This window comes from Muribaculum gordoncarteri (genome assembly GCF_004803695.1).
Lineage (GTDB): Bacteria > Bacteroidota > Bacteroidia > Bacteroidales > Muribaculaceae > Muribaculum > Muribaculum gordoncarteri.
Window position 1 is genome coordinate 1,845,486 of record NZ_CP039393.1, and the last position, 115,343, is coordinate 1,960,828.

A 115,343-nucleotide genomic window follows, 5' to 3' on the forward strand; every position below is an offset into this window, starting at 1 on the left:
CTATGGCCATCTCGGCACCCATGGCAAATGCCATCTCCTTGCCGTTAAACCACTTGGCAATGGCCTTCGACACGGTGATTCCGGCCATTTCACAGCCGCAACCGAATATCAGGAAGCCGAATGCGGCAAGCTTCGCGCTGCCGGGCATGCTGACCCACCAAGAGCTCAACCAGTGGTCGAGTGCGGTGCCCTGAAACCAGTCGCTTATCGCATAGAGCTTTATACAGGCTCCCACTACCATTATCGAGGCCGACAGCGTTCCGGTGAACCTCACGCCCATCTTGTCAAGAATTATACCGGCCAATATCAGGAAGCCGAACACATTGAGAATATACTCGGCGCCGGCATAGTATCCGAATGCATCGGGCGACCATCCGCGCTGAGTTTCAATCAAAGACTGAAGGGGCGACATTACATCCACAAACATGTAGGCAAAGAACATCATCGATGCCACAAGTATCAACGCACCCCATCTTACATACCACTTGTCGTTAAGGTATTGTTTTACGTTCGTTGTCATTTAAAGTTTTGCATTAATGTGATTATTTTCTACAAAATTAAACAAAATCATGAGAATGACAGAAATATTCATTAATTTCGTAACAATAATTACCATTTACGATGTATTCACGCCAACCGTTTACCTTTGACCGTGTAGTGCGCATGATTATCTCATGCCTGGTGATATTTGCCGTGCTGTGGCTCATATATACGCTGCGTGGCGTATTGCTGCCCTTTTTCGTGGCCTGCCTCGTCGCCTACATCTTTGAGCCTTTCGTCCAGTTCAACCGCCAGCTGCTTCATCTGAAAGGCAGAGTCATAGCCATATTTGTAACCCTCTTTGAGGCTACATTCCTTTTCATTGCGTTATGTTATCTGCTCGTGCCCATGATTGTGTCGGAGATGGAACACATGGCCCATCTCCTGCGTCAATACTCCGAAACGCGCATCGACACCCCGTTTCTACCCGAAAGCGTACATGAGATAATAAAGAAGTACATCGACTTCGACTATCTGTCGCAACTGCTTGGCCGTGAGGATCGCATGAAGATGTTTGAAAGCGTCATCAGCTCCACCTGGTCGATTGTCACAAGCGGCATCAGCCTCATCATAGGCGTGCTGAGCTGGTTTATCGTCTTCCTCTATGTCATCTTCATCATGCTCGACTACGAGCGTCTTTCCAAAAGCTTCCACCGAATGGTGCCCCCGGCCTACCGCAAGACGGTGTTCCGCATCGGCAACGACATCCAGCGCTCGATGAACCACTATTTCCGCGGTCAGGCACTCATATCGTTCTGCGTGGGAGTGCTCTTCTGCGTGGGCTTCCTCATCATCGGAATGCCGCTCGCCGTAATACTCGGAATGTTCATAGGACTGCTCAACATGGTTCCCTACCTGCAGTTGATATCACTCGTCCCCACCACCCTGCTGTGCCTCGTATGTTCGGTCGATTCCGGCATCGACTTCTGGGTCATATTCTGGGAGTGCATGGCCGTTTACTGCATCGTGCAGTGCATTCAGGACTTGTTTCTTACACCCAAGATCATGGGTAAGGCAATGGGACTGAACCCAGCGATAATCCTGCTCTCGCTATCGGTGTGGGGCTCGCTGCTCGGATTCCTCGGACTCATCATAGCTCTGCCGCTCACAACCCTGCTGCTCGCTTACTACGACGAATATCTCACGGTAGTATCCCACCGGGCTGAAAAGCACGACAAGCCCGACAAAAAAACTGCCACTTAACACCTTATAAAAAAATCCGTTATGCCATAACGCTTAACGGATTTTTCGTCTATCCAGTTCCTTTCGGTATCTCGCCGCATTCTTCTGATGCGTTGCAAAGTCGCTTGCAAAATTGTGCAGTCCCGAGAAATCCTCCTTGGCACACATGTATATGTAGTTGTGAGGCTTCGACTTGAGCAATGCGTCGAGAGTACGCGCCGACGGCATCCTGATGGGTCCCGGAGGAAGTCCCGGATTCTTATAGGTATTATAGGGCGATGCCACCGCGAGGTGAGCACCCGTGATGCGACGCAGCCCGAAATCGCCCACCGCATATTTCACCGTCGGGTCGGCCTGAAGCAGCATGCCACGGTTCAATCGGTTCATATAGAGCCGCGCCACCACGCCTCGCTCCTCGGCGTTATTGGTTTCCTCCTCGGCGATTGAAGCCACTGTAGCCGCCTGCACCGGTGTCAGTCCGAGCGACTTCGCCTTAGCCCTCCGCTCGTCGTTCCAGAATCGATTGCGGTAGTCAAGCAGTCGCTTCACCACGCTTTCAGGACTTGCCGTCCAGTAAAATTCGTATGTATCGGGCAGAAACGCGGCTATATAGGTAGGCTTGGTGAATCCCGCACCGGGAAGCACCTCGTCACACGCCTTCATAAACTGCAGCGAGTCGAGTTCAAGCCTCTCGCCCACCCTCGACGCGAGTTGGTCGAGAGTGCGTATATTGTTGAATGTAAGTTTAATCGGAGTTTGTGCGCCGCGCGAAATCTTCCGTGCTATGTCGATGGCCGACATACCCGGTTCGATAAGATAAGCACCGTTTACAGCCTCCTTGCCCGAAAGCCGCATTATCTTGTCGGCCTTGGCACCCGTGTCGCCAAGACGCTGCTTAAGTTCACGTGACACATCGTCGGGCGACGCATTGCTGCCCACATACACCCACTGCTCCGACTCGCCGTCGTAACCGCGTGTATATCCGACAAAAACGGTCACGCCCACAATCGCAATCGCCGCCACCGCCGCGACTATCGATAACCATATTATACTCTTCTTACTCATATCGGATACAAAAATACGAATAAGTTAATATCCCACGAAAAAATCCCCCCATTTTCCCATCCCCGGCCCCCTCCGAAAATCCTCGCGTTAGCGAAAAAGCTGCTGATGGGTATGCAACCCACAAGGGGTAGCCTCCTGATATGCATTCCCTTCCACGGATGACGCTTCGCTCACCCGCGGTTAAACACATGTAATGCCTTCGGCATACTCCTCCACTACATTTCGCGCAAAAAATCGACTTCGGCACTTGCCGATAAACTTTTTATTCTGTAAATTTGTCTTACTTCATGAACACTTTACACCATGTCGACTCCAAATACCACAATAACACCCCAGACAATCGAGAATGACCGTCGAGTACTCGAACTCCTGTCACAAACTTTCAACGATGTCAGTTCGGCAAGCACCGAGATAATCAATCTTGAAGCCATCCTCAACCTCCCCAAAGGCACCGAACACTTCGTGGCCGACCTCCACGGCGAGCATGAGGCATTCCGTCACATCCTCAAAAACGCCTCGGGCAACATCAAGCGCAAGGTCACCGAGATATTCGGCACAACCATGCGCGAGCAGGAAATCAGGGAACTTTGCACGCTCATATACTATCCCGAGCGCAAACTTGAATACATAAAAGCATCGGAAAACGACCTCGACGACTTCTACAACATAACTCTGCACCAGCTCATCAAGGTGTGCCAAAGCGTTTCATCGAAGTACACCCGCTCAAAGGTGCGCAAGGCGCTCCCGCGAGAATTTGCCTACATCATCGAGGAGCTGCTTCACGAGTCATCGTCGGACGACAACAAGCAGCCCTACTTCAACCGCATCATCGAAACCATCATCACCACCGGTCAGGCCGACGCATTCATTGCGGCGCTATGCAACGTGATCCAGCGATTGAGCATCGACCAGCTGCACATACTCGGCGACATATTTGACCGAGGCCCCGGCGCACACATAATCATGGATACGCTGTGCGACTACGGGCAGTTTGACATCCAATGGGGCAACCACGACGCACTGTGGATGGGCGCGGCTGCCGGCAACGACTGCTGCATAGCCAATGTGCTGCGACTCTCACTGCGTTACGGCAATCTCGCCACGCTCGAGGACGGCTACGGCATCAACCTCGTGCCACTCGCAACATTCGCCATGGAAACCTACGGCGACGACCCGTGCGACTTCTTCGGCCCGCATCTCGACACCGACGACACCACCCACAACGAAAAGACCCGACGCCTCATCGCCCAGATGCACAAGGCAATCAGCATAATACAGTTCAAGCTCGAAGCCGCCCTCATCGACAAGCGCCCCGAGTGGAACATGGCCGACCGCAAGCTGCTCGAGCACATCGACTTCGACCGCAAGGTGTTTACCCTCGACGGCAAGGACTACGAGATGCGCGACATCAACTTCCCCACAGTCGACCCGGCCGACCCCTACCGCCTCACCCCCGAGGAGGAGGACCTCGTGATGAAGCTGCACCACTCATTCAAGGTGAGCGACAAGCTCAAGAAGCACGTGCAGTGCCTCTTTACCAACGGGTGCATGTATGGCATCTACAACTCCAACCTGCTCTTCCACGCGTCGATGCCGCTCAACGCCGACGGCTCGCTCAAGGAGGTCGACCTGCGCGGACAGCGTTACAAGGGCCGCGAACTCTTTCACCGCATAGGCATGATGATGCGCTCGGCCTACAACGATGACACCCCGGCCGACGAGAAAGACTTCGCCATCGACTACTACTGGTATCTGTGGTGCGGTCAGGAATCGCCGCTGTTTGACAAGTCGAAGATGGCTACATTTGAACGCTACTTCCTCACCGATAAGTCGACCCACAAGGAGGAGAAGGGCTACTACTACACACTGCGCGACAACGAGGAGGTGTGCGACAGGATTCTCGACGCATTCGGAGTGACGGGACAGCACCGACACATAATAAACGGACATGTACCCGTGCGCACCAACAAAGGTGAAACCCCTATACGCGCCAACGGCAAACTGATGGTGATCGACGGCGGATTTGCCAAAGCCTACCACAACACCACCGGAATCGCGGGCTACACGCTCGTCTACCACAGCCGCGGGTTCCAGCTCGTGCAACACGAGCCCTTCACATCGGCCGAGGAGGCCATCAAGAACGGAACCGACATCGTAAGCTCAACTCAGATTGTCGAGCTTAGCTCACAGCGCATGAGAGTGCGCGACACCGACAAGGGAAAGGAGCTGCTGGGACAGATACACGAGCTGACCGAACTCCTCTATGCCTATCGCCATGGAATCATAAAGGAGCGTGCCAAGAAACTCGGCTGAGGAGTTGTGAGTTACGCGGAATAGTATTAAATTTGTGACGGAACCTGATTTTTCAGGCTCCCCAAGTATCACATAAATGGAAAAAGTGCATCTATCATGAAATTAGGACTGACTTTTGTGTTGGCCTGCCTCTCATTGTTTCCCATTGCGACATCGGCAGCCGACAAGGCCGGGCAAACACGACCCGATACCGAAAACACCTTTGTATTGCAAAACCCCGACTATCAGAAAAGCCCCTATAGCGGAATGACGAGGGCGCATTGGCTGAAAGCCGCCGAATATCTGCTCAACGGAGCATTCGGCTACATCCACACCCTCGACGACCCTATGTACTTCCCCAAGCAGCTCCAGAAGACCTATCCCAACAACGACAACGACACCCGCACAGCCAAGCTTGAAGGATTGGCGCGAACACTCTTTGTGGCCGCTCCGCTGCTCAAGGAGAACCCCGACCTCACCCTCAACGGCATACGCGTGGCCGACTACTACCGCCATCAGCTCGTGAGCCTCTCCGACTCCACGAGCAAGCACTACATCCCCCACCGCACCGGTGGCCCGAGCCAGACACTGCTTGAACTCGGTTCGCTCGCCATATCCATGAAAGCCGCCGAGGAGGTGCTGTGGGACGCCCTGACCCAGAAGCAGAAGGACGACCTGGCAGCCACGATGCTGAGCTACGGCAACGGCCCGTCGATTGGCTCCAACTGGATGTTTTTCAACGTATTCATCATGAGCTTCATGAAGGAGCACGGATATGAGGTAAACGAAACACAATTAAAGGATTTTCTTGAAAAGCTCCTTGCCCGATACCGTGGCGAGGGATGGTACAACGACGCTCCGGCCTACGACTACTACAGCATGTGGGCCTATCAGAGCTACGGCCCGCTGTGGGCTGTGATGTGGGGCGACAAGCAATATCCCGAACTGGCCCGCCGGTTCCTCGCCAACCAAAACGACATGATCGACAACTATCCCTATATGTTCAACCGCGACGGACGCATGAACATGTGGGGACGCAGCATCTGCTACCGTTTTGCCGCCGTGACCCCGCTGCCGCTGATCGAATACGGCAAGCACGAAGGAGTCAACTACGGATGGCTGCGACGCATAGCATCGTCGACACTGCTGCAGTTCATGCAACACCCCGAGTTCCTTGAAAACGGAGTGCCTACGATGGGCTTCTACGGCCCCTTTGCCCCGGCGGTGCAGATCTACTCGTGCCGAGGCAGCGTCTACTGGTGTGGCAAGGCATTCCTCGGCCTGCTGCTCCCAGAGGATTCGGAGTACTGGTCGGCAGTGGAAAACAACGGCCCGTGGGAAAGCGACCTGCTTCCAGGAAAGGTCTACCACAAGTTCCAGCCTGCTACCAATCTGCTCATAACCGACTATCCCAACTCGGGAGCATCGGAAATGCGCTCATGGTGCCATGAAACGGTAGCAGCCGACTGGCAGAAGTTCCGCAGCTCCGAGAACTACAACAAGCTCGCCTACAACACTGAATTTCCCTGGATGGCCGACGGTGACAACGGCGAGGTGTCGATGAACTATGCCACCAAAAACCGCGACAACCGCTGGGAAGTATTGAGGCTCTACACGTTCCGCAGCTTCGACGACGATGTGTACCGCCGTGACGCGGTGCTTGAAACCGACACGACAGTACGCTATCAGTTGGCCGACATATCGCTCCCCGACGGCATCCTGCGCATCGACAAGGTGTCGACAGGCAATCCCACCCAAGTGCGCCTCGGCAACTACTCGCTGCCTCAGCTCGACGGCGACATAAAGGAGATGACTCGCACACTCGACAAGGGCTACACGGCCAGCATCATCGACAACGGCGACTATCAGCTCGCAACCGTTGCCCTTAAAGGATGGAAGAACGGCGTTAAGGTTCAGCGTCCCAAGGGTCTGCACCCCGTCAGCTCAATATGTGCGGTACCCGTGACCGAAGCCGATGTCAACGACAGCGACATATTCGTGACCCTGCACCTGTGGAAGAAGAGCGACAACGCGTTCACCGACAAGGAGCTGCGTCCCGTAAAATCGGTAAAAATATCCAAGGACCGCAAACAGGTCACCGTAAAGCTCGCCGACGGCCGCACCAAAACCGTCAACTTCAACTAACACTCCCCCGGGCCATGTGGCAATATGTATGTTGCAGCATGGCCCGGACGATATTATGCAACCCACAAATCCCCGCGTTAGCGCCAAAGCTGCAGAACAGCTTAATAACGTTAGGCCCGCGCAAGGCCGCCGTTAGGCGTCAGTCCCGTGTATCCTTTTGCCGCATCATTTTAGAGAGTATGTGCAAATTGAAAGCCTTTCATCAAAACGCACCGCAGATTGTTGCTTTTTTATCAACAAATATATAACTTCGCAATCCGAATATATAGGGATACTCAGTTAATTGCCAACTAATTGTTTGCCAAAGTCGTAGATATTTTGTAACTTTACAATGAACCCCCGATGGACCCATCACGGGCTTATTCGGGGGTAATTCTTAAAATAATTGTACGTGAAGTTACGAAAAATATCCGAGATTACGGCCACGTTGCCGTTTACCGAGTTCGATTTCATGCAAAAATATCGCGAGAGTTTTGCCGTAAGCGAGCTCGGGCGCATCCATGCGCAATTGCCATTGAAAGAACTGGCAGAGAAAATCCGTTCGCATTTTCCCAAAACGCATCCTCAGGGCAACACTCCGATGTTCCCGCCGGAGGGAGAGGTGGCGCTGATGTTTCTCAAGCCATATACCGGACAGTCGGATGACGGCCTGATCGAGATGCTCAACGGCAGTATACACATACAGATGTTCTGCGGGGTGCTCATAGATCCGGCCAACCCCATAAAGAACGGCAAGATAGTCAGTGCTATCCGTCAGCGTATAGCCGGAGCTCTTGATATCAAAGAACTACAGAAATTGCTGTATGACAAGTGGGGCGGTTTGTTAAAAGACAAGAACCTGTGCCTGACCGACGCCACCTGTTACGAGAGCCATCTGCGATTCCCGACAGATGTAAAGCTGTTGTGGGAATGCTGCGAGTGGATTCAATCACTTATAAAAAAGACCTGCAAGGCGTTGAAGGAACGGTTGCCACGCAACAAGTATCGTGATATTGACCGCGACAGACTCACCTATGCCAAGCATCGCAAGCACACCAGGGCGGCAACCGCCAAACTCCGCCGTCGATTGCTCGGCCTGCTTTCCAAACAGATAGGTCAATGGAACAGAATCTGCAAGATACACACCGTTGACATCACGCTCACCGCAGAGCAAAGCAAGCGTCTCAGTGCATTAAAAGAGGTGTATCGCCAGCAGAGCGCACTTGCTCAGAAAAAGGAGGTGAAACACCGTATCGTCAGCATAGACCGTCCGTACATCCGTCCTATTGTCAGAGGCAAGGAGAACAAGCGAGTGGAGTTCGGAGTCAAGGTCAACAACATCCAGATTGACGGAATTTCATTCATCGAACACCATTCCTTCGAAGCCTTCAACGAGGGCGTGAGATTACAGGAGTGTATTGAATATCAACAGGAACTGACCGGTATCAAAGTGACCAGGGTAGGGGCAGACACCATCTATGCCAACAACGACAACCGGCGGTATTGCACCGAAAACGGCATGACGACCTGTTTTGTCCGCAAAGGCCCGAAGCCCAAGGATGAAGATGCTGACATAAGCACAGCCCGACGAATAATCGGGACACTGCGCTCTACCGCCATGGAGGGCAGTTTCGGTAATCAGAAACAACACTACAGCGTTGGCCGGATAGCGGCACGCAACTCCCGCAGCGAAACCCTGCTGCTCTTTTTCGGCATCCACATGGCAAACGCCGCAACACTTGCCGCCCGACAACTCGCCATCGAAGAAAAAGAGAAGCAGTTACAAAAACAGCGAGCGTGAAAAATCATACTGTCATCTCATCTCCGAAGCACATCGGAGGCGAATCAGTGTATCCCTATTTGTCCGAAATGTCATATTTTATCGCCGAGAATTGAAAATTTGCCCTCATAATCAAAACAGCACCGCCATAGGGCGACCACGCTCCATTTTCAGCTTGATAAATCAAGCCATTAACTGAATATCCCTACGTAGCTGTGCGTCGCATCAACCCCTATGTATATAGCGAGGTGAAGAAAGTCGACCTCAACACCGACCTTCCTTACAATGACCTTGTGACACTCGACCGCGTCGGCAAAACCGACTTCAAATACCATGTCGAATTCCCTGAAGGAGTCACATCGATGAAACATGTTGTAATCAAAAAAACCGACTACGAGGCGATTAAAAACATCCTTGCCATGTTTGGCACCGTGACTTATGAAACATATCTGAAAGTATTTGGACATCCTCTAAGCGAATCCACCGATATCGAACATGACAAATTTGCCGAATACGGCTTCAGTGAGGATATCCACATCCACTCCGGCACCGAGTTCATACTCATGGCCGGCGTCCCCTTGGAAGACGGAAACATCGATCCGGAACAGTTCCAGGTCATTGAATTCTGCACACGTCCTGCCGGACTGTGCCCCTACGACATTAAAGTGTCAATCGAATCCACATCCACAACAGCCACGATAAGCCTGACCCCCGATCCTGAAATCACCGACTATCGAGTGTTCGTTGACAAAAAAAGCGAATTCGATTACTGGCGCCGCGAGGGTGAAGCACAGGTGCGTTCAGTTGTCATAGGCCACTGGGACGACTCAACCAATCCCGTACCCCGTGCACAAACCGGCAATGTAGTTCTCAATCCGACAGGTCTGGTGCCCAACACCGACTATGTCGTAGGCATTGTAGGTTTTGACAGCGAACGTCATGAATGTGTGAAATACATCGACTTCCGCACAGGTGAACCCGTCGGACCGAAGCCTCAGATTGCCATCGAGGCAAAACCGGAAGAAGTCACCGCGCCCTGGAAATCGGCAGCATATAATGTCAAGATACAGAATGCCGTTTCAGCAGTCTACGGATACTTCCTCAAGAGCCAGATTGACGAAGTGCTCGCAAACGGAGCCGAAATATCGGCCGTAATACAAAACAACGGAATAACGGCATCGGAAGAACAGCTTGCCGAAATGCTGACATCGGAAGGCATAACCTTTGAAACATCCGACCTCAGCGCCAATACTCAATACATTTTCGGCGTATATGCTATCAACGATGAATACGTAAGCACAGCCGAATATGTAACATTCACAACCGACATGCTGCCCCAGATCGGAGGTGAAACTCGAAACAACATGCCAGGACGCTACACCGCATCGACAACCGATGTCAACGGCAACACAGTGACATTCCCCGTAACTATAACAACCGGTGTAGATGATGCCACCACGGCTGAATACGCTCTTGCCAACCGTCTTGTAGCACTCGGATTCGGCCCTGAAAGCCAGTTCCCCTACACATCACTGTCCGACATGATAGCAGCCGGCCATACCGCCGAAGAAGCCGCTGATCTCTACGGCCCGAAATGGTTTATCGAATTCCGCGAAGACGGCATCGTAGTTCCCAAGCCCGACAATCTCAGCTGGACCATGGGTAACTTCGGAACCGATGACAACTCTTACTTCTGGGCTGTAGGTATCCGCCCGTCGACCGGACGCGACATGGACAACCTGTACGACTTCCCTATTGAAGTATCGGCCGATGGCAACACCGTGACAGTCAAGGGATATTACAACGAAAACATTCCGGCCTATTACTATCCCACAATGTGTACGGCAGCATCGTCATGGTGGTTCAACGACATACAGTTCCGCTGCTATTCAGAACTTGTGCTGACACGCGACACATCCACTTCGGCCTATCTGCACCGCGGCGCTGTCAAAGCTCCCAAAACGGTAGTAATCAATTCGTTTGACCGCTCGGTGAAAGAAAGCCGCCAAAGAGCCGCTGACCTCATGAAAAAATAACACCCAATTTGAATAAAAAAATATGACTAACCATAAATATTTCAAAACAATACTCCTGTCGGCAGCAATCGTCACTATGGGATTCTGCTTCACAGCCTGTGATGACGACGACCCCATACTACCCGGCACCGGCATAGAAACGGCACAATGGTCGGCCGTAAACGATGCCGATCTCAAAGGTCAGACTCTGATCTACGAATTCGAAGCGCCCGCATCATGGACGGCATTAAGCAATGAAGAATGGTGTGAGGTGCTCACACCTTCCGGATATCAGGGAAAAAGCTCGCTTCGCATGAAAGTCGAGCCAAATGACGGCAAGCTCGGACGCTCGGCCGAAGTCAGCGTTCAGATCGACGGATATGCCGAACCTTGTGTGCTGATTATACGCCAGGGTGAAGGCGTGGTTGAAAAGGGCGAAGGCCGCTTCCGCGACATCAATCAGTGGACACTCGACATTATGTCGGACTATTATCTCTGGAACGAGAACATTCCCGACATACTCCTCGACCACAGCTTAGACTACGACCTGTTCCTCGCTCAAATCCTTGACGGTGTTGCTGAGAACGATGATGCAAACCACGATGACGGTCTATGGGACAACGGCGAGCGTGTAAGCTACTACTCCAATATCCAGAGCAACGCGCCACTTTCGCGTGCCACAGGTGAATCTTACAACGATGCCGGTCTTGCTATTCAGGCCACCATACTCGGGCCCAACGATGATGACCCCTGCGGTTTCACCGTGATGTTCGTCACCCCGGGAACCGCTGCCGAAGAAGCCGGCGTGCATCGTGGCGACTTCATCACCAAGGTCAACAACATCCCGGTGACTCAGAACAACTATAGTCAGCTCGGCAACTCGCTGCTCAACGGCAACGTGACCGTCGATCTCAACTCCGTTAAGTTCAACAACGGCGTAGCCACAATCACCAACCGCGTTCCCTCGGTTATGATCGCCAAATCATCCTATATCGATCCGGCCATCTACAAATCGACAGTCGTAACCGCTGCCAACGGCAAGAAAATAGGCTATCTGCTCTACATGAACTTCCACATGGACTACGACTCTCAGTTGCTTCAAGTATTCAACCAGTTCAAAGCCGAAGGCATTGATGAGCTTGTAATCGACCTTCGCTACAACAACGGCGGCCACGTATTGTCAAGCACCGTACTTGGTACTCTTGTAGCAGGTCAATCCCATCAGGGACAGACCTATCTGCGCACAACCTACAATTCGGCCCGAACAGCAGCCGGCGAGGTGGGTGTCTACAACATTGGAGAAGCCGCAAACCCCGAGACAGCAAACGGCTACGATAAGATATCTCAGGCAATCGACAGCTCGCTCGATCTCAAACGCGTATATGTGATCGGAACCCGGATTACTGCATCAGCCAGCGAACTGCTCATAAACGGTTTGCGCGGTCTTGACATCGATGTACGACTCGTCGGCACCACCACCCAAGGAAAGAACTGCGGAATGGAAGGATGGCAGAAACGCGCAGGCAACTATACGTTTACGCTTTATCCAATTACATTCTATTGTGAGAATGCCAAAGGTTTCCGTGACTACGCCGAAGGATTCAAGCCCGACTTTGAATATGATGACACAAACATCTATCCGGGCGATTTCGGAACAATGGAAGATCAACTCTCGGGAATCGCTCTGACATGGGCTGCTACCGGCAACAAGCCATCGTTTGAATCAACCGGCTCACGTGCATCAACAGGCATATACGTGCTCAAGCCGACAAATGAAATGAAATCACAATTCACCCGCAACATGGGAGGATCTCGCACAATTGTAAAGGCAATGTAAACCCGAGTTCACAATCAATAAATAACGGAAAGGCGTCGCAATCGCGACGCCTTTTCTATTGAATCTAATCTGCGCAAGGACAATTATGCGGCAGGGAGCGTGAAGGTGAATCTGAGGCCTCCGCCGGGAGCGTTCTCTACTGTGATGTCGCCGCCCATTGCAGTGATGATTCGGTGGACGAGAGGCAATCCGAGCCCCGCGCCTCCATTTTTGCGTGCGCGTCCCGTGTCGACACGATAAAACAGGTCAAACAGCCGGGCAAGATGCACATCATCAACCCCGCATCCGTCGTCGACAAACTCAAACCGATGCATACCCTCGTTCTCGCCCGTCCAACGCAACGACATGCGCGTTCCGCCCGAGTATTGCGCGGCATTGTAAATCAGGTTAAGCAATGCGTTGTTCAGTAGCGATTCATGGCCCTTTACACGGCAATCCTCGGGAATGTCGCAGATGAAGGTCATATTGTCGGCTATGTGGCCTTGTGCTATATCCTCGGCAAGCTGAGCCGTCATGTTGTGGAAGTCGAGGTTGCCGCACTCTATTGCCCCACCCTCCTGCAGACGCATGACCATGCTCACATCACTCACCAGATTGGCCAGGCGGTCGGTATTCTGCTGGGCGCGCATAAGGAACTTACGCTTCAACTCATCGGGCATATTTTCATCGGCCAACACCGTGTCAAGATAACCCTTGATGATTCCCACGGGGGTGTTCAGCTCATGGCTTACATTCATCCCTATCTGTCGCTCATGGTGCATCTTTTCACGTTCGGCATGAATCTTATCGCGGTATAAGGTCAAGAGCTTGCGGGAAACATCGCCGAGTTCGTCATCGGAGAACTCCCACGTGTCAGCGTCATCGGGAAGTTGGTCGGTGGAGATGGCCTGCGCAAGATTGCGAAGCGCATAGACATTCTTGCACACAACTCTGACTCCCCAGTAGGCCAACGCCGACGACAATATACCAAGTATTATCACCACTATCCACACCATAGGGTCGATGCTGAGGAAGTCGATAACCTCACCCTTATAAGGCAATGCCGCAAAGGAGCGCACCTGCCCGTCAGCACTCCTTTTTGTGCTGACCATTAGCTTGTTGCCATCGATCGACAAATCGCTTACCGACGCATTAGCGCCGCCACCGCCAAGCCGCTTAAATTCAGGCAGCATATTTCCGGCAGCATCATATACCAAAATCGTAGCTTCAGGATTATCGGCAATCATCACTCCCTTATTGTCGTAAACCGTGATACGCAGCGGGTCGAGCGTGGTGTTTCCGGTAAAGAGCTGAATGAAATCGACCGTCTTCTGCATATCGGCACCTTTCTCGTAAGCCTCGATCACCGTGTTGTTCACATTCACCAGGCGATTCTCAAGATTGTACTTCAAGCGCTGCTTCTCATGTATGACAAAGTATGTGATTGTTATGCCTATGATAAGCCATAACAACCCCACAAGCGGGAAGAAAAGCTTCCTATGAAGTCGTAAAATATTATTATTTGCCATTAATATTACTCAAAACAGTCAAAGATGGACAACCTAATGTCACTCCGACCGCATTCACATCATCTGAAATAATGACAACCGACACCCCTATAATGTTCACATTACCGCTCATTGCAACATCCTATTTCAAGAAAAAATTACGCTTCGCGACATTATGGGGTGAAATCGGGCGTTTCCACCTATTATCTTTGCCGAAAAAGATAATACCATGGAAAACAACGAAACCAAGAAAAAAGAGAGGGTCTACAAGCTGAAGTTTGACCAACTTTGGATCGATGCCATCAATCAGATACCGGTGTACTATCATAGTGAGATTTATTATTGGCTTGACTACTATCAGAATCACAACCACAGCGATTTGATAGGCACTATCAAGGACGACCTTGTGCGCTCGCTGTTCATGCTCATCTACCCCACAATCAAGCGTCGCCGCATAGCCCGCAATCGTCAACGCAAGTCACGCGAAATCAAGAAGGCTGCCCGACTCGCGGAATCCACACAGCCACAGGAATCCCCACAACAGCAACAGCCCGCTCAACCGAAAAAGGCTGAGGCAAAGACCATGCCAGAGGCAGCAGTTAAGCCGACAGCAACAACTCAGCCGACAGCAACTCAGCCATCCGAAGCTGCCGCCAAGCCGCAACCCGCCCCCTCAAAACAGGAGAGCCGAGGCTCTACAGCCCCGGCTCCCATAGACAGCGCATATCATCGCCTTCAAAATATCTTGGGAACAAATGAGCTTAACTATGAAGTCATCGCGGAAAGAGAATCTTATAATCGCGCTTGGCCGCCTCGCGGGTCCACTCTTCGGGAATGAAACGCCACTGGTTGAGCTTGCGCGGATTAACTTTGCCCTGCTTCTTTATGTAGTCGGTGAGGTAGTGTCGCAGGTCAAGGTCGGTAGCAAACACGATGCGCTCGGTCAACTTGTCGTGAGGAATGCCGGCACCCTTTGTAAGCAATTCACCGCCGCCGTTTCCGCGATAAGAGTTCAGTGCCACGCGATAGGTGCGGGCGGGGTCAAACTCCTTGCCGTCGGCCATGCTCTTTATCGTAACCTTCTCGCCCTTGGGCTTTCTCACATCCACCTCATAGATGATACCCGCCGCCGAGTCAAAGTTATAGCTCGGATTCTTAAGTGTAGAGCGGCTCTCATCACCCTGGGTAGGCTCCTCCTTGAAAAGGAGCAGATGGTCGGATGGCGAAGTCATCGTTTTGCTCCACAGCGAGTAAGCTTCCTCAAGGTAGTCCTTGACCTCCTGCCCGGTAAGCTCCATGACATAGAGCATGTTTTCGTACTTGTAGAGATTGAACATGTCGCTCACCGTTATAGGGCCGGCATCGATAGTGGCATCGTAGGAGAGCGGAGCGGCAAACGAGATGTCGGCTCCCGTTATTCCAAGCTGAAGCTCATGAATAAGATCGACAAACTCCGACGGGCCGAAGTAGGCGTCGCGCGTGGTGATGCTGCTTGTGAATTCGCCGATGGGTGTGTCGACATACTCCTTGATGACAGCCATGTCGGGAGCAAACTTGGCCATGAAGTCGGCATCGGGCTCATAGTCCGACATGTGTCGAAGCTCACCGTCGATGTGCTTGTCGATTATTCGTCCGTCGTCGTCACGCTTGAAGGTCATCGTTATGTCGGTAAGCACGACACCGTTGTTGGCAGGATTCATCACCAGCACCGTATCGCCCTCGACATTCACCACCTTCTTGTTTTCGCGGCGATGGTCATGCCCCATAAGCACTACATCAAATCCGGGCACGCGCTCGGCTATCTCAAGCGAAGGATTCTCGCGATATTTCACCAGAGTGTTGCCGCGCTGTCCTGCATGGAACACACCCACTATCACATCGGGATTCTCGCGCTCCTTGATTATCGGAATCCACTTGCGGGCAGTGGCCTCCATGTCGTCAAACCGCAGCCCCTTCCACAGCACTTCGGGCAGCCATGCGGGTATGGCCGGAGTGAGCAGTCCGAGAATAGCCACCTTCACCCCGTCGTGCTCCACAACCTTATAGGGAGTGAATGCCGGCTCGCCGGTGGCAGTGTCAATGATATTGGCACCCAACACTGGCATGTCGCACTGTCGGCTCCAGCGCTCAAGCACCTTGCGTCCGGTTTCGACATCGTGGTTGCCGACATTGCCGGCATCGTAGCGCATGAAGTTCATCATTCGCGATGCCACGTGGGGAGTCACCGTGTCAACAAAGTTGTAGTAGTACACAGTGGGCTGTCCCTGGAGAATATCGCCGTTGTCGAGCAAAATCACATTGTCGCCATAGCGCTGTCGCGCCTCCTTTACGGCTCCGTAGACACGCGCAAGGCTTCCTGCCGAAGGTTGTCGGGTTATGAAGTTGTAGGGGAAGAAGTTTCCGTGTATGTCGCTTGTCTGAAGCAGTTTTATAGTAGTCATGGAGGATGCGTTAAGAGATAGTCCCATAACAGCCGTCAAGGCGGAGAAAAGGGTCAGTATTCGTTTCATAGTTAAATAACAATTTATATGCAAAGATACGAATAAGTCGAGAGCAATGCCAAATTTATTTGGGCATTGCCGAGCGTGAGTATCTAAGAAGTATTCAAATATACGAATAAGTCGAGAGCAATGCCAAATTTATTTGGGCATTGCCGAGCGTGAGTATCTAATAAATATAAATACTCCCCGATTCATAAAATTATGCCGGGGAGTATCGTATCAATGATTATATGCGTTACGGGGTTATTTCTTGAACAGCCTGAACAGCTCGCCCACCCAGAGTACAAGTGATGTAACGACGATTATTATCACCCAGTCGACAACCTTGAGAGGAGTCACATTGAACATCTCGCCGCCGAAAGTGACGATAAGAATCTGTCCGATGAGAATAACCAACGCTATGAAATCAAATTCGGAACAGCCCTTGAGGTTGAACGCCGAACCGTGGCTCTCGAAAGCCCTCGCATTGAACATGTTCCAGAACTGGAGGAACACGAAGATGGTGAAGAAGAGGCTCAGCTCGTAGGGAGTCATCTCCGATGAAGAGGGATCGAGATGCAGCGACAGGAGGTCGGTGAGGCAAGTGATATCGGCATGATGGAAGATGTAGAGAAGTCCCAGCAGCAGGACGAAGAACAATCCGCCCATACCGATTATGTCGTAGCGCATCGGCCGGTTTATGATAAAGGCATTACGGTCGCGGGGCTTGTCCTTCATGACACGCTCCGACGGCGGCAACGATGCAAGAGCCATGGCGGCAAAGGTGTCCATAATCAAGTTGACCCAAAGCATCTGAGTCACGGTAAGCGGCGACTCGGTACCCATGAACGCGCCACAGAGCACAATGAGGCAGGCCACGACATTTACCGTCATCTGGAACAGGATGAAACGCTGTATGTTGTGGTAGAGCGAGCGACCCCACATCACGGCCCTTCCGATGCTTGCAAAAGAGTTGTCGACAATTGTTATGTCGCTGGCCTCCTTGGCCACCGAGGTGCCGTCGCCCATCGACAGTCCCACCTGTGCGGCCTTTAGGGCCGGAGCGTCGTTGGTGCCGTCGCCGGTCACAGCCACCACCTCGTTACGCTTCTGCAACGTTTCGACAAGTCGCTTCTTGTCGAGCGGGCGCGCGCGCGATATAACCTTAAGATCCTTTACGCGATCATATAGCGCCTTATCGTCGAGCGCGGCAAATTCGGGTCCGGTGATTATGTTGCGGTCGCCGTCGCCCTCCTTCCACAATCCTATCTGGCGGGCAATCTCCTTGGCCGTATTGGGAGTGTCGCCGGTCACTATCTTGATGGCGATACCTGCGTCAAGGCACTCCTGAACGGCATCGGGCACATCGGCGCGCACGGGGTCGGATATGGCCACAACACCCATAAAGGTGAGATTGTCAGCTACAAGATTTCCGTCGGCGATTGCCTCCTGACCGGGTTCGACAATCTGGTAAGCGAATCCGAGAGTACGCATGGCCTGATTCTGATAGCCGAGCAGCAGATTGTCGATCGCCGCCTTGTCGACACCACCCTCGGTGTTGCGGCAGAGCGAGTAGACAATCTCGGGAGCGCCCTTGACATATAGGATCGTCTTTCCCGGAAGCACACCCGACTTCACCTCCGAGGCCATGTATTTGCGCTCGGTGGTAAAGGGTATCTCATCGACGCGCTCCACGCCCTCGCGCAGCGTCCTGTAGTCGACTCCGTTGTTGCGGAGCCACAGAATCAACGCACCCTCGGTGGGATTGCCAAGCACCGACGGCTTGTCGGGATTGGAGAGGTCGAGCAACGCCGTCGAGTTAACGGCTATTCCCTCCTCCACGAGGCGGCTCATCACGCTGTCGTCAAGCCGCTGTTCAGGCAGCCCGAAAAAGTCGGTGCGGTATATGCGCATCTGGTTTTCGGTCAGAGTGCCGGTCTTGTCGGTACATATAACGGTGGTCGCGCCCATCGTTTCGCAGGCGTGCATCTTGCGCACGAGGTTGTTGGTCTTCAGCATTCGCCTCATGCTGTAGGCAAGGCTCAGCGTCACGGCCATGGGCAATCCTTCGGGAATCGACACCACAAGCAGTGTGACGGCAATCATTATCGTCTGCAGGAAGAACGTGACAAATCTAAGCCAGTCAAACTCCACCATGTTGATGAAGAAGAGCGACAACCGTCCAATGATAATCAAGGCCGCGATGCCGAGGCTTACTCGCGTTATGAGAGTGCCGAGCCTGTCGAGCTGCTCATTGAGCGGGGTCTTTACACTGTCGTCGATTTGTGCCGCCTCAAACACTTTTCCGTTCTCGGTGTGGTCGCCCACAGCCTTTACCTCATACATTCCATGCCCTTCCATGACCTTGGTACCGCGCATAACCCAATCGGTAGGGAAAGTGGCATCCTTGTCAAAGAGAGCCGGGTCGGTCGACTTGGCGCACACGGGCTCACCCGTCAGCGACGACTCGTCGACCTGGAGCGAAACAGCCTCGATCAACTCTCCGTCGGCGGGAATCTCCTCACCGGTGGTAATGATAACTATATCACCCACAACGATGTCCTTCTTGGGCACCTGAGTAGTGTTGCCGTTGCGAATCACCTGGACGGGCTCATCGTCATTAACCTGGTTGAGGATTGCAAACTCCTTGTCGGCCCTTGCTTCAAAGTAGAAGGCAAGCCCGGTGGCAAGGAATATGGCGATGAAAATGCCAAGCGGCTCAAAGAACACCGTAGCGTCGGTATCGGGCAATGCGTAATACTCGTAGCACGCAATGCCTATCGAGAGCGCACCGGCAACAAGAAGGATTATTATCAACGGGTCCTTGAATTTCTCGAGAAATCGCATGAACATCGATCTCTTTTTGGGCGGAGTAAGTACATTTACACCATGCTCACGCCTGCTTTCCAGAACCTGAGCATCGGTCAAGCCATCATAATGACGAGATTGTGACATAGATATTACCTGAATTTAATTTTTTTTATATCAACAACTAATCCGATGATAAAGTTAGAAGTTATAGGAAACACCGATCGAAGGCACAAATGCGTGAACCTTGTAATCGGCGGTAAAGGTCTTGTTTACTGGTAATCCGAGATTGGGCATGCTCGCAGCAAGCAGGTCGGTGTACGGGCATGAAGCGTTATCCTTACCAAGGCCGGCCACATAGAGCATCGACAGGTCGATCGACACGTTCTTGATAGGACGGAACGACAGTCCCAAGGTAGGCTCAAGCTTGGTCATGCCCGGAGTTTCGGGGTTGTAGTAAGATATATTCACAGGAGTTGTGTCGACAATAAATCCGGCACGGATGTCAAAGCGATTGGTCAGGGCATACTGTGCGCCGAGGCGGAAAGCCCACGAGTTGCGGTAATCCTTGGTGAGATGCTGATTGTAAGGGGTGAGCTGATCGCTGAGGAAATTTATCTCAAGGCTCTTGTAGGTGCTCCAGCCTGTGAACTGCGCATCGAAAGCGAGAGTGAGCGCCTCAATGGGCTTGTAGCTTACACCGAATGTAAGTACCGAGGGCATAGGCATTTCGGCCGAGAAGTTGGCTTCGTTGAGCACGTTCAGAGTCGACGACAGCACAGCGCTGGCAACATCGTTGGCATAGGTTACCGCCGCATCGCCCGACTTCACCCTCATTGTCATGCGTGAGCGATAGTTGACGCCTACCGTCCACTGCTCGTTGATGTCATACATGGCGCCGACATTGAATCCGAGAGCAATATTGGCCGTTCCCTTGAGATTGACCGACGCGGGAGTGGTGGAGCCGAAGCGATAGTCATTGCCCAATGCTCCGAGCACAAGGTCGAGAGTCGAAGGCGACACAAGTCCCTTGTTAAGGTCGACCGTTCCCCACGACACCATCAATCCGGCACCCACCGAGAGTCCCGGCACGATTTCCCAAGCCACAGTGGGCTGGATGGTGTAGGTGGCGAGGTTTACCGACTGATTCAGCACGGCACCGGGCCAGTTGGTACTCCAGTCGATGCTGCTGCCATAGGGGGTGTACATGCTCACTCCGGCCTTAAGATTGTCGTAGATGCTGAATGCGGCGCCCACATTCATGGGGGTGCTCACCTTGTTGTTGGTTTCATATTCCTTACCGTCAATTGTAGCTGTGGCGGTTGCAGCGACACCGTTGACACTTGCAGTCAAGTCGAGCGACTTATCCATGAACGCCATTCCGGCAGGGTTGAAATACATACTTTCGGCTCCAAGCTTGAGTGCAACACCGGTATGGGCCATTCCGCCCTGACGGGCACTCAAGGTGTTGACCTGATAGCCTTCGGCCATAACTGTAAGCGAAACGGCCAGAGCCATCGAGGCCAAAATCAATTTCTTCATAAACTTGAAATTTTTTGTTTTTACTTTAATCGTCAATAGATAGAATTTCGCATCCAATGCGAATACAGCCGACAAAGTTAGACATTTAAATCCATTTAATCGTCCTAAACTGAACATTTTATCAGAAAAACAGAACAATCGGATCAAAACAGATCAATTATTGTCCACTTAAAGCACAGAATGGTATTGGCGCGATATGAAACTTCGTGGAGGGAAGCTAATTGCCTATATATAAATCGGGTTCAATAATGTTAGTATCTATTGTATACAACCCGATGCTCCAATAGTAGGGCGATGCTTCCGGCAAAACGATTACGCTGTCCTTCATGCCAGCATATTTTATAACATCGTCACTATGAAAAAAACACAAGAAAAGTCGCACGGATTAGGAGCGACTAAAAACTAAACCCCGAGGTTTGTCATAAGACAGGGACACTCGGGGGATTCCTTTGCAAAGTTAAAAATAATTTCGTAAACGGTCAACTTATGAACGCACCACAAGTGAACAGTGAAATTGAATCAGGAAGATGCTCAGTATCAATCCCTGCGAATATGGTAAAGGTTTTTTTGGCCAAATCTTGAAACCAATAAAGGTACAAAAATGAGAAAATGAGCTTTGAAATGCTGATTTATGCCTGTCAACGAGGACTCTTTGCGGGATTTGTATTATCTTTATAGATGCTAAAAAATTTTACAAAAACAACATACTTACTTTGATGAAATTTGGACAATTATTTGCAGTTGCGGGATGCACGGCTCTTTTGGGGGCTTGTTCAAACTCGTCGCTGCTGCCCGGACAAGATGGGACCCTGAGCCGGCTTGATGTTGAAGACATGGGCATAGCGGTGGCAGCCGACAGCCAGCGCGAATATTCTTTTACTGACAAAAAGGCCTCGTTCTGGTATGGCATGACGCACACCGACAACTGGGACGACTGGCACGCGGGCTGGAATATAGCTAAACGACGACTGCTGAGCGACTATACTGTCGGCGTTGACGGCGACACGCTGTCAAGGCGCGAGGCCGAGGTAACGGTCTATCCCTATAAAATTGACCGTGTATATACGAAGGCCCGCGAGAATTTCTATATGTTTGACCGTGTGGAGCTGCTCTATGTTGAACTATCGGATGTGAAGGGCGATTCGGTGTGGATAGAGCTGTCACCAAGGCTTATTTCGGCCGGCAAACAGGGCGCGGCAGGAATTGAATTCGTGCCAAAAGAATCGGCCGGAGGTGTTATCACCCTACAGCCGTTCAAAGATGTGGCCTATCGATGGAACGGCACCCGACTGATGGCGCCTGCCGATGCCGGCGGCTTCATCATTTCATATACGGAAGACGGCAGTGCCGCGCAGGTTGCCGCACTCTTTCGCCGCGACCACGAGAAAATGCTCCGTGAGCGCATCGACCGAATGAACGCCTTGGTGGAGAAGTCCAACCCTCTCTCTTCGGACAATGATACGCTCGACAAAGCCATGGCCTGGATCGTCCTCACCACCGACGAGCTTGTCACCTGCCAGCAGGGCAACGGCATTTATGCCGGCTTGCCATGGTTCAACGAGTACTGGGGCCGCGACATGTTCATAACAATGCCGGGGGCTGTCTTTTGCACCGGACAGTGGGAAACGGCGCGAAGCATATTCAGCGATTTTGCAAAGTTTCAGGACCGAAATCCCGAATCGGAAACCCTCGGTCGCATTCCCAACCGTGCCAACCTCGAAGGCATAATCTACAATACGGCCGACGGTACGCCGCGTTTTGTAACGGATGTGTACGAATATATGCAATATACCGGCGACACTACATACCTCGCCTCTATCTACCCGGCTATCGAACTGAGTATCAACAGCGTGATTGAACATGGAACCGATGCCGACGGATTTCTCGTTCATGCCGATGCCGACACATGGATGGATGCCAAACGACAGGGAAAGTATCCCTGCTCGCCACGTGGCAACCGTGCTGTCGACATTCAGGCGTTGTGGTACGAGCAGTTGCGCAGCGGGGCCAAGATGGCTCGCATCATGGGACATGACGATGAGAGCCGCCGTTGGGACCTTGCCGCCGATTCGCTCTTAGCAACGTTCAACCGCATGTTTGTCAACACGGCCGACACATTGGTCTACGACCATCTCAATGCCGACGGAACACCCGACCTTCAGTACCGCCCCAATATGCTCTATGCCCTTGACATGGTGGCCGACACGGCAGTTGTTATGAAGGCGACACGCGATGCATGGCGGAGGCTCGTATATCCGTGGGGTGTGGCATCGCTCGACCAAAACGATCCTCAGTTCCATCCCTACCATGAGAACTGGCATCACTATCACAAGGACGATGCCTACCATAACGGCACGGTGTGGCTGTGGAACAACGGCATGGCCATGCAGCGCATGATAGAGGCCGGACAGCAGGACATTGCATGGCAACTCTTTGAAAACATGAACCGTCAGGCTCTCTATGAAGGCGCTGTGGGAAGCCTGTCGGAGAACGCCGACGCATGGCCCCGCAAGGGAGCGCAGTGGGCACGGCGTTCCGGCACTTTCCTCCAGGCATGGAGCAATGCCGAGCAAATCAGAGTATGGTACCAGGGTTTTCTGGGCATACGCCCCGCCCTTCTCGACGGCTGCATCACGCTTGCACCGCGCATACCTTCGGCTCTGAACACATTGCGCTACAGCGAGCTGATTGGTAACGGATCGCTCCTCGGAGCCTTCGAGCGCACCGCCGACTGCCGCATCTATGAATACCGATTGTCGGGCATAGCGTCGCGTCTGAAATTTGACATCGAAGATTTTGCCACCTTCGACCTCGCCGTGACCGATGGCTCAACAGTGCGTGTGAAAGTGACAGATAGCGAACTGACAGCAAGCGTAACCGACCGCGACGGAAAGACGACATCCAAAATCGCCATAGCACCCGACCCGGCCAAAGCGGCACGCCAACAAGCCATGAACCGCTACTTCGAGGGAACCCACTTTGCCGTGCCATCAATGAAGGAAAACCTACCGTCGCTCAGCCGCTACTTCGACCCGCCCCTCGACTACTCCAGCATTGAGTAAATCGTAGGCTGATTCCACTTTGCCTTCTATCAATTCTCTAATAATACCGACCTTCTGCGACATTGCCAACCTCCTTGAGTGTATGGCGATGTTTTATTTTATCAAAGAACTAAAGCAGAACCTTATCCCTGCGGAGGTTACTCAGGCACAGGCAAGTATAATCTACGCCAATGAAGCCGATGTGCTGAATGTAGCGATGTTTGGTGTAACGGCAAAGCACGTGGAATGTCTGATGAGCTTTTGTCTAAGATATAGAGCCCCGAAATAAAAAAGTTGTGTCCGCGATGCAATGTTTTTTGCATTTTCGGTATTTATTAAGTAGTGAACAATTAAAACTTAAAAAGAATGAATAATAAAAGCTTTCTCGGAATGCTGCTCATTGCATTCCTTGCCGTGGCAGGTTTAACGGCATGCAGTGATGACGGTGATAATTTGACAAGTATTGCCGGAACTGAATGGTATGGTAGCCATGTTGTTTCTACGACTACCAATGAGGGTGTGAAAAAAGTACATACCGCAATTTTAGGATTTATATTTTCCGAAGATGGAACAAGTTGTACTGTCGAAACGGGAATCGAAACACTTGTGTCAGCTAACCGGGTTACCAAATATGTAAATTACTCCCCCTTGACACACTCCGTAACTTTGACTGAATCTCCTAATTCGTCCACAATAGAATATTATGGCGTAATCGAAGGTGAATCTATGCAGGTACAGCGTTGTGTGGACGGCAAACTATCAGATGAAGTTATAAAACTGGAAAAAATAAAATGATGAAGAAGGTAGGGAAGGTAACCGATTATAAGGAATACAGGCTTACAGTGGCTTCTGTAAAACTCCCCGGTATATTAACATCAAATGGCAGCAATGTGCTTGCAGATGTAATGGAATATTTGACTAAATATTAATAGCTGATAGATGTTTTTATGATTTAAGATAGAGTGCAAACAAGCACGAAATTTCGAGGGAATACGCTGTATGTCAGCGAAAATGTGTAGCTTTGCGTATTGGCATATACGCCATATCAGAAACAATGGCAAAGATTACAGTTCAAAATACCGAAATAACAATTATCGCCGTCAATGGGGATGATTATATTTCGTTGACCGATTTGGCACGGCATAAAAGCGATGAACCTAATGCCGTGATTGCAAACTGGTTGCGAAACCGCAACACAATAGAGTATTTAGGAATTTGGGAACAGCTTTACAATCCGAATTTTAAACCCACCGAATTCGAGGGGTTTAGACGACAGGCCGGGCTGAACGCATTTACGCTCTCACCAAAGAAATGGACGGATGCGACAAATGCCATTGGTATAATCGCTAAATCAGGGCGTTATGGAGGAACGTATGCACATAAAGATATTGCATTGAAGTTCGCAAGCTGGATTTCTGTTGAGTTTGAACTCTACATCGTCAAGGAATTTCAGCGGTTGAAGACGGAGGAACAGCGGTTGTTGGGTTGGTCGGCGAAACGTGAGCTGTCGAAAATCAACTACCGCATACACACTGATGCCATAAAGCAGAACCTTGTCCCTGCGGAGGTTACTCCGGCACAGGCAAGTATCATCTACGCCAATGAAGCCGATGTGCTGAATGTGGCGATGTTTGGTGTAACGGCAAAGCAATGGCGAGAAGCCAATCCCGACCTCAAAGGCAACATACGCGATTACGCCACAATCAACGAACTTATCTGCCTGTCAAATATGGAGAACCTCAATGCGGTTTTCATCGAGCAGGGCATGACGCAGAGCGAGCGACTTGTAAAACTGAACCAAATAGCCATTCATCAGATGAGCGTGTTGGAAAGCAGCGACAACGATAGAAAACTATTGAAATAATTGTGTATGGATAACCACAATAAGATTATTATACAAGTGGCGAATAATGTATTTTCGCCTATGGGATTTTTCCAGAAAGGAAAATCGAGGACTTGGTTGTATGATTGTGGCTATTGCTTTGTTCAAGTTGAATTTCAGCCATCTGCATATTCTCGTGGCTCATTCTGTAATGTCGGAATAGCTTTCCTATTTGAATATTTTGGAGGCTTAAATGAAACTCTTGGGTTTGATTATGGATGTAAGCGAATAACGATAAACAATACCCAGTTTGTAGAATATAACAATGATGATGAAATATTTGAAAAACAAATATTTCAATTAGCTCAATACGCCCTTAAATATGCGAAAGTTCTAATGGGATTTAAGTCGCCTAAATATGCTAATCGCTGTATGTCAAAATTGATTTTCCAAAAAAGGCTGAAAGAAATGCTCGGAAAATGGAATGGCCCGATATTCGATTATTATAATGCAGCAATGATTAAGTTTTTATTAGGAGAACTGAATAGCGGAAGAAGATTGATAGAGAAACTTAATAGCCTAAAATTGGAAAGCCCTTTCAAAGAGTGGGCAGAGCATAGTTATTCAGAATTTTGTGATGATGAGTTAACCGCAGAACAAGCAAGAAATAAAGTGTGCTCAATGGTTAATAGACAGCACAATTATTTTAAGCAAAAAGGGGCATTCAGAAAAATGCCTGATATAAATTTCCTATGAAATCATTTTGTTAGCGACTCTCTGAATGAGCGGTGGGTGATGCGATGAATACTGATGTATTGGATTTTTCACTAAATTTGCATTTGGATTGGATAAACTCTATTTAATATAAGGAAAAATTTTTTATAATCTAAATTGTCTGAAGATATGAAATCTAAGCCTATAGTAAAGACCTTACTACGGATTTTGCTTGTTTTAGTGGCACTTGTGTTATTCACATTTGCCGGTTTAATAGTTTATTTCAAATTCTTTTATTCATCAGAAACGACGGCAGAAAGTTATTATGTCGAAAATTTGCCATTGAAAAGTGACAGTTTTTCAGACGATTTTCATGAAATTACGGAGATTGTAAAAGACAATTACTCCCTTTGCAAATCCAAGCATCTAAACATTGATTCATTATGCGATTCATACTCCGCACGCATAGGGCATATTTCTACATCAAAAGAATACGGTGAGCTTTTGCAAGAGTTTTTCGCATCGTTGAAAGTTGGACACTCTTTTGTGTACTTGAAAAAGTATAGCGCAGGAATGATTCCAGTGCTTATAAATGATTCTGTTTTCATTAATAAACCCAACAAATTAATGACGGAAGCAGGATTAATGGATAAGGATCGGGTTATTGCCGTAGAGGGCGAACCTGTTGCAGAGTGGATGAACAGGAATGAAAAATATGTGTCAGCATCCACATCTCATAATCGACGGTTATTCACTTCTGTGGATATTTTCAACAGTCTATCGGACACTGTGCGTAATATTACTGTCTGTCGTGGAATTGACACCATAAAAGTTGAATTACCATTGCTGCCAAATGACAAGCTGCCGTCCAATGCCATAGTTGAAACCAGTAGCAAGCGTTTAAATGATAGCATTGGGTATATTGCAATTAATACAATGATGGACGGCGTTCTTGAAAGTTTTATTTCAGACTTTAATAAAGTGCGCAACCTCCCCAATCTTATAATAGATGTACGTAATAACGAAGGAGGCAATAGCGGTAACGGACGCGAATTATGCCGTTATTTCATACATCATGACCAACCCCACTGTATTGACAATAAGATAATGTCGCCAATGGATAATGCTTATCAAGGAAAGGTAATTCTGCTTACAAGTCCTATGACTTTTTCTGCTGCCGAAAGTTTTGTCATCGACATGAAAGAAAGTGGTGATGTCATATTGGTTGGAGAACCGACAGCCGGAGATACAGGAAACCATCCTCAGACCTTCAGAACTTCAAACGGCATAAGTTTCCGTATCCCTACTGCAGCCCCGTCAGTTTCTCCCAAAGGATTTCCATTGGAGGGGATTGGTATTGTACCGGATTACAATATAACCCAAACTGTTTCTGATTATTTCAACGATAAAGACACCCAGCTTGAATTTGCAATAGATTATTTAAATAGATGAAGTTATAAATTTTCCAATCATACAGACCCTCTGCAACATCGCCAACCTCCCGGAGTGTATGGCGATGTTGTATTTTATCAAAGTGCTGTCGGGGTTATGCTTTGATCGCCGAAACAGGATTATATCTCCCTAACAGATATGGCAACTGCCAAAGAGGGCGATAATCGTTCCGCTGATATAATCAAGAACTGGTTACGAAATCGCTACACTATTGAATTTCTCGGAACCTGGGAGGTTATTCATAACCCGGATTTCAAAGTGGTCGAATTTGACCACTTTAGAATGAGTGCAGGTTTGCCGTCTTTTGTGTTGAGTGCTTCGGAGTGGATAGAGCGCACGAATGCAATCGGCATAATCGTGAAAAAGGGTCGTTATGTAGGCAACCCACAAAGATATAGCTTACCATTTCGGTCAAGGATTTATTTTGTCAGCAGTATGTATTGACTTGGAGTGGAGGTGCATAAGCGAAGAATAGAATCGTTGTCAAAACTCAATCGCCGCACGTTGAAGAGAACCTTATAAACTGCAGCCTCAACAACCATATCGTCGCACCACATGCTTGTCTTCAGTCCGTTGTTCCAACTAATTGAATCACCATCAACCGTGTAATCGCCAATTATTTCATTGCATCCGGTTTCAACTTTATAACCGTATTGCGAGAATCTGATGAAATATATCGTATCGGGGTTTATCACATTTGTCCCATCGGAAATCTCGGCAAAATGCCATTTCCCGGGAAGTGCAGCGCCGTAATCAATATCCTCAACCTCGGCCACATTTTCAGGGGTGGCATAATAGAGCATATTGCATTTTTCATCATCGGGGTCATCATGCTTTTTTGATGAGCATGAACTGACAAGCATAATGCCGATGATGCCGACGACATAGAGCATCAGCATGCGACATCCACTGTCAACTTGCGAAAAGAGCGTTTTCTTAATTGAGCGTGACATAATTTATTACATTCTTTACTGTTACGATACAAATGTATAACAAAATTCCCACATAATCAGCTTAGCCGGAGTGAATCGCCATCATGTGCGACATTTGCTATTATGTTTAGCCGAATATTTTGTATATTTGTGTTTCATAACCTTTAATTCATCACGACAATGAAGAAAATCATTCATTACATCAACCGAATAGCATGCACACTGTCGGGAATTTCATTGGCGACACAGCTCAACACTGCTAATGGAGCCAACCCTTATCTGCCGCTGTGGGAGTACATCCCCGACGGGGAACCTTACGTATTTGAGGATCCCGACAATCCGGGAAAATACCGCGTCTACGTGTACGGCTCCCATGACTCACTGATAAAGGAGTACTGCGGCCGCGAGCAGGTAGTGTGGTCGGCACCGATTGACAATCTCAACGAATGGCGATATGACGGCATCATATTCGAGTCGAAAACCGACGCCAACGGGAAACCGCTCAATGCCGAGGGAATAGGCGACATCCTTTACGCCCCCGACATAGCCGAGGTAGTCGACAAGGAGGGCAACAAGACCTACTATTTTTATCCCAACAACCAAAGCGAAGGTCGCAAGGGCATGATAGCCAAGGCATCGCGTCCCGACGGCCCGTTTGTAGTGTGCAACTGGAGCAAGGAGTCGCCCAAGCTGACCGACGGTGATCTGCGATTTGACCCGGCTGTGCTTGTCGACGACGACGGCAAGGTCTACGGCTACTGGGGCTTCGAGGAGTCGCTCGGCGCCGAATTTGACCCCGTAACCATGGCTACGGTCAAGAAGGGCACCAAGCCGGTCAAGGACATGATTTCACACTACAAGCAGGATGGTGTGTTCCGATTCTTCGAGGCATCGTCGATACGCAAAATCAAGGACAAATACGTATTTATTTACAGCCGCAAGTCAGACAACGGCGAGTGGGGCCTTCCCACCTCCAACTACACGCTTGCCTACGCCTACAGCGACAATCCGCTCGGCCCGTTCACCTACGGCGGCACGATAATCGACGGCCGAGGACGCGACACCGACCTTCAGGGCAATCCCATAGCCACGGCTACGCCCAACGGCAACACCCACGGCAGCATAGCCGAGATAAACGGACAATGGTATGTGTTCTACCACCGCCAGAACGGTACCACCGAATATGCACGCCAGGCAATGGTTGAGCCTATCGAAGTAAAAGTTACCGAAGGCCCCGGCGGCAAAGTCGAGATAAGCGAGGCCGAATACACCTCACAGGGTTTTGAAACCTCAGGGCTTGACCCCTACCACCGCTACTCGGCCGGAATAGCCTGCTACTACACAGGCCCGCGCAAGGCCATCTCGGCATGGCCCAACTTCACCTTCTCGGGCTCATACGTGCAGCCCACCTACGGCGATGAGAAGAATTTTGAAACTCCCTACGACCTGCGCGTCAACAGCAATCCGGTGGTCAACAACACCGACGGCTCGACCGTAGGCTACAAATACTACAACTTCGACCTGCTCGACACCACAAAGGATAATGAGCTGGTGCTCAACATCAAGCCTCTCGGAACCGAAGGCCGAATCGACATCATGGTCGACAGCCCGTGGAGCGAGCGTGGAGGGCGCAAGATAGGAAGCCTCACTCTAAGCCCCAACGCCAAGCAGGAGCGCACCGACATGGCCGTGAAGCTGTCGGGCCTAAAGGGCATGAAAGGGAAGCACGCCATATACCTGCTGTTTACCTCGCCCATAAAGGATAAGTCAATGTGTGAGCTGCACGAGCTTACATTCAGGAAAGCGAAATAACCCCCATTCAGCAAAATGTCGAAGACACAGCTCAAGAAATTCCTGAACACGCTGAATCACGATCAAATAACCGAGATGGTCCTTGAACTCTATGCCGCACGCAAGGAGGCCAAGGACTATCTTGACTATTTCATGAATCCCGACGAGGAGAAAATGCAGGAAAAATATCGTGCAATCATAACCAAGGAGTTTCTCCCCGGTCCCGGCAGGGTTAAGGGGCGCACATCGCGATGCCGCAAAGCCATCAAGGAGTTTGCCACACTGCATCCCCACCCCTCACGCATAGCCGACCTCATGCTCACCACCGTCGAAAGCATCATGGTCTACGACCGCCGCGTGCGATGGGTCAAGGAGTCGCAGGAGAATGCCGCCGCGAACACCTTGCGCGAGGCTCTCGATACAATATGGAGCAACGACATGATGCCTCAATTTGAGCGCCGCCTATCCATAATAAAGGAGAAGAGCAGCGGGCTCCGACACAGCTTGCGGAGCCGTATCAACGAAACATTCAACGATTGGCACGATACAATAAAATGAGGCCTCAAAACGGAGCCAAAGTGCTGAAAGTGTTTCATTTGTTAATATATTAAGTTAAAATGATTATATTAGCATAAAATTGCTAAAGCGTTTACGTTTTTTAAACACTTTTAGGGCATAAATCTCTCAAAAACGGCTTCCACAAACGGTTTTCAATTGTTATAGTCAATGAAACAGTGATATTACCCGCTTTTTCACATCCCTCGTCCTCTTTATCGGGTAGTGATACCGGGCAATGAGGTTCTCATAAATAAATAGTTGAAACGTGAGAGGTGGTGTTGGCTGAAACCCGGCCAACCCCACCTTTCTTTTTCAGAAGTCGAAGAATAGAGTCGAAGTTGCAGAACTACGATGGTTTAACAAAGTTTTCATGCCGATAAATCATTTACTTTTTGTAATTTTGCACGACGATAACCGACTTCTACAACAATTTATAAACAAAACATATAAATCATGGCAAAGAAAGCATTACTAATGATCCTCGACGGATGGGGCATCGGCAATCACACCAAAGGCGATGTCATCTATTCGACTCCGACTCCCTACTGGGACTATCTCGTAAACACATATCCCCACTCACAGCTTCAGGCCAGCGGAGAGAACGTAGGTCTACCCGACGGCCAGATGGGTAACTCGGAAGTGGGTCACCTCAACATCGGCGCCGGCCGCGTGGTATATCAGGACCTTGTAAAAATCAACAAGGCCTGCAAGGACGGTTCAATCCTCAAGAACCCCGAAATCGTAAACGCATTCAGCTATGCCCGCGACAACGGCAAGGCCATCCACTTCATGGGCCTTACCTCCAACGGCGGCGTACACTCATCGCTCGACCACCTCTTCGCGCTGTGTGACATAGCCAAGCACTACGGACTTGAGAAGGTTTACATCCACTGCTTCATGGACGGCCGCGACACCGACCCCCGCAGCGGAAAGGGCTTCATAGCCGAACTTGAAGAGCACTGCGCAAAATCGGCCGGCAAGGTAGCATCGATAATCGGCCGCTACTACGCAATGGACCGCGACAAGCGCTGGGAACGCGTCAAGATAGCCTACGACCTGCTCGTGCACGGCGAAGGCAAGAAGGCCACCGACATGGTTGAAGCCATGCAGGAGTCCTACAACGAGGACATCACCGACGAATTCATCAAACCCATCGTCAACGCCAATGTCGACGGCACCATCAAGGAGGGCGACGCAGTGATATTCTTCAACTACCGCAACGACCGCGCAAAGGAAATAACCACAGTGCTCACTCAGCACGACATGCCTGAAGCCGGAATGACCACCATCCCCAACCTTCAGTACTACTGCATGACCCCCTACGACGCATCGTTCACAGGCGTACACATCCTCTTTGACAAAGAGAACGTAACCAACACGCTCGGCGAATATCTGTCGTCGCTCGACAAGAAGCAGCTCCACATAGCCGAAACCGAGAAGTATGCCCACGTGACATTCTTCTTCAACGGAGGCCGCGAAGCCCCCTATGAAGGCGAGGAGCGCATACTCGTGGCATCGCCCAAGGTTGCAACCTACGACCTCAAGCCCGAAATGAGCGCCTACGAAGTAAAGGACAAGCTCGTCGATGCAATAAAGAGTCAGGAGTATGACTTCATCGTGGTTAACTACGCCAACGGCGACATGGTGGGTCACACCGGAATCTACGAAGCAATCGAAAAGGCAGTCAAGGCTGTTGACGAGTGCGTAAAGGACACCGTAGAGGCCGCCAAGGAGGCCGATTACGAAGTAATCATAATCGCCGACCACGGCAACGCCGATAACGCCATCAACCCCGATGGAACTCCCAACACGGCTCACTCGCTGAATCCCGTGCCCTGCATCTACGTGACATCACGCAAGGATGCCAAGGTCGAGAACGGAATCCTCGCCGATGTGGCACCCACAATCCTAAAGATCATGGGACTCCCCCAGCCCGCCGACATGACCGGCCACGCCCTCATCGACTAAACAGGACGCAACCTGAACTATCGACTCACACCGCCGCTCCCACCCGGGAAGCGGCGGTGTCGCTTTTTAATGAATAATAGATGATTCGAGGGTGAGGAGGCGGTGCTTGACGGGGATGGTTCCGCCGTAGCCTGTGAGCCTGCCATTGGAACCGATTACGCGGTGGCAAGGCACAATAATGGATATAGGATTGGCTCCGTTGGCATTGGCAACGGCCCTTACTGCGCCGGGACATCCAAGCATGGATGCGATCCGGAGATAGGGCACAGTCGTGCCGTAAGGTATTTCAAGAAGCTTAAGCCACACTCGTTGTTGAAAATCGGTACCTATAAGGCGTAACGGAAGCGAAAATAGCTGCCTGCGGCCGCTGAAGTATTCATCGAGCTGGCCTACAGCCCGGTCGATCACCTGAGAGGAGGAGTCGACAACTCTACCGCGACACGAGATTGCGATGCGACGCATTATACGCTCATGACGCGCAACCGGCCCTGTCCAGTCACACAAGCACAGGCTGTCGCCTGTCGAGCCGAGCAGAAGTTCTCCGCAAGGCGACGGATAACGCTGAACGCAGATGATTGACTCACTACAATTCATGAGCGTGAAATTAGGAGGGAATGCTTTTGTTGACAAAGCTCTTGTCGGCCCACTTCATGCTCCACCAACGGCGTATGAATATGATGCCTCGGGTAATTTCGTCGGAAGCAATCATGAGCCAGAGGGCATATATGCCGAGTCCGAAGTATATACCCAGCATGTAGCCTCCAAACACCTGCAGCGACCACATTGCCACGAGTCCCACGTAGAAGGGATAGTTTACATCGCCGGTGGCGCGCAGTGCGTTGGTGGCGAAAATGTTGACCGGACGGCCTATCTCGACAAGCACATCGAGCCAAAGAAGCGTGGCTCCGATGGATATTATAGTGGGATTGTCGGTGAGCAACGACAGAATCCAGCGTCCCGAAACGGCAATGGCAAGCGACAGCGAAACGGTGATTATCAATGCCCAGCGCAAAACGTATTTGCCCACAATGAATGCACCTCGCAGCTTAGCCTTTCCAACAAGATGGCCTATGGTTATGGCTCCGCCCTGGGAGATGGCAATGCAGAACAGGTAACCGAACATGACAATGTTGACGACATAGGTGCGTGCGGCAAGCACCTCAATGCCAAGCATGTTGATGAAGAAGGTCATTATTATCTGGGCGGAACTGTAGCTGAACTGTTCGCCGGCCGAGGGCAATCCTATCTTAAGCAGATTGGACAATTCGCGCGTGGGGAAACGGCGGAATATCTCCCACGGGAAGCGCGTCAACACCGTGTGAAACAGGATTACATTAAGAATTACCATTGCAATGGCACGGCTGGCTGCGGTGGATATTGCAGCACCTTCGACACCAAGGGCAGGAGCTCCGAAACGACCGAATATCAGCACATAATTGCCGAAGATGTTCAACAGGTTGACAAGTCCTACGACAAGCATCGGGTAGATGGCACGATTGGATGCCCTGAGAGCGGCCGATGCCGTAAGCGACAATGCCTGAAAGAACGCAAAAGCACCCACAATGCGCATGTAACCCACGCCTTCGCTAAGCAGTACATCGTCGAGTCCCATCAGCCGCAATATGGCTGATGCCTTGAAGTAAAGAATTGAACTGATTAGAAGTCCTATGGCAAGATTGACAAGCAATGACACTCCCACGACCTTGCCAACCCTGTCGTTAAGCCTTGCGCCGAGATATTGGCTCACAAGAACCGATGTGCCGAGGTTGATGACCTCAAACACAAGGAAGCAAAGCATGACAATCTGATTGACAACACCCACCGCCGCAACCGATTCATCGCTGTGGCGCGACAACATGACGGTGTCGACCGCGCCGAGCGTCATGATGAGGAGAGTTTCGATGAATATAGGCACAGTCAACGACACAAGCTGACGCTTCAACGAGCTCGAGGGCTGTCGGCCTTTGGAACTTAAAATCGAAAGTGGGTTCATGCGATAATGTCGTATTTATTTTTCCGCTGCAAAATTACACAAAATCCCGCACATAAACGGTTGGCCATATATGATTAATATTGTAACTTTGTGACAATGACATTACTTCCCCTACAATTATGAAAGAGCTTAAGTGCCCCAATTGCAACCATGTGTTCAAGGTCGACGAAGAGCAGTTTGCCTCAATAGCCGGCCAGGTGCGTAACATAGCATTTGACGAAGAGATTCAGCGCCGAATGTCGGAACTGAAGACCCAATTGTCGCTTGAAATGAATCTGCGGGCCAAAGAGGCCGAGCAGAATCATCGCAAAGAGCTGAACGACAAAATTCTGCAGCTTGAGCAACGCGACGCGGCCATAGCACTGCTCAACGAAAAGATAACCACCGCGACAAATGCCAAGGCGATGGAGATGTCGGAGGCGGTAGCGAAACGCGATGCCGAGATAGCACGCCTCAAGGAGCAAATAGGCAGCATGGCGCGTATCGGAGAAATGGAATTGTCGTCGCGTCTGGCCGAGAAGGACAAGGCCATAGAGGAGCTGAAGTCGACAATAGCACGCAGCGACTCGATGCTGCAGGTGGCCGTGCTTGAGGAGCGACAGAAAGCGGCCTCGGCAATCCAGGCCAGGGAATCGGAAATAGCCGCTCTGAAAAACCGGTCGATGGCCGAACGCAGCGAGGCCGCCATGCGCGAAAATTCACTGAAGGAGCAGCATGCGCTACAGCTCAAGCAGAAACAAGAGTTAATTGACTACTACAAGGAGATGAAAGCCCGCCTGTCGACAAAGATGATAGGCGAATCGCTCGAGGTGCATTGCAGCAACGAGTTCAACCGCGTGAGGGCATCGATGTATCCCTACGCCTATTTCGACAAGGACAACGACGCCAGCGAAGGCACAAAGGGCGACTTCATATTCCGCGACTACACCGACGACGGCATGGAATATGTGTCGATAATGTTTGAGATGAAAAACGAGGGCGACACGACCGCCACAAAGCATAAAAATGAGGACTTCTTTGCGAAACTCGACAAGGACCGCACGACAAAGGGATGTGAGTATGCCGTGCTCGTATCACTGCTCGAAGCCGACAGCGAGCTATATAACGAGGGAATTGTGGATGTGTCCTATCGCTACCGGAAAATGTTTGTGGTGCGTCCCCAATTCTTCATGCCGTTGATATCATTGCTCACCCAGGCGTCGAAGAAGAGCATCGAATATAAGCGCGAACTCAATATTGCACGGCAGCAGTCGGTCGATGTCACCCGATTTGAGGAGCAGCTTGAAGCGTTCCGCACCGGATTTGGACGCAACTACAGGCTCGCTAGCGAGAAGTTTAAGGCGGCAATCGACGAAATCGACAAATCAATTCTCCACCTCAACAAGATAAAAGAGGCACTAATCGGCTCGGAAAACAACTTGCGACTTGCCAACGACAAGGCCGAAGGATTGACGATAAAAAAGCTGACCTACGGCAATCCTACAATGAAAGCAAAGTTTGAGGAGGCCCGCAATGCCAAGAAGTAGATATGACAGGGCCAATCTTCGCGGCTGAAAAATAACGGGTTACGAATCGAGGTTAAAATAAATCAAAAATAGTGCTTAAAAAATTTGGCAGATACGGCAAAAGCACGTAACTTTGCAATCGCAAAAGCGAAACAAACCTTGCCTTGTGGTGTAATGGTAGCACGTCGGATTCTGGTTCCGCCTGTGAGGGTTCGAATCCTTCCAAGGCAACACAAATAAAGAGCTAAGTCGCTAAGATTTAGCTCTTTCTTTATTTTTATTCCGCCGCAAAATGTTAAAAATTGTATTTTTGATACAATTTTGATACAATTGTCCATAATGTATGGTTTGTAGAGATTGATAATCGTATCAAAAATAGATATGCGAACTATCATTGGGTATCGCGTGTTTATGTTATCGAGTGCTAAAATTTAACAAAGATTCAACAAGTCTGTTTGAGTTTGATTGGCTCTCACCATTAATAACACTCTAACGTAACACCCGCAAATGCCAAACCCTACGACATTACGAGATGTTGTGCCAATTTTGGAAGACCTCAGGCAGCTTATAAAAGTTCCGCTGGTAGCCAAACAGGATACAATTTTATACAAGCGAATAGCCGAAGCCACCAGTAAACTTTGCTCTATCGACATCGAAAATGCTATTATCGAATCTCACGCCTCCGGAGAAATCGGAAAGGTGCAAGCTAACCAGACCAGAAATTACTGTGCTGAGATTGCGACAAGAATAGATACATTCCAAAATGTATTCTATAAATTGGACAAAGATCGTAAAAATAAATCCAAGGCAGACATGATAGACGGCTACGAAAGCAACCACTTCCTTAAAGAAGTGGAGATGTTCTATATGATTGCCGCTCATTATGAGTACGCGCTAAAGGCTTGTCGCAAAATCCCGGTGCCTGATGATTGGACGATAGATAAGTACAAACAGGAAATCGAGTTATTCCATATGGCCGAAACCCGTGAAGGATGGCTTGAAAAGAAACGGGAATTTCTTAAGAAATTGCAGGAAAGCGTTGAATATGATGAATTTCTGTTGAAACCTTCATTCGATGTGTACCATGACTTGCGAAATGTCTGTCGCAAAATTTTTATCACGGTGGAAAGATACTTTCCGCCATGTGAAATTCAGTTACATCCGAAATGCAGGGAAACCTTTATACAAAAGATGCAGGTTCATAATGGTAGTTATCCCACGCCTGAACAACCTGTAAAACAGAATCAGACCAATACGAAATCATGCCGCCAATGGGAAGGGGAACTGTTCCCGATGATTCTTGTGTCGGAATTATATGAAATCTGCTCTGATGTTTTCGATAGTACCGAGACTCAGTTCCATTCATCGCTCAATCTCCATGGTAAGCATGAACCTATAAAGATACGACCAAAACAGAAAATCAAGGCGTGCTATCTCATATCGAAATTATATGAGATTGTTCCGGCCAAACACAAAGCGGCGTGGCGCGAGGATATTCTCGCTCATCTTGATATTCAGTGGAGCTACTATGAAAAGAAGTATTGTCATCCACGCGGAGATGATGCCAGTGCATCAAGTAGAGAATATGCTGATGAGATTGACAGAATCTTCAAAAACCATAAAAAACGAGCATGAGAGTTTGTGCGACTTAAAGATACCACTCGCGCACCACTTTCACCACTCATATTTCCACTTTTGAAACCTTATGATACTACCCGTCAGAGCCTGATACTCTGATGGGTAGTTCTATTAAGTGGATAAGATGAAACCACATACACCCCACCCATAACCGGTTGTAATTTTGCAGTGTCCGGGAGATACTCGGATACGCTCTCTCAGAGGGCGGAAGTATAATTCAAACCCACACTGCGTATGACAAAAGACCAGTTACTCAAACTTCCTCTCTGGCAGTATACCGGAGAACAACTTTTAGAATTACTTGATTCCCGTAATGTCAAGGATAACATCGAACCAGACGGTGCAGCTATCACAGCAAAGCGATGGCTCGTCTATGGAATTGAAGGTCTCTGCGAACTTCTCCAGTGCAGCAAAGCAACTGCACACCGTATCAAGAACAGTGGCGTAATCAAAGATGCCATTACTCAAACGGGTAGAAAAATCGTTATCGACGCACAACTTGCGCTCGATCTTATCCAGTCATCAAAGAAGGGAGGTCGCCGATGCAAGAAGTGAAAGAGGACATCCTCCGACTTTGGGAGGAAAAGCAGTTGAGAATCACGGATGAGATTCAGACTGCGCCGGAGGTGCTGTACGCCAACGGCAGCGTTATCGGAACACTCGGCAACTTCTCGGCTTCGACCGGCAAAGCCAAGAGCAAAAAGACATTCAATGTCGCCGCGATTGTCGGGGCATCACTCGTCAACGGCAAAGTATTGGGCTACACCGCAGAGTTCCCCGATGACAAGCGCACAATCCTCTATTTTGACACCGAGCAAAGTCCGTATCACTGTCAGAAAGTTATGGAACGTGCGTTGCGCCTGGCGAAACTCCCGACCGACACCCATCCGGAACATTTGAAGTTCGCCGCTCTGCGCCAGCTAACACCCACATTGCGCCTTGAAGTAATCGAACAGGCGATAATCAACACTCCCGGTGTCGGACTTGTAATCATCGACGGTGTGCGCGACCTTATGTACGACATCAACTGCGCCAAGGAATCGACCGACCTTATCGGCAAGCTGATGGAATGGACAGACAAGTTCCAGATTCATATCCACACCGTCCTGCATCTCAACAAGAGCGACGACAACGCCCGTGGTCATGTCGGCACCGAGCTGAACAACAAGGCAGAGACAATCCTCCAAATTAGCCGCAGCAAAACCGATGATACCGTGTCGGAGGTCTGCGCCGCCATGATCCGCGCCGCCGAGTTCGATCCATTTGCCTTCCGCGTCAATGACTATGGACTCCCTGAGATTGCAAGCGGGTATGTGTTCTCCGAGCCGGGCAAGAAAGCCAAAGACCCTTATCCATACAAGGAGTTGACCGAGGAACAGCATCGCGAGGCATTAGGCGTAATCTTCGCCAACGGTCCGATAAAAGGTTGCCGGAACTTCGAGGCTGCACTCAAAAGCGGATATGCCGCCTGTGGTCATTCCTATTCCAACAACAAGGTAAAGGGCTTGAAGACCTTTCTTGACAACAAAGGTATGATTCGTTACGAGAACCGCGAGTATATCTACAATCCTGATTTCTACTATTGAGAAACACCAAATTGGTTTGGTTTAGAAAAGGGCATATATAATAGGCGCTAAACCAAGAACCATCTCACCCAAACATTTTAGAACCCATGATCAAAGAGATTAAATCAATCCCTTTAGCCTCCTTCATGTCCCGAATCGGACATGAGCCTACGGCGAGAAAAGGAACAAGGCTCTGGTATAAGTCGCCTTTGCGACAGGAACATACGCCGTCATTCAAGGTCGAGACTGCGCTCAACTGCTGGTATGATTTCGGACTTGGCAGAGGCGGCAACATCATCGACCTTGCAGCCGAGTTGTATCAGACAACAGACCTGCGCCATATACTGCGTTGCATCGCTGACAGCTACCCGGTACCATCGGTGCCGACAATCGCTTCCTCTTTTGCTCCGCGACACTCAGCACCGAGTATGGAGCGGTTTGAGGTCGTGCCACTGGAACACCGCGCACTTGTCGCATACCTCCAAGAGCGTGGCATCCCGGCACACATCGCCACGGCGAACTGCAAGGAGGCTCAATACAGCGTCAACGGCAAGTTTTATTTTGCCGTGGCATTTGAGAACGTCAGCGGAGGCTGGGAACTGCGCAACCGATATTTCAAAGGTTGCCGTAGACGCAAGGACATCTCATATTTGCCGTGGGCGAGAGATGGCCCGTCAGCAGAGTGTGCCGTGTTCGAGGGATTTATAGATTATCTCTCGGCACTCACACTCGGCATCATCAGTGGAGCCGACACAATCATACTCAACTCGGTTGTCAATGTCAACAAGGCTGTGCCTTTTCTCAAAGGTTACACTACTATCAACTGCTACCTTGACAACGACAATGCCGGGAAAACAGCACTCGCCGAGTTGACCGCCATTTATGGCTCAACAATGATTGACCGCTCCACGCTCTACTCCGAGTTCAACGACTTGAATGATTTTCTTATCAATCGAAGTTTCACCAAAAACACACTTTCCAATGAAAACAAATAAACCCACCGCATCCAAGTCAACCGAGTTGACCGATGCAACCAAATCCAAAGTATCGACCCTTAACCCCGAAGTCACAATGAAATCAGATAACTCCACCAACCCTAATCCCGCAGTCAACAGCGATAACACTGTTAACAGCACCACACCTGCCAACGCTGACAATCTGTTTGACAACGAACAGCCAGTAACCGAGGCAACTGCCGTAACCGAGCCACCGAAGCAACAGCGCATCGGCAGGCAGCAGCGCAAATCGGATTTCGCCGAGTTCAAGGCAACGTTCCTCACTCCTGCAAAGCTGGTGAACCGCCATGCCCTGAACATCGAAGGCGACCTATGGGACCAGCTTGAGCGCGTTTCCAGAATCCTCGGTGGCCGTGGCACTACCGTCAGCAGTTACGCCAACGCAATCCTCGCCGAGCATCTGAAACAGTATGCCGAAGACATCGAAATCTGGCGCAAACTCTGAGCGCGTGATTGCAACTACATTTTGACCGCTAAATAGTCCTCGTAGTTTCGTGCACCTCGAAACTATCGTAGGGGTTCGGAATCGGAGGGAGCGAGTTTATGTTTTCGTATTACAAGTAATCCTCAAACGACTCGCTCCCCTCCGCTCCCGATGGTCACAAACCTCAAACAGAATTTCCAATGAAGAAATCCAATTTACGTCCCGCTAAAGGGCGTCCCAAGCTCCCGGCTGATGAACGAAAGTCCATCATGGTGCCGGTGAAATTCGACATAGACCAATATCAGGTAATGATGGACAAAGCTCTCACGGCAGGGCTCAACCGCTCGGAATATATCCGGCAGTCGGCACTGCACTGTAAAGTCGTGGAAAGGCTCACGCCAAGAGATGTCAAGGCAATCCGCGACCTTCAGGGAATCGCTGAAAATCTCAACCGCACGGCAAAATTTGTCGGTGCCATTCTAAAAGGTGGTGCCTCTGAGGAACAGATTGTCCGCACATACAGAGAGATAATTCAGTGCAAGGATTTTGTCCTTTCACTGATAAAAAACTATCGTAATACACCGGACAGCGTATGATGGGCAAGATAACAAAAGGCGGCAGTTTCGGCGGTTGTGTCGATTACGTCACTCGTCGAAAGAAGGATAATCCCGACGGCACGCCCTGTAATGAATGGCGTCTTATAGACTGCAAAGATGTATCTATGATGGAAGGGAGAAATGGAATTATCGCTTCTTTTGAAGATAATCTCGCCTTGAATCCGGACTTGAAAAATCCGGTCGGGCATATTTCCCTGAACTTTCATGCCAACGACAAGGATAAAGTTGATGACCGGATTATGGTAGAGATTGCCCAAAAATATATGAAGAAAATGGGCATCATGGATACTCCATACATCATTGTCTGGCATCTCGACAAAGATTATCCACACTGTCATATCGTGTTCAGCCGAATAGATAACCACGCCGAAACCATTTCCGATAAGAATGATTTCAGTCGCAACAAGGCAGCCTGTCTTGACTTGACAAAGGAATATGGACTGCACATTTCCGAGGGTAAAAAGCAGACTAATGTCAATAAATTGCGTGGCACGGAAAAGATACGATATGAGATTTTCAATGCCGTTGACGCTGTATGGAACGATAAATCAGTCCATACTTTCGAGCAATTCGAGACTCGCTTAAAGGCGGCTGGTGTCGGCATAGAATACAAATACAAGCGTGGCACCAGCGAATTGCAGGGTCTATGGTACACCAGAAAAGGCAAGCGTTTCGCTGCATCAAAGATTGACCGGCGATTCAGTCTGGGCAATATATCCAAGCATCTGGCTAACAACAAACCGCTACATTCTCAGTCTCAATGGATGTATGCAGATGGCTCCATCGTGCCTATCGCATCATACAAAGGTGTGCGGCTTACGACACAACAAATGAATGATTACGTTGCGGGGAAAGCTATCCGAGTTGACGGATGTCAGGGAGATATGCCTACTGTGTGGATAAAATTCAACCCACAGCGCATGACTCCGGGAGTCTATTCATCGAATCCGGATTTAGTCGGCCAATCCGCATCCCAGTCGCAAAACTATGGCACTCGGTTATCCCAAGTTCCATCCTCAGGAACCTCGCAGATGCAAGAAGGTTTTGCTAATGGAGGCGTTTTACCCGATGATTTCAAACTGTGGATGAGCCGCCATCCCGGACTTACCATTGAAGAGGCCCTTCATCGCTATCGTGAAGAACAAAAAGCCAAACGCCGCCGACAAGGGCCCAAACTACACTAAACCCAACGCCGCCGAGGGAAGCAGACCTCGGCGGCGTCTCTCATCTAATCTCCTTAATGGACTCAGAGATGGATGAGTATAGCTGTATCGTATATGTTTATCAGCATATTCAATTGCCATCTCAGAAATTTTCGCTAATTTTGCAATATAGTAACCTTAAACTTCTGAAGATGGCCGAAACGGTTTAATCCCAAAGGCAGCGATGCCGCCAAAACCAACCATATTTTAAAACTCCAATGCAGTCGTTACAGGTTCGGTCAACCTTTCAGAAAACTGCAAACGGAGTTTTTGTTTTTATAAATGGCACTTACTCAAAGCGAAGATGCACTGGAAAAAGGTTTGATAAAGACTCTCACGGATATGGCGTATGAATACGTTGAAATCCATGAGGAGACTAACCTTATATCAAATTTCAAACGACAGTTGGAAAAACACAATGCCAAGGAACTTGCGCAACATGGCAGAACGGAACTTACGGACAATGAGTTCAATAAGGTCATGCTCTATCTTGAAGGTGGCACCACGTTTGAGAAAGCCAAAAAACTGCGGGATTTGCTTCCTTTGGAACTTGACAACGGACAGCGCGTATGGCTTGAATTTCTTAATCGTCATAAATGGTGTCAGAATGAATTTCAAGTTTCCAACCAGATAACTTTAGAAGGCCGTCGTCAGTGCCGTTATGATGTTACCATTCTGATTAACGGTCTGCCATTGGTGCAGATTGAGTTGAAGAAACGTGGTGTTGAATTAAAACAAGCATACAATCAGGTTCAACGCTACCACAAGACATCATTCCACGGTCTGTTCAACTATATTCAGATTTTCGTGATTTCCAACGGCGTGAACACCCGCTATTTTGCCAATAACCCTAATAGTGGTTACAAGTTCACGTTTAACTGGACTGATCGGAAGAACAATCCGTTCAACCAACTAAGTCTTTTCGCGGCTGAATTCTTCGACCCATGCACACTCGGCAAAATTATCAGCAAGTACATCGTACTTCACGAAGGCGATAAATGTATGATGGTTTTGCGCCCATATCAATATTATGCCGTTGAGGAAATCCTCAACCGTGTGGTCAACAGCAATGATAACGGCTATATCTGGCACACAACCGGAGCGGGAAAGACGTTAACCTCATTCAAAGCCGCACAGCTTGTTTCTGAAATTGATGAAATAGACAAGGTGCTTTTTGTCGTTGACAGGCACGACCTCGACACTCAGACACAGGCGGAATATGAAGCCTTTGAGCCGGGAGCTGTGGATGGCACTGACAGTACTAAGGAACTTATACAGCGTCTCGGAAGTGATAAGAAGATAATAATCACCACTATTCAAAAGCTGAATTGCGCAGTCACCAAAGACTATTACAACCGTCATCTTCAAGATGTGCGCGATAAAAAGGTCGTGATGATTTTTGATGAGTGCCACCGAAGCCATTTTGGAGAAAGTCACAAAAATATTGTCCACTTCTTTAACAACCTTCAGATATTCGGCTTCACCGGCACTCCGATATTCGTCGAAAACTCAAAGAATGACCGCACAACCAAAGAAATCTTCGGTAATTGCCTGCACAAGTATCTGATTAAAGATGCTATCGCCGATGACAATGTACTGGGCTTTCTCGTTGAATATTACACCGGCAACGCAGACCTTGATCTTGAAAGCGATAGCCGTATGCGCGAAGTCGCACGGTTTATCCTCAACAACTTCAATAAGTCCACTTTTGATGGCGAGTACAACGCTCTGTTTGCCGTTCAGTCAGTGCCGATGCTTTTGCGTTACTACAAGATTTTTAAGGGATTGAATCCAGACATCAAAATCGGTGCGATATTCACTTACGCAGCAAACGGCAGTCAGGATGATGAAGCCACCGGCATGAACCGGGGTTTCGCAAATCCGAAAGTCGCCGCCGATGAGATGCAGGAAATCATAGATGACTACAACAAAACCTTCGGCACATCCCATTCGGTAGAAAACTTCGGACTCTACTATGACGACATCAACAAGAGAATGAAAAAGAAAGACCCGAAGATGAAGCCTTTGGACTTGTTGCTCGTCGTCGGGATGTTCCTTACGGGTTTCGATGCCAAGAAGCTCAACACTCTCTATGTTGATAAAAATCTTGAATATCATGGTCTGTTGCAGGCTTTCAGTCGCACGAATCGTGTACTGAACGAGAAAAAGAGATTCGGAAAGGTGATCTGCTTCCGCGACCTCAAAAGCAACGTGGATGCGTCTATAAAGCTGTTCTCCGACAATAATCCTATCGAAGATATAGTGCGTCCGCCGTTCAAGGATGTCAAGCGCGAGTACATTGAAAAAACCGAACAGTTCCTGTCTAAGTATCCGAATGTTGATGAGATAGACAATCTTGAAAGTGAGAACGACAAAGTGGCGTTTGTCCTTGCTTTCCGCGACATAATCAAGAAACACGCTGAAATGCAGATTTATGAGGAATATTCGCCTTCGGATATATCTTTCATAATGACTGAGCAGGAGTTTCAGGACTTCCGCAGCAAGTATCTTGACATAGCACAGAATTTCGGTTCAAAACCGGCAAAGGTTGCCGCCGAACCCGCTGCCGCTTATGGCGCCGAACCGGAAACGACACTTGACGATATTGACTTTTGTCTTGAACTGCTACACAGCGACGTAATCAACGTGGCATACATCCTCGCGCTGATTCACGACCTTGACCCGGCAAGCGATGATTACTCTGAAAAACGCCGTGAGATTCTTGACACGATGATTCGTGATGCCGAGATGCGCAGCAAGGCTGAGCTTATCGACGGTTTCATCAGCGAGAATGTCGATGCCAATCAGGATGAGTTCCGGCGGTCTAAGGCTGACGGCACAATAGATCTTGAATCACGACTGGTGGATTATGTACGCAGAGCAAAAGACCGTGCCGTAGAGCAACTTGCTGCGGAGGAAGAAATCGACCAGACGGCACTTCATAAGTTCATGGAGGAATACGACTATCTCCACCGTGAGAAGGACGAGATACTTCAGGATGCCATAAAGAAAAAGAAACTCGGTCTGAAACAACGCCGCAGCGTATTCAACCGTATTCTTCAAAAACTTCGTAAAATAATAGAAATCTACAACTGGGAATAATATATGAGCGAGGAACTCCAGCAGCAGCTTCGCAGTCAGCTTTGGACTGTGGCAAACAACCTTCGCGGCAATATGTCGGCGAGCGACTTTATGTATTTCACCCTCGGATTCATATTCTACAAATACTTGTCCGAGAAGATTGAGATGTATGCCGATGACATATTGTCGGAGGACGGTGTTACATTCAAGAATGCTTGGGCAAGCGACGATGCCGAGTTGAAAGCCGACATAAAAGACGAGTGTCTAAGCAACCTCGGATACTTCCTTGAGCCGGAGTTCCTTTTCTCAAGCATTATCGAGGCGGTTGACCGCAGAGAGAACATCCTGCCTCAACTTGAACGCTCGCTGAAGAAAATAGAGGACAGCACCGTAGGTCAGGACAGCAATGAGGATTTTGGCGGTCTTTTCTCCGACATTGACCTCGCTTCGCCTAAGTTGGGAAAGTCTGCCGATGATAAGAATACACTAATTTCCAACGTGCTTGTAGCCCTCAACGGCATAGACTTCGGACTTAACGAGGCTTCCGACATCGACATTCTCGGCGATGCATACGAGTATATGATCGGTCAGTTTGCTGCCGGTGCCGGTAAAAAAGCCGGTGAGTTTTACACTCCTCAGGAGGTTAGTCAGATTCTCGCCGAGGTAGTGACCACTGGAAAGACACGTCTGCGCGATGTATATGACCCTACTTGCGGTTCCGGCTCCCTTCTTCTGCGCACAGCACGCAACGGCAATGCCGACACCATTTATGGACAAGAGAAAAACCCCACCACATTCAATCTTGCCCGTATGAATATGCTCCTTCATGGTGTCAAGTACAAGGATTTCACCATAGAAAACGGTGACACCCTCGAAGCTGATGCTTTCCCCGACAGAGAGTTTGATGCCGTGGTTGCAAATCCTCCTTTCTCGGCACAATGGAGCGCGGCGGAGAAATTCAACTCTGACGACCGTTTCAGCAAGGCAGGGGCATTGGCTCCGAAATCGAAAGCGGACTACGCTTTCATCCTGCACATGATTCATCATCTCAATGAGGGCGGTACACTCGCCTGTGTAGCTCCCCACGGCGTACTATTCCGTGGTAATGCCGAGGGTAAGATACGCCGTTATCTCATTGAGAACAAGAACTACATTGACGCTATTATCGGTTTGCCACCAAACATCTTCTACGGCACGGGAATACCAACCTGCATCATCGTAGCCAAGAAATGCCGCAAGGAGGATGACTCCATTCTCTTTATTGATGCAAGCCGGGAGTTTGAGAAGGTTAAGACGCAAAACAAACTGCGCCCCGAACACATACAGAAGATTGTAGATACCTATCGCAATCGTACTGAAATCGAAAAATACAGCCATCTGGCTTCGCTTAAGGAGATAGCCGACAACGATTATAACCTCAACATTCCCCGCTATGTAGATACATTCGAGGAAGAGGAAGAAATCGACATCAAGGCAGTAATGGCAGACATCAAAGAGCTTGAAGCGAAACGCTCTGAACTCGACGCGCAAATCGAAGTGTATCTCCGCGAACTTGGAATCGTGGAATAAGAATCCTTAATGTTGAACAGTAAAGATTGAAAATCCCGATGACTGACACTGAAAACAATAAAAACTCCAATTCGCCCGTTTTGCGCTTCCCCGGCTTCACCGAGCCGTGGAAAAAGTGTCGACTGGGTGACTATATACGCATTTTTAGCGGAGAAAGCCCCAATTGTGTTAGTTCAAAATTTGGAATAATACCATATTACAAGGTTGAACAACTAAATTGGTGTGAGAAATATTTAGGAGAAACTCCATATCTGAGCCAACGAGGAAAGAATATTTTACCAGAAGGCTGTGTCGTTTTCTCTAAAAGAGGTGCCGCAATCCTAACCAACAAGGTCAGAATGAATCTCTTCCCGATTAATATTGATACCAATTTGATGGGAATTAAAGCAGATAATTCGTTTATCTCAGATCAATATTTGTTTTATTTCATTCTCCGAGCAAGATTAAGTCGAATTGCGGATACCTCAACTATTCCTCAAATCAATAATATTCATATTAATCCCATCACTATACATGTTCCATCTTTAGAAGAGCAAGAAAAAATAACTCGGTCCTTGGGACTACTCGATGAGCGCATAGCTACCCAAAGGAGGCTGATTGAGGATTTTATATCTTTGCGTAGAGCATTACTACAAAACGCAATATCAAGAGGCTTATCCAAGAAGTCGTGGAAGTTGACCTCATTAAGTGACATTCTGACCGAGCGCGGCGAAAAAAACTCTGCGGGATACAATGTTTGCTCGGTATCGGTTTCTGAGGGAGTTGTAAATCAGATAGAATATCTTGGTCGCTCATTTGCTGCAAAAGAGACAGGACATTATAATGTTGCTCGCTATGGGGATATTATATATACCAAAAGCCCGACCGGGAGTTTCCCTTATGGAATAGTCAAACGCAACACTCAGAAATTACCGGCAGCTATTTCCCCATTATATGGGGTATTTGTTCCTAAATATGATTGGATTGGTATATTGCTGGGTTACTACTTTGAGAGCGAGGTAAATACTTTTAACTATCTTCATCCTATAATTCAGAAAGGTGCGAAAAACACAATCAACATCACAAACAGTGGATTCTTAGCAAACAGCGTCCCTCTGCCAACCGATGAAAGCGAGGCATTAACCCTCGCTAAATGCTTGGATACAATTAGCGACAAGATTATTCTTGAAAAGTCCATATTGACCCATTACACAGAGCAACGAGAATATTTGTTATCCAAGATGTTCGTGTGACATAGATTGAGGATATATTTCAATCAATGTCCTCAATAAATGAAACGCTATATGAAACATTGACCACGGATTGCAAAACGTCATTCAATGAAATTGGCATTGATTATGGAGGTTTGACCGGGAAATCCGCTGAAGATTTTGGCTATGGAAAGCCTTTTATCTCATATCTGAACGTATATCAGAATCAAGTGATAACCGATTACAATTTTGATAATGTGGAGATTAGAGACGGAGAGAATCAGAATAAGGTACGCACGGGCGATTTACTGTTTACCCTGTCGTCGGAAACGCCCGAAGAAATTGGCTATTCCGCTGTATATATGGGGAATGCTAAAGAACTATACTTGAATAGTTTTTGTTTTGGCATACATATTCAAGAGTCTGAAATGGTGTATCCCCCTTATATGGGATACTTTACTTCAACGACTTATTTCCGTAGGAAGATAATCCCCTATGCACAAGGCAGCACTCGCTTCAATTTACATAAGCCATCGTTGATGAATATAAAATTCTCACTTCCCGCAAAAGAATATCAAATAAAGATCTTCAATACTCTCCAGTTGTTAACCGACAAAATATCGACAGAAATAGAATTGCATAACAGATATATTCAACAGAGAATCTATCTGCTATCGAAGATGTTTATATGAGCATCTTTGATAGAAGGTAGCCTTTCTGACTTTCATATCTTTGTAATATTGTTCTCTCGCATTCTATCTTTATCAAAACGGCTCTAATAGTGGCTGCTATATCTCTTTGCTCATCAAGCGATGGCAAAGGTATTAGCATATTAAAGAAATCTTTTATCGAGACATTCAGCAGTCCGTGATTTCTTGCTCCTTCAACAACAATTTCTGCAATATCTTTGTGCCATTTCTTTGACTCAAAGTAAAACAAAAGATAATCTGAGTCAATGAGTTTTTCTTTTGGCTGGAAGCAGATATAGAGGGGAGACAATACACCTGATTCATATTTGTCCAACCTTTTTACTGCGCCCCAAATATAATCACCTGAATAACTTTTATTGTATGCGAAATCGCCCTTTTTAAGAATATAATAATTGCTTAGATTCTCACTTGCAACTACTTTGTTGAAGAATGAACATTGATCAATCAGTCCATATTGAGCTGCGATTGTAAGAATACGGTTTGATTCAATAGTGGTATTTCTCCTTGTTATGCGTGTGCAAATATCACCAAGTTGACATACTGACCAGTTATCAACATATTTCTTATTGATTCTCTGACGAGGGACATTTTCTCTTGGTGAGCAGTATACTTCTTCAACAATTGAGGACTTTAGTTTTTCCAAATCCTCAATCAGCCTCCTTTGAGTTGCAATGCGCTCGTCAAGGAGTTGTAAAAAATATGCGATTTTTGATTGTTCATCAATTGAAGGAATAGAGACCACGAGCGATTTCAAGGATTCTTTATAGAGATGGACAACGGAAACACCTTGGGCTAATTTGGCGATCTCCCGCTTGCGTACCCCATTTAGTTGATAGCACAAAAAAGAACCACTATCATTATTCAATCGAATAATATTTAAGTCTCCCCCTAAGAAAACATCATTTTTGAGGACACATCGTGCAGTGGCAATATCTTCGGCAGTTTCGCCTGAGGATGGGATTATGACATCATTTGCCACACTTTTAATCAGGCTGTCTTCTGGTAAATTCGTCCTACTGATAACGTTTGTGATATTTGTGGCAGTATACGTGGTATATAGTTCTCCATATAGAATGCATGGTTTCCCGTTCTCATTCCTTTGGTCTTTAGATATACCTGCACCTTTACTGAATGTCGCGATTTTCCCTAATCGAATTCTTCTCCACGGTTCGGTGAATCCGGGGAAGCGCAGGGAGGGTGCGGATGTGGAAACGGGCGAATTGATGCGATATTTTCTTTAATTATCCTAATCAATTCATTTCAACGAATATGGAAAAAGAAAAAATCACAATCAAAGATCTCGCTGTCCTTTGGAAAAAGGACAAGCGACAGTATGTGAAGCAATCCACATACTCAGCCTACGCCCTAATCGTAGAGAATCAAATAATCCCGACATTCGGGAATCTTTACGCCTTGACCGAAGCGGATGTGCAGTCGTTTGTAATCGACCGACTTAACTCCGGTCTGAGTCAGAAGTACGTCAAGGACATACTCATAGTCCTGAAAATGATAGTTCGCTTCGGCGAAAAGCACGGCTATCTCCAACACTGCGAGTGGGACATCAAATATCCGACCGCTCCCGAAAAGCAAGGCTTAGAAGTCCTGACAGCCGCAAACCACCGCAAAATTCTGGACTACATCAGCCAGAACTTCACATTCCGCAATCTCGGCATATACGTCTGCCTTACGACCGGGCTACGCATCGGGGAGGTATGCGGCTTGAAATGGTGCGATCTCGACATTGAACGCTCAATGCTGACTGTGCAACGCACGGTGGAGAGAATCTATGTTCTCGAAGATGACGGCACCAAACACACTCAAATCGTCGTCAATACTCCCAAGACCGCAAACTCCGCCCGCGAAATACCGCTCAACAAGCCCCTGATGACAATGATACGACCCTTTAAGAAGGTCGTCAACAACGAATACTACGTCATAAGCAACGAGCCGCAGCCCATTGAGCCGCGTACCTACCGCAACTACTACATGAAGCTGATGAAACAGCTCGGCATACCCCCGCTGAAATTTCACGGACTACGCCATAGTTTCGCCACACGCTGCATCGAAAGCAACTGCGATTACAAAACGGTCAGCGTCATACTCGGCCATGCCGACATCGCCACAACTCTCAACCTTTACGTCCATCCGGGCGCTGAGCAAAAGAAAAAGTGCATCGACAAAATGCTCCGCTCCCTCTGACGCGGAGAAACATCCCCGCTACAATAGTTTGGTTTGGTTCGGGCTTTATATATGCCCAACCAAACCTAAACTTATATGGAAATACTCAGCAAAAAGAAGGTTGGGCGTGAGTGTTGTTGTCCTCATAGGTTACATGGGCATTGAGCGGAAACGATTTTCCAATTGTTCGAGCCGGTCAATTAGTGCATCAAACGACAGCTTCTCCCCGTAAATCATGGAGGTTTTCATTGTTTCGTAGTCAAGGCGCATTTTGTCGCGCAATTCGCCAGTCGGACAGAATGCGATGGTTGACGGATGGTTAAGCTCGTAGTTTACACCGCCGACATGATAGAATCGTTGGCGATGGGCGATGATTTCCTGATATAATTCCATGTCGGAGAGTGCGGCTTCTGCAAAAGCAGTGTCCATCAGTCGCTCCAAATCATAAAGATGGCGGCTCATGCGGTCGGAGCGAGGTGAACGACGCTGGTATTCCTCATTGAGCAGAAAGGCTTTTTCAAGGAATGTGCGTGTCGGTGTTATGGTCGGTATTTCGGCAAATGTCTCACCGTCAATCTCCGGGAAAGCATTGCCAACGAGTGATGATATGCGCTTGACTTCAAACGGTTCTTTCATCGAAAGACAACTTATCTCAATCTTGACTACGGGACGCACATACGCATCAGAGTCAACTTTGACCGGATAGTGAATCTCTATGATTACCGGATCGCTGTCGTGGTCGATTGGCGAACCGTCCTTCTTTGTGGTTATCGGTACTACCTTGCATTCGCCTAAACCGGATTCTATAAGTTTCGATTCCAATTCCTTTGCGAACTCGCCAAGTATATAATCACGATTGACAATGCGGAGATTCTTCACCTGATTGTTAGTTGCAGCTTTAGCGCAATCCTTACCAAGTTCATTGAGATAGAAATCACGATAGAGGGCTATGTCGATGTCTTCCGAAAAGCGGTCAATCAGGTTCCAGCCTTTGCTGAGACTTGTTCCACCTTTGAAGAACATATACTTTGCCGGGGAAAGGGAAAACAGAACCTTCAAAATGGCAGTAACCCACCAGTCCTTTTCAACCGCACCCACGCTGATGTTCTTTTCATTTGCTATAATATATGCCGACTGTTGACGGTCAGCATCCGAGGCATCAATCCATCTGCTCATTTCGTTTGATTTTATCCTTTGTTTCGATAATAATTTTTCTAATCCAGCGCGGAGCACGAGCTATATCTTCTTGCCATGTCTCTTCCTCCGGGCTTTCTTTCAACACGCCATAAACTACGTCAAGAGTATTATCATCAACATTATATTGCTTGATAGACTTTAGCGCAAGCACTAATATCGGCATAATCTTGCCCTTATATGCAAATGTCGATGGCACACTATGTTTAAGAGTCAGAGTACGTTTGCCAATCTTTATTTTACGTGGTGTTCCTGATGTAAGATACACGGAGTTCATTGGAACTTGTGTTGAAAAACCGAGATAATTCTCAGCAGTCGCTCCGGTTGGCAACAGTTGCGCATCATCACGTTTTGCTATGGTCTGTGCTATTTCTCCTATCGTCGGAATAACGGGCCCAAATCGTGATTCTTTTGGCTTAACGTATATCCCTGTGGCAACTCTGACAAGCTTCCCTTCATTGCATAGTTCTGACAATATGTTGGAGGCGTAGTGAGTATCAATAGGCAAAAAGCTATCCGGCAAGAAGATGGTGCCCTTCTTGCTGCGATTGACCTTTGAGATAATTGTTTGTTTCATATCGCGATGAGTAAAAAAGGAAAATAAACGCTTAATTGTCCTTTCTCAGCAGTGCAAAGTTAGTGTTTTATTTCCAATTACACAAAACATTACATCCAATTAAATAGGATTTTACATCAGCCGCAAATCATAGGTGTGGTATGATATGTCAGTTTGGTTTAGTCCGGGTAATATATACCCGACTTAAACCAAACCAACATATAGATAGGGCTGGTGAAAAGAAAAATTATTCTTTTGCATAGTTCTACTTTAGACGTGAGGCACGAGTAAGACGGTCTTCCTTGATGTAGCGGCTGAGTGATGCTTCGGTGGTGTGGCCCGTGGCTGCACAGATTACATCTCGGTCATTACCTCGTAGTCGCATATTAGTGGCGAATGAGCGGCGCCCGGTGTGGCAGCTCACCATCTGCCATCGCTGGTATATGTCGGTTTTGCGTCCGGCTCTGCCATTGCCTACGTCGGCGGTATATGCCTTGGTAACATATCCGGCTAATGTACTTTCCGGATTTGCCTCATATACAGCTTTCATTATTTCTTTCAGCGCATCGTTGAACTTCTGGTTGCTGATTACACGTGGCATCGCCTTTCCGTCATCGTATAAGTCGAGGATTGCTTGAGTTTCGGGCAAAATCTTTACCACCGATACCTTATCGGTCTTTTTTGCTTTATATTGGATATATCGTTCTCCATCCTCTGTTACATGAATGGAGTTGTAATTGAGTTGTTCGAGGTCGGAGTGTCTGGCTCCTGTCCAGCACATCAATATGAACTGATTGCGCACGGTTCTGAGGTGTTCGGTTGGCAACTCTTGTTTTGCTATCAGATCAATCTCACTTTCGAGCAGAGCGATACTTTCCGCCTCCTCTTTCAGCTTTTCACATCTAAGGAAATCTTCTGCCATACATTGTATGCGCATCGGTTGGTCGCGGATAACGGTCTTGATTACCTTGATATGGTCGCCGATAGTATTTAGCTTTAATCCCTCTCCATAGGCAAAGGATAGATAATCGGAATAAAACGACTTATTGAGTTCGTCAAACCGAATATCGGTGATATGCTTCTTCTTCATAAAGTCGCGGATATAGCGGCGAAGATGCTTGTAGTGCTGTATCGTTTTCAGTCCAATTGGTTTGCCGTGCCATGTTCGAGCCGGGGCAGCATCAATAAAGACATCAAGAGCCACAATGAAGGATTCTTCACGCTGTCGGAGCATCGCTTCAAGTTCTTCTTTTTTGCGCCGCTGTTCAGCCTCACGTTGAGCTTTCTTACGCTCTTGTGCTTCTTCCTGTGCTTTCCGTTGTGCCTCCTGAAACTCGCGTTGCTCTTTATGGGCGAATTCATCTATCGCCTTATCAAGTTTCGTTCTTGAACCTTTAGGGTCGTTGATTATAGTATCAATCAGAGCCGACATTTCATCAAGCTTGTCGCAGAGTTCCTTCCCTGGACCGGCACGAAATGTATTCCACCGTCCGGGAGTGGAAATGGCGTCATTCCAAGTCTTGATGTCAACTTCAATTCGAGAGTGGAGCATAAGATTGGAGTTGAAGCCAACGCGACGGGTATAAAGAGGCGCAACGCCGGTTTTCTTGGTGGTTCGCAGTACGAATTTAGTATATGCTGATTTAGCCATATTCGATAAGTGTTTATCTAATAACGGCAAAGGTATATGATATAGTTCAAAAGTTGATACAAAGTTGATACAAATCAAAGCGACATTATGATGCTTTTTGCGACTTTATGAAATTGTTAAAATGTATAACCATTTAATATTGGCATATTTACAAAATCGAAGTTTCACGAAATATCACAAAAGTTGCCCTTCCAAGGCAACAAAAAAAGAGCTAAATCATTATGATTTGGCTCTTTTTTTCGCCCCAGCGCAAAATGTTAAAAATTGTATATTTAGTGACGCATGGGGACTAATGGGGCGCATAGTAATAAACCTGTGTTTAGGCGTATATTTTGCAAAGCCTGAAGAAGAAAAATATGCCGCCAGGCATTACATGTTCTTAACCGCGGGTAAGCGAAGTGCCACCCGTGAATAAGGCAGCGCCCCCCATCCCTCAACCCGCAAGGGTTGCATATCACAGACACGTAAAATGAGTATTGGAGGCCATGCTTCCGCGCAGCGCAGGGCGCACCCCATCCAACCGCAAATCCCCGCGTTAGCGCAAAAGCTGCAGAGCAGCTTAATAACGTTAGGCCCGCGCAAGGCCGCCGTTAGGCGTCCGCAGCACGGGTATAGGGTATATGAATATATATAAGAAAAGGGCTACGTAGTTGCCCAATAAAACGCTCCACCCGCTAACGATAGCATTCTATTGGGCAGCTAACGCAGCCCTCCGCTAAAGCGGGAATTTGAAGGTGAAGAGCGAAGGATGCAACCCATCAATCATCCATACTCATATATAACACACCTTGCGTTATGCAACCCGCAAAGGCGACAACACCATATATGCACTCAATCCACCAAATTAAATATCAAAAAAATTCAAAGCAGTATCAAAAAATGCGACATGTTATCAATACCTTTGCAAGCAGTAAAAACATTAAGCCCCTATGAATCAATTGCTGATTGACAACACACAATATACCACCAACCTGAATCCTAATCGGCACAACGACAGCTTTACCTTCGTCACCGGGTAAAGCTGTCACGCTTTTTTCGGAGCCGACACCTCATCGGCCATTAATAATCAACTATTTTTATTAAATTCGCATCATGGCTGTAGAATTCATTTCCGACATCGATCATTACAACAAAGTAATTGCAAAGGCGGCTTCAGTGAAGAGGTCGTTATGGATAGGCACCGCCGACATCAAGGACCTTCATGTAAAGTCGGGCAACTCTACCGAACCCTTCCTCGGACTATTGGCCAAACTTCTGCAACAAGGCGTTGAGATTAGACTTATACACGCCAAGGAACCCGGTCAGGCCTTCAGGGAGGACTTCGACCGATACCCCATCCTCAGCAAGGGACTTGAGCGGATGCTGTGCCTGCGCGTGCATTTCAAGATTCTGATTTTTGACTTCACCACCGCCTACATCGGGTCGGCCAATCTCACAGGAGCCGGAATAGGTATGAAGAGCAGCAACCGACGCAACTTCGAGGCCGGAATCCTCACCGACGACCCCGCCCTGATCGATGCCGCCATGGAGCAGTTTGACAGCGTTTGGCGAGGCAGTCACTGCACCCGCTGCGGCCGCCGCCAATACTGCACCGACCCAATAAAATAACGCCCGACCAACTCAAATATCAATCAACATCGTGATGGTTGTGGGACGTGTCGCAGCAGCCGCAGCTGTCGGTGGCGGGTTCGGAGGCTGTTTCGAGCTCGATTGTGGCGTGCGATATGCCCAGGTGGTCGAGCCGATGCTTTATCTCGCACTTAACCGACTCCATGTCGCTGTAATCGCGCACCCTCACGTGCACGGTTAGGGCGTTTTGAGTCGTACTCAGCGCCCACACGTGCAGATGATGAAACTCAATCACGCCGGGTGTATCGGCTATGGCTTTCTCAATCTTCGACATGTCGATGTCACGCGGCACTCCGTCAAGAGCCAGCCGCAGACTGTCGCGAAGCAGGTCAAATGTAGAGTAGACTATGACTGCGGCAATCACGAGTCCCACGATAGGGTCGATCAGGTAGAATCCCGTAAAATGTATCACGATACCCGAAATCACTACGCCTATCGACACAAGCGCGTCAGCCGCCATGTGCAGATACGCGCCCTTCACATTCAGGTCACGATTCTTCACATCGATAAACAGCCATGCCGTGAATCCGTTTATCAGCACACCCACGCCGGCCACCCAGGCCACAGCGTCGCCGTCGACAGCCACCGGATGCAATATCTTGGAAACACTCTCACCTATTATGACTCCCACCGCCACGAGCAGAATCAAAGCGTTGAGCAACGAAACGAGCACCGTCGACTTGCGGTAGCCGTAGGTGTAGCGCTCGGTCGCGGGACGGGTCGACAACTTGAACGCAAGCATGGCAAGCACGAGCGACGTGCAGTCGCCAAGATTATGCCCGGCATCCGACAACAGTCCCAACGAGTTATATATGAAACCGAACACGGCCTCGCACACTACATATAGGGCATTGATGACGATGCCTATGATGAACGCCCTGTTAAGCGAAGTCACTTCATGATGGTGATGATGGTGATGCTCCATAATAATTTTTATTAATATAACACTGCAAATATAACAATTGATGACATTTTATACTTATATTTGTGTCTAAACTTTTTTCAATATTTCAAAGATGGATGCAGCCAAGCAAATCGAAAACCTGCGCAAGGAACTTAACCGACACAATTATAATTACTACGTGTTGAACGCCCCCGAAATATCGGATCGCGACTTCGACATGATGATGAAGGAGCTTGAGAAGCTCGAACATGAGCATCCCGAACTCGACGACCCCTACTCCCCCACCCATCGTGTAGGCAGCGACATCAACAAGGCATTTGAGCAGCATGTTCATCAGCGCCCCATGCTGTCGCTCGGCAACACCTACTCCATCGCGGAGGTCGACGATTTCCTGCATCGTACACGCGAATCGCTCATGGGCGAAGAGTTCAGCATCGTGGGAGAGATGAAATTTGACGGTACATCGATTTCGCTCACCTACCGTGACGGACGACTCGTGCGCGCCGTGACACGCGGCGACGGAGAGCGCGGCGACATCGTGACCGACAATGTCATGACCATCAAGAGCGTGCCGCTGCAGCTTAACGGAAGCGGCTGGCCGCAGGAGTTTGAGATTCGCGGCGAGATAGTTCTGCCGTGGAAGGCATTTGACCGCCTCAACGCCGAACGCGAGTTCAACGAGGAGCCGCTCTTTGCCAATCCGCGCAACGCCGCCGCCGGAACACTTAAGATGCAAAATTCGGCCGAAGTGGCCCGTCGCGGCCTCGATGCGGTGTTCTACTACCTGCTCGGCGACAATCTACCCTGCGACAACCACTACGACAACATGATGGAGGCACGCAAATGGGGATTCAAGGTATCATCCGAGATGAAGCTGCTCCACTCAATCGAGGAGGTCGACCGATTCATCGAATATTGGGACACGGCGCGAAAGGAGTTGCCCGTAGCCACCGACGGCCTTGTGTTCAAGGTCAACAATCTGCGCCAGCAGCTCAATCTCGGCTACACTGCCAAGTCGCCGCGCTGGGCCATCGCCTACAAGTTCCAGGCCGAACGCGCCTTGACCCAACTGCGATTCGTGTCATTTGAGGTAGGACGCACGGGAGTGGTAACCCCCGTGGCCAATCTTGAACCCGTGCTGCTATCGGGCACCATCGTGAAGCGTGCGTCGCTCCACAACGCCGACATTGTGCGCACCCTCGACATTCACGAGCACGACATGCTTTATGTCGAAAAAGGAGGCGAGATAATACCCAAGATAACCGGTGTCGACACCGACAGCCGACTGCCCGATGCAAAGCCCGTGACATTCGTGACCGACTGCCCTATATGCGGCACGCGGCTTGTGAGGGTCGAAGGCGAGGCGGCGTGGATGTGTCCCAACAAATGGGGTTGCCCGCCCCAGATATGCGGCCGAATCGAGCACTTCGTAGGCCGGCGCATGATGAACATCGAAGGCATCGGCGAAGAAATTGTGGTAATCCTCTATCAGAACGGCTGGGTTAACGACATCGCCGACCTCTACGACCTGCACACTCATCGCACCGAGATAGAAGCACTGCCGGGATTCGGCCCCCGCACCGCCGACCGAATGATCGACGGCATCGAAGCCTCCAGGCAGGTGCCCTTTGAGAGGGTCATGTATGCGCTCTCAATCCCATTCGTGGGCGAAACCGTAGCCAAGAAACTGGCCCGCTCGCTCGGCGACATCGACAGCGTGATGAACGCCGGAGTCGAAGCGCTCACCGCAATCGACGACATAGGCCCGCGCATAGCCGAAAGCGTGCAGGAGTACTTCAACAACCCCGTAAACCGTGACATCATCGAGCGTCTTAGGCGAGCCGGAGTGCAGATGTCGATGCCCAAGCGCGACGATGCCGACAGCTCCGACCGTCTTGCAGGCAAAAGCATCGTGATAAGCGGCACCTTCAGCAAGCATTCACGCGACGAGTACAAGGACATGATCGAGCGTCACGGAGGCAAGAACGTAAGTTCGATTTCCAAGAAGACCGACTATCTGTTAGCCGGCGAAAACATGGGCCCCGCCAAATTGCAGAAAGCGACTTCGCTCAACATTCCCATTATCGACGAGGACACATTCCTCAAAATGATAGAAAATGACTAACTTTGCAACATTATGACACCCGAAGAACGATTAAATATTGAGGAGCGCATCATAACGATGCTCAAAACCGTATATGACCCCGAAATACCCGTCGACATATACAATCTCGGACTTATCTATAACATCGACCTCAGCGATGAAGGAAATCTCACCGTCGACATGACGCTCACCGCGCCCAATTGCCCCGCCGCCGACTTCATTGTCGAGGACACCCGCATCAAGCTCGAAAGCATCGAAGGCGTAAACCGCGTCGACATACGCATCGTGTTTGAGCCCGAATGGAACAAGGACATGATGAGCGAGGAGGCCAAGCTTGACCTCGGATTCCTGTAACAGCCCAAGAACGCCAATTCAACCGATGGAGCGAAAAAACATATATTTCATATCGGACCTTCACCTCGGAGCCACCTACCTGAAAAATCCAAGGAGCTACGAACAGCGTGTGGTGCGATGGCTTGAATCGATACGCGACGATGCCGCCGAGCTATACATGCTCGGTGACATTCTCGACTATTGGTATGAGTACAAGACTGTCGTGCCTCGCGGTTACATAAGATTTTTCGGAGCATTGGCCTCGCTTGCCGACTCGGGAGTGAAGATATACTGGTTTATAGGCAATCACGACATCTGGTTGTTTGACTATCTGAAAAATGAAATAGGCCTCACCGTAATCGACGGATGGATAACCAAGGAGATCGCCGGAAAGAAGTTTTTCATGTCCCACGGCGACGGACTCGGAAAACTGAAGCCTACATTTAGGTTGATGCGAGGAATGTTTCGCAACAAAGTGTGCCAGAAACTCTACAGCACCATTCATCCGCGATGGACAATCCCGTTTGCCCTCAACTGGTCGTCAAGCAGCCGGAATTTCAGCGAGGAGATTCCTCAATTCGCAGGCGCCGAAAACGAGTCGCTCATCACCTTTGCAAGCGAATATTCACTGCAACACCTCGACATCGATTACTTCGTCTTCGGACATCGTCACATACTCATCGACTACCCCATCAACGGCGACAAGCACGTGATAATTCTGGGCGACTGGATACATCACTTCTCTTTCGGCAAATTTGACGGAAAATCGTTTGAGCTGCACCTTTACACCGACGATGTAGATAAAAAATCTGCATTTTAAATAAATTTTACTATTTTATATAAATTTTATATATCGCGTAAATATATTGATTTACAATATATTACATTCAAAATAACGATTTTTAATGATAAAAAAGATTAAAAACAATGTTGCTAAACATGCTTTTCTCTTTGGTCAGCTCACAAAAAAGGGTGACCTTTGTGACACAAACCTAAAACAATCTTTTTTACCTTAGAAATTGTACCTATTGGAAACTCATAAAAAGGAGCTTAGCGATTAAGCTCCTTTTTATTTACCCCATTTGCAGAGTCAATGATATTGTGTAATTTTGCAACAATGAATCCCGTTAAAGCCTACCACATAATAGTCGCCGCCGGAAAAGGAAGCCGCTTCGGTGCCGACCTTCCCAAGCAGTTCTGCCTGCTTGACAATAAGCCCGTGCTCATGCACACCATCGAGCGCATGCGCAAGTCACTTCCCGAATCGGAAATCGTGCTCGTGCTCAATGCCGACCACCTGTCGCTTTGGGAGGAGCTGTGTCGTCGTTATGACTTCATGTCGCCCCGAGTAGTCACCGGCGGAAGCACCCGTTGGGAATCGGTCAAGAACGCAGTCGACACAATCGTCCTCGACCCGATGCTAAAGAGCGTGATCACCGTCCACGACGGAGCACGCCCGCTCATAAACCGGCCCATGATCGAGCGCATCATGACAGCTGCCTGCAACGCGTCGGGAGCCATACCCACCGTAGCCGTGAGCGACTCGCTGCGAATGCTCGATGACGACGGTGTAAATTCACATCCCGTCGACCGTCAACGACTGAGAGCCGTGCAGACACCGCAGGCATTCGACGGCATGAAGCTGAAACAAGCCTACACGCTCCCCTACGAACCCGGATTCACCGACGACGCATCGGTCATGGCGGCTGCCGGCTACACCGACATAACGCTCGTCGAAGGCGACCCCCACAACATAAAGATAACGCTCCCCGACGACCTTGCCATAGCTTCGTTATATCTCCGAAATGAACCGACTAAGGAATCTTGACATAAAGTACTTGAAAGGGATAGGCCCCAAACGTGCCGAATTGCTTGGTAAACAGCTCGGCATAAAGTCCTATCGCGACCTGCTCTATCACTTCCCCACCCGCTATCTCGACCGTTCATCGATATACCGGGTCAAGGATCTGTCGGGTGAAATGCCCATGATTCAGCTCAAAGGACGCTTCATTGCCATGACCGTGCAGGGCGAAGGGGCAAAGACCAGGCTCGTGGGAGTGTTCACCGACGGAACCGGCACAATGGAGGTGGTGTGGTTCAGGCGCATAAAGCAGATTCGCGAAAGCTACCACACCGGCAATGAATACATCATATTCGGCAAACCGGAGCTGTTCAACAACCGCTGGAGCATGGTTCACCCCGAAGTCGACACTCCGGCATCGACCACAGCGGCACAGGGGCTGAGAGGAGTATATCCGCTCACCGAAACACTGCGCAACCAAGGCATAGGCGCACGACAGATATTCACATGGGTGCAGACGGCTCTCGCGGCCTCTCCCGTAATTACCGAAACACTGCCGCGCTCGATCATCGAGCGGTTGAAGCTCATGTCGTTGCGCGAATCGCTGATCAACATTCACAATCCACAGTCCAACGAAAAGCTTCAGGCGGCAAGGTTAAGACTGAAATTTGAGGAGCTGTTCTACATTCAGCTCAACATTCAGCGTTACTCGCGCCGACGCAACGCGCAGCTCACCGGATTCCGATTTCCGAGGATAGGCCAATATTTCAACACCTTCTACTCGCAGCAGATGCCATTTGAGCTGACAGGAGCACAGAAGCGCGTCATAAAGGAGATTCGCGCCGACATGGGCACCGGAAAGCAGATGAACCGGTTGCTGCAAGGCGATGTGGGCAGCGGCAAAACCCTTGTCGCACTGCTGTGCATGCTCATCGCCCTCGACAACGGCACACAGGCATGCCTGATGGCCCCCACCGAGATACTCGCCACCCAGCACTACGAAACCATCTCATCGATGGTCGCTCCGATAGGCATAAACGTAAAGTTGCTCACCGGCTCAACACGCAAAAAGGAGCGTGACATCATACACAGCCAGCTCACCGACGGCTCTCTGCACATTCTCATAGGCACTCACGCCGTGATCGAGGACAATGTTCAGTTCAAGAATCTCGGATTTGTAGTCATCGACGAGCAACACCGATTTGGCGTGGCACAACGCGCTCGCCTGTGGCAAAAAAACATGGTGGTGCCCCACGTGCTTGTCATGACGGCCACCCCTATACCGCGCACACTTGCAATGACCATCTACGGCGACCTCAGCGTGTCGGTGATCGACGAGCTGCCGCCGGGCCGAAAACCCGTCACTACACTGCTGCGATATGACAACAACCGAATGGCCGTATATCAGGCCCTCGGCAAGCAGCTGAAGCAGGGACGACAGGCCTACATCGTGTATCCCCTCATTCAGGAAAACGAGAAGCTCGACCTGAAATGCCTCGAAGAGGGATACGAGATGATACGCGAAACATTCCGCGACTACAAGGTGTGCTACGTACACGGAAAAATGAAGCCGGCCGAGAAGGAGCACCAGATGATGCTATTCGCCACCAACCAGGCGCAGATTCTTGTAGCTACGACCGTAATCGAAGTTGGCGTAAACGTTCCCAATGCATCTACCATGATCATTGAGAATGCCGAGCGATTCGGATTGTCGCAACTTCACCAGCTGCGCGGTCGAGTGGGACGAGGCGCCGACCAAAGCTATTGCATACTGATGACTCATCAAAAGATACAAAAAGAGACCCGGCAACGCCTCGAGATAATGACATCGACCACCGACGGATTCGTAATCGCCGAAGCCGACCTCAAGATGCGAGGCCCGGGCGACATGGAGGGCACCATGCAGAGCGGAATAGCATTTGACCTGCACATAGCCAACCTCGCGACCGACGGACAGATAGTGCAGCTTGCAAGGGATGCCGCCGACGACACGCTCGACAAAGACCCCGAGCTTGCCCTGCCCGAAAATTCGATACTCCGCTCCGAGCTGTTGCAACAAGCTTCAAAATCCGTTGATTGGTCAAGAATAAGCTGATTTTCCATGCCCGGAAGATGTTAATTAAACGGCACTCGCAATTACATATTTTAACACAATTTTAAACCTATGCAACACTGCAAATGTCGGTCTGTTCAAAATATGTTTTTAAACATATCCTTCATCACATACTGACATTCAATGTATTACGCCAAATTTTACACTTCCAAAGTCAAAATTTGCACTTTTTATCTTGACAACACGCTTTCACTTTGAATGATTTTCGTATATTTGGACTACAGAACTACGAAAAGTTAACAAACATAAAAATCTAAAATGGAGCAAACATTAGTAATCATCAAGCCTTCAGCCATTCATCGTGGCCTTATCGGCGACATTATAACTCGTTTTCAAAGAAAGGGATTGATCATCACCGGCATGAAAATGATGCAGCTTGATGAAACTATTCTCCGTGAACACTACGCCCATCTTGTTGACCGTCCATTCTTCCCCTCTTTATTGGAATCGATGATGGCTACACCCGTCATCGTTATGTGTATTGAAGGAAAAGATGCCGTTGAAGTGGTGCGCCTGATGACAGGTGCTACCAATGGCCGCAAGGCTCTTCCGGGAACAATACGTGGCGACTTCTCCATGAGCGGTCAGGAAAATATCATTCATGCTTCTGACAGCGTTGAAAACGGACAAATCGAACTTGCCCGCTTCTTCAAGCCTGAAGAGATATTCAACTACCGTCCTTCCAACATCAGGTTCTTCTATGCACCTGACGAAATGAATTAAGAATCCCATCAAGAACATCAATTTTTGTAATGCAATTTTCCTTAACAAAAATAACAGCAGCAACTACATTAGCCTTAGCATCTTTATTTACCGCAAATGCCCAGATCGAGGACTACAAGCTTCCCGACTTTCACAAGTCGGAGCACAAGGACCTCATCGCTTCACAAGAGAACATCGCTGAACAGATAAAGCTTAAAGAAACTCTCGACTACATGGATGTTTTGTTCCGTGAGGAAGAGGAGCCCGAAGAGGATATCTATGTCGAGGGATGGGACAGCCAGGCGGTAAACTGCTACACCAATGCAGTAATTCCCGATACCAAGGTAATCGATGTACGCAACTTCTGCATGCCCACCATGGGCTACGTGACATCGCCCTACGGTTATCGCAGGCGTTTCCGCCGAATGCACAAAGGCATCGACTTGAAAGTACAGATAGGCGACACGATTCGCGCAGCATTTGACGGCAAGGTTCGACTCACTCGCAACCAGGGCCGCAGAAAAGGATACGGACTCTATGTCATCGTTCGCCACCCCAACGGCCTTGAAACAGTTTACGGCCACCTCTCAAAATTCCTCGTTAAGCCCGACCAATACGTAAAGGCCGGCGACCCAATCGCACTTGGCGGTAACACCGGACGATCTACAGGGCCTCACTTGCACTTTGAAACCCGCTACATGGGAATCGCCATAAACCCGGCTGCGATTTTCGACTTCGAGAATCACACCACCCACACCGACGAGTTCACATTCAACAAAAACAACTATCAGGAGGCTCGCGACTACTCGCCCCGAAGCGCAAAGGCTAAAGCAAGCTCATCGAAATCGAGCAAAGTCACGGCATCGGCCACCTACCGTGTACGCAAAGGCGACACCCTGTCAAAAATCGCCTCGCGCAACGGCACAACCGTCGACAGGCTTTGCAAGCTCAACGGCATAACACGAAACACGAAACTATCAATAGGGAAAACTCTCAAAGTGAAGTAAATCCCTTACGCGCAATAGTCACAAACTACGCAGCAACGGCCACTCTCTCGAGTGGCCGTTGCTGCATTATGACCGACACAATGAACGAAATCGGCCGCAAATTGTATAAATAACGTTTTGAAATGTGAATCGAAGTAATTACCTTTGTATTGTGAATGTACTAATCCGACATATTGAGTACTTGATACTGAGGCACGACTGCGTGACAGTGCCCGGTTGGGGAGCTTTTATAGCCAATTATCAGCCGGCACGCGTCGACAGCGAGTTTGGCTGCATATTCCCGCCATGTCGCACAGTAGGCTTCAACGCGTCGCTCACCCATAGCGACGGACTGCTCACATCGTCGATAGCCCGTGGCAACGGCATCACCTACGACAACGCGTCGGCCCTCATTGCCGATGAGGTCAATGCAATGCGTCACGCTCTTGAATCGGGCGAGTCGATAACATTCGGTCGACTCGGTTCATTCAGCCGCAACGATGAAGGCTCGATAGTGTTTGAGCCGGCTACAGCCACCAACACCGCCCCCGACTACACCGGACTCATTGCCGTAAAGGCGGTCGACCTGGCCGAAACGCTGAAGAAGCGCAACGAGTCGGCATCGGTCTACTATGTCCCCGTGAGCCGCAACATACTCAAAATCGTAGCTTCGATAGCACTCCTCATCGGACTCGGATTCATGCTTTCGACCCCGATAATACAGGACGAGGCCAACTATGCCGGGATTGCGACTACGATGAATGTCACCAAGACCGCCCCGGTCTACACAGTGCCGTCACCCGACATCGAACTGTCGATAGCCCTTCCCGACCCTGCAACATCACGCGGCACATTCACCCCCGCCGTCACCACGACACAGCAGCCCGCCGTCACTACGGCCGCAGCCAAGCCCATGCGCTACTTCCTTGTAGTCGCATCGCTGCCTACACGCAAGGCCGCCGACGAATACATCGCCCACAGCGCCGACCGCGATTCACTGTCGGTTCTGGAATCGGGAGGCCGCTACCGTGTCTACATCGCAACAGGCGCTACCTACTCCGACGCTTTCAACAAGCTTGGCGCCAACGGATACGGCGACCGATACCCCGATGCCTGGGTGTGCAAGCGATAGAATCCAAAACAAAAACCTATACATCCCCGATCCGCTATGAAGGATTTTCATGACTTAATCGTTAATCGACGCAGTATACGCCGATACACCCCCGAAGAAATTTCACCCGAAGATGTAAAAACCATACTTGAGGCCGCGCTCATGGCGCCCACCTCCAAGAGCAGCCGCGCATGGCACTTTGTCGTAGTCGAGGACTCGAAGCAGCTTGAACTGCTGAGCAAGTGCAAGGTAAGCGGAGCCGGCCCCGTAGCCGGATGCGCACTCGCAATCGTGGTGGCCGTCGACGCAAAAATCACCGAACCGTGGATTGAGGACGCCTCAATAGCCGCAACCTACATTCAGCTGCAGGCCGAGGACCTCGGTCTGGGTTCCTGCTGGATTCAGGTAAAAGGACGCTTTACCGAAACCGATCTTGAATCGGAGGTATATGTGCAGAACCTGCTCGAAATGCCCGATTCAATCATACCCGTGTGCATAATAACATTAGGCCATAAAGCCGAAGAACGCAAGCCCCAGGCAGTCGACAAGCTGCAGTGGGAAAAGGTTCACATTGGCACATGGACCGAACGCTAAGCCACTCCCCACGCATAGCCGTCATCGGTTCGGGCAATGTGGCGACACACCTCGCCAAGGCCGTCACGAGAGCCGGCTACAAGCTGTCGATCTACAATCACCACTACGAAAGCGCGTCACGACTCGCTTCAGCCGTGGGGGCAACCGCGGTTGCCGACCTTGACGACCTTGACGCCGACATATACATCATCACCATCAAGGACGATGCCATAGCGTCGCTGGCCGCATCGGTCGCCGGCCGCAAGGGATTGTGGCTCCACACATCGGGCTCGGTCGACATGAAAGTCTTTGACGGCATTGTCGACAGTTACGGAGTGCTCTACCCCATGCAGACATTCTCCAAGGATGCCGATGTCGACATGACCGAAGTGCCGTTTTTCATCGAGGGATGCAACGGCGATGTCACCCGCGCCATACGCGAGCTCGCCTCGTCGCTATCGCACAAGGTGCTCGAAGTGTCGAGTGCCAACCGCGTAAAGCTGCACATCGCGGCAGTGTTTGCCTGCAACTTCACCAACTACATGTGGGCACAGTCGTCCGACATACTCGAATCCATCGGTGCCGACTTCAGCGTCATGCATCCGCTCATAAAAGCCACCCTCGACAAGACACTGACAATGTCGCCCCACGACGGACAGACAGGCCCGGCACGCCGAGGCGATGTCGACATAATTAAAAAGCATCTGAGCATGCTGTCGGGAGTGAAGCACAAGCTCTACGAAACACTGTCAACCGACATCATGAACGAATATCACCACAACACCACCGACTATCAATCATGAGCAAGATAAACTACGACTTGGAACGCATAAAGGGCATCGTTTTCGATGTCGACGGAGTTCTGTCGCCCTCGACAATACCCATGGACAGCGAAGGAATGCCCTCGCGCATGGTCAACATCAAGGACGGATATGCCCTGCAGCTTGCCGTAAAGCTCGGCTACAAGATAGCCATAATAACCGGAGGCTACTCCTCGGCGATAAAAGCCCGCTTCAACGGACTCGGCATAACCGACATATACATGAAGGCCGGCAAGAAGATAGATGTGCTGAAGCAATGGATGGATGCCAACGGCCTGCTCAGCGAAGAGGTGGCCTATGTGGGTGACGACATTCCCGACTACGAGGTGATGCAGCACGCCGGCCTCGCAGTGGCTCCGCTTGACGCGGCTGTCGACATCAAATCGATAGCCGACTACATCTCGCCGGTTAACGGAGGCTACGGAGTGGCCCGCGACCTGCTTGAGGAGATCATGAGGGCTCAAGGCAAATGGATGACATCGGCCAAGGCTTTCGGATGGTAACGACTCTAAACTATCGCTCATGCAATCACCGCTACACAACCTGTCACGCTACGACATAAGGCTTGCGAGCAAGTCACCGCGACGACGCGAGCTGTTGGGAATGCTCGGCCTACAGTTTTCAATTGCCGAAACAATCGATGTGGATGAAAGCTATCCCCACGACCTTCCAACCAACGAGGTGGCGCCTTACATCGCCAAGAAGAAAGGCGACGCCTACAGGAAGACACTTCGTGAAGGAATGTTGGTAATAACAGCCGATACGGTTGTGATAACCGACGGCGAGATTCTTGGCAAGCCGCACTCGGCCGATGAAGCTGTGGAGATGCTCCGCAAGCTGTCGGGCCACAGTCACACCGTAATGACAGGTGTCACACTCGCCACAACTGAACGCACCCGCACTTTCGCCGTGGAAACCACGGTGGAGTTTGCCCGCCTTTCCGACGAGGAGATACGCTACTATGTCGACCGCTATTCGCCGCTTGACAAAGCCGGAGCCTACGGAATCCAGGAGTGGATAGGAGCCATAGGCGTAAAATCAATCTCGGGAAGCTACTATAACGTAATGGGACTGCCGCTTCACCGGCTATACAATGAGCTGAGAGAGTTCTGACCCTCTATATGCTTCAATCCTGAACGAAAAGATTGTATTGTCGCCTATCGGATTCAGCGACAATGCACCCTCGACAAGTCTGCGATCGCTGACAACCGCATTTCCGGCTGGATTGCATGCTCCCACGGGCCAACCGTATAACGCGCCACACTGCCGGGCGCAAGAAACCGCCGGCCCCACAACCATGCCACCACGCCCATGGTCATTCGCAGATTCACCTCGACACATGGCGCAATCATGCCCGAGCGCGTCACCATCATATCGACGCCTAAATATCCCTCATAGTCATCACCGATAATTGCCGTCATCACCCTGCCAAGCGCTGAAGACAAGGCGTGCAGATGCGCCCTGTCGGCACCCGAATCTACAAGCACCTGCTCAATCGCATCATCGTCGGCAATCACATTTCCCGAATAGGCCGCGCCTTCATGATTGAAGAACAGCGAATAGCCTGTCCACTTCACGACACCGTCGGCGGCATGGAAAAGCATTGCAAAGTCACGTGTCTTGTCGAGAGCCTTCTCGCACATCACACTGCCCTGTCGGCGCAACATGGCACCTACCCGCTGCTCGACACTGCGGCTCCAGGCATCGACATGAATCACCCCTCGCCCGCTGCTCGACCAAGGCGACTTCACGAAAATCGAGCCGTAACGCGACAAGCACTCCTTGACCGCGTCGACATCGACGGCTTCTACCGGAACGGGAGGAAGCTCAAAATCGACCTCACGCCCCAGTCGGGTCATTACATCGGCCGAAATGCGCCTGTGGCTCAATTCCCTTATCCGCTCAATACGGTCAATGCCGGGCACCTCGGCACCATATCCCGAAAGCACCTTACGCGAATGATGCGACCATCCCCACGGAGCGCCCTTGTATCCTGACATATCGTCACGACCCGTCACGGCCTTGACGCCAAACATACGCTCCATTTCGTCAAGCCACGCTGAAGGCACATCCGACGCCACTATGCAATCGTTGCGGTCACAGTACCACAACGGCAACACGGCACCGTCGCGACACAGCGCCTGCACCGTCGGCGACAGCGAGAACGTATTCTTCCCGTATCCGAGGGCTATGTCATTTTCAGGATTGAACAAATACACCTTCTTCATCGCCGGCAAAGTTATGGATAATTATCCAATCATCGCCCCATTCACGCCGTCGAAAAGATGCCAAATGTGCATTTCAACATGAATTTAGCCCCTGCCGCAAAATAAAACCGTCAAAATATTTGGTAATCTCACAATAAAGCCATAACTTTGCACCCGTAAATAACGACATCCATTTGGAGAGATGGCAGAGTGGTCGATTGCGGCGGTCTTGAAAACCGTTGAGGGTCACACCTCCGGGGGTTCGAATCCCTCTCTCTCCGCAATAAACGCTGAAAATCAGCAAATTGCAAAGCAAACACCCAATTTTACACCCAAGAATGTAAAATTGGGTGTTTTTGTATTCTTTAAGATTGATAGTATGGGAAGGTAAGTGGAAAACCTCCCTTTTAACGTGCAAACCACTTGTTTTTTCTTGGATATAACGGGGAATTTAGGGTCAAGCCGAAATGCCGGTGCATTTGTTAAAATTCGAGAGTTGGAACGTTAAAGCTCATGCATAGAGCTTGACGAGTCGGAATATGAAGAAGTCACGGTCTCTTACGCCGCGCATCTGCGAGCGGAAGATTTTCACTTTGGAGTTGAAGACTTCGGCCGAGGCATTAGTTGCGCGACGTCGGAAATAATTGAGGATAGTCGGGGCGTGGTTCCTGAACGTCTTGATGACAGAGCGGAAGTTGTTGTTGCCCAATGCCATTACTTTTTCATACCACTTGTTCATCCGACCCATTGCTTTGGTGGGTGATATCTTTGCGTTGAAGATTTGGCGCAGTTCCATAGCCAGATGGTATGCAGCTTTCAGTATCGGATAGTGTTTGAACAGAATGTTTGCGCGATGACGCTGTATGTCAGTCCATTTGTTCTGCGACATCATCAGGGTGTGCTTGCTGCGGGCAAGGATCTGGCGCATGGTCTCGCCGTTGGAATATGTAATTGGGGTCTCTGATTTGTCACGGCTGTTGTCTTCGGCAATGAGCTGTCGGCGTATGTCTATGCGAATTTCGTCGACAGCCTCGTTATAGACCTGCTGCACATGGAAGCGGTCGTTAACGACGTGGGCGTTGTAGAATACCTCGGCGGCTATCAGCATCATCGAGGGCGAGAGATCGCAGGTCACTTCTTTTACCCTGCGTCTGACCGATTTACCCATGGCTCCGATGAGGATTGTGGTTATCTCATCGCTCTTTGTGCCGGGTATGGCCGCCGCCAGCGTCCCACGGCCACCGTGTCCGTCCTTGTTCGTGAGGAAAGTCCATACCTCGCCGTTGCTCAGGCAGGTTTCGTCAAGACTCATGTACGGGCCGATATTGTTAGCGTTGAAGTAGAAGCCGCAACCGAGTTCGGCCTCACGCCATTCGGTATAACCGCTTATCCTGTTGCGATACTGTTCGGCAAAATATTTGCCGTTGACGCAGTACATCTGCGCTATATGCTTAATCGACAATGCCGTCGTCTCCACCTTCGTCTTTTAAAAAAGCCACGAACTCGGTGCTGAGTCGTGTCCTCTCCTCGTTGGGCAGTTCCAGGTTATATGAGAATATCTCGTTGGTCTTTTTGTCCCACCATTTGTTCTTGCGCATGTGCAGGAACACCGGTCTGCCGCGCATCGGATAGTCCTGGACTGTAACGTAATCCGTGTATCCACGTGCAACAATGTTCGGATTGCGGAAATCCTCATCCGACAGTTTCTTCTTCTCGTCAAGCCATATGTCGTAGGACTGGTCTGTCTTTTCAAACTTGACCATCTCAAACAGTTCGTCCAATCCTTCAGGCAGGAATTGCCAAAATGCATCTGCGGTTTTCATACCGCAAATTTAACACTTTTCCAAAAATTCATGCACCGGCATTTCGGCTTGACCCGGAATTTACGGATTAATCTCAACTATTAAAAACTGTCATTCAACAAGTTCAAATTCACATTTTCCCGATTCACATCCATTGAATATAACAGCAATCTGATGAATGCCGGGATAAAAAGTTCTTGTCGTTATGGGGCGAAACGAATGTTTCCTATTGACTTCCGTAATGGAGTTTCCTTTGTATTCCTTCTCACTGATTTTATAGACTTTCCTCGTCATCTCTCCATTCATTTTCCGATAATAGATTCCGTATTCCAATCTTATTGTCCGTTTTTCCGTATTATAATTGTTTAGATTAAAACAAAATTCAACAGAATCACCCATTTTTATTCTTTTTGTAAGAATCTTAAAGTCACCTATGCTGATATTGTCATTCAAACTCAGTCCAAACAGGTTCAATATCTCGTGATTCCCCTGCTTAAGCAATGTTCGGCATCCATGCTTGATAACCCAATCAATATTCTCTGATTGCCCTTTCCATTTTTTAGCCAAAGCAATTACGATTTGTGGATTATCCTTTGAAATATCGTTCAGGTTATTGGCAACACTCAACCTTACAAACCTGGATGGATCGTTTTTCAGATTTTCCATAATCGGAATGATGGGAGCTGGATTTTCTTTTAATTTAGGCAATGACATCGCCCACGGCAGACGAGGTCTGCACCCTTCCGATGCAAGCCTCCTTACCCCCCAGTGCGGATGTTTTGACCAAGCCAACATCTGTTTCATCATTTCATCTTGATATTTCACAATAAAGGCATGGGTCACAAATTCGCAAGTCGTGAATTGCGTAATTCGCTCAATGGCTTTCACTGATGTCTCATAGTCCTCTATTCCATATCGCTCCACATAATGGTCCAAAATAACCCCATATTCTAATGTCAGCAAATTGAAATTTTTATCGTCTATCTTTGAAAAATCGAGCAGTCTAACTTTTACACAGTCTAATAATTTAAAGATTTTCGCAACAGCTTCTTTATACTCGGTTGGCATAAACTTGTGCAGAACAGTAGTTATGTGTGCAATCCGCTGCTTATAACCTCTGTTCTCCCATTCTTCATCCATAACTAAAGTTACAAACTTGTCTACACTCATGTTCTGGAGAACAAGAGACAAGTCGTTGACAAACCTTCCAAAGAATGGCTTATCAAACATATTTTTAAAAGATTCTGCCATTACTTTTATCTTACTACTATACCATTTTCGATGTTGATTTCAATTTCATAGTCCTTTATATCCTTGATTCCGATGCCGCTATGAGTTCTTTATCTGCTTCGATATTCTTCATCTACAAAATAATACAATGCTCCATAGCACGATGGAGCGATTTATAAATGCAGAAGCACAAACTACTGATGCAACACTCGAAGTCGAAAGTCGTAGGAAACCTTGTGTACAGATGTAGAGGTAGCAGCCCATGCTGTATGCGTGAGAACCACTATGCAATCCCAGTACACTGGTGAATTTCCTACGTTCTCGACTTACAAGAGAGCATAACGCTTCTTATTTTCTTATTTCTTGGAAAGAGTTGCCCCTATCCGAATGCAAAATTAGTTATTTTATTGATGTTTTGGATTATATAGAGCGGAATTATAGCTTGAATCCTCTATTTTTTCTTGGCTCTTCCGCTGACTGTCGTAAACTTTGCCGTAATTTATTCCACTGTTCTTTGAACCATTCGTCCATCGACTGCTTGTTTATGGTCAGTATCAGTTTGCTATCATCGGTTGGATTCTTTTCCACCTTGAAAATATCATTCTTGATGTCAAACTTCCGTCTGTGTTCTTCGGAATAAATCCTGCCATTGCACCTGATAGCCTCTTTCTTGGTCAGGAGGCTCTCTATCATTTCTTTGGTGAAGCCGATGGCAGCACACAATTTTTCCATTCTCAACATCTCCCTGAGCATCGGAAACCACTTGAAAGCCTTTTCAAGCAAGGTATTCAGCCGTGATATTTCCTTGTCTTTGGCTTCAAGTTCCTGATTGTGTATTCCTTGAAGATTACGAATCTGTTTGCCATGCTGTTCCTGCATCTGTTGCATACGGACTTTTAAATCGTCAATGCTTTTGTTCCGTTTGGCAATCTCCTGATGCAGTTCCACATTGCTATGCTCCAGCTCTTTCAGTTTTCCGCTGCCGAAAAGAGAACCTACACCGCTTGCTATGGCTGTGGCAGCATCGGTGGCTGCGCTTTTGAGCTTGTCGGTGCGTATCTCCGATTTTACCTGTTTGAGTTCCTGTTCGGCAAGTTCCACCTGTTGTTCTTTATGCCGCTTTGCAGCATCTATGCGTTGCAGTTCGGCTTTCTGTTTTTCAATGATGAAGTCATTGCGTTCCAGATGTTCTTTGCCAGTAACATTTTTTGATTGCCCACGTTCCATCATTAGAATGTCTGATGCCAAAGTCTGCATTTTTGCCATATCCTCGTCATTGAGTTTACGGCTCTTTCCTGTATCGTGGTTCATCCAGTCAAAAACAATATGGGCATGATAATTCGGCTTAAACCATTTTTCACCCACTTGAAAACTCTCTTTGTCTTCTGCGTCAGGTTTTTCACCCAGCCAATGTCCTTCGTCCTTATGCAGGAATATTTGGAGTGGCGTGATGCCCCAGCGTCTTTGGCACTCTTCGCCAAATTCACGCACATCTGCCAATGTGGTGTCCGCTCTGATGAGCAACACTCCCTCACGGATAGGTGAACATCCTGCCACCTTGATTATTTTACCATTCTTTCCTTTGCGTTCCCGTTCTTTTTCCTGCATGGCACGTCCGGTCTTTTCCTTGACCATCCGTTTGATATTGTCATAGTGCGTTTGCAGTTCGGGAGTGCCGAAGTTCGGGTTTATCCATTGTTCGTTGTCGGCAGAAAGTTCGGACACAACATAGATTTTGGACACCCCGATGTTTCGTATATACTCGTCAGTCCTTCGGTTATGCGCCTCACTCGATGCGATGTTGCAAGGCTTTATGTGTATGCTTGATTTTGTTGCCATAGCTTCTTTTTTTGTTTACATTAGATTACTTTGTCCGCTTCCGTAACGGGGTTCTTAGGGGTAACCCATAAGCGGAGATTGCAAAGAGAGGGTCACTCTTTGCTCGGGGTTCTCAGGGGTGAAACGCCCTGAGTGGGTCATTAGGGCAAAGCCCTAATCCCCTCGGGAGAGCCCACAACTACGGAAGCGGAGCGTGTAGTTATAGTGGGCCACTAACCAATGTGCAATATTACATTATTGATTTATAGCTGTATAAACAGATTTGTATGTTGTTAAGCAACGAATAGGTAACAGAAATAATTTTTATCTGCGTATGCGTGACGTATAGAAGAATAGTGTGCTTTTCACTTACAAAAGTAGGGATAAAAAATGGAATTTGGAATAATTCCATGATGTATTTATAAACGGGTGCTTGCGTTCACAATGGACTGTTTTATAGTCTTACCCATAATCTAAATCATCAAATCGTTAGTTCTTAAATTATTTCCGTACCAAAATCGCAATTCTTTCAAGTAAAATGCGTAATTTTGTGTAACTTAAGGTAATTGGTTACATGAAACAACGGGTAAAAATAATCGGAATATCACGGCATCGCCTCTCAACTGATGGCGATGGTGTTACTACGCTTGTTGCCTTTCATGGCTGTCCTCTCAATTGTCGATATTGCCTGAACCCGCAGTCGCTGGGCGATGCTGGACATTTCCGCGAGTATTCGTCGGAGGAATTGTATGCCGAAACGAGCATTGACGAACTTTATTTCATCGCCACAAACGGAGGCGTGACTTTCGGAGGCGGCGAGCCATGTCTGCGTCCGCAGTTTATTCGTGAGTTCCGCGAACTGTGTGGTCCCTCATGGCAACTCAATCTGGAGACATCACTCAACGTGCCGTCTGCTAATGTCGAGGCTCTGCTCCCGGTGGTAAACACCCTGATTATCGACATCAAGGATATGAACCCCGCGATATACAACAGCTACACCGGACAATCAAACGACCTTGTTCTTGACAATCTCCGGCTGATAGCTGATTCGGGGAGACAAAAGGACTGCATAATCCGCTTACCGTTGATACCTGATTTCAACACAGAAACCGACCGCACGGCAAGCTGTTCCAGACTTGAGGCCCTCGGTTTCAACAACTTCGATTTATTCACCTACCAAATACGCAGACATTGACTATGGTACGAGGAAAACAGACTTGCAAAATCTTGAAAGAGATTCGCCGGCAGATTGCCGAGGCAAACGAGATTGAGTTAGTTACATCGGAATGTCGCTACAAAGGCGACTGTCTCGGTACGTGTCCCAAATGCGAAGCCGAAGTACGATATTTGGAGCAACATCTTCGTGTCCGCTCACTCGCCGGAAAAGCAGTTGCCCTTGCAGGAATCTCGGCTGGCATAATGCTTATGTCGGGATGTAACGGCAAATCATCGAATCTGTCAAACGAAACTTTGCAAGGTGAACCGGTGGCTCCCATTGAGCAAACAGAGGCAATGGATAGCATCGATGAAGAAGGTGAACAGCCGGAAGATACGATGTCTGTGTCACGGGATTTGTCTGTCATCAAAGAGGGCGAGATTGCCAGTGTTCCAATCCCAGGGGCAGTACCTGACTATCCCCCTGCAGATCCGGATGAGAAGGGTGTTTATAGCTGTGTTGAGCGAATGCCGGAATTTCCCGGAGGAAATGTTGAAATGTTGCATTTTATAAACCAACATCTGAAATATCCCGAAGAACAATTAAAAGAGGGGATTCAAGGTCGTGTGGTTGTAAAATTCTATGTAGATACATTGGGACGGGTTTGCGAGCCGGAGATTTTAAGAGGCAAGGATTCAGCTCTCGTCCGTGAGGCGTTGCGTGTAGTCCGGCTATTTCCGGATTTCACTCCAGGCACACTCAATGGCAAGAAAGTCAACACATACATGGTTCTTCCTATAACATTCAAATTACCTACAGATTGACTATGGCACGAGGAAAGCAGACCTGCAAGATTCTGAAAGAGATACGCCGACAGATAGCAGATGCCAACGGGATTGAGTTCGTGACATCGGAATGCCGCTATAAGGGCGACTGCCTCGGCACTTGCCCCAAATGTGAAGCAGAGGTGCGCTATTTGGAGCAACAGCTCCGCATCCGCTCCCTTGCCGGAAAAGCCATAGCCCTTGCCGGAATCTCGGCGACATTCCTCACCATGCTCATGCCGTCATCTATGCAGGCTCAGATACAATGTGATACACAATTCTCAACGGATAGTGTCTCAGTTCAATCGCGGATTGGAGCAGCATTAATAAAGGGTCGTGTTACTGGAATCTGGACAAAGCCGGGCGAGTCTAAAGGAGAACACGAGGTTTTGATAGGCACTGTCATCCAAAATATTAATACTAAGAAATCAATTAGCACTGACATTGATGGTAATTTTCAAATCGAGGCATGCTTGGGCGATTCGATAAAATTCTCATATATCGGATACAAACCACGTACTATATATGTGAATGACCTTGAAACTCCAATGAATGTTACGCTGGAGCAAGCAGATTATTTTATAGGTGAAATAGAAGGTGTTGTAGCCAAAGAACCGGCTAAGCCTGGGGGGATGCTTGATTTATATTTTGTCGATGAAAAGGGCAATGCGATTAATCCATCTGAAATAGATGTTTATAAAGTTTTTACTGATGAAAATGGTAGCGAAGATTATGAATCGCTATCATCCGATCATCAATATGATAATGACACTGCGATTAGAATAGAGTGGATTTATGATTGGGCACTTCAAGACAAAGACGGCAAGCCTCTTAAAGAAGCGACATTCCGCATAGAAGCCGAGGGTTACGACGACCCGGTGACAATCAAGGTCAAATATCCCCAACGCAACGCTAAGAAAACTATCAAGTTCAAAAATAAAAAGAAATAGCCGCTATGTCCGATTCTCTCCGATATAAGATAGTCCTGTGGATGATGTGGGTACAGATTGCGCTCCTGCCTATTATCGTAGTGATGATAAATGTGACAAATAGTGGCGTTATGTGGCGATGGAATTTGCTCAACTGGATGATGGTTGGAGGCTATATTCTTGGATTGCTCGCTCTCCCAGCCAGCCGAGGACTTGAAAAGCCGGGATTACTGAAATGGTGGTTGAGAATAGATTTCTGGTTCTCGCTCATTCCGGCTGTCATTGCACTGCCATTGCTCTTTTATGTCGGAAGGCATTATATAGATGCAGAGGATGGAGATTACGTTCTCTATCACACACGAGGTTTAATGATGGCCGCCCCGCACTATGGTTTAGGGAAAAAAGAGGGCCTATTTATTCGCCCCATGTCGAAATCCGTCCGGATTAATGATTATGATAATGTGAAAATTGAATGCTTTAAAGTCGACGCACAGAAAGGCTTCATGTATGGACTGGAGCGTGGGGTATCGCCTGCTACATGGGTTTTGCCGATTGATTCAGCCAAATACCATAATCATGCCAAGGAAATAACAGCACTAATAGACAGCTTATATCAATTACAGCCATTATTGATATCGCAATCTTGCGGAGCATTCGTTTTCCCTGACGATTTTGTCGAAATAAGCTACTTTGAAAAGCAAGTAACTTACGGAGGTTCTGCATCTTATGATATTGAAGATCAGGGTGATTGTATAGCTGTAAAGACTCCTGATGGCTATCTTATAGTACCACGATTGAAATTTACACAAGATTCTATCGGCGAATTATCACCTAAAGTGGTAAAAGCATTCATAAAAAGATTAGAAAATAGAAATAGCAAATAATGGATCAGATTGGTAAATTCATAGCCTCGGCGGTTGTCGTGTTCTTATTCATGTTCAGCCTTATATTCTGCTTCGACTCGCCCGACACGTTGACCAATATCTTATTGGTCAGTGCAAACGTGCTGTTTTGGGGCGGCATCCTTTGGCTTATCAACAGGAAAGGAGGCAAGCGATGAAACAAATCTGGTACAATCTCGAAGTAAGTAAAAGAAAGGAATCGCAAAAATGATGAGACAGCAGACTGATACAAATATATTCGCATGCTTCGTTTCCTACCCATCGCTGGTTGCAGATGTCTCGGAACAAATAAAAGACGAAGCAATTAAAAAAGGTGATATGTTTCGTTCCTATATTTGGGGCGAAGCGGGATTAGACCGTTATCTAAAGAATATCCAATATTCAGATTATGGACAAGATCTAAAACGGATTCTTTTCCAATTTTACGTTTTGCCCTGTGATTATGAACGAGTGCATATCAGAGATATTGAGAACTATCGCAAACGGGAAAAGGCCATTGGGATTTCAATAATCATTGAAAGTGATTTTTTTCAATATTCCGATGCCCAAAGAAAATGTATCTTAGTGTCATCTATCATTTCAAAAATCGAAGGACTAAAAGATGTCATCGAGAAGAATAGATTGGATACTAATATTGAACAACTTGTTTTAGACTTAAAGCAAGAATTAAGTAGTTATGTATAATTAACGAAAATGAGATGAAATAATGGAAACTTTAATGGAATTGATTGCTGAAATATTTATCCGTTCATGGTTCGGTTCGGCGATTCTTCATATCGGAGCCGGGCTTCGGTATGGTGGTTGTGGTTGTTCCGTCGCGGACAAAAAGTGACATACAGGCAAATCCGCTATGGGTCGGAAGATTTCAATAACATAGACCATGCCGACAACAACCTCGCCAACGGCTTTCTTGGATTCCTCGTTTTCGCAGTGATTCTGATTCTAATAGCCAAATAGTATAAATATGAAGAATGTTATATCAATGAAATATTATAAGCTGTCACATGACCTGAGGATAGGCAAGAAATACCCACAAGTAGATTGTCTTTGTCCTTTCACGGCATCTCAAATAAGTCCGTGGAATAAACTATTATGTAATCCCGATTTGAAATTCAAATTAAAAAAGGGGGCTATTATGTCAGACTATATCTCCACGACAGCCGGACCTGGGTGTGATATGCTTATATCTCCTGAATTATATGACTGTATCAGGCTTTTCAATGTCATGCCGTATCAGGTTTTTCCAGCTTTAATTGACGCCAATAAAGATATTAGGGAATACTTGTGGTTACATCTATACGGACTTCCTTTCGTGGATTTAATAGACTACAAAAAATCATCATTCATCAGGACAGAGTGGACTATTCCACAAGATTCTATTGCTCTGGAGTCTTTCAGCCAATATCAGCAATTAAAATCACAGGATAAGACTGGGGCTTTTGGCGTAACATTTGATTCGCTCACATTAAGAGATAGAAGCATAATTTGGGATTTGTTCTTTCCGTTTCCATTCGACAGTACAATCGTTATATCTGAACGATTAGCGGATGAGTTAATCAAGTCCAATTATACCGGTTTGTCGATCGAACCAACTGATTTAATCTCTTGCACATTGAATAATGAAACTGACTGACAACATCAGCAAAGCATTGACCGCCTTTCGTATGGCTGCGGCTGCTCAAGTTGCATCAACGGAGAGTGGCGATTATAAAAAAGGCAACAATGCCTTTGACCGGATTATTCAGATTCTTAAATATCTCAAGGAATTAGGAAAAATGAATGAATTGGAAGCATTGTTGTCTGATTCTAATGTAGGTGTAAGAATGTTTGCCGCATATGGTTTGCTGCCGAAATCTCCCAAAATCGCGGTTCCAGTTCTCAAAGAGATTTCACAAAGAGAGGATATACATTCCCTTACCGCAAAAGCGACACTTGAACAGTGGGAACAAGACACTTTAATATATCCATTTTAGTTTTTAGCGTTACGATTATGAAAAAGTGGCATAAAATATTAGGTGTTATAACCTTTGGAGCGATTGGCATTTGCGAATTGCTCTTATGTGCCAATACCTATGTGGATTTGAAATATATAGCATTAGACCTTTATTGGCCGGATGAGATTGAGAGATTGTATCAGAGGACAAATTCTCTATCAATAGCTCTTCTTCTCAATTATATCATCGCACTTGCCCTGTTCATTTGTCTATGGCGGAAAGGAACGAACAAGACTAACCCTTCGCCTATCAAAATTATTTCAGTCGGAAAAATTACATTGCCCTTCACTTTTGAGAAAACTTACTGCCGCCTTGGAGTATTTACTGAAAATAATGGCATTGAACGTATGGAAGCCTATTTTGTCAGAAACGACAAAACAGCAATCTGTTATAAAAATAGTCTTTTTTATCAAGTTGTCATTGATGATGCAAAGCATGATAAATACGACAATAGCGAAATAAATACAGGCACTATTATTAATATTCGCGCAACAACAGGACTTGCTAATTACATTGTTAAATTGTCGGATGAGAGATTGATTGTATTTGAGATTCTTCCCGAAGGTTACGGTGAACTATATGAAAATTTCACAATAGTACTCCCAAGTGATGACAGATACTCGGAGTATTTGGAAGATTATAACAAGGGAACTGAACTTGATTACTGAACAGAAAATAAGCGATGATACTGACCGATAAACGATTTTGGATATTTGAGGCATTTGTGGCTTTTGTTTCAGTAGGAGTGGGTTATAGTATGTTGTATATGGAATGGGATACATACTACACGGTCATATTCCTATTATGTGGTTTGTTGAGCGGATTCGTTGCATTTAAGTGGTTTAGAAAAAGTAATTTCAGACTTTCTTTGTCGGTTTGGATAGCCAACAGCCTATCTGTTGCAATTTGTTTTCTTTTACCCAATTTAAATAAATCCACAACACATTTAGATTACCTGATATTATTTTTGATAATGTATTCATTAATCTCAATCATCCCATACATTGTCATAACAAAAATTTACTCACTTATCTCAAAACGACTATGACACATAAATTGGCTTTATTTTGGACAGCATGGGGAGTGATGCTGCTTCTCATGGTCTATCGTTGTATGTCCGAGGGTTGGCGAGGAGATACGACATTGCTTGGTGGAGCTTATGCGCTGTCGCTGTTATCGGCTTGGCTGTGCCATAGGATAAGACAGAGAATCGCCTTTGGCAATCTGATTGTGATGATTGTCTATAATGCTATATTGAGTTATAATCTGGCATTTCACAGTCGGTATGGAGCCGGACTGACTTGGTGGCTCTTCGCACTGCTACTAAACGCCGTCCATTCAATCGCATTACTCGCATTCATAATTGCGCATACAATAAAACAGGAAAAAGTTAGCGACTGATAGATAATCGGTTTTGAAAATTTGAATGCTTTACCATTGCGCGGCATAGATTACTTCTTCCTGTAGATATATGCTGCAATGATGATTGTCAAGGCTGTCAGCCCGGAATATACAACTGAAATTTGTGTCAGCACATCGGAATGAATCAGTTTCACATTGGCGAATATGACGAGGGCAAAAAACGTGGCAAGTATTAGCAGCAATGCAATCATGCACCAGAATGTTGTCTGTGTCATGGATATGCGATTCTCATTGCGACGGATATCCTTGTCTGCCTTTTTGCTTTCTATGCGAATCCGAGATATGGCATTGTCAACAATGGTATTGATTTCTTCAAGTAATGCCTGTCTGTCGTTTTCTGCAAATCTTATCGGAAATGATGTTTTAAGCAGGTCGTGGAGATTTTGCATTGTTCCTGCGTATGCACCGATTCCTTCAATGAGGCTTTCCAACTTTTTATGCGCATCCGCAATCTCCGGCTTGAGCCTGCGGAACTCGTTGGCAAGCGCATCATTCCGTTGTTCAAGTCTTTGCCGACGTGCTTCTTCCGCTGTTACTGCTGTTACCTCTTCTATTTCAGAAGTCTTTGCCATTTCGGATGTGGCTTCTGTGGGCTGCACATCCTTGCTGTAATCGTATTTCCTGTTTGCCATAGGTGTATTCTTTATCTTCTGCGTCCTGATTTCGTTTCCTTGCCAAAATGTGCCGCCGCTGCACGGGCGCATCTGCGGGCGCGTTCAATCTCGTCCTCGTCTTTTTTGTCACGCCAGTTGTCATCATTGTGTGAACCGCCTCCACCGCCTCCCGTTGAAACGGAGCCAACTGCCGTCAATCCCACGAACAAGGCTACCGCCATATCGGTGAGTTCTTTCCAGTTCGCCGTCTCGCGATAGTCGAACTCATCGTTGAACACCTGCATGACATCATCGGGAATATAGAACAGGGAGGTCTTGCCGTCGTGCGGCAGCTCGTATCGGGAAGTGTTCTCATGCCATGACGAATAGTCTGCGACAGGTTCGCTGGAAAGTTGCAGTGGCTTTGCAACAGGCTTTGCGGCGACTGGAACAACAGGTACATCCGTCTTTGGCACGATTTTACCGACAGGCTGCACAGTCTTTGTTTCGGACTGGTCGTGAAGTTTCTGCCAGGTCTGTTCAATCTTCGATGCCATGAGTTTGCGCCCCTTGCCAAGTTCGGATGCCTTGAATTTGGCTTTGCCCTTTCCGACCACATAACCCTTTATGCCGCCTTTGTCGTCCGGCCGTTCCACAAGTGTGTACCCATTTGCCCGCACCCTTGCTACATAATCATCCCAAGACCATGACGGCATTGCCTTCAGAATGTCCATAAGGTCTTCGGCAACCTTGACGGCGTTTGCCTTGTGGATTTCCTTCGCGGTTATCCATCCACGCTGGACGGCAACAGCCTGCGCCGCATCATGCGCGCGGATATGTATCTTGTGGTCGTTGTTCGTCCTGCCGTTCCTGTCCTTTCGGCACACGGCGGCATGGAGGTGGGGAATCCGGCTGTCGGATTCAAGATGCAGCCACACCGTGTAGATGCTGTCCGCGAGGTTTGTCTTGTGGGAATACACTTTGCCGTCTTCATCCGCCATCTCTATTTTGTCATACTCCCGGACAAAATCATCCCACAACTGCTGCCAGTCCTGCATGGTGAAGTCCTTTGTATGTTCTTTCGCCGGACTGATTTCAATGCGGATAACATTATTCTTCATCGGCGCGTGGGCTTTCATCATGTCCCATACGCCTTGCGCGTCAAGTCCGCACGGAAGCAGGTTGTCCTTGACATGATATATCAGTTCCGGGTGTTTCTTGTTTCTCGACTCACCGGATATGTATCGGATATCATTTATTCCGTGGTTTATGGATTTTGCCTTGCCTATCATGTCGGTGCCTCCTCCTTGTCTGTTTCTGCTACTGTTTCTTGTTGTACCGTCATGTTTTTCACCGCCGGTATGCGGTTCGGGGCGAAATGTTTCTTGATGAGCCTCGTAATCATGTCAGCGGTCTTGCCGAGAAGCCGTAGCGCGCCTATCATCCACGGCTGGTTACGGAACATCGCCCTGCGCTCGTCCTGTGACATTGCGTTAAGCATCGAGGTGTATTTCGCATAGTCGCTGCGTGCGATGACAAGCTGCTCGCGGACTGCCTCCTGTTCCGGTGTCAGCCGTACTTTCGGCTCGTATCCGTATGCGCGGGAAAGCACATAGTCACTGAGGCTCATGCCGCACTCATTGGCAATGCTTGTGATTTTCTCCCGTTGCGACTTGCTGACACGGAACGAGATTGTCGAATCACGTTTCTCCTTGACTTTCTTCTTTTTGTTTTCCGTGTCTTCTGCATTCACGGCGGCATCGGTTATTCTGTCTTTGGTTTCAACCGGTTCCGTGTTGCCGGGTAATTTCTGTTCAGTTTTCATAAGCGGTAATTGATGATTCTACAAAAGGTACCGGTGCGAGCCTGCGAGCGGCGTTCTCCGTTGGACTGCGGGACAACGGCAAGAGAGCCGTGCGTGGAATGACCGTCAGGAAATGTAATGCAGCGGCATATCTTGAAACACCACTCATCTTCCTTCCCTCCTTTTTCTTCCTTTTCTGCCCTGCCTTTGGCATTATCCCATCGCTGTTTTAGGCTGTTTCGCCTATATTATAAGAGGTATGACAGCCGCCTGTAGGTCGCACCTTACCCGGATTACTTGTTGTCGTCGGGAAGTCTGTCGAAGGCTGTCTTCACAGCTTCGGCATCGGTGGTGATACGCATCAGCGCAACGGTCGCCTTGAGTGCCTGTGCCTGGTTGCAGAATTGCGTGACGGTATTAAGGAGGACTTCCGACCGTCCGACACGGAACGACATCACAGCGTCTGCCGTCAGGGTGTTGGTCTTGTTCATGCCGTGGTTCAGGAACCGGTTTACTGCCAGCCTGTCAGCCGGATCGATGTCCTCATACTTGCCGTTGCCCGTGGCATGGCTTACCATGACACGTACGGCGTCCGCCTGATAAAGTGTACAAGAGTTGAGGAATGCAAGTACATGGGCGAACTCCGCCTTGAGTTCGCCTCTTGCGCGGGGCTGTCTGCCATTGTTTTTTCCGCTGTTGTCCTTTTGCGCGGAAACATTGCTGTTCACCTGCGACACATTGTTTTCATTGTTCATACTGAAATGGTTTAAATGGTTTTTGAATACTGCTTGATTGATGTTTGAATTTCATTTGAATGTTCGTTACTTGTCCGTACAGCGGTTTACAAGATACTGCGCGGCATCGCTGTCAATTTCCGCCTGTGACTTGACACGGATGTTTGTCAGCCATGTGTCAAGGTCTGCCTTCGAGAAGAAACACAGTTTGCCGTTGGGCTTGTAATAAGGGATTGCACGGCGCATCATCAGTTTGTAGAGATAGCTCGGCTTGAGTCCGAGGTACTTTGCAGCCTCGGTGGTGGTGAGTAGGTTTCTTTCTGTTTCCATATCGCTTTCAATTTGTTTTTATTCCTGTTGCCATTCAGCATAACACCTTGCGTTTCTGCTGTTTTATGCCTTATGTTTCGCTTGCAAAGTTACTTTGGACTTGAAGTGGCGCAATGTGGCCCGAATGGGGAAAGTGCATAAGACAGCAATGCGCCATACTACTGGTATTCAGCGGTATGGCGCATTGCCGTAATCTTCTTGTGTTATGTCAGATGGGGAACCGGCGGGCTGTTATGGGGTACGGTTCAGTTGCCGGGCTTTTTCGATGGCATTGTCGATGGATTTGCGGTATTCCCGGTTCTCTCTTGTCGCGCCTTGCGCGCACACATCGTTGCGGTGCTTGTCGTAATATGACTTGGATATTCCGCAACGTTGCAGGAAATCTTCCGCCCACTGTTTTCCACGCTCACGCGGCTTGACGGTCTGCGATACGGACAACACCATGTAGCAGATGCGCAGGTTCTCTTTCGGACGCACGGTGACAGGCTGCACCGTCGGCTTCAGGTTCATGAAGTTCACGAAGTCGGAGCCGGAAAGATGTCCGAACTGGCAGTCGTTGCAGACCTCGTAGATGAACAGGCACAAGGCAAGGTCAACGGTGTCCATCCATGCGGATGTGTCTTTGAACAGGATGCCGTCACTCATGCGCGTCCCCCTTCATCCGTCTAATGTCGCTGATGATGCTTCCCGAAATGCCTTTCAGTCTCTCGACCAGCACGGAAAGGAACACCGGCTTGAAACAATACACGCAGAAAGTTCGGTCACGCTCCTGCTGTAACTCATTATATAAAAGGTTCACACGCGCGTGGGCTGTGTCGTATTCCGCTTTCTTTGCATCGCACAAAGGGTCAAGCGACTTGTAATCCTCAGAGTCGAGCGGCAGGAAATCCAGCCGGTTGCTCATTGCCGAATACTCGCGCCACAGTCCGGTGGAAATATCTTTCGCTTCCTCATACTTTGCCTCATAGGGTTTTAAGTGGTCATTGAAGATGCCCTCAAAATCCACGGACTGCAATCCTAAATTATCTAATGACAGGAATTTTTCTGCCTTCGAAAAAAGGGAAAAGGAAATCTCGTTCAACTGTTCCGCATCGTCATGGAACATCGCAGCCGCCTCTGTCACTATTTGGTTTGTCTCATTGAAATCCTTGTAGAACAGGGATAGCAGCAAAGCCTGTTCAAAGGTGATGCTGTCCTGCTTACAAGTGGCAAGCAAGTTATTTACCTCTTGCAGCCGTTGTGTTATCTGTTGTATCATCATAATCATCAGGAATTGAAAAGGTCATCCATTGTCACCTCGCTGTGAACTATACTTTTGTTTTTAGCATTGGCCACGCCGTAGGTTGTGACAAATGTGTTTACTAGTGTTTTCTTGTTTTTTGTCGCCATACGGAACAAACCCATACGTTCACGGAGTTTCATCTCATAACTTGTTGTAATACCGTATAGATCTGTACTAAACTTCATTTCACACAAATGAATTATGCGGTCTGCACGTTCAATAATCATGTCTATCTGAAAGCCGGGTATACCATCGCCTTTGTCAGCCTTGCTTCGCCATGTAGAAATGGCAGTTCCAACTCCGGCGATGCCCAATGCAGTTTTAATTTGCCTATGATGATTCAGGCAAACAAGCTCAAAACTTAGTCCCATCCATGCTGACACACTTCGTGAATCAAGGTTATTGCTCCACCACAATCCGTCTTTTGTATTATTGGGTTCAATGAACTTATAATAGAACAATGTAAAAAAGTCGGTAAGTCTGAACAGACTGTCTCGTGTTTTGTTCCCGTAATGGGACAGCCGTGTGATAAAATCGCAGCGTTCAAGATTTCTCAATATTTTGCTCAGAAAAGCACCTTCAATGCCGGTCATACGGAGAATGTCCTCACGTGTCAGACCTAATTTGTTTTCCGACAACAGTCTAACGACTGAAATATAAGTGTCGGCCTTGGCAAACAACGCTGTATAGAGTTCATCGAACTCACCCCGGAGCTGTGCGCCTTCCGCGAATATCAGGCGGTCTATATTCTGTGCAAGACTGTCCGAAACATTCAGTAGGCTCAGATAAAAAGGTGTTCCGCCAAATATCATATAACATTGGAGTATTTGGTATCTGTCCCATTGGCAGTTTCTTTGCCTCAGATACTCTTCTGTTTCATGCAAGGTGAATGGAGAAAGATGCAGGTTGCATGTGATACGGGCGTGCAATCCGCCCTGATTGCCTCCTATCTTGTCAGCCATCCAAGATGTTGCCGATCCGGTCGCGATGAACACTATGTCGGTACGTCGGTTCCCCCATCCGTTCCAGAAATTCTCCAATGCACTGACAAAATTGGAACGTTGGGTGTCCATCCACGGCATTTCATCTATGAAAACAACCTTTTTCCGTTTGCTTGGAAGTTTTTCGAGATAGTCGGCGAGCGCATTGAAAGCCTCGTACCAATTGGCTACTTTCGGCTGTTTCTTTTTGGAATGCCGTTCTATGGCTCTCATAAAATCCTGTAACTGTATCTTTGCCGGTGTCTTATGTTCACCAACAAAAGTAAAGTCATATTTGTAGTTAAAAAACTTGTCTATAAGATATGTCTTGCCGATACGTCGGCGACCGCTGACGATTACAAACTCAGATCTGTCGGAATCCAAGCACCGCTGCAGTTCTTCACACTCTCTGTTTCGGGATATCAGTCTATCTTGCATAACTTTTCCATTGATTTTGCAAAGGTACTGATTTTTAATCGTAAAAAAGAATGTTTTATGCTGACTTTTTACCTTATCGGTGAAATTTTATAAGATAAGGTAATATCTCAGCATATATTTGTATGCTGAGTTGCTACTTTATCACTAAACAAATTGTATTATAAGGTAGAAACTCAGTATATCAGTCAAATACGCCATCGACCAGATTGACAGCTTCAACCTTCTTGCTGTCAACGATTTTAGCGTATATCTGGGTCGTTTTCACGTTGGAGTGGCCGAGCAGCTTGCTCGTGGTATAAAGGTCTGCGCCCAATGTCAGCATCATCGTTGCGAAGCTGTGCCTCGACGTGTGGTAGGTGATTTTCTTGGTGATACCGGCCGCTTTCACCCACTTTGCCAGCACCTTGTTTATGTTGGGTTCGGCAATCAGCCCGTCAAACACCTTGCCGTCATCCGGGGCATCGCCACGTTCAGGAATCCATTTCATCGCCTGCGAGGAAAGGGGAAGGAATATCGGGGTCGTGGTTTTCTGCATCACGACAGACGCGCGCCACTGTTCCCCATCTTTGGACAAGTCACGCCAGCGGAGTGCGTAAATGTCACTGAGCCTCAGACCACAATAGCAGGCGAAAAGATAAGCACGTTTCACATCCTCCCTCGGACATTCCGTCGCTATAAGGGTCTTTATCTCGTCCACGGTAAGGAACTCACGCTTGCTCTCCGGCACCTTGATGCGCTCGGTCGGGGTAAGCGACATGAACGGGTTTTCGGGAATGATGTCAGCCCTGACCGCCGCGTTCAATGCCGTGCTGAAGTAGCCGACATAATCCGACATGCTTTTCGGACTCAGCGGATTGCCCCACGTGGTCTTGTATTCGGACTGGAGCCAGCGGATGAAGGCAACACAGAAGTTCTTGTCGATGTCACCCATGCGCACCTTGTTCTTTCCTATATAAGTAGAAACAAGGTTAGACACCGTACCCAACAGTTTCACGCCTCTCACACCTCTGCGTTTTTGTTCCTCATAGAATGTCCGCATCCAGTCCGACAGCAGCATCTTTGACCTGCCTGATGTGTTCTTCAGTCCGGCCTTGTTGTTGGTCAGTTCGATTATCCGTTTTGACTTGATGGTCTCCACAGCCGCCAGTGTGGCCCTGTTCTGTTCCTTGACACGGGCATTGATTTCGGGAAGGCGGTAGAGCTTAAGGAACTCGTACTGCCTCTTGCCGTCCACATAGATGTCAAGATAGTATGACTCGGAACCGTCCGCAAGTTTCTTGGTGCGCACCTTCACCGGTTCCTTCAGTTTTGTCTTTTTGCCGTTTGCCGCCATATATAATAATATAATAAGGTATTACGATTTATGATTTCAGAATACGGAATCCGCAAGGTTCACCGCCTCGTCCTTCTTCCGGTCGATTATCCTCGCGTATATCTGGGTGTGCTTGACCGAGCTGTGTCCCAGCAGTTTCGACACGGTGTACAAGTCCGCTCCGAGGGTGAGCATCATCGTTGCGAAGGAGTGCCTGCTTGTATGATAGGAGATATGCTTCCTGATTCCTGCCGCCTCCGCCCACTTTTTCAGGTTCTCGTTCACGTTACCGTAATTGACGAGGTTGCCGAACACATAATCATCAAAGGTGCTATCTCCTTTTTCGGGCATCCATTTCAATGCCTGTCCTGACAGGGGAATGTATAACGGCTTGGTGGTCTTCTTCATCACGACCGAAACGAATGTCTGCCCGTTCTCGGTATAAACATCACCCCATTTGAGGTTTCTGATATCGCTGATGCGAAGACCTGTAAAACAGGAGAACAGATAAGCCCTCTTCACAAGTTCGTTGGGGCAGTCCGTGGTAATCATGCTCCGTATCTCGTCAATAGTCAGATATTCACGCTTGCTTTCCGGCTTCTTTATCTTCTCGATGGTCTCAAGTCTGTTCCACGGGTTCTTGTCTATGAGTCCTTCGCGTACCGCTTCGTTGAGCATGGTGCGGAAAGTCTGGCAATAGGTGTCTGCGGTTCTCGCGCTGACGGGCTTCCCTGTCAGGCGGTGCTTGTATGTGTTGCGGAACCAGTCAATCATGTCAAGGCAGAACTGCCTGTCAATATCCGAAAGGCGGGTGTCAGGACGGAACATATGCAAAGCCTTTTTCACGTTGCTGATGCTACCCATGTCTCTTAAACCCCGTTTTTCGTGGTTGTCATAACAAGTTTGAAGCCAGTCCGAAAGTAGCATCCCCATACCGGAACCGGCAAGTTCCATTTGGGCTTTTGCATTCAACAGGGCTTCGGTTCTCGCTTGCAAGATTTCTTCCGCATCCCGGAGTGTGCGCGCGTTCTGACGCTTCGCTGTAGAAGAGGTTTCGGGCAGGAGGTAGAGTTGCAGGAACTCGTACTCGTGCCCGCCGTCCACGCTGCGGTCGAGGAACAGGGACATGCGTCCGTCTGCCAGTTTGCGGCGGCGTAACTTGAACGGGGATTTCTCCACCAGTGATTTCCTTTTTCTTCCCATTGTCCTTCAGTGTCTTATATTCACCTGCAAAGGTACGAAATAATCCGCAAATGAGTATCGTTTTAGGTAACAAAAATGAAGAATAATAGTGATTTTTAAGGAATGTATCAGAAATCATCTGATTTACGGAAGCATCTAATAATCAGCATTTATATAGATTTTCTCCGCTTTTATTTTCCCTTCTTTTGCATACATTGGCTAATGGGCTATAACCGAAAGCCGTTCTTCTTTTTCGGTGGCTGGGTGTGCGTCTCTCTTACGGACTGGACTTGCCTGTTTCTTTCAGCCTGTTTCTGTAGGTATTCGTTCAAGTCCTTGCATCCGCTGTAGGTCTGCGAAGCGTCACGGATGTATAAGTCTCTGCCGTATTCCATACGGATTTGCCGGAGTGCTTCCATCCCTGCACGGTCATTGTCAAAGAAACAATGTATGCGCTCGTAACTACCCAACGGATAGAGAGCCTTGCTCACATTCGATACAGAGTTCAATACCATATAATCTTGTCTGTCCAGTTCGGGAAATTTCGGGCAATTTTCCAATCTCAAAGTAAGAAATGAAAGATAGTCCATAAATCCCTCGAACACATAACAGGTATTCCTTGCTTTCCCCGACTGTCTGATATGGGAGATTTCCTTTGGGGCGATGCAGCCCTTGAAATAACGGTTACGAATCTCATAGCCGCCCGATATGTTTGGAAAGGCAATGGCGAAATACCGTTTGCCGTTGTTGGTGAAATGAGCTTCGCGGCATTCTCTTTTCGCCAGTTCCGTGTTTATTCCCCTTTCCTGCAAATAGGAGAGCAGGGCAGGAGAAGAAAGCGGTACAATCTCCAGTTGTTGAAAACGTGGCTCGGAAGATGACTGCTTGCCAAAAGAGAAAGAATCAGGACGGATATGTGGTGTCTGTTCTGCTATGCGTTCTAATATATAAGGTATATGGTCGGTAGCATATAAGTGTGAAGCCAGTTCGATGATGCCGCCGCCTTTGCCGAGTGCAAAATCATACCATTGGTTGCGCTCGGTATTTACCTTGAACGAGGCTTCGGTTTCTTCCCTTAACGGTGATTTATACCATAGGTTGATACCCTGTTGTTTGACGGGAGAATATCCCAAACTGTGCAGATAATCCGCTATCCTGATTTGCTTGGCTGTCTGTATATCCATAAGATAATTGTTTGAGTAGTTAATGAATTGATTTATTTTTCTTTTCGCCCGTACCATTTTAAGAAGTACGGTCTATATAACCACTTCACTAAATTGTCGTATATATAGAGTACGGCAATAAAGTGAAGCGGTTTATCCATTCCTTGCATCACTTCGCTTTATCCTTAATATATAGACCCACAGAATAAAGTGAAGCGAGTGCAGGTAACGGGTTAATAGTGGAAGTCGGGCATGAATGTGTATTTTCTGCCGTTCTCCTGCACTATCATCCGTTTGTTGCGAAGCATGGTGATGAGCGGTACCGCCTTTTGATGGTTCAGCTTTACACCTATTGACGTATAGCTTTTGATTAAGGCATCTTCCAGTTCCTTGTAACCGTATTCCTCTTTCAGCCCGAAAACGGCTTCCAATGCGATACGGTGCTGCTGCTCGGTAATATGCCTGTAAGGGTCGAACTTTTCCTCTTCCGGTCTTCCCGGTTTCTTCGCTTCGGGTTTGTAACCCTCTATGAGTTCAGGCAAGGCACTGTCATTGATACGAAAGGCAAAAGGCTCGAAATCCATTGCCCGGATGTGCATGGCTGAAACATTGCTTATATCTCCGTTGCTTTTGTCTTTTTCCACCAGCAATACGGTTTCCGCCTTATTGTTCAACTCCGTGCCGATATGCCCTCTCGCATTCTCATCCCCTTTGTTCTGGTGCAGTATCGTATGGATATGTATCTGCCTGTCGTCCGTCCACTGCATCAGTTTGGATATGATGCGTGTGGATTCGCCGGGGCTGTTGATGTCATATACCATGTCACGGATGCCGTCTATGATTACAAGACCAATGTCGGGCGTATTATAGATAGCCTGTTCGACAATCTTTATACGCTGCTCAGGTGTGTATTTTCTCAAGGCGAGAAACTCAAGGTTCTCATTATCCCTGTCATCAGGCAAGCCTGCCATCCGTAAAATACGTTTCATGACTTTCAGACAATGATAAGGACTTTGCTCCGTATCAACATAAAGCACTTTCCGCTTCCCGTCGGAGAGTTCCGCTACATACCGCAACACTGTGCCATTCTTCAATGCAGCGGCTACGATAGCCGAAACATTGAATGTCTTTTTACTTTTGGCTTTGCCGATGGATGCACTGAAATTGCCCAATGTCCCAATGACAGAACCATGCACTTTGAGGATTTCAGGTGCTTTCTCATAACTTTTCGACAGACTCAAACGTGAGGCTTGCCAAAGGATTACGGCTTCTTCTGCCGATATGTCCTTAAACTCTTTCATATAGTCCATAGCCATTCCTCCCGTTATTTCCGTCCTCCGGTTTTCTTTCCTGCCAGTTCAAGGGCAAGCTCCACATCCACGATAATCTTGCGTCCTATCTGGGTGATGGCTTTGTCAATCTTTCCGCTTTTCTTGATGCGGTTGGCGGTTGGCAGGCTGCACCCAAATAGTTTGGCTATGCCCAGTATTCCGTACACATACTTTCTTTCTGTGTCCGTAACGGGTCGTGGTTGCACTTCCACTTGATGGGAAGCGTGTTTGCTCAGGAATATGAACTCTTCGCCTGTCATCTGCCAGACGGGTTTTAATAATAACTCTTGAAGATTTGTCATCGTTCAATCTATTTAGCCGTTAAACAATCAGCCCTGCGCACTGGCTGTTATCTCTGTTCTCGAACGATGCAAAATTAGGTAGGGGCGTGAGTGGTAAGGATGTGGTTGGTGTAAATGGAATATCCTGTTATTTCTCTGAATATCAGATAATAAAAATACCACTCAAAAATTAATTTGAGTGGTAAAAGTGGTAATTTCGTAAAATGTCAGGACATATTACGGATTATCGGAATATTGCGTCCATTTCTTTGGCGAACTTTTGGTTACTGTCACTTGGAAAATCCGACACCGGTTCCTTGTACTTTGACTTGTAGTAGTTCTCGTCAATATCCAACTGTTTCAGGATTGTATTCTTCCATTTATCCCTGTCTTGTTTGGGCAGTCTTTCACTCATCAGGAATATCAGGTAACACACCCGTATCTTTTCCCTTGCCTTGATTTTTAATCCCTTTTCACAGGAGGATAGGTTCATGTTGGCATAGAAGTCGTGTGTTGTAATATCTTCAAACTGTTCCCCCACACAGACTTTATGAATAAGCGAAAGTAATTCTGCATCGAAATATTCGGGTTGCTCCTTTGGCGCATCCTGCTGTTTCTCTTGCTTGCTCGTTTCATCCGGCTTGTCTTTTGCTACGGGAATATATTTTGCTAATATTTCCATAAAATGGAAACTCAATTTATAAATATCTCCGCAACAGTTCTCAATATATTGGAGAGATTCCTTTCTTGCCTGCCTTTCCAATTCATAAAGCCTGTCCAGTTCTTCTTTTTCCTTCTCATATTCAGCCTTGCAGCGTTCATACTCCTTTTCGGCTTGCTTTTCTTCTGCTGCCGTATGTACCCTGTAGCCAATGGAATCATACCTGTTGTATGCTTCATTCAAAGGCTTGCTTAATTTTTGTGTAACCTCCAATTGTGCCTTTATATCAGCGTCATATCTGCCTGCGAAGTTGTAGCATACACGAGAAATTACCTCGTTATCAAACAATGGATGTTTTTCGTAAATCAGTATGTTTTTCTCTATTTCGGTTCTCAGGCTGTTGAGAACTAGAGTATATTGTTCCTTCGGTTTGTCAAGCACCAGTTCAAGGATGGCGGCTTCGAAAGCTTTTGTGTCATTGTATTGCTTGTAGAAGTCCGTGATGAATTTCTGCCTGTCAAAAGAGAAAGTATGGCTGATTATAAAGTCGCTGTATATCCGATTGAGTTCACCATATTTGGGAATCATAATCTGTATTTCTCCTGCCATATACGCTTAGTTTACGGGTTCTTATCTTTATCAAGAAAGGAAGTCAGTTCTTCCTCCACTTCCTCTATACTTGGCAGAGCCGATTTTAAGTTTTCAGGTATAGCCTTGCTCAACTGGTAATCGCTGATGCCTATCGGCTGGTCGTAGCCTGTCAATGCGTATTGCGCTACAACTTCGTCTTTCCCCTTGCACAGCAACAACCCGATAGTCTTGTTGTCATGCTCTCCCCTCAGTTTATCATCCACTACATTGATGTAGAAGTTCAGTTGTCCCGCATACTCCGGTTTGAATGGGGTAGCCTTTAATTCTACTACAATGTATGCGTGTAAGGGAATGGAATACAGAATCAAGTCTGCATAGAAATCGCTGTTACCAATTTGAAAATGCTTCTGTCGGGCAACGAAAGCAAAGCCATTTCCCATTTCCAGCAAGTAACGTGTGACGTGCTTAACCAGTTGTTCTTCTATGTCCCTTTCGTCCGCCTTTTCCTTAGTTCCAGCCAAGTCAAAGATGTATGGGTCTTTTAGAAGGTAATTGGCAAGGTCGCTTTGCGGTGCAGGAAGCGTGGCTGTGAAATTGTTAATCTTGTTGTTGCTGATTTGTCTGCTATACAGATTGGTTTCAATTTGTATTTTAAGAACATTGCTGCTCCAGCCCATTTCCACGGACTGTTTCATGTACCAATAGCTTACACCCAATGGAAGCGAACTGTTAAGCATAATCACATGGCTTGCCCAATTGGTTCTTGCAACAGGTGATGCCATAAATATGTTTTCTATATCCTTAATTTCCATACGGTAAATGTCGGATACGGTTTTGGCAACATTATGAATTTGTGCAAGAGGTTCTTGCGTGATTATAATTTCTTTGTTATCAACGGATTGAATTTGCGCAAGAGGCTCTTGCGTAAATTGCACATCGTTTAAGTAGCGTACTTCGTCTGCAATTTTTTCCACGCTTGGAGCTATCAGCTTTGCGTCCGTTTCAATGAAATTCTGTAATGTCCTTAAAGGATACGCCTTTGCAAACTGACACATATAGGTAAGGTTGCGTTCCGAATAGCCTTTCTTTTCAGGGAAATTCAGCCGGATAGCCTTTGCCAACTGTTTGATGGTTTTGCTTCCCCATCCGTGCAGTTGCTGATGATAGAGAATATAGTTGCCCATTTTCCAGTAGTGGAACAACATTTGCGCATTGGCTGCGGTAATCAGCCGTACTTGCGCCTGTTGTATTTCTGAACCGACAGCATTTATAAATGCGTCAAAGTTCGTCTTTTCTATGTTATGTCCGTTGTTGTTCATCTTATGATATTTTCAGAATACAAATATACTTCAATGGTGGTAATCCATGAAACTAATTGATACTTTTATAGTTGATTAAACTTGTTCATGGCGTTTGCCCTGATGTCATCCGCTATGTCAATATAGGGTTTCATGGCTTTGTAATCACTGTGTCCAGTCCATTTCATAACCACCGGTGCCGGAATTCCGAGTGCCAACGCATTACAGATGAAAGTCTTTCTTCCGGCATGGGTACTTAACAATGCGTATTTGGGTGTGACTTCATCTATGCGCTCATTTCCCTTGTAGTAGGTTTCCCGTACAGGCTCGTTGATTTCCGCCAGTTCACCCAGTTCTTTCAGATAATCGTTCATCTTCTGATTACTGATGACGGGCAATGCCATGTGGTTCTCGAAATGAACATCCTTGTATTTTTCAAGAATGGCTTTGCTGTGGTCGTTCAGTTCGATTATCAGGCTATCCGCAGTCTTGACTGTGGTGACTTCAATGTGGTCGGGCTTAATATCACTTCTTTTCAAGTTACGGACATCCGAATATCGTAAGCTCGTGAAGCAACAGAACAGAAAGACATCCCTGACACGTTCCAAATACTGCTTGTCATGCGGTATTTGATAATCTTTCAGCTTGTTCAGTTCATCCCATGTCAGGAATATTACCTTTTTAGGGGTTGTTTTCAATTTGGGCTTGAATGCGTCGTATGCAATGTTCTGATGATGCCCTTTTTTGAAGCTCCAACGCAGGAACCATTTGAGAAATCCCATTTGTTTACCGATGGTGCTGTTTCTCATGTCCTTTTTGTCACGCAAGAAATTGACATACTCATTTAGCCCGAATTCGTTGAAGTATTCAAAGGTTACATCCTCCTTGAACTCTTTGAGGTGATTTCTTACCGCTGCAAATTTCTCGTATGTGGATGCCGTCCAATTATTCTGGTTGCCACACTCTTTTACAAACTCATCAAACACTTCCCAAAAACTAATCTGTGCTTCTTCCTGTTGTTCTTCACTGCTGTCTTTCATCCGCAGATTGAACGCATCCTTTAGCTGTTGGGTGGTGGGTATGGTTTCCTGCACCTCAAACTCCTTGAACACGTTTTGCATTTCGGCATAGTATTTCAGCAAGTCTGCATTGATTTCGGATGCGCTTTGTTTCAGCTTGTTGGTGCATCCGTTCTTTACCCGTTGTTTGTCGGCATCCCATTTGGCTACGTCAATCCGGTAGCCTGTTGTAAACTCGATGCGTTGGCTTGCGTATATGACACGCATACGGATAGGCACGTTCTCTACGATTGGCACACCGTTCTTCGTCCGGCTCTCCAATGCAAAAATGATGTTACGTTTGATATTCATAATTGGGTGCGTTTGAAATTCTACACCCAAATATACACCCAAAAATTGAAATAGCAAAAGGCATTTAGAAAGATTTAGATTTACTTTGCATTGTATATAATATATGATTATCAGTGATTTGCAATTTTATGATATTTTCTGAAAGCATAGGTTCTGGAGCCTCTCTCTCCGCCACCACAACCCCAAGTCCTTGCAAGCAACCCTTGCAAGGACTTCTTTTTTGCGGGTCGCCGCCCCACCCGGTAGGGACGCGATACATCGCGTCCGCATCAACAACACGTAACTTTTGCGCCCGAATAAACCGCGAATAACATTTTATGGATGCGTTGACTCTGAGGCAAATTACTTGCGGATATATCGACAATGGGGGCAAATTATTTGCGGATATGTCGATAATGGTAATTTATTATTTGCGGACGCGATGTATCGCGTCCCTACGTTTGCGGTGTCGGAGCAGCTTGTCGAGGGGGCTTCGGCCGGGTTTTGACGGGGGATTGGGTGCCGAAGTCGGAAGTTGGGCGCATGCGGAATGAACCGGCTGCCATTCTTTTTGACTCGTGCAGACAGGCACCATTTACACTTTTTTTATTCATAAAAGGGAATTTTAAACCCTGCAAAGTCATTGCCATTCAAATAACTGCAAGCATTTCAGCATACTTTTTTGCAATTAGTCCTAACTTTTGCGGGTCAGCGCATCCTCACTGAATTACGACTGGAAATCATCCCCAACGCCTAACCACAAAATAATCACGGGAATTTTCGGTTAGCGAGGCCGGATGAGGGCTATTTTGTTGGCATAGTGGGGGAAGGTAATTATGCCGTTTACAACCGTCGCAATTTGTCCGGTATATAGCTCCACCAGCTCCACTCCATCATCAAAAATTCCTTTCACGATTATCGGCTCCCCATCAACAGGAAGTACCCTAATCAGTATCGTATCGTTATCGTTATAGCGGATACAAGTGTGTACATCGAGTGTCTTCTGCCGTCCTGAACCTATAACCGGGTTAGAGTTACGTATCGTTCCAAGCCTTTGAAAATGTTTAAGTTGGGCACAGTCAATCTTATTCCAGTCCATATCAGAACGAAATGCCTGATCACTGTCGACATTAAACCTGGCATCGCTCAACTCACGGCCCGTTTCATCGCCATAAAACACTTGCGCTACTCCCGGCGACAAAAGTAGCGTAGTAGCACAGTCAATCATATTTGACATATCGGCATCACGATGATATGAGTTATTCAGATAACTGAACGGATGCCAGTCAGCGTGAGCCGCAACGCTGTCGGCATAGGCCTGCCATGTGTACACTATATTATCAAGGTCGCCATATTTCGGAAAAAAGAAGTTGACCATGCTGGAAAAACCGGCTGCGGCATACTCGGGCTTATAATCAATCGAAGCATTGTCGAAATCCCCGGTCATATAGAATTTGTCGGTCCACTTCGATGCAGATGATTCGGGATGAGCACTACGCCATTTTGCAAGAGCCTCATTACAAGCCAGGTTAAGTTCTTTCCATCGGTAAGTATGCACATTTTCAACTATATCACAACGAAAGCCGTCGATTCCAAACTCCTCTACCCACGATGAAATCCATGCGATTAAATATTGCATAGGCGACCACTTGCGATCTTTTCGATACTTGCGCGCCGACGGATTAACCCAGGCATCATTTGTTGAGCCTTCCCTATCCCATTTGCGATGAAAGAAATCAGGGATGGCCACCGGAGAGTCACTCTCATCCTTGAAGTCGGGCAGTCCGAACAGTGTAGCCTCCAACAGATTGCTCTCATCCCAATCCTCATCAGGCATGCGAATCCAACCGCGGTCATACCAACCGTTCCAATCAAGTCGGCCGGCGTAAAAATCATCATAGCTCCAGTCACGACTATGCCGAGCAGCCTCAGCCTCGGTCAAACCCGTATCGGCAAATCCGTTCTGGACGGCATCCAGCAATGTAGGATAACCCGGGTCATTCAGGTTGGCTCCAAGCATAACGCGTATTCCCTGTGAATGAAGTGTGTCAACAAGTTCACGGAATTCCTCAACCGTTCCATAATTTTTGTCTATCTGAGTGTAGTCAAGCGGATAATACCCATGATAGCCGTAGTGCGGAAAATCATTCACGGAACCCGACCCCGACATCCATCCATGTATCTGTTCGTAGACATCGGTCATCCACACTACATCAATACCCAAGTCAGTGAAATAGTCCTCCTTCGCCTTTTGGAGCATACCTTTAAAGTCGCCGCCATGGAAAGTAGCGGCATTCAACTGCTCGCTTCCATAGTCCACAATGCGGCCATAATTCACATCGTTGGCCGAATCCCCGTTACAAAACCTGTCGGTTATCACGAAGTAAACCGTGGCATTACCCCAGTCAAACTCCGATGCCCGTGAATATACCGCGTGAAAATGCGCCAAAAGAGGCAGAATAAAAAGCATGTATAACTTTCTCATTTCAAGATAATTTTTTTCACAAAATTACCTTGTCAAATCCATGCCCGCGATACTGATTTATAACCACATCGGCTACAAAATTCCCATAGAAGTTGCCGCCATTATTGCCTCAACGGAATTACCCACGCTCAATCGCTCAAGAATATTTTGCCTGTGTCGGTTTACCGTATGTATGCTGATTCCCAATGCATCAGCTATCAGCTTGCTCGGCTTCCCATCCTTTATTAACATAAGTATCTCCTTTTCGCGCTCGGTCAATATACTACCCTTTCTATCGGCGAAAGAGAACCTTATTATTTCGCCTGAATGGTTATTCTTTATACGAGCGTTGATGCCGTTATCATCCATTTGATAAGGCGACAGATCGTAACAACACAGAATCAGCCATATTTTCCCTAACGGCGAAGGCTTCAATATTTGAGTACTATTGTCCAATATCCGATAATTACCCTCATTGTCCTTCACCCTTATGCGGCATGTGGCCTTGTAACGCAATTTCTCTTCAGACGACAAAGTATCCACAAATTTGAAGTACTCATATTCCAACATTCTCTTTTCCACAAGATCCTCGGGATGAAGCCTGGTGTATATGACATCCTCATCGCTTGAGCAAATCTCTTTGTAAACGCATGGTTCATCAGCAATACCGAGCAACGACACCAGTTCCCCGCCGAAAAGATAACAATAATCGTGTGCGGCATCAGTTATAACGCAACAGGCATTAGTAACCGAAACCATACTATCAGCCATCTTCTTGCATCGGTCAATCTCATCAATATCGAGAATTTCGTTCTCAAGATGCTGGGATGAATAAATATGATTAAGCTCTTTTCGCAATACATCCATGATTATGTTGCTATTTTTACAAGTTGGAAGCCATTACTGATTTTGTAAAGTTAATCAAAATATCCAATATATATATCATTGCCCACAAAACCTAAAAATCTTCGGGACATTACCATGCGCCTGTGAAGACAATGGGGCAAAATTATTTGCGGACGCGATGTATCGCGTCCCTACGTTTGCGGTGTCGGAGCAGCTTGTCGAGGGGGCTTCGGCCGGGTTTTGACGGGGGATTGGGTGCCGGAGTCGGAAGTTGGGTGCATGCGGAATGAACCGGCTGCGATGCTGATTGCGCAGCTGCAGGGGCAACAGATTCCGTCTTAGCGGATTCCCGGCGAGGCGATTGAGCGGCCTTTGCTGCGGCTTTGCGGGCGCGGGCGAGGCGGCGCAATTCACGTGCGCGGTAGCGACGGCGAATCGTTGGCATAATTAACATAAATATGGCGCGTGGCACGCCGGGCGTCACCTCAACCACCGTCAAGTCGCGCTGATAAGCTTCGATTGCGGCGCATATTTCGTCACGATAGTGTTTCGGCAGTCGGTCGACGGCATCTTTCCACTCCTGATCAAATTTTAATCCCTTACCTTTTCGGCACTGTGCATTCATTGTTGTATTTTCCATAATTTTGTTTTTTATGCAAATATAGTGCGCCGAAATCCCGAATTTCACCCCATAATGTCGCGAAGCGCATTTTAAATCGGTAAATTTTACTTTTGCTCTCGACTTATTCGATTGTTGGCTGTGCCCAAATAGGACATTTATCACAATTGTGCTGCTTATTTTCCATATTACTTCTTACGAAAAAATGTTTTCAATTTTGCTATGCCTTCAACTCCGAGTATTGTAAGTCCACCGTACTGAAATGTTTTTGCCAGACCGAAAAACACTACCCATAGTATGCCTTTTATTCCAGCACTGATAGGAAGAGCCATCTGGGCAAACGATATTATATAACACGGTATACACAATGAGAGGATGATGACACCTGTACGGAAAGACATCCTTGCAAGTAACTTTCTGATATTCATATCATCATTCTGATATTTAGGCACATATAATTATACTGTCTTCAAACATATCCACTTAAACAGACATTTTATGTCGGGGTTAAGAGTATGCAAATGTACACAAAATACTCCAAATTTCGTGTTTGATACTTATTTATAAACATCTGTGTAAATGTCAGCCAAGATTTGGCATTGCGCTCGACTTATTCGATCGTTGGCTGCGCCCAAGATACTCTCGCTCGGCAATGCCAAAATAAATTTGGCATTGCGCTCGACTTATTCGATCGTTGGCTTCGCCCAAGATACTCACGCTCGGCAATGCTCAAATAAATTTGGCATTGCGCTCGACTTATTCGTATCTTTGTATAAACCCAAATTTAGGATTATGAACTACAGGATTTTAGGAAAGACCGGCTATAAGGTGAGCGAAATCTCACTCGGCACATGGCAACTCGGCAGCAAATGGGGCGATCCATTTGACGAAAAAGTTGCACGTAACACACTTGAAGCTGCTTATGAACAAGGCATCAACCTCTTTGACACAGCCGACATATATCAGGACGGCATGAGCGAAAAGGCTGTAGGCGAATTCGTAAGGAGCAAATCTGAAAAAATATACGTTGTCACAAAATGCGGACGAAAACTCAATCCGCACGTTGCCGAAGGCTACAACAAGGACAACATAACCCGCTTTGCACTAGATTCGCTCAAGAATCTCGGCGTGGAAAGCCTTGACATGCTGCTGCTTCATTGTCCGCCCACCGCTGTTTATCATAGCGACGAGGCATTCACAACCCTCGACAACCTGAAGTCGCAGGGCATAGTCCGCAACTACGGCGTAAGCGTGGAGCGCATCGACGAAGCCATCGCGGCAATGCAATACGGCATATCGGCCATTGAAGTGATATTCAATATGTTCCGCCTCCGACCGGCCGACGAGCTCTTTGCTGCGGCTCATGAAAACAATGTCGGCATCATTGTCCGCGTTCCACTGGCAAGCGGTCTGCTCACAGGCAAATTTAACGAAAACTCCGTATTCGGCGAAAACGATCACCGCAACTACAATCGCGACGGAAAATTCTTTGACAAAGGCGAAACTTTCTCGGGAATCGACTACATGACCGGCCTAAAAGCAGCCAAGGAACTTAAAGAAGCCCTCGGCACCGATAATTTGGCCGAAACTGCATTGCGCTACATTCTCATGTACCCCGAAGTAAGCACCGTTATCCCCGGCGCAAGCTCTCCACAACAGATTGTCGACAATGCCCGCGCTACACAGTTACCGCCGTTTACCATCGAACAGATGGCAATCGTGCGTGACATCTACAATCGCTACATACGTGAGCAAGTGCATGACAAATGGTGATTACAATTTGTCACCATTTATGGCATATTTGATTTCAAGCAAATGAACAAGTAAGCAAATCTTGCACAAAAATAGAAATTTGCTACATTTTCACCCCTTGTAGAATACACAAAAGCAAAATATTGTTAAAACAACAACAATTTGTTCAAATATATTTTGCAGATACCATAAAAAGCCATACCTTTGTAACGTGTTTTTCATGGTATTAGATTTAAGGTTAACTAAGATTGGTTGTCGTGACGACAATCAATTTTTTTATGCCCTTACATGACCTGCCTCGCCGAAGAAAAAATCCGGCCAATAGAATAAAATTAAATACAATCAATATGGATTATGATTATCATAGTATCAGAAGGTTATTTGTAATATAAAAAAGGGGGAAAACGGGAGGACGGGTCAAAGTCACGGTAATAAGGTGTTAGAGATAAGAAGTGCAAGTGTGCATTGTGCTGTGAATTACAATTAACAACGGGCCTTCACCTCAGCCCCCACATAAATGAAGCACAAAATCTTCTATTTTGACAATCGCCCCCGACTGTCCCGATTCCCCCTAAGGTCAAGTCGTTCAGTCCATTTCCAATGTCCAGTTCAACGACTGTATTCTTATTTCAAGTTCACGCAACTCCTTGGATAGTGCGTCACACTTCTTGCGCAGCTCGGCCACGTTGACAGTGCTTATGACCCTTATTTCGGTAAGAGTGTGTCGCGGAGTAAGATCGCTCGCCGCGTCAAGAAATCCGCGCATTATGTCGATGTGACGCTTCAATGTGTCACGCCGTGCAATAAGTGCGGTCATCGTAGTGCCGTCGTCGGCCACCACGCGGCTGTTGGCGATGTTGATTTTCACTACGAGTTGCTCAAGTTGCTCAAGCAGTCGATTGAGTTCATCGAGCAGCTCCTGCGGATTCTCGCTTGGCGAGGAGCCCTCCTGAACCTTGGCGTTATTGTTGAGTCGCATCGGCATCTGTGCGATACGCTTCTGCAGGTCGGCTCTTATCTGTAAAGCTTCAGCTAATTTCATATAATGTAATCATTAAATTAGTATATTAATAACAAAAATAGAATGCAGTCGTTTACCGTCAACCGTAAATATTCGCACCTTTACGAAACATGTCCCTCATGCGGGTCACTGCCGACTTGGGCGACAACACCTTCACTCCGCCGCCGAAACTCATCATAACGGCATAGAATTCAGGGTTCAACACCACATCGACCTCAAATGTCATCGAACCGTCGTCATTGCACCTATCAACACAACGCTGCGAGTCATGAACGGGCTTGGTGAGAATGTAGGAAGCCTGCGAACTGTCGGCCCAAAACCTCACAGTAGCCTTTGGCAACCGGGAATGCTTGGTGACGCCTATAACATCGTCAAAGAAATGATCGTCAAAGTCGGGATCGTCACGATATGGGATGTCGGGACAAGGATTCACCTCAAGGATGCGGTCAAGCGCAAAATTAAACAGCTTCATGTCACCGGCACGCGAGCCGAAAACAAACCATCGGTTGCGATACTCCTTCAGCAGATAGGGAAATATGAAATACTCACTCGGATGACGCGCGTTGAACGAATGGTACACCACCCTGATTGTAGTGCGCGACGAAATGAAATCATATATCACGTTGAGCCATTCAAGCCCCTTCAGCCGACGGTTACGCTCAAAGTCAACGATAGGCCGCCGCTCGGTCAACGCCACCCTATCCTGCAATCGGCTGACAACATCGGCCATGTCGTGATAACGATCAAACTCGTCAAACCGGCGCAAGATGTCGATTGCTCCGTTGAGCAGCTCAATGTCATGGCTCGACAACGGCAACCGGCTTATCGAGTAATCAGGGTCGGAGTAACGATAATATTTTCGCTCATACACCTCTATGGGAGCTTCATAGCCGAGGCGGTCGGAACGCATCATCTGCAGGTCAAGCTGCACGGTGCGCACACTCACCTGATCGTCCTTCCCCTCGTACTCATACAGCGCGTCGGAACATGCATCCACAAGATCCTGCAAAGTCCATCGCCTGGCTGTGTTGCGCAGACAACGGTCGATGGTGTGGTAGCGTAAAAGAGCGTTCTTGTTTTGCGACATAGCGGAAAAAATTTTTACAAAAATATCATATTTTATTTATCTACGCAAAAACATTGCGCAGATGCCCCTGAACTTTGTCGCAGAAACTTAAAAAACATATCAATCATGGAAGTAACAACAATCAACAACATCGTGGTAAAGAACTGGGCGACAGGCCTCGACCAACATGCCGTTCAGGAGGTGGAAAATCTGTGCAAACTGCCGTTTGTATTCAAGCACATAGCTCTGATGCCCGACGCCCACGGAGGAAAAGGGATGCCGATAGGCGGAGTGCTGGCAACAAAGGGCGTAGTCGTTCCCAACGCTGTGGGCGTCGACATAGGCTGCGGAATGTGTGCGGTAAAGACCAACATAAAAGTAGACGACATAACTCAGGAAGTGCTCCGCAAAAAGATACTGCGCGGCATACGCAAGCAGATTCCGCTCGGACGCGCCCACCACAAAATCGCTCAGCCTGAAGAGTTCATGCCCCAAGGCCACAACCTCGAAGCCACAGTAGTAGTGGCCCGACAGCAGATGTCGGCCATGAAGCAAATAGGCACTCTCGGCGGAGGCAATCACTTCATCGAGCTGCAGCGCGACGAGGAGGACAACCTGTGGATAATGATACACTCGGGCTCGCGCAATCTCGGCAAACAGGTGGGCGACTACTACAACGAGAAGGCCGAGGCACTGAACCGTCGATGGTTCTCATCGGTTCCATCCGAAATACAATTGCCGTTTCTGCCCATGCGCACCGACGAGTTCCGCCAATACTGGGCCGAGATGAGCTACTGCATCGACTTCGCTCTCGCCAACCGCCGACTGATGATGCAGCGCATCCAGGAAGTGATAGGCGAAGTGATGCCGGGAGCCGAATTTGAGCCGATGATAAACATAGCCCACAACTATGCCGCATTTGAGAAGCACTTCGGCGAGGATGTCATCGTTCACCGCAAGGGAGCCACTCTCGCACGCGAAGGATCCGTAGGCATCATTCCCGGTTCGCAGGGCACATGCTCTTACATAACCGAAGGGCTTGGCAACCCGGAATCATTCATGTCATGCTCACACGGCGCAGGACGACGGCTGTCGCGCTCCGAGGCTGTAAACACCCTGTCGATGGAGAGCGAGATAGCGATGCTTGAACGACAAGGAATCGTTCACTCGATACGCACAAAAACCGACCTCGAGGAAGCGGCCGGCGCCTACAAAAACATCGACGAAGTAATGGAAGCGCAATCGGATCTCGTGAAGATACGCACCAAATTGATGCCAATAGCCGTAATAAAAGGATAAAAACAACGGGTAGAGGCCGACAATTAGCGATTTCAATTGTTTACATATTGAACAATAATAAATTATAGGAATGAAAAAACTGATTATGGCCATATTACTTATTATGGCAACTGCAAGTGCAGCCCATGCCGCTTTCGATAAATACACAATCGATCGCAGCAATCTGCCGCAAGCTGCACAGGACATTCTTCAGGAGTACTTCCCGAAAGCCAAGGTGAGCATGATAAAAATAGACAAGCATCTGCTTAAAAAGACCGACTACGACGTGAAGCTGGTAAACGGAACCAAAATAGAGTTCAACAACGCCGGCAAATGGACATCAGTCGACTGCAAGACTCGAGAAGTGCCTCAGGGACTTATCATGAAACCGATTCGCAACTATCTGAAGAAGAATTTCAATGACGAGAAGGTTGTGAAAATCGAGAAGAAGTCATGGGGATATGAACTCGAACTGTCGGACGGAGTGGAACTGAAGTTCAATCTCCTCGGACAATTCAAAAGCATGAGCATGGATGATTGACAGTTTCCGGGGGCGACACAGGGTCGTCCCCGGTTTTTTATATATCAGTAATTTTCACATACTTTCATAACGTTACAACGCCGGGAGATGCCGCTTATATGGATAGTTTTGATTAAATTTGCAGTCAATTTCAACAAATCAGCATCTCCATTGCTATGTCACATAACAATACAGCCCACATAAACGGACTTGTTGCAATATCGCCCATCGCCGTATTCCTGCTCTTCTATCTCGCCGTGTCGCTAATCGTAGGCGACTTCTACAAAATGCCCATAGCCGTGGCATTGATGGTGGCATCGGCATGGGCAGTCATCATAATGCGCGGAACGCCGCTGTCGAAGCGTGTCGAAATCTTCTCACGTGACGCGGGGTCGTCCAATGTCATGTACATGATATGGATATTCCTGCTTGCCGGCGCATTTGCCTCACTCGCCAAGGAGATCGGCGCGGTTGAAGCCACCGTAAATCTCGCGTTGAAGTATCTGCCGGCCGAGATGATAATCCCGGGGCTGTTCTTTGCCGCATGTTTCATATCGCTGTCGATAGGCACATCGGTGGGTACGGTAGTGGCACTCGCGCCACTCACCGTCGAGCTGGCCCAGTCGGAAAGCGGTTCCATACCCTTCTTTGTGGCCACGGTGCTTAGCGGAGCCTTTTTCGGCGACAACCTTTCATTTATCTCCGACACCACCATAGCCGCCACACGCACCCAGGGATGCAAAATGAACGACAAGTTCAAGGCCAACCTGTGGATAGCGCTTCCGGCAGCAATAGCAACCCTCGTCCTGTATATATTCATAGGAGCACGAGTGTCACACGCCGAACTAATCAACGACACCAATCCCTGGCTTATAATACCCTACATCGTGATCATAGCGACGGCATTGATGGGAATCAATGTTACGGTAGTGCTGTCGCTCGGAATAGTGACGGCAATAACAATGGGACTGCTAAGCGGATTCAAGATTCTGGATCTGTTCGGATTCATGGAAGCCGGAATCGACTCGGTGGGCAATCTGGTGATAATCACGCTGCTTGCCGCCGGAATGCTCGGCCTCATAAAGGCGGCGGGAGGCATCAACTACATCCTGTCGCTGCTCACCGCCCGCATCAACGGACAGCGAGGCGCACAGGCTTCGATAGCCATGCTCGTGAGCCTCGTGAACATGTGTACGGCCAACAACACCGTAGCCATCATAACAGTGGGCTCGCTGTCGAAGTCGATATCGCAGCGATTCGGCATCGACCCGCGCAAAAGCGCATCGCTGCTCGACACATGCTCATGCATCGTTCAGAGCCTTATCCCCTACGGGGCACAGACCCTGCTCGCCACGGCACTTGCGGGAATATCACCCGTGGCACCGTGGCCCTACATGTACTACTCGTGGATGCTTATAGGAATGGTGGTGCTATCGATTCTGTTCAAATTTCCGCGTCACCTCAACAAGAGGCCGTAGCGTGTCAATCCTTGCGCGCAGGCAGGTCCTGAGGAAGCTTGGGTGACTCCGACGGTGACTTTATGCCGTCACGTTCAAGAAGGGCGTCGATTGTGGGTTCCTGACCGCGGAATCGCTTGTACAGCGTCATGGGATGCTCGGTGCCGCCTTTCATAAGCACGTTGCGGCGGAACGAGTCGGAAGTGGCCTTGTCAAACAATCCGTTCTTCAAGAAGAGTGAGAAGGCATCGGCATCCAGCACTTCGGCCCACTTGTAGCTATAGTATCCGGCTGCGTATCCACCCGAAAATATGTGACTGAACTGAGGCGAGAAGATGCATCCGTCAACATCGTCAAACATCGACACGCTTTCCAATGCCTTACGCTCAAAGCCGACAACATCCTCTACAGGGCTCTCGATGGTGTGCCATGCCATGTCGGTGAATCCGAATCCAAGCTGACGCAAGCACGCATAGGCGGCTCCATACTGCGACGACTGCACGATTTTATCGACAAGATTCTGCGGAATCGGCTCGCCTGTAACATAGTGGCGGGCAAATCCGTCAAGGAATTCCTTCTGTGTAAGATAGTTCTCATTGAACTGCGACGGGAGCTCCACGAAGTCACGGTAGACGCTCGTACCCGACAGCGACGCATATTTAGTGTCGGCCAGCAAGCCGTGAAGAGCGTGTCCGAATTCATGCAGGAATGTTTCCACTTCGTAGGGAGTAAGCAAAGCCGGCTTTGTGCCTGTGGGCTTTGTGAAGTTCATGACAATCGTCACGTGAGGACGTACCTGGGTGCCGTCGGCGGTGACGCACTCGTCCTTGAAACCGGTCATCCATGCTCCGGGGCGCTTGCTTTCGCGCGGGAAGAAGTCGGTATATATCACTCCGAGATAACTGCCGTCGGCATCCTTTACATCGTAGGCCTTTACATCGGGATGATAGACCTCGATGTCGGCATTAGGCTCAAATGTCAATCCGTAGAGTTTTGTAGCCAATCCGAAAACACCGTCTATCACATTGTTAAGTTCAAAATAGGGACGAAGTTCCTCCTCGTTATAGCTGTACTTGGCCTGCTGTAGCTTATTGGAGTAGTAGCTGTAATCCCATGCCTTAATCTTGACGGGACGGCCTTCAAGCTGAGAGGCATAACTTTCAATCTCGGCAAACTCCTTCAACTGAGCCGGGCGATAGGCCTCGGCGAGTTCATTAAGAAGCTTGTAGACATTTTCGGGAGTTTCAGCCATGCTCTTTTCAAGGCTGTACTCGGCATAGTTTTTCTTGCCAAACAGCGCGGCAATCTCGCGACGCGTTTCGGCTATATCGGCAAGAATCTCCATATTGGAATATTCGCCCTTGGTGTTTCGACCGTTATATAGACGGTAGAAGCGCTCACGAAGGTCGGGGCGGTCGCTATATTTCATGAAAGCGGTGTAGACAGGCTGCGCGAGCGTAAACAGATACTCGCCTTCACGCCCCTTCTCCTTGGCTGCGAGAGCGGCAGCCTCAACCGAGCTTTCAGGCAAACCGCTCAGATCGTCGGCGGTAAGCCATATCTCGTAAGTGTTCAGCTCCTTAAGGACATTCTGACCGAACTTGGTAGTGAGATCGGAGAGATGAGCCGACAAGCGGCGGTATTCGTCACGCTTCTCCCCCTTCAGCTCAGCGCCCGAGCGGGCAAACGAGTCATAAGTCGTGGTGAGCAACATGCTGTCCTCGGCATCAAGATTCAGCTTGTCGCGCATGTCGTAGACTGTCTTTATCCTCTTCCACAGCCCCTCATTAAGGGAAATGTCGGTGGAGTGCTTGGAGAGCTTGCCTGAAACGCGCAGCGAAATGTCCATCAATTCGTCATCGCTCAACGCCGACAACATGGGATAGAACACGTTAAGTACACGATTAAGATCGCTTCCCGAACGCTCAAGAGCCACAATGGTATTATCGAATGTGGGAGCGGCCGACTGATTTACGATATCGGCTATCTCTTTATTTTGAATCTCAATTCCACGGTCTATCGCCTCTTCATAGTGCTTATTTTCTATCGATGAAAAGGGTACTGAATTGTGCACGGTTGCAAATTCGTCAAAAAACGGATTGGCAGTTGGTTGTTGTTGAGCCTGTAACATAATTGAAAACATTACCGAAAAGGCTAAAATCGCTTTTCTCATATATTAAAAGTTATGTGATGTCATTTCCATAAACAAAGATAATAGGAAAACATCACATAACTATCCATAATACAAATTTTAACTGCTAATCGCGCGAATAGAGGATTGCATCCACGACAAGCGGAAGCAGCGAACCCTCCACACCGGCCTTAAGCAAGTGGTTGCGGTCGGCATTATAATTATTTATGAACGACTCCACATCGCCGTTATTGGCGTCAATCGCAAGATTGTAGAAGTTTATCGCCTCGCGTATATCGCCCTTGGCAAGATTCAGGTGTCCCATATTGAGGTAATCGCCCGACGAGGGATTGTCGGTGAGCACCTTGTTGTAATACTCCTCGCTCTGAGCCATGTCGCCGGAAATAAAAGCGCACCAGGCAAGCGGGCGCCATGCACGTGTCGACTTTTCGTCGATGAAATCGGCCTTGAAATAGTAATTCAAAGCCTCCTCCGGGCGGTCAAGTTCAAGCAGGCAGTGACCGATGTTCAAGGCTACTCCGGGGTCGTCGGACTTCTTCGCCTCGATACGCTTAAAGTATTCAAGCGCTTTGGCCGGATTGCCCATAAGCTTGTAGCAGGCGGCAAGACGGCGCATAGTCCACAAGCTGTCGGCATTCAGCAGTTCGGCCTGCTCGTAATATTTCAAAGCCTTGGCGGGATTCTTGGCTTTCTGGCAGCAATAGCCCATCTTCTGATAGAGCTGTGAATCGGGAGGAAGAATTTCGCCCAATATCTCAAACACATGATAGGCGTCATCATAGTATCCGCGCTTGAAGTAGAACTCGCCCACAACCGACAGTGTGTCGACATCGGTAAGATCGGGAGCAAGCACGGCAAGCTGCAGCAGATTTATAGGACGGCTGAAGGGATCGTTGAAGTCGCCCTTGCGGCGATAAAGCTTGAAGAAACGGTACAAGTCCTGCACATACTTATTAGCTACATTGTCACGCTCGCCCGAAGGCAGTCCGAGGCTCGCGTTGCGCAATTCAAGCTCATTGAGATTCTGCGCGTCAAACTGCGAGAGCATCATGCGCCGCTGCATAGCCGGAACCGACGACAGCGCGAGGATAAATGAATACTTGTCGCCGTTGCACAGGAAAGGCGACGACAACACCAGATTGCCTATAGCCGACAATTCGGAGCCGAGTGCATTCTTGACCGTGAGATTGTCGAGATGGAAAGGCATGAACCAGTTGACAACATCGGAGAAGAAGGGGAATGACTTGAGATTGGCAAACGTACTCATGAACACATCGCCGCCATCCTCCTGCATCTTGCTGAGTTCCTTGATTTTATCGGCTATGCCCGACTTGTCGAGCAGCTCCTGCCACTCGGGGTTCTCCTCAAGATTGGCAATGTCGCCAAGCCCGTTGCCGCCGCTTATCTTTCGCGCAATGTCAGGGCGCAGCTTCAACATCTCGGGAAACACCTCTTCCTGCATCTTGCGGTTGATGCGTTCGGTGTCACGCGAGCGTATGAACTGCAGGAACACAAGCTTAACATCACTGCTCCACGAAGTGAGTTCTCGCAACGCATCAATGCGCTGACGCAATTTGCGGTCCCACAACCTCGAGCGGTTCATATACATACCAAGAAGCGCGGCACACAACGCACGCATCGACAAGTTAACCGACTGCGACTTCTCGTAAATGTCGAGGAGCATCATGACACGACGCTCGTCGTAATAGTGAGTAAGGCCGAGAAGCACGGCTGAAATGAGCATATCCTTAAAATAATCGGGAAGCACAGGCGATTCAAATGCCTCACGTAGAGCAGCATCGTCATCCGACGATATGGGATAGAGCGTCCAGACCTTGTTGAAGATTCGCTTCTCCAAATCCTCCTTGGCCATCATGCGCTCACTTGCCTGAGCCGACGAAGCATTTATCATGTTATAGGGCGAGGCTTCGTTGGAGGCCGTCGTGTATTTTTTCATCAAAGAGCCTACCGTGTCACCAGCCTGCATCTCCTCATAGCGCACGGTGCTGAAATACATCTTCGACGACTTAGGCTTGGAAAGCTGACGCGAAATGCGGTCAAGCATAGCATATATCTTGCGAACGATTGACGAATACATCTCATCGCGCTCAGGATCTACGGCACCCTGCGTAGCGTAACGTAACATCATCGAGTAGGACTCCTCCATCCTGTCGATTTCATCGGTTATTCTCCAGTCGCCGATATGCGAGCTATAATGACGCAGCAACTTGAACGCATCGCGCAATCGATGTCGTGATACGTAGTGCTCGACTTTGGATGGTATGTCGTTTATATGTATTGATGCCATGGTTACCTTGATTATACATTAATAATATTACAACAATCGCTACAGCAAAACTTATGCCAAAGTTATATAAAAATACTTAGCCGAACCCATTATCAGTCATAGGGCGTGACATGGATCCGGCAAAAACAATGGAGGCCACACCAACCGGTGCGGCCTCCTTAGGGTTTATAAACTTAATGGTTTATTAGTCTTGTGAGAAGATTACGATACGGTTCCAGTTGTTAGTGTCGTAAATCTGAGAAGCGCTACCCTCAGCCTTGATAGAAAGGCGGTCAGCAGGAATACCGTATTCCTTAGTGAGGACATTGTAAACGTTCTGTGCACGACGCTCTGAAAGCTTGAGGTTGTAAGCGGCTGTACCGGTATCCTTGTCAGCGTAACCCTTGATAACTACGTTAGCATCGGGATTAGCCTTCATCCACTGAGCGATGTTGTATACGTTAACCATTTCCATCGAAGAAATCTTAGCAGAGTTGATGGTGAAGCGTACAGTTGACATCAAAGGAGCAGAAGCATCGGGGCATTCAACAGCTACGATTTCGGGGCAAGGAAGCTGAGCCTCGGCAGCAGCAAGGCGTGAGCTGCAGTTAGAAAGTTCGCCGCGAAGGTCGTTGATCTGACCGTTAAGCTGGTTGATGTAGCCAATGTAAGCGCAGGGGTTGAAGCTCTTGAAGCTCTTTCCGCCAAGCTTGAAAGTAAGACCGCCCATTGCAGTGAGGTTCATGTCGATAGACTCGCTACCGTAAGCGATACCGTCGAAAGTATCACCGTAAGCCTGGAAGCGACCTTCAGCGAAGAAGTCAACATACTTGCTAAGACGGAAGCGAAGCTGCAAACCTACAGATACGGGGATCTGCCATACGCGATCCTTGCGATAACCGTTGTTGATGGGCACATAAGCGTGGTTGAAGTCCCAAGAATAAGTTGCACCAACACCTACGAAAGGAACGATGCTGAAGAAACGATCAGCGTCAACACTTCCGAGAGAGTTGAACATATCCCACATAAGGTCAAAGTTTGCATTCACGAATTTTGCTTTCTGATAAGCATTGTTAGCGTCCCAGTGATAAGCAGCGCCCTGAACGCCAAAACGCCATGCGAAGTAGGGGTTGAACCACTTACCGAAACCTACACCGTAAGCAGCTGTGATACCGCGCTTGCCGTCATTCTGTCCCTTAGGACCGGCCTTGTAGCAGTCAACCATGGGGAGTTCCATACCGGCACCCAACTGGATGAACCAGTTTGCTCCCTTCTCTGAATAGTACTGGTCAGTGCAGTCAGCGACTTCAGTAAATGTAGCTTCCTCAATTACTACAGCCTCTTGAGCTTTAGCAACGTTTGCTGAAAGGAGCATCGCGCCACATGCAGCAAAACCAAAAAGGATGTTCTTTTTCATTCTTCTTTAATTTTAATTTATACAAATTATTTAAACCCGTTATCGTCAATTAGTCCGACAAACGTTAGTGAATGTTATTCTTCAGGTTTGTCAGTTTTGCTATATTAACACAAAGTATCTTGTCTTTGTTCAACAAAATTTTCTACAAAGTTATGTTTTTAATGAATACCCTGCAACTTTTTTGGACATAATTTAACATCATAATGTTAACAATCATTGGGTTTAGCATAACTAAAATCAAGCTAATCACTAATA

At 48.1% G+C, this 115,343-nt stretch carries 100 protein-coding genes, 2 tRNA genes and 2 pseudogenes (1 of these 104 only partly in view); 60 read left to right on the forward strand and 44 right to left on the reverse strand.

Annotated elements, in window-relative coordinates; genetic code table 11:
• Positions 1-520, reverse strand: partial view of an MFS transporter gene (locus E7746_RS08190; protein ID WP_168184339.1) — the start only. It extends 923 nt beyond the left edge of the window; 520 of the gene's 1,443 nt are visible here — the first part of the coding sequence; it begins with the start codon at positions 518-520; its stop codon lies off the left edge, out of view.
• Positions 521-621: 101 nt separating this feature from the next.
• On the opposite strand from E7746_RS08190, the gene E7746_RS08195 reads away from it, so the two are divergent.
• Positions 622-1,743 (forward strand): AI-2E family transporter, encoded by a 1,122-nt coding sequence (locus E7746_RS08195; protein WP_136410501.1) that lies wholly within the window; start codon positions 622-624, stop codon positions 1,741-1,743.
• Positions 1,744-1,776: 33 nt separating this feature from the next.
• Here the strand turns inward: E7746_RS08195 and mltG are convergent, their stop codons facing one another.
• A complete protein-coding gene (gene mltG, locus E7746_RS08200; RefSeq protein WP_136410502.1) occupies positions 1,777-2,787 on the reverse strand; it encodes an endolytic transglycosylase MltG in 1,011 nt (336 codons plus the stop codon).
• 303 nt (positions 2,788-3,090) lie between these two features.
• Here mltG and E7746_RS08205 point away from each other — a divergent pair, with 303 nt between their 5' ends.
• From E7746_RS08205 to E7746_RS08225, 5 genes are all read left to right on the forward strand, one after another.
• Positions 3,091-5,100: a fructose-1,6-bisphosphatase gene (locus E7746_RS08205; protein WP_136410504.1), complete on the forward strand. Its 2,010-nt coding sequence runs from the start codon at positions 3,091-3,093 to the stop codon at positions 5,098-5,100.
• A gap of 96 nt (positions 5,101-5,196) precedes the next feature.
• The gene (locus E7746_RS08210) at positions 5,197-7,224 is read left to right on the forward strand and encodes a DUF2264 domain-containing protein (RefSeq protein ID WP_136410505.1); all 2,028 of its coding nucleotides are present in this window, start codon (positions 5,197-5,199) and stop codon (positions 7,222-7,224) included.
• Between the two features lie 391 nt (positions 7,225-7,615).
• The gene (locus E7746_RS08215; RefSeq protein WP_136409462.1) at positions 7,616-9,004 is read left to right on the forward strand and encodes a DDE transposase; all 1,389 of its coding nucleotides are present in this window, start codon (positions 7,616-7,618) and stop codon (positions 9,002-9,004) included.
• Between the two features lie 194 nt (positions 9,005-9,198).
• On the forward strand, positions 9,199-11,019 hold the full coding sequence (locus E7746_RS08220) for a hypothetical protein (protein WP_136410507.1): 1,821 nt from the start codon (positions 9,199-9,201) through the stop codon (positions 11,017-11,019).
• Positions 11,020-11,041: 22 nt separating this feature from the next.
• The gene (locus E7746_RS08225) at positions 11,042-12,835 is read left to right on the forward strand and encodes a S41 family peptidase (protein WP_136410509.1); all 1,794 of its coding nucleotides are present in this window, start codon (positions 11,042-11,044) and stop codon (positions 12,833-12,835) included.
• A gap of 83 nt (positions 12,836-12,918) precedes the next feature.
• Here the strand turns inward: E7746_RS08225 and E7746_RS08230 are convergent, their stop codons facing one another.
• On the reverse strand, positions 12,919-14,343 hold the full coding sequence (locus E7746_RS08230) for an ATP-binding protein (RefSeq protein WP_136410511.1): 1,425 nt from the start codon (positions 14,341-14,343) through the stop codon (positions 12,919-12,921).
• A gap of 208 nt (positions 14,344-14,551) precedes the next feature.
• Between E7746_RS08230 and E7746_RS08235 the strand changes: the two genes are divergently transcribed.
• Positions 14,552-15,160: a hypothetical protein gene (locus tag E7746_RS08235; RefSeq protein WP_136410513.1), complete on the forward strand. Its 609-nt coding sequence runs from the start codon at positions 14,552-14,554 to the stop codon at positions 15,158-15,160.
• Here E7746_RS08235 and E7746_RS08240 read toward each other — a convergent pair.
• The 3 genes from E7746_RS08240 to E7746_RS08250 all read right to left on the reverse strand — a co-directional run bounded on the left by E7746_RS08240 (position 15,096) and on the right by E7746_RS08250 (position 21,152).
• Positions 15,096-16,832, reverse strand: coding sequence for a bifunctional metallophosphatase/5'-nucleotidase (locus E7746_RS08240; RefSeq protein ID WP_136410515.1), 1,737 nt, complete (start codon positions 16,830-16,832; stop codon positions 15,096-15,098). The genes E7746_RS08235 and E7746_RS08240 overlap by 65 nt on opposite strands.
• A 234-nt stretch (positions 16,833-17,066) precedes the next feature.
• Entirely contained in the window at positions 17,067-19,757 is a 2,691-nt protein-coding gene (locus E7746_RS08245) for a calcium-translocating P-type ATPase, PMCA-type (protein WP_136410516.1), read from the reverse strand.
• Positions 19,758-19,811: 54 nt separating this feature from the next.
• Complete coding sequence (locus tag E7746_RS08250; RefSeq protein WP_168184340.1) at positions 19,812-21,152, reverse strand: OmpP1/FadL family transporter; 1,341 nt, start codon at positions 21,150-21,152, stop codon at positions 19,812-19,814.
• 716 nt (positions 21,153-21,868) lie between these two features.
• Between E7746_RS08250 and E7746_RS08255 the strand changes: the two genes are divergently transcribed.
• The 8 genes and pseudogenes from E7746_RS08255 to E7746_RS08285 form a co-directional block, all read left to right on the forward strand.
• Positions 21,869-24,214 (forward strand): amylo-alpha-1,6-glucosidase, encoded by a 2,346-nt coding sequence (locus E7746_RS08255; protein WP_136410518.1) that lies wholly within the window; start codon positions 21,869-21,871, stop codon positions 24,212-24,214.
• Between the two features lie 109 nt (positions 24,215-24,323).
• A pseudogene (locus E7746_RS15270) lies at positions 24,324-24,431 on the forward strand (KilA-N domain-containing protein); the annotation flags it as partial.
• Positions 24,432-24,559: 128 nt separating this feature from the next.
• Complete coding sequence (locus E7746_RS08265; RefSeq protein ID WP_136410519.1) at positions 24,560-24,988, forward strand: hypothetical protein; 429 nt, start codon at positions 24,560-24,562, stop codon at positions 24,986-24,988.
• Positions 24,985-25,122, forward strand: a complete 138-nt coding sequence (locus E7746_RS15115) for a hypothetical protein (RefSeq protein ID WP_168184261.1) — start codon at positions 24,985-24,987, stop codon at positions 25,120-25,122. Before E7746_RS08265 ends, E7746_RS15115 begins: the two co-directional genes overlap by 4 nt.
• 125 nt (positions 25,123-25,247) lie before the next feature.
• Positions 25,248-26,057: a KilA-N domain-containing protein gene (locus E7746_RS08270; protein WP_135947666.1), complete on the forward strand. Its 810-nt coding sequence runs from the start codon at positions 25,248-25,250 to the stop codon at positions 26,055-26,057.
• A 6-nt stretch (positions 26,058-26,063) separates the two neighbouring features.
• Complete coding sequence (locus E7746_RS08275; protein WP_136410520.1) at positions 26,064-26,771, forward strand: hypothetical protein; 708 nt, start codon at positions 26,064-26,066, stop codon at positions 26,769-26,771.
• A gap of 147 nt (positions 26,772-26,918) precedes the next feature.
• Positions 26,919-28,181 (forward strand): S41 family peptidase, encoded by a 1,263-nt coding sequence (locus E7746_RS08280; protein ID WP_135947668.1) that lies wholly within the window; start codon positions 26,919-26,921, stop codon positions 28,179-28,181.
• A gap of 117 nt (positions 28,182-28,298) precedes the next feature.
• Positions 28,299-28,590: pseudogene (locus tag E7746_RS08285) on the forward strand (KilA-N domain-containing protein); the annotation flags it as partial.
• Positions 28,591-28,600: 10 nt separating this feature from the next.
• On the opposite strand, the gene E7746_RS08290 reads toward E7746_RS08285, so the two are convergent.
• A complete protein-coding gene (locus E7746_RS08290) occupies positions 28,601-29,134 on the reverse strand; it encodes an META domain-containing protein (protein WP_136410521.1) in 534 nt (177 codons plus the stop codon).
• A gap of 159 nt (positions 29,135-29,293) precedes the next feature.
• Here E7746_RS08290 and E7746_RS08295 point away from each other — a divergent pair, with 159 nt between their 5' ends.
• The 3 genes from E7746_RS08295 (at position 29,294) to gpmI (ending at position 33,430) form a co-directional block, all read left to right on the forward strand.
• On the forward strand, positions 29,294-30,925 hold the full coding sequence (locus E7746_RS08295) for a family 43 glycosylhydrolase (RefSeq protein WP_136410522.1): 1,632 nt from the start codon (positions 29,294-29,296) through the stop codon (positions 30,923-30,925).
• A gap of 15 nt (positions 30,926-30,940) precedes the next feature.
• Positions 30,941-31,462 (forward strand): DUF6155 family protein, encoded by a 522-nt coding sequence (locus E7746_RS08300; protein ID WP_136410523.1) that lies wholly within the window; start codon positions 30,941-30,943, stop codon positions 31,460-31,462.
• A gap of 453 nt (positions 31,463-31,915) precedes the next feature.
• Positions 31,916-33,430, forward strand: a complete 1,515-nt coding sequence (gpmI, locus tag E7746_RS08305; RefSeq protein ID WP_136410524.1) for a 2,3-bisphosphoglycerate-independent phosphoglycerate mutase — start codon at positions 31,916-31,918, stop codon at positions 33,428-33,430.
• Positions 33,431-33,496: 66 nt separating this feature from the next.
• On the opposite strand, the gene E7746_RS08310 is transcribed toward gpmI, so the two are convergent.
• Together E7746_RS08310 and E7746_RS08315 are read right to left on the reverse strand one after the other, a co-directional pair.
• On the reverse strand, positions 33,497-34,024 hold the full coding sequence (locus E7746_RS08310; RefSeq protein ID WP_135947673.1) for a methylated-DNA--[protein]-cysteine S-methyltransferase: 528 nt from the start codon (positions 34,022-34,024) through the stop codon (positions 33,497-33,499).
• Between the two features lie 10 nt (positions 34,025-34,034).
• The gene (locus E7746_RS08315) at positions 34,035-35,423 is read right to left on the reverse strand and encodes an MATE family efflux transporter (RefSeq protein ID WP_136410525.1); all 1,389 of its coding nucleotides are present in this window, start codon (positions 35,421-35,423) and stop codon (positions 34,035-34,037) included.
• 119 nt (positions 35,424-35,542) lie between these two features.
• Here E7746_RS08315 and E7746_RS08320 point away from each other — a divergent pair, with 119 nt between their 5' ends.
• The 13 genes from E7746_RS08320 (at position 35,543) to E7746_RS08380 (ending at position 49,922) form a co-directional block, all read left to right on the forward strand.
• A complete protein-coding gene (locus tag E7746_RS08320) occupies positions 35,543-36,949 on the forward strand; it encodes a DUF2130 domain-containing protein (protein WP_136410526.1) in 1,407 nt (468 codons plus the stop codon).
• 139 nt (positions 36,950-37,088) lie between these two features.
• Positions 37,089-37,159 (forward strand) — tRNA-Gln (locus E7746_RS08325).
• Between the two features lie 276 nt (positions 37,160-37,435).
• Positions 37,436-38,563 (forward strand): hypothetical protein, encoded by a 1,128-nt coding sequence (locus E7746_RS08330; protein ID WP_136410527.1) that lies wholly within the window; start codon positions 37,436-37,438, stop codon positions 38,561-38,563.
• Between the two features lie 237 nt (positions 38,564-38,800).
• Positions 38,801-39,121, forward strand: a complete 321-nt coding sequence (locus E7746_RS08335; protein WP_123399146.1) for a DUF3853 family protein — start codon at positions 38,801-38,803, stop codon at positions 39,119-39,121.
• The gene (locus tag E7746_RS08340) at positions 39,109-40,152 is read left to right on the forward strand and encodes an AAA family ATPase (protein WP_123615060.1); all 1,044 of its coding nucleotides are present in this window, start codon (positions 39,109-39,111) and stop codon (positions 40,150-40,152) included. Before E7746_RS08335 ends, E7746_RS08340 begins: the two co-directional genes overlap by 13 nt.
• 125 nt (positions 40,153-40,277) lie before the next feature.
• Entirely contained in the window at positions 40,278-41,126 is an 849-nt protein-coding gene (locus E7746_RS08345; RefSeq protein WP_168182069.1) for a toprim domain-containing protein, read from the forward strand.
• Positions 41,113-41,592, forward strand: coding sequence for a DUF3408 domain-containing protein (locus E7746_RS08350; protein WP_168182066.1), 480 nt, complete (start codon positions 41,113-41,115; stop codon positions 41,590-41,592). The genes E7746_RS08345 and E7746_RS08350 overlap by 14 nt, the downstream gene beginning before the upstream one ends.
• Positions 41,593-41,771: 179 nt before the next feature.
• Complete coding sequence (locus E7746_RS08355) at positions 41,772-42,167, forward strand: plasmid mobilization protein (protein ID WP_123615063.1); 396 nt, start codon at positions 41,772-41,774, stop codon at positions 42,165-42,167.
• On the forward strand, positions 42,164-43,372 hold the full coding sequence (locus tag E7746_RS08360; RefSeq protein ID WP_136410528.1) for a relaxase/mobilization nuclease domain-containing protein: 1,209 nt from the start codon (positions 42,164-42,166) through the stop codon (positions 43,370-43,372). Before E7746_RS08355 ends, E7746_RS08360 begins: the two co-directional genes overlap by 4 nt.
• A 300-nt stretch (positions 43,373-43,672) precedes the next feature.
• Positions 43,673-46,492: a type I restriction endonuclease subunit R gene (locus E7746_RS08365; protein WP_136410529.1), complete on the forward strand. Its 2,820-nt coding sequence runs from the start codon at positions 43,673-43,675 to the stop codon at positions 46,490-46,492.
• Between the two features lie 3 nt (positions 46,493-46,495).
• The gene (locus E7746_RS08370) at positions 46,496-48,040 is read left to right on the forward strand and encodes a type I restriction-modification system subunit M (RefSeq protein WP_123615066.1); all 1,545 of its coding nucleotides are present in this window, start codon (positions 46,496-46,498) and stop codon (positions 48,038-48,040) included.
• A gap of 38 nt (positions 48,041-48,078) precedes the next feature.
• Positions 48,079-49,272: a restriction endonuclease subunit S gene (locus E7746_RS08375; RefSeq protein WP_136410530.1), complete on the forward strand. Its 1,194-nt coding sequence runs from the start codon at positions 48,079-48,081 to the stop codon at positions 49,270-49,272.
• 26 nt (positions 49,273-49,298) lie between these two features.
• On the forward strand, positions 49,299-49,922 hold the full coding sequence (locus tag E7746_RS08380; RefSeq protein WP_136408674.1) for a restriction endonuclease subunit S: 624 nt from the start codon (positions 49,299-49,301) through the stop codon (positions 49,920-49,922).
• On the opposite strand, the gene E7746_RS15275 is transcribed toward E7746_RS08380, so the two are convergent.
• On the reverse strand, positions 49,915-51,165 hold the full coding sequence (locus E7746_RS15275; protein WP_238337378.1) for a restriction endonuclease subunit S: 1,251 nt from the start codon (positions 51,163-51,165) through the stop codon (positions 49,915-49,917). The genes E7746_RS08380 and E7746_RS15275 overlap by 8 nt on opposite strands.
• A gap of 44 nt (positions 51,166-51,209) precedes the next feature.
• Between E7746_RS15275 and E7746_RS08390 the strand changes: the two genes are divergently transcribed.
• Entirely contained in the window at positions 51,210-52,139 is a 930-nt protein-coding gene (locus E7746_RS08390; protein WP_123615070.1) for a tyrosine-type recombinase/integrase, read from the forward strand.
• A gap of 129 nt (positions 52,140-52,268) precedes the next feature.
• On the opposite strand, the gene E7746_RS08395 is transcribed toward E7746_RS08390, so the two are convergent.
• The 3 genes from E7746_RS08395 to E7746_RS08405 all read right to left on the reverse strand — a co-directional run bounded on the left by E7746_RS08395 (position 52,269) and on the right by E7746_RS08405 (position 55,519).
• Positions 52,269-53,294, reverse strand: coding sequence for a nucleotidyl transferase AbiEii/AbiGii toxin family protein (locus tag E7746_RS08395; RefSeq protein ID WP_123615071.1), 1,026 nt, complete (start codon positions 53,292-53,294; stop codon positions 52,269-52,271).
• Entirely contained in the window at positions 53,278-53,889 is a 612-nt protein-coding gene (locus tag E7746_RS08400) for a DUF6088 family protein (RefSeq protein ID WP_123615072.1), read from the reverse strand. Before E7746_RS08400 ends, E7746_RS08395 begins: the two co-directional genes overlap by 17 nt.
• 244 nt (positions 53,890-54,133) lie before the next feature.
• Positions 54,134-55,519: a phage integrase SAM-like domain-containing protein gene (locus E7746_RS08405; protein WP_136410532.1), complete on the reverse strand. Its 1,386-nt coding sequence runs from the start codon at positions 55,517-55,519 to the stop codon at positions 54,134-54,136.
• A 1,092-nt stretch (positions 55,520-56,611) separates the two neighbouring features.
• Here E7746_RS08405 and E7746_RS08410 point away from each other — a divergent pair.
• Positions 56,612-57,127 (forward strand): phospholipase D-like domain-containing protein, encoded by a 516-nt coding sequence (locus E7746_RS08410; RefSeq protein WP_123396481.1) that lies wholly within the window; start codon positions 56,612-56,614, stop codon positions 57,125-57,127.
• A 19-nt stretch (positions 57,128-57,146) separates the two neighbouring features.
• Here E7746_RS08410 and E7746_RS08415 read toward each other — a convergent pair whose 3' ends face one another.
• Positions 57,147-58,073 carry a cation diffusion facilitator family transporter gene (locus E7746_RS08415; protein WP_123396480.1) on the reverse strand — a complete coding sequence of 309 codons (927 nt, stop codon included), beginning with the start codon at positions 58,071-58,073 and terminating at the stop codon, positions 57,147-57,149.
• Between the two features lie 91 nt (positions 58,074-58,164).
• On the opposite strand from E7746_RS08415, the gene ligA reads away from it, so the two are divergent.
• The 12 genes from ligA to E7746_RS08475 all read left to right on the forward strand — a co-directional run bounded on the left by ligA (position 58,165) and on the right by E7746_RS08475 (position 69,709).
• Positions 58,165-60,177, forward strand: coding sequence for an NAD-dependent DNA ligase LigA (gene ligA, locus E7746_RS08420; RefSeq protein ID WP_136410533.1), 2,013 nt, complete (start codon positions 58,165-58,167; stop codon positions 60,175-60,177).
• A 12-nt stretch (positions 60,178-60,189) separates the two neighbouring features.
• Positions 60,190-60,510, forward strand: coding sequence for a metal-sulfur cluster assembly factor (locus tag E7746_RS08425; protein ID WP_123396478.1), 321 nt, complete (start codon positions 60,190-60,192; stop codon positions 60,508-60,510).
• 25 nt (positions 60,511-60,535) lie between these two features.
• Positions 60,536-61,309, forward strand: a complete 774-nt coding sequence (locus E7746_RS08430; RefSeq protein ID WP_136410534.1) for a UDP-2,3-diacylglucosamine diphosphatase — start codon at positions 60,536-60,538, stop codon at positions 61,307-61,309.
• 297 nt (positions 61,310-61,606) lie between these two features.
• Positions 61,607-62,317, forward strand: a complete 711-nt coding sequence (gene ispD, locus E7746_RS08435) for a 2-C-methyl-D-erythritol 4-phosphate cytidylyltransferase (protein WP_136410535.1) — start codon at positions 61,607-61,609, stop codon at positions 62,315-62,317.
• The gene (recG, locus tag E7746_RS08440) at positions 62,295-64,385 is read left to right on the forward strand and encodes an ATP-dependent DNA helicase RecG (protein WP_136410536.1); all 2,091 of its coding nucleotides are present in this window, start codon (positions 62,295-62,297) and stop codon (positions 64,383-64,385) included. Before ispD ends, recG begins: the two co-directional genes overlap by 23 nt.
• Positions 64,386-64,661: 276 nt before the next feature.
• Complete coding sequence (gene ndk / locus E7746_RS08445) at positions 64,662-65,126, forward strand: nucleoside-diphosphate kinase (RefSeq protein ID WP_123396474.1); 465 nt, start codon at positions 64,662-64,664, stop codon at positions 65,124-65,126.
• 29 nt (positions 65,127-65,155) lie between these two features.
• Positions 65,156-66,112, forward strand: coding sequence for a peptidoglycan DD-metalloendopeptidase family protein (locus E7746_RS08450; protein ID WP_136410537.1), 957 nt, complete (start codon positions 65,156-65,158; stop codon positions 66,110-66,112).
• Between the two features lie 151 nt (positions 66,113-66,263).
• Entirely contained in the window at positions 66,264-67,223 is a 960-nt protein-coding gene (locus tag E7746_RS08455; protein ID WP_262709692.1) for an HU domain-containing protein, read from the forward strand.
• Positions 67,224-67,259: 36 nt separating this feature from the next.
• A complete protein-coding gene (locus E7746_RS08460; RefSeq protein ID WP_123396471.1) occupies positions 67,260-67,796 on the forward strand; it encodes a nitroreductase family protein in 537 nt (178 codons plus the stop codon).
• Positions 67,781-68,578 (forward strand): Rossmann-like and DUF2520 domain-containing protein, encoded by a 798-nt coding sequence (locus E7746_RS08465; RefSeq protein WP_136410539.1) that lies wholly within the window; start codon positions 67,781-67,783, stop codon positions 68,576-68,578. Before E7746_RS08460 ends, E7746_RS08465 begins: the two co-directional genes overlap by 16 nt.
• Complete coding sequence (locus tag E7746_RS08470) at positions 68,575-69,099, forward strand: KdsC family phosphatase (RefSeq protein WP_136410540.1); 525 nt, start codon at positions 68,575-68,577, stop codon at positions 69,097-69,099. Before E7746_RS08465 ends, E7746_RS08470 begins: the two co-directional genes overlap by 4 nt.
• Positions 69,100-69,118: 19 nt before the next feature.
• Positions 69,119-69,709, forward strand: a complete 591-nt coding sequence (locus E7746_RS08475) for a Maf family nucleotide pyrophosphatase (RefSeq protein ID WP_123396468.1) — start codon at positions 69,119-69,121, stop codon at positions 69,707-69,709.
• Between the two features lie 53 nt (positions 69,710-69,762).
• On the opposite strand, the gene E7746_RS08480 is transcribed toward E7746_RS08475, so the two are convergent.
• Positions 69,763-70,824: a hypothetical protein gene (locus tag E7746_RS08480; RefSeq protein ID WP_136410541.1), complete on the reverse strand. Its 1,062-nt coding sequence runs from the start codon at positions 70,822-70,824 to the stop codon at positions 69,763-69,765.
• Positions 70,825-70,999: 175 nt separating this feature from the next.
• Between E7746_RS08480 and E7746_RS08485 the strand changes: the two genes are divergently transcribed.
• A tRNA-Ser gene (locus E7746_RS08485) sits at positions 71,000-71,084 on the forward strand.
• A 230-nt stretch (positions 71,085-71,314) separates the two neighbouring features.
• Here the strand turns inward: E7746_RS08485 and E7746_RS08490 are convergent.
• The 4 genes from E7746_RS08490 to E7746_RS08515 all read right to left on the reverse strand — a co-directional run bounded on the left by E7746_RS08490 (position 71,315) and on the right by E7746_RS08515 (position 75,674).
• A complete protein-coding gene (locus E7746_RS08490) occupies positions 71,315-72,265 on the reverse strand; it encodes an ISAon1 family transposase (RefSeq protein ID WP_238337158.1) in 951 nt (316 codons plus the stop codon).
• Positions 72,255-72,626, reverse strand: a complete 372-nt coding sequence (locus E7746_RS08495) for an ISAon1 family transposase N-terminal region protein (protein ID WP_136410542.1) — start codon at positions 72,624-72,626, stop codon at positions 72,255-72,257. Before E7746_RS08495 ends, E7746_RS08490 begins: the two co-directional genes overlap by 11 nt.
• A 90-nt stretch (positions 72,627-72,716) precedes the next feature.
• Positions 72,717-73,856 (reverse strand): DNA alkylation repair protein, encoded by a 1,140-nt coding sequence (locus E7746_RS08500; protein WP_065538229.1) that lies wholly within the window; start codon positions 73,854-73,856, stop codon positions 72,717-72,719.
• A gap of 414 nt (positions 73,857-74,270) precedes the next feature.
• Entirely contained in the window at positions 74,271-75,674 is a 1,404-nt protein-coding gene (locus E7746_RS08515; protein WP_123486818.1) for a mobilization protein, read from the reverse strand.
• A gap of 553 nt (positions 75,675-76,227) precedes the next feature.
• On the opposite strand from E7746_RS08515, the gene E7746_RS08520 reads away from it, so the two are divergent.
• The 10 genes from E7746_RS08520 (at position 76,228) to E7746_RS08555 (ending at position 82,126) form a co-directional block, all read left to right on the forward strand.
• Positions 76,228-76,848, forward strand: coding sequence for a radical SAM protein (locus E7746_RS08520; protein ID WP_135472756.1), 621 nt, complete (start codon positions 76,228-76,230; stop codon positions 76,846-76,848).
• Between the two features lie 32 nt (positions 76,849-76,880).
• Positions 76,881-77,633 carry an energy transducer TonB gene (locus E7746_RS08525; RefSeq protein ID WP_168184341.1) on the forward strand — a complete coding sequence of 251 codons (753 nt, stop codon included), beginning with the start codon at positions 76,881-76,883 and terminating at the stop codon, positions 77,631-77,633.
• Positions 77,634-77,635: 2 nt separating this feature from the next.
• Positions 77,636-78,583: a hypothetical protein gene (locus E7746_RS15280; protein ID WP_238337159.1), complete on the forward strand. Its 948-nt coding sequence runs from the start codon at positions 77,636-77,638 to the stop codon at positions 78,581-78,583.
• A gap of 5 nt (positions 78,584-78,588) precedes the next feature.
• A complete protein-coding gene (locus tag E7746_RS08535; protein ID WP_238337160.1) occupies positions 78,589-79,446 on the forward strand; it encodes a hypothetical protein in 858 nt (285 codons plus the stop codon).
• Entirely contained in the window at positions 79,446-79,622 is a 177-nt protein-coding gene (locus tag E7746_RS15125) for a hypothetical protein (RefSeq protein ID WP_168184342.1), read from the forward strand. Before E7746_RS08535 ends, E7746_RS15125 begins: the two co-directional genes overlap by 1 nt.
• 49 nt (positions 79,623-79,671) lie before the next feature.
• Positions 79,672-80,148 (forward strand): hypothetical protein, encoded by a 477-nt coding sequence (locus E7746_RS08540; RefSeq protein WP_135472753.1) that lies wholly within the window; start codon positions 79,672-79,674, stop codon positions 80,146-80,148.
• A gap of 144 nt (positions 80,149-80,292) precedes the next feature.
• The gene (locus E7746_RS15330) at positions 80,293-80,421 is read left to right on the forward strand and encodes a hypothetical protein (protein WP_262709693.1); all 129 of its coding nucleotides are present in this window, start codon (positions 80,293-80,295) and stop codon (positions 80,419-80,421) included.
• 7 nt (positions 80,422-80,428) lie between these two features.
• Positions 80,429-81,097 carry a hypothetical protein gene (locus tag E7746_RS08545; RefSeq protein ID WP_135472752.1) on the forward strand — a complete coding sequence of 223 codons (669 nt, stop codon included), beginning with the start codon at positions 80,429-80,431 and terminating at the stop codon, positions 81,095-81,097.
• Positions 81,084-81,437 carry a hypothetical protein gene (locus E7746_RS08550; protein ID WP_135472751.1) on the forward strand — a complete coding sequence of 118 codons (354 nt, stop codon included), beginning with the start codon at positions 81,084-81,086 and terminating at the stop codon, positions 81,435-81,437. The genes E7746_RS08545 and E7746_RS08550 overlap by 14 nt, the downstream gene beginning before the upstream one ends.
• A 17-nt stretch (positions 81,438-81,454) precedes the next feature.
• Complete coding sequence (locus tag E7746_RS08555) at positions 81,455-82,126, forward strand: hypothetical protein (RefSeq protein ID WP_135472750.1); 672 nt, start codon at positions 81,455-81,457, stop codon at positions 82,124-82,126.
• Between the two features lie 783 nt (positions 82,127-82,909).
• On the opposite strand, the gene E7746_RS08560 is transcribed toward E7746_RS08555, so the two are convergent.
• The 20 genes from E7746_RS08560 to E7746_RS15285 all read right to left on the reverse strand — a co-directional run bounded on the left by E7746_RS08560 (position 82,910) and on the right by E7746_RS15285 (position 102,566).
• On the reverse strand, positions 82,910-83,512 hold the full coding sequence (locus E7746_RS08560; protein ID WP_135472749.1) for a hypothetical protein: 603 nt from the start codon (positions 83,510-83,512) through the stop codon (positions 82,910-82,912).
• Positions 83,513-83,523: 11 nt separating this feature from the next.
• A complete protein-coding gene (locus tag E7746_RS08565) occupies positions 83,524-84,765 on the reverse strand; it encodes a relaxase (RefSeq protein WP_135472748.1) in 1,242 nt (413 codons plus the stop codon).
• Positions 84,762-85,298 carry a plasmid mobilization protein gene (locus E7746_RS08570; protein ID WP_135472747.1) on the reverse strand — a complete coding sequence of 179 codons (537 nt, stop codon included), beginning with the start codon at positions 85,296-85,298 and terminating at the stop codon, positions 84,762-84,764. The genes E7746_RS08565 and E7746_RS08570 overlap by 4 nt, the downstream gene beginning before the upstream one ends.
• Positions 85,299-85,570: 272 nt before the next feature.
• The gene (locus E7746_RS08575; protein WP_135472746.1) at positions 85,571-86,032 is read right to left on the reverse strand and encodes a hypothetical protein; all 462 of its coding nucleotides are present in this window, start codon (positions 86,030-86,032) and stop codon (positions 85,571-85,573) included.
• A gap of 66 nt (positions 86,033-86,098) precedes the next feature.
• Positions 86,099-86,341 carry a helix-turn-helix domain-containing protein gene (locus tag E7746_RS08580; RefSeq protein ID WP_135472745.1) on the reverse strand — a complete coding sequence of 81 codons (243 nt, stop codon included), beginning with the start codon at positions 86,339-86,341 and terminating at the stop codon, positions 86,099-86,101.
• 231 nt (positions 86,342-86,572) lie between these two features.
• The gene (locus tag E7746_RS08585) at positions 86,573-86,986 is read right to left on the reverse strand and encodes a hypothetical protein (RefSeq protein WP_135472744.1); all 414 of its coding nucleotides are present in this window, start codon (positions 86,984-86,986) and stop codon (positions 86,573-86,575) included.
• On the reverse strand, positions 86,979-87,602 hold the full coding sequence (locus E7746_RS08590; protein ID WP_135472743.1) for a hypothetical protein: 624 nt from the start codon (positions 87,600-87,602) through the stop codon (positions 86,979-86,981). Before E7746_RS08590 ends, E7746_RS08585 begins: the two co-directional genes overlap by 8 nt.
• Positions 87,603-87,607: 5 nt before the next feature.
• On the reverse strand, positions 87,608-89,041 hold the full coding sequence (locus E7746_RS08595) for an AAA family ATPase (RefSeq protein WP_135472742.1): 1,434 nt from the start codon (positions 89,039-89,041) through the stop codon (positions 87,608-87,610).
• 181 nt (positions 89,042-89,222) lie between these two features.
• Positions 89,223-90,374, reverse strand: coding sequence for a site-specific integrase (locus E7746_RS08600; protein WP_135472741.1), 1,152 nt, complete (start codon positions 90,372-90,374; stop codon positions 89,223-89,225).
• A gap of 36 nt (positions 90,375-90,410) precedes the next feature.
• Complete coding sequence (locus E7746_RS08605) at positions 90,411-91,556, reverse strand: site-specific integrase (protein ID WP_135472740.1); 1,146 nt, start codon at positions 91,554-91,556, stop codon at positions 90,411-90,413.
• A gap of 206 nt (positions 91,557-91,762) precedes the next feature.
• Complete coding sequence (locus E7746_RS08610; protein ID WP_008664962.1) at positions 91,763-92,719, reverse strand: toprim domain-containing protein; 957 nt, start codon at positions 92,717-92,719, stop codon at positions 91,763-91,765.
• 212 nt (positions 92,720-92,931) lie between these two features.
• A complete protein-coding gene (locus E7746_RS08615) occupies positions 92,932-94,008 on the reverse strand; it encodes an AAA family ATPase (RefSeq protein ID WP_034532320.1) in 1,077 nt (358 codons plus the stop codon).
• A 14-nt stretch (positions 94,009-94,022) separates the two neighbouring features.
• On the reverse strand, positions 94,023-94,331 hold the full coding sequence (locus E7746_RS08620; RefSeq protein ID WP_071807639.1) for a DUF3853 family protein: 309 nt from the start codon (positions 94,329-94,331) through the stop codon (positions 94,023-94,025).
• A gap of 223 nt (positions 94,332-94,554) precedes the next feature.
• Positions 94,555-95,580, reverse strand: coding sequence for a hypothetical protein (locus tag E7746_RS08625; RefSeq protein WP_065538232.1), 1,026 nt, complete (start codon positions 95,578-95,580; stop codon positions 94,555-94,557).
• Between the two features lie 11 nt (positions 95,581-95,591).
• On the reverse strand, positions 95,592-96,881 hold the full coding sequence (locus E7746_RS08630) for a PDDEXK nuclease domain-containing protein (protein ID WP_065538233.1): 1,290 nt from the start codon (positions 96,879-96,881) through the stop codon (positions 95,592-95,594).
• A gap of 65 nt (positions 96,882-96,946) precedes the next feature.
• The gene (locus E7746_RS08635; RefSeq protein ID WP_136410543.1) at positions 96,947-98,230 is read right to left on the reverse strand and encodes a site-specific integrase; all 1,284 of its coding nucleotides are present in this window, start codon (positions 98,228-98,230) and stop codon (positions 96,947-96,949) included.
• Positions 98,231-98,993: 763 nt separating this feature from the next.
• Entirely contained in the window at positions 98,994-100,694 is a 1,701-nt protein-coding gene (locus tag E7746_RS08640) for an alpha-amylase family glycosyl hydrolase (RefSeq protein WP_136410544.1), read from the reverse strand.
• A gap of 72 nt (positions 100,695-100,766) precedes the next feature.
• Positions 100,767-101,540, reverse strand: coding sequence for a response regulator transcription factor (locus tag E7746_RS08645; RefSeq protein WP_136410545.1), 774 nt, complete (start codon positions 101,538-101,540; stop codon positions 100,767-100,769).
• A gap of 142 nt (positions 101,541-101,682) precedes the next feature.
• Positions 101,683-102,159: a DUF6291 domain-containing protein gene (locus tag E7746_RS08650; protein WP_136410546.1), complete on the reverse strand. Its 477-nt coding sequence runs from the start codon at positions 102,157-102,159 to the stop codon at positions 101,683-101,685.
• A 167-nt stretch (positions 102,160-102,326) separates the two neighbouring features.
• Complete coding sequence (locus E7746_RS15285) at positions 102,327-102,566, reverse strand: hypothetical protein (RefSeq protein WP_135947300.1); 240 nt, start codon at positions 102,564-102,566, stop codon at positions 102,327-102,329.
• A 364-nt stretch (positions 102,567-102,930) separates the two neighbouring features.
• On the opposite strand from E7746_RS15285, the gene E7746_RS08660 reads away from it, so the two are divergent.
• Entirely contained in the window at positions 102,931-103,911 is a 981-nt protein-coding gene (locus tag E7746_RS08660; RefSeq protein WP_136410547.1) for an aldo/keto reductase, read from the forward strand.
• A 565-nt stretch (positions 103,912-104,476) separates the two neighbouring features.
• Here the strand turns inward: E7746_RS08660 and E7746_RS08665 are convergent.
• Positions 104,477-104,932: a DIP1984 family protein gene (locus tag E7746_RS08665; RefSeq protein WP_136410548.1), complete on the reverse strand. Its 456-nt coding sequence runs from the start codon at positions 104,930-104,932 to the stop codon at positions 104,477-104,479.
• Between the two features lie 58 nt (positions 104,933-104,990).
• A complete protein-coding gene (locus E7746_RS08670) occupies positions 104,991-105,998 on the reverse strand; it encodes a helix-turn-helix transcriptional regulator (protein ID WP_136410549.1) in 1,008 nt (335 codons plus the stop codon).
• Between the two features lie 105 nt (positions 105,999-106,103).
• Between E7746_RS08670 and E7746_RS08675 the strand changes: the two genes are divergently transcribed.
• The 3 genes from E7746_RS08675 (at position 106,104) to E7746_RS08685 (ending at position 109,253) form a co-directional block, all read left to right on the forward strand.
• Positions 106,104-107,276 carry an RtcB family protein gene (locus E7746_RS08675; RefSeq protein WP_136410550.1) on the forward strand — a complete coding sequence of 391 codons (1,173 nt, stop codon included), beginning with the start codon at positions 106,104-106,106 and terminating at the stop codon, positions 107,274-107,276.
• A gap of 70 nt (positions 107,277-107,346) precedes the next feature.
• On the forward strand, positions 107,347-107,796 hold the full coding sequence (locus tag E7746_RS08680; protein WP_136410551.1) for a PepSY-like domain-containing protein: 450 nt from the start codon (positions 107,347-107,349) through the stop codon (positions 107,794-107,796).
• 155 nt (positions 107,797-107,951) lie between these two features.
• Entirely contained in the window at positions 107,952-109,253 is a 1,302-nt protein-coding gene (locus E7746_RS08685) for a Na+/H+ antiporter NhaC family protein (protein ID WP_136410552.1), read from the forward strand.
• A gap of 4 nt (positions 109,254-109,257) precedes the next feature.
• Here the strand turns inward: E7746_RS08685 and E7746_RS08690 are convergent, their stop codons facing one another.
• The 3 genes from E7746_RS08690 to E7746_RS08700 form a co-directional block, all read right to left on the reverse strand.
• Positions 109,258-111,363 (reverse strand): M3 family metallopeptidase, encoded by a 2,106-nt coding sequence (locus E7746_RS08690; RefSeq protein WP_136410553.1) that lies wholly within the window; start codon positions 111,361-111,363, stop codon positions 109,258-109,260.
• A 127-nt stretch (positions 111,364-111,490) separates the two neighbouring features.
• A complete protein-coding gene (locus E7746_RS08695; RefSeq protein ID WP_136410554.1) occupies positions 111,491-113,692 on the reverse strand; it encodes a tetratricopeptide repeat protein in 2,202 nt (733 codons plus the stop codon).
• A gap of 184 nt (positions 113,693-113,876) precedes the next feature.
• Positions 113,877-115,088: an OmpA family protein gene (locus tag E7746_RS08700; protein WP_136410555.1), complete on the reverse strand. Its 1,212-nt coding sequence runs from the start codon at positions 115,086-115,088 to the stop codon at positions 113,877-113,879.
• Between the last annotated feature and the right edge of the window lie 255 nt (positions 115,089-115,343).

What these genes read in the sequence shown, in the direction of transcription:
- E7746_RS08195 (WP_136410501.1), top strand. Translation starts at nt 622, where the DNA reads ATGTATTCACGCCAACCGTTTACCTTTGACCGTGTAGTGCGCATGATT.
- mltG (WP_136410502.1), bottom strand. Translation starts at nt 2,787, where the DNA reads ATGAGTAAGAAGAGTATAATATGGTTATCGATAGTCGCGGCGGTGGCG.
- E7746_RS08205 (WP_136410504.1), top strand. Translation starts at nt 3,091, where the DNA reads ATGTCGACTCCAAATACCACAATAACACCCCAGACAATCGAGAATGAC.
- E7746_RS08210 (WP_136410505.1), top strand. Translation starts at nt 5,197, where the DNA reads ATGAAATTAGGACTGACTTTTGTGTTGGCCTGCCTCTCATTGTTTCCC.
- E7746_RS08225 (WP_136410509.1), top strand. Translation starts at nt 11,042, where the DNA reads ATGACTAACCATAAATATTTCAAAACAATACTCCTGTCGGCAGCAATC.
- E7746_RS08230 (WP_136410511.1), bottom strand. Translation starts at nt 14,343, where the DNA reads ATGGCAAATAATAATATTTTACGACTTCATAGGAAGCTTTTCTTCCCG.
- E7746_RS08235 (WP_136410513.1), top strand. Translation starts at nt 14,552, where the DNA reads ATGGAAAACAACGAAACCAAGAAAAAAGAGAGGGTCTACAAGCTGAAG.
- E7746_RS08240 (WP_136410515.1), bottom strand. Translation starts at nt 16,832, where the DNA reads ATGAAACGAATACTGACCCTTTTCTCCGCCTTGACGGCTGTTATGGGA.
- E7746_RS08245 (WP_136410516.1), bottom strand. Translation starts at nt 19,757, where the DNA reads ATGTCACAATCTCGTCATTATGATGGCTTGACCGATGCTCAGGTTCTG.
- E7746_RS08250 (WP_168184340.1), bottom strand. Translation starts at nt 21,152, where the DNA reads ATGAAGAAATTGATTTTGGCCTCGATGGCTCTGGCCGTTTCGCTTACA.
- E7746_RS08255 (WP_136410518.1), top strand. Translation starts at nt 21,869, where the DNA reads ATGAAATTTGGACAATTATTTGCAGTTGCGGGATGCACGGCTCTTTTG.
- E7746_RS08265 (WP_136410519.1), top strand. Translation starts at nt 24,560, where the DNA reads ATGAATAATAAAAGCTTTCTCGGAATGCTGCTCATTGCATTCCTTGCC.
- E7746_RS15115 (WP_168184261.1), top strand. Translation starts at nt 24,985, where the DNA reads ATGATGAAGAAGGTAGGGAAGGTAACCGATTATAAGGAATACAGGCTT.
- E7746_RS08270 (WP_135947666.1), top strand. Translation starts at nt 25,248, where the DNA reads ATGGCAAAGATTACAGTTCAAAATACCGAAATAACAATTATCGCCGTC.
- E7746_RS08275 (WP_136410520.1), top strand. Translation starts at nt 26,064, where the DNA reads ATGGATAACCACAATAAGATTATTATACAAGTGGCGAATAATGTATTT.
- E7746_RS08280 (WP_135947668.1), top strand. Translation starts at nt 26,919, where the DNA reads ATGAAATCTAAGCCTATAGTAAAGACCTTACTACGGATTTTGCTTGTT.
- E7746_RS08290 (WP_136410521.1), bottom strand. Translation starts at nt 29,134, where the DNA reads ATGTCACGCTCAATTAAGAAAACGCTCTTTTCGCAAGTTGACAGTGGA.
- E7746_RS08295 (WP_136410522.1), top strand. Translation starts at nt 29,294, where the DNA reads ATGAAGAAAATCATTCATTACATCAACCGAATAGCATGCACACTGTCG.
- E7746_RS08300 (WP_136410523.1), top strand. Translation starts at nt 30,941, where the DNA reads ATGTCGAAGACACAGCTCAAGAAATTCCTGAACACGCTGAATCACGAT.
- gpmI (WP_136410524.1), top strand. Translation starts at nt 31,916, where the DNA reads ATGGCAAAGAAAGCATTACTAATGATCCTCGACGGATGGGGCATCGGC.
- E7746_RS08310 (WP_135947673.1), bottom strand. Translation starts at nt 34,024, where the DNA reads ATGAATTGTAGTGAGTCAATCATCTGCGTTCAGCGTTATCCGTCGCCT.
- E7746_RS08315 (WP_136410525.1), bottom strand. Translation starts at nt 35,423, where the DNA reads ATGAACCCACTTTCGATTTTAAGTTCCAAAGGCCGACAGCCCTCGAGC.
- E7746_RS08320 (WP_136410526.1), top strand. Translation starts at nt 35,543, where the DNA reads ATGAAAGAGCTTAAGTGCCCCAATTGCAACCATGTGTTCAAGGTCGAC.
- E7746_RS08330 (WP_136410527.1), top strand. Translation starts at nt 37,436, where the DNA reads ATGCCAAACCCTACGACATTACGAGATGTTGTGCCAATTTTGGAAGAC.
- E7746_RS08335 (WP_123399146.1), top strand. Translation starts at nt 38,801, where the DNA reads ATGACAAAAGACCAGTTACTCAAACTTCCTCTCTGGCAGTATACCGGA.
- E7746_RS08340 (WP_123615060.1), top strand. Translation starts at nt 39,109, where the DNA reads ATGCAAGAAGTGAAAGAGGACATCCTCCGACTTTGGGAGGAAAAGCAG.
- E7746_RS08345 (WP_168182069.1), top strand. Translation starts at nt 40,278, where the DNA reads ATGTCCCGAATCGGACATGAGCCTACGGCGAGAAAAGGAACAAGGCTC.
- E7746_RS08350 (WP_168182066.1), top strand. Translation starts at nt 41,113, where the DNA reads ATGAAAACAAATAAACCCACCGCATCCAAGTCAACCGAGTTGACCGAT.
- E7746_RS08355 (WP_123615063.1), top strand. Translation starts at nt 41,772, where the DNA reads ATGAAGAAATCCAATTTACGTCCCGCTAAAGGGCGTCCCAAGCTCCCG.
- E7746_RS08360 (WP_136410528.1), top strand. Translation starts at nt 42,164, where the DNA reads ATGATGGGCAAGATAACAAAAGGCGGCAGTTTCGGCGGTTGTGTCGAT.
- E7746_RS08365 (WP_136410529.1), top strand. Translation starts at nt 43,673, where the DNA reads ATGGCACTTACTCAAAGCGAAGATGCACTGGAAAAAGGTTTGATAAAG.
- E7746_RS08370 (WP_123615066.1), top strand. Translation starts at nt 46,496, where the DNA reads ATGAGCGAGGAACTCCAGCAGCAGCTTCGCAGTCAGCTTTGGACTGTG.
- E7746_RS08375 (WP_136410530.1), top strand. Translation starts at nt 48,079, where the DNA reads ATGACTGACACTGAAAACAATAAAAACTCCAATTCGCCCGTTTTGCGC.
- E7746_RS08380 (WP_136408674.1), top strand. Translation starts at nt 49,299, where the DNA reads ATGTCCTCAATAAATGAAACGCTATATGAAACATTGACCACGGATTGC.
- E7746_RS08390 (WP_123615070.1), top strand. Translation starts at nt 51,210, where the DNA reads ATGGAAAAAGAAAAAATCACAATCAAAGATCTCGCTGTCCTTTGGAAA.
- E7746_RS08395 (WP_123615071.1), bottom strand. Translation starts at nt 53,294, where the DNA reads ATGAGCAGATGGATTGATGCCTCGGATGCTGACCGTCAACAGTCGGCA.
- E7746_RS08400 (WP_123615072.1), bottom strand. Translation starts at nt 53,889, where the DNA reads ATGAAACAAACAATTATCTCAAAGGTCAATCGCAGCAAGAAGGGCACC.
- E7746_RS08405 (WP_136410532.1), bottom strand. Translation starts at nt 55,519, where the DNA reads ATGGCTAAATCAGCATATACTAAATTCGTACTGCGAACCACCAAGAAA.
- E7746_RS08410 (WP_123396481.1), top strand. Translation starts at nt 56,612, where the DNA reads ATGGCTGTAGAATTCATTTCCGACATCGATCATTACAACAAAGTAATT.
- E7746_RS08415 (WP_123396480.1), bottom strand. Translation starts at nt 58,073, where the DNA reads ATGGAGCATCACCATCATCACCATCATGAAGTGACTTCGCTTAACAGG.
- ligA (WP_136410533.1), top strand. Translation starts at nt 58,165, where the DNA reads ATGGATGCAGCCAAGCAAATCGAAAACCTGCGCAAGGAACTTAACCGA.
- E7746_RS08425 (WP_123396478.1), top strand. Translation starts at nt 60,190, where the DNA reads ATGACACCCGAAGAACGATTAAATATTGAGGAGCGCATCATAACGATG.
- E7746_RS08430 (WP_136410534.1), top strand. Translation starts at nt 60,536, where the DNA reads ATGGAGCGAAAAAACATATATTTCATATCGGACCTTCACCTCGGAGCC.
- ispD (WP_136410535.1), top strand. Translation starts at nt 61,607, where the DNA reads ATGAATCCCGTTAAAGCCTACCACATAATAGTCGCCGCCGGAAAAGGA.
- recG (WP_136410536.1), top strand. Translation starts at nt 62,295, where the DNA reads ATGAACCGACTAAGGAATCTTGACATAAAGTACTTGAAAGGGATAGGC.
- ndk (WP_123396474.1), top strand. Translation starts at nt 64,662, where the DNA reads ATGGAGCAAACATTAGTAATCATCAAGCCTTCAGCCATTCATCGTGGC.
- E7746_RS08450 (WP_136410537.1), top strand. Translation starts at nt 65,156, where the DNA reads ATGCAATTTTCCTTAACAAAAATAACAGCAGCAACTACATTAGCCTTA.
- E7746_RS08460 (WP_123396471.1), top strand. Translation starts at nt 67,260, where the DNA reads ATGAAGGATTTTCATGACTTAATCGTTAATCGACGCAGTATACGCCGA.
- E7746_RS08465 (WP_136410539.1), top strand. Translation starts at nt 67,781, where the DNA reads ATGGACCGAACGCTAAGCCACTCCCCACGCATAGCCGTCATCGGTTCG.
- E7746_RS08470 (WP_136410540.1), top strand. Translation starts at nt 68,575, where the DNA reads ATGAGCAAGATAAACTACGACTTGGAACGCATAAAGGGCATCGTTTTC.
- E7746_RS08475 (WP_123396468.1), top strand. Translation starts at nt 69,119, where the DNA reads ATGCAATCACCGCTACACAACCTGTCACGCTACGACATAAGGCTTGCG.
- E7746_RS08480 (WP_136410541.1), bottom strand. Translation starts at nt 70,824, where the DNA reads ATGAAGAAGGTGTATTTGTTCAATCCTGAAAATGACATAGCCCTCGGA.
- E7746_RS08495 (WP_136410542.1), bottom strand. Translation starts at nt 72,626, where the DNA reads ATGAAAACCGCAGATGCATTTTGGCAATTCCTGCCTGAAGGATTGGAC.
- E7746_RS08500 (WP_065538229.1), bottom strand. Translation starts at nt 73,856, where the DNA reads ATGGCAGAATCTTTTAAAAATATGTTTGATAAGCCATTCTTTGGAAGG.
- E7746_RS08515 (WP_123486818.1), bottom strand. Translation starts at nt 75,674, where the DNA reads ATGGCAACAAAATCAAGCATACACATAAAGCCTTGCAACATCGCATCG.
- E7746_RS08520 (WP_135472756.1), top strand. Translation starts at nt 76,228, where the DNA reads ATGAAACAACGGGTAAAAATAATCGGAATATCACGGCATCGCCTCTCA.
- E7746_RS15280 (WP_238337159.1), top strand. Translation starts at nt 77,636, where the DNA reads ATGGCACGAGGAAAGCAGACCTGCAAGATTCTGAAAGAGATACGCCGA.
- E7746_RS08535 (WP_238337160.1), top strand. Translation starts at nt 78,589, where the DNA reads ATGTCCGATTCTCTCCGATATAAGATAGTCCTGTGGATGATGTGGGTA.
- E7746_RS15125 (WP_168184342.1), top strand. Translation starts at nt 79,446, where the DNA reads ATGGATCAGATTGGTAAATTCATAGCCTCGGCGGTTGTCGTGTTCTTA.
- E7746_RS08540 (WP_135472753.1), top strand. Translation starts at nt 79,672, where the DNA reads ATGATGAGACAGCAGACTGATACAAATATATTCGCATGCTTCGTTTCC.
- E7746_RS08545 (WP_135472752.1), top strand. Translation starts at nt 80,429, where the DNA reads ATGAAGAATGTTATATCAATGAAATATTATAAGCTGTCACATGACCTG.
- E7746_RS08550 (WP_135472751.1), top strand. Translation starts at nt 81,084, where the DNA reads ATGAAACTGACTGACAACATCAGCAAAGCATTGACCGCCTTTCGTATG.
- E7746_RS08555 (WP_135472750.1), top strand. Translation starts at nt 81,455, where the DNA reads ATGAAAAAGTGGCATAAAATATTAGGTGTTATAACCTTTGGAGCGATT.
- E7746_RS08560 (WP_135472749.1), bottom strand. Translation starts at nt 83,512, where the DNA reads ATGGCAAACAGGAAATACGATTACAGCAAGGATGTGCAGCCCACAGAA.
- E7746_RS08565 (WP_135472748.1), bottom strand. Translation starts at nt 84,765, where the DNA reads ATGATAGGCAAGGCAAAATCCATAAACCACGGAATAAATGATATCCGA.
- E7746_RS08570 (WP_135472747.1), bottom strand. Translation starts at nt 85,298, where the DNA reads ATGAAAACTGAACAGAAATTACCCGGCAACACGGAACCGGTTGAAACC.
- E7746_RS08575 (WP_135472746.1), bottom strand. Translation starts at nt 86,032, where the DNA reads ATGAACAATGAAAACAATGTGTCGCAGGTGAACAGCAATGTTTCCGCG.
- E7746_RS08580 (WP_135472745.1), bottom strand. Translation starts at nt 86,341, where the DNA reads ATGGAAACAGAAAGAAACCTACTCACCACCACCGAGGCTGCAAAGTAC.
- E7746_RS08585 (WP_135472744.1), bottom strand. Translation starts at nt 86,986, where the DNA reads ATGAGTGACGGCATCCTGTTCAAAGACACATCCGCATGGATGGACACC.
- E7746_RS08590 (WP_135472743.1), bottom strand. Translation starts at nt 87,602, where the DNA reads ATGATGATACAACAGATAACACAACGGCTGCAAGAGGTAAATAACTTG.
- E7746_RS08595 (WP_135472742.1), bottom strand. Translation starts at nt 89,041, where the DNA reads ATGCAAGATAGACTGATATCCCGAAACAGAGAGTGTGAAGAACTGCAG.
- E7746_RS08600 (WP_135472741.1), bottom strand. Translation starts at nt 90,374, where the DNA reads ATGGCGGCAAACGGCAAAAAGACAAAACTGAAGGAACCGGTGAAGGTG.
- E7746_RS08605 (WP_135472740.1), bottom strand. Translation starts at nt 91,556, where the DNA reads ATGGGAAGAAAAAGGAAATCACTGGTGGAGAAATCCCCGTTCAAGTTA.
- E7746_RS08610 (WP_008664962.1), bottom strand. Translation starts at nt 92,719, where the DNA reads ATGGATATACAGACAGCCAAGCAAATCAGGATAGCGGATTATCTGCAC.
- E7746_RS08615 (WP_034532320.1), bottom strand. Translation starts at nt 94,008, where the DNA reads ATGGACTATATGAAAGAGTTTAAGGACATATCGGCAGAAGAAGCCGTA.
- E7746_RS08620 (WP_071807639.1), bottom strand. Translation starts at nt 94,331, where the DNA reads ATGACAAATCTTCAAGAGTTATTATTAAAACCCGTCTGGCAGATGACA.
- E7746_RS08625 (WP_065538232.1), bottom strand. Translation starts at nt 95,580, where the DNA reads ATGGCAGGAGAAATACAGATTATGATTCCCAAATATGGTGAACTCAAT.
- E7746_RS08630 (WP_065538233.1), bottom strand. Translation starts at nt 96,881, where the DNA reads ATGAACAACAACGGACATAACATAGAAAAGACGAACTTTGACGCATTT.
- E7746_RS08635 (WP_136410543.1), bottom strand. Translation starts at nt 98,230, where the DNA reads ATGAATATCAAACGTAACATCATTTTTGCATTGGAGAGCCGGACGAAG.
- E7746_RS08640 (WP_136410544.1), bottom strand. Translation starts at nt 100,694, where the DNA reads ATGAGAAAGTTATACATGCTTTTTATTCTGCCTCTTTTGGCGCATTTT.
- E7746_RS08645 (WP_136410545.1), bottom strand. Translation starts at nt 101,540, where the DNA reads ATGGATGTATTGCGAAAAGAGCTTAATCATATTTATTCATCCCAGCAT.
- E7746_RS08650 (WP_136410546.1), bottom strand. Translation starts at nt 102,159, where the DNA reads ATGGAAAATACAACAATGAATGCACAGTGCCGAAAAGGTAAGGGATTA.
- E7746_RS15285 (WP_135947300.1), bottom strand. Translation starts at nt 102,566, where the DNA reads ATGAATATCAGAAAGTTACTTGCAAGGATGTCTTTCCGTACAGGTGTC.
- E7746_RS08660 (WP_136410547.1), top strand. Translation starts at nt 102,931, where the DNA reads ATGAACTACAGGATTTTAGGAAAGACCGGCTATAAGGTGAGCGAAATC.
- E7746_RS08665 (WP_136410548.1), bottom strand. Translation starts at nt 104,932, where the DNA reads ATGAAATTAGCTGAAGCTTTACAGATAAGAGCCGACCTGCAGAAGCGT.
- E7746_RS08670 (WP_136410549.1), bottom strand. Translation starts at nt 105,998, where the DNA reads ATGTCGCAAAACAAGAACGCTCTTTTACGCTACCACACCATCGACCGT.
- E7746_RS08675 (WP_136410550.1), top strand. Translation starts at nt 106,104, where the DNA reads ATGGAAGTAACAACAATCAACAACATCGTGGTAAAGAACTGGGCGACA.
- E7746_RS08680 (WP_136410551.1), top strand. Translation starts at nt 107,347, where the DNA reads ATGAAAAAACTGATTATGGCCATATTACTTATTATGGCAACTGCAAGT.
- E7746_RS08685 (WP_136410552.1), top strand. Translation starts at nt 107,952, where the DNA reads ATGTCACATAACAATACAGCCCACATAAACGGACTTGTTGCAATATCG.
- E7746_RS08690 (WP_136410553.1), bottom strand. Translation starts at nt 111,363, where the DNA reads ATGTTACAGGCTCAACAACAACCAACTGCCAATCCGTTTTTTGACGAA.
- E7746_RS08695 (WP_136410554.1), bottom strand. Translation starts at nt 113,692, where the DNA reads ATGGCATCAATACATATAAACGACATACCATCCAAAGTCGAGCACTAC.
- E7746_RS08700 (WP_136410555.1), bottom strand. Translation starts at nt 115,088, where the DNA reads ATGAAAAAGAACATCCTTTTTGGTTTTGCTGCATGTGGCGCGATGCTC.